Below are 115343 nucleotides of genomic sequence, written 5' to 3' on the forward strand. Positions count from 1 at the left end.
TGCACCGTATAGTCGCGGTCGCGGCGAAAGGCGCGGAAACGGTCTTCGTCAAGGGTGGCGGCGATACCGGGACCGTCCGGCAGGTGCAGCGCGAAGTCACTGTATATGGCGGGCTGCGCCGCGATGTCCTCGGCGATCAGGCCGGGGCCGCACAGTTCGCCGCCATAAGGCAGGGCCGGCAGCGTCACGCACAGCTGCATGTTCGCCGCCGTGCCGATCGACGATTCCAGAAATGTGCCCATATACAGCGACACCCCGCCGGCGGCGGCGATGTCGGCGATGCGCTTGGTCGGCAGGATGCCCGCCGATTTCATGATTTTCAGCGACACCAGATCGGCGGCGCGCATGGCGGCCACCCGCACCATGTCCTCGGGCGTGGTGACGCCCTCGTCGATCATGACGGCGGCGCCGGTCCGTGCCGTCAGCCGGGCCGAGGCCTCGTGATTCCAGCGCGCCATAGGCTGTTCCACCATGACCACGCCGGCCTCTTCCATGCGCGGCACCGCCCATTTGGCGGTGGTCTCGTCCCATTGTTCATTGGGGTCGACGCGCACGCTGGCCCGGCCTTCCAGCGCGCGGGCAACCGCCCCGGCGCGCGCCACGTCCTGTTCCGGCGCCAGCGCGCCCAGCTTCATCTTGAAGATATTGTGCCGGCCGGCCTCGATCATGGCTTCGGCCTCGGCGATTTCGGCCTCGGCCTTGCCGGTGGCGAGCGGCCAGGAACAGGCCAGGCTGGACCGGCGCGGCCCGCCCAAAAGGTCGCACAGCGGCAGGTCCAGCGCCTTGCCCTGAATGTCCAGAAGGGCCATTTCCACGCCCGCCTTGGCGAAACTGTTGCCGTAGAGCGTGCGGTTGATCGCGGCCATCAGCGGGGTAATGGCGAAGGGATCGGCGCCGACCACGTGGGGCGCGATATAGCGGTCGATCATCAGCTTGATGGACTCGACGCTTTCGCCGCCCCACCACGGACCGGAGGGCGTCACCGCCTCGCCGATGCCCTCGATGCCGTCTTCGGTCAGGATACGGATGAGGACGATGCTCTGGTCGCGGGCCCCGATGGCGGCAAAGCGTTGCAGCCGCCGCATCGGCAGGTCGACGATGACGGCCTCCAGCGATCTGACCCTGATCTGGCTCATCGGGATACCCTTTCTGTTTCCCCCGGGACGGTTGACCGGCCCTTGTCGTTGGTTTGCCGGCCTTCCGGCTTGTGTCCGTCGGTGCGGCGGGGTCAGCCCGACCTCCCGTGCCGGCTGTTTACCGGGGCCGACCGTTTCCAGGCCGTCTGTTTCCAGACTGGCTGTTTCCAAGCCGACCTTGCGCGTCCGTGACATGCTCAAGGTACCGAGGCGGGCGGGCTTAAGTAAAATACCATCTCGGGCCTTTGTGGATACCGATTTGGTATTGTGGACAATTGTGAAATGACTATGATTGTATGGCATAAGGCCCGGTAAACGGGCGGGACGCCAAAAGGAAGGGGCAGGGTCATGGAATTGCGGCAGTTCAGATATTTTGTCGCCGTGGCGGAAGAAGGCAATTTCGGCATGGCCGCCGACCGCCTGAACGTATCGCAGCCGCCGATCACCCGGCAGGTGCGCAAGCTGGAGGAGGAGTTGGGCGTCACCCTGTTGAAGCGCACCTCCAAGGGGGCGGAGCTGACGCCGGCGGGCGCCGTGTTCCTTGACGGGGCGCGCCAGGTGCTGGCCCAGGTGGCCCGCACGGCCGAACGCTGCCGCGCCGCCCAGCGCGGCGAGCTGGGCACGCTGGAGGTGGGCTATTTCGGCTCGCCCATTTACCGGGTGATGCCGCGCCTGTTGCAGGCCTTCCGCAAGGCCGCGCCGGATGTGGAGGTGGCGCTGCACCGCCTGTCCAAGAGCGAGCAGATCGCCGCCTTGAAGGCGGGGCAGATCCATATCGGCTTCGGCCGCTATTATGCGCCGGAGCCGGGCATCGCGGTGGAACAGATCATCACCGAGGGCCTGTCGGTCGCGGTGCCGGCCGATTTCGTCTCCGGCGCGGTCAGCGACGATCCGCTGGCCATTTTCAAGACCATGCCGCTGGTGCTGTTCCCGAAAAGCGGGCGGCCCAATTTCGCCGACGAGGTGGTCGCCATCCTCAAACGCGAAGGGGTCGAGCCGACCATCGGCGCGGTGTCGGAGGATGTGCGCTCGGCCCTGACGCACACGGCGATCGGCGCCGGGGCGACCATCGTGCCGGGCACGGTGGCCGATTTCGCCTGGTCGGGCGTGCGCTTCCTGCCGCTCAGGGCGCTGGCCATGGAATGCCCGGTCAACTGCATCTACAGAAAGGCCGATACCTCGCCGCTTTTAAAGGCGATTCGCGCCACCATCCGCGATTTCCGCCGCGATTATGCCCAGGCGGGCGCTGATGGCTGATGGGCGTTTGGCGTGCTTCTGGCGGGCGTTTGACGGGCGGCTGACGCGCGCCTGAAAGGCTTCTGGCGAGTTTTTGGCGAGTTTTTGGCGGGTTTTTGGCGTACTTCTGGCAGGCGGCCAGCGGACGGCGGCAAAAGCCGGGCGGGCGCCGCGCGTGTCGACCCCGCCGTTTGCGCCGCCTGTCGGTCTGGCGGTTGTTATCCTTGTCTTTTTTGCCGCTGACACGGCCTGGCTTTGCCGTTCAAACGGTCTGGCTTTGCCACTCGGACGGCCCGGCTTTGCCGCTGAAACGGTCCGGCTTTGCCGCTCAAACGGCCCGGTACGCGCACGCGGGCGCGGCGGCGGCGCGTGTCCGTCCCGGCGCGGGCCCTGACCGCCCGGTCTACGTGATACGGTTCCGATATCACGGACCCTCTTAAAAAGTATTAGACGGTATCATTTTCCCTGCATAGGATTTTGCCCGTAATCGGAGAGGTTTTCAGCCGGCGGCCGGGCCGTCGCTGTTTATGGGGAGGATCGGATGACCAACCGTCTTGACGCCGTGGTAAGCTCAATCGTGGAAGGCGTGCGCAATGCCCTGAGGGAGCATGACGTCACCTTCGAGGAATATCGCAAAGGGTTCAAATTCATGATGGATGTGGCGGAGGCGAAGGAGCTGCCGCTGTTGATGGATTTGTTTCTCAACACGACGATCGTCGAAATCCAGAACCGGCAGGCCCAGGGCTCGCCCTCCGATCTGGAGGGGCCCTATTTCCGCAGCGACGTGCCGCTGGTGACCGACAAGATCAAGACCATGCCCGAGTTCGGCGGCACGCCGCTGGTCCTGCGCGGCCATGTCAAGGACACCGACGGCAACCCGGTCGAGGGGGCGACGATTTTCGTCTGGTCGTCCACGCCGGACGGCAAATACAGCGGCTTCCACGACAATATCCCGGTGGACTATTACCGGGGCAAGCTGCTCAGCGGTGCGGGCGGCGCCTACAGTGTGGAAAGCACGGTGCCCGTGCCCTATCAGATCAAGAATAACGGCCCCACCGGCGCGCTGTTGGAGGCCATGGGCCGCCATTCCTGGCGCCCCGCCCATGTGCACTACAAAATCCGCAAGGACGGCTACAAGGACCTGACCACCCAGGCCTATTTCGAGGGCGGCGAGTGGGTCGGCGACGATTGCTGCGAGGGCAAGCTGACGGACGATTTCGTCATCGCCGAAACGGTCGAGGACGGCAAGCATGTGATGGACATCGATTTCGTCATCGAGCGCGCCGCCTGATCCGCGCCGGGGGTCCCCCGGCTGTCCGGCCGACTGTTCGCGGCGCACCCTGCCGGTCCACCTGTGACCGGCAGGGTGCCAGACGGGACGACCGCATGGGCCGACCCAAAAACCGACAGTCCGGAAAACCGACGGAAAACTGCCGGAAAGCTGACAGAAAACTCACAGGTAAAAACCACAGGACAGGGCAGAAACCATGTGTCACGGACAGGCCGTCACGGCATTTCCCGCGCCGGTTCCAGGGGCGCCGTTCGACGGTGCCGTTTCCGGCTATACCTACGGCGACGAGACGGCGGCCAGCCGCATCGCCGTCCTGCCGGATATTTACGGCTGCAACCCCTTTTACCAGGGCTTGTGCGCCCATTTCGCCGCGAGGGGCGCCAGGGTGTTTCTGGTCGACACCTTCGCCGGTCTCGGCGATCTGCCGGAAATGACGCGGGAGGCGGCGTTCGCCCGCCGGGGCCGTGTGCGCGACCGCGATTTTCTCGACCGGTTTCAGACCTTTGCCGCCGGGGCCGGGGTGACCGGTGTCATCGGCTTCTGCCTTGGCGGGCTGTATGTGTTCGAACTGGCGCGGCGGGGGATGGATGCGGCGCTGGTCGGGCTGTACGGTTTTCCGCAGGGGCTGCCCAATCAGGACCCGCTGCCGGTGCCTTTCGACTATCTGCCCGACGTCCGCCAGCCGCACCTGATGCTGCTGGGGCGCGAGGATGTGCCGGTGGGCGCCGACACGATCGCCCGGCTGGAAGACATGGCCGCCAGCGTGCCGGCGCTCAGCCTCACCATCTATGAGGGGGTCGGCCATGATTTCCTGCCCCTGCTCGACAGCGACGACGCGGGTGAGCGCGCGGCGGCCGAGGATGCGCTGGCCGCCTGCGAGGCCGCGCTGCTCTGAACGCCGTCATCGGCCGGTAGCCGACCGGGCATGGGGCCGTCTGTCATGACGCCCTCTGGTCCGCCGCCGCCTGGTTTGCCGCCATCCGTGTGCAGGGATTTGATCCGTTATTGGGGAGGCATGTTGTGGACAGCTTTATCTATACCGGGCTGCCGGCCCGCGTCGTCTTCGGCGCCGGCACCACCGCGCGTCTGGGCGCCGAGGCCGACGCCCTTGGCATGACCCGTCCGCTGGTGCTGACCACGCCGCCCCAGGCCGCCGACGGCGAGGCGCTTGCCGCCCTTTTGGACGGCCGTGCCGCCGGTGTGTTTTCAGGGGCCGCCATGCATACGCCCGTCAGTGTCACCGACGCGGCCATGGCCGTGTTCGAGCGCAGCGGCGCCGACGGCCTGATCGCCATCGGCGGCGGCTCCACCATCGGTCTGGCCAAGGCCATCGCCCTGCGCACCGACGCGCCGCAGATCGCCGTGCCGACCACCTATGCCGGCTCCGAGATGACGCCCATTATCGGGCAGACGGAAGACGGCGTGAAAACAACGCGGAAAACCCTGAAGGTGCTGCCGGAAACGGTGATTTACGATGTCGACCATACGCTGAGCCTGCCGCCGGTGATGAGCCTGACCAGCGGCATGAACGCCGTCGCCCACGCGGTCGAGGCGCTTTACGCCGAAAACGCCAACCCGGTCCTCAGCCTGATGGCCGAGGACGGCATCGCCGCCCTGGTGCGCGCGTTGCCCGCCATTGCCGCCGGTCCGGACGACCGCGCGGCGCGGCGGGATGCGCTTTACGGCGCGTGGCTGTGCGCCGTCTGTCTCGGCTCCGGCGGGGTGGCCCTGCATCACAAGCTGTGCCATGTCCTTGGCGGGTCGTTCGACCTGCCGCACGCCGAAACCCACACCGTGGTGCTGCCCCATGCGCTGGCCTATAACGCGCCGGCGGTCGCCCCGGCCATGGAGCGGCTGGCCCGCGCCACCGGCAGTGCCGATCCGGCCGGCGCGCTCTATGATCTGGCGCGGGCCGGCGGGGCGCCGACGGCGCTGAAAGACCTGGGCATGCCGGAAGACGGTATCGACAAGGCCGTCGAAATCACGTTTAAGAACCCCTATTGGAATCCGCGGCCGCTGGAAAGGGACGCCATTCGCGCCATCATCCGCGCCGCCTGGCAGGGGAACCGTCCGGTATGTTGAACCAACCCGTCTATATCTGCGACAGCGTGCGTACGCCCATCGGCCGTTTCGGCGGCGCGCTGGCCTCGGTGCGTGCCGACGATCTGGCCGCGCATGTGCTGCGTGTGCTGATGGACCGTCATCCGGGCCTGGGGCAGGCCGTCGACGATGTCTTTTTCGGCTGTGCCAATCAGGCGGGCGAGGACAACCGCAATGTGGCGCGCATGGCCAGCCTGCTGGCGGGGCTGCCCGACAGTGTGCCGGGCATGACCGTCAACCGGCTGTGCGGTTCCGGCCTTGACGCGGTGGGGACGGCGGCGCGGGCCGTTGCCAGCGGCGAGATCGATCTGGCCCTTGCCGGCGGTGTTGAATCCATGAGCCGCGCGCCCTTCGTCATGGCCAAGGCCGAGACCCCGTTTTCCCGCAAGGCGGAAATTTTCGACACCACCATCGGCTGGCGTTTCGTCAACAGGGCGATGGCGGCGCAGTACGGCGTCGATTCCATGCCGGAAACGGCGGAAAACGTGGCCGAGGACTATCAGATCTCCCGCGCGGATCAGGACGCCTTTGCCGCGCGGTCGCAGGCGCGCGCCGTCGCCGCGCAGGCTTCCGGCCGTTTGGCGCAGGAAATCGCCCCGGTCACCATTCCGGTCAAACGCGGCGACGATATCGTCGTGTCGGACGATGAACACCCCCGGCCCGGCACCACGGCGGAAAAACTGGCGAAACTGCCGGCGCCGTTTCGCGACGGCGGCAGCGTGACGGCGGGCAATGCCTCGGGCGTCAATGACGGGGCGGCGGCGCTGATCGTCGCCTCGGAAAGCGCGGTGGCGCGCCACGGCCTGTCGCCGGTCGCCCGCGTCGTCACCATGGCCACCGCCGGGGTGCCGCCGCGCATCATGGGCATGGGCCCGGCGCCCGCCAGCGAAAAGGCGCTGGCGAAAGCTGGTCTTACCATCGCCGACATGGACGTGATCGAGCTGAACGAGGCCTTCGCCGCCCAGGGACTGGCGGTGCTGCGCCAGCTCGGCGTGGCCGACGATGCCGACCATGTCAATCCCAATGGCGGCGCCATTGCCCTCGGCCATCCCCTGGGCATGAGCGGCGCGCGCCTGGCGATGACGGCGGCGCGGGAACTGCGCCAGCGCGACGCCCGCTATGCGCTGTGCACCATGTGCATCGGTGTCGGCCAGGGCATTGCCGTCATTCTTGAAAACGCGGCCTGAGGGCGGGGGCGATGACCGCGCCTTCAGCGCCTGAGCCCTCAACGCCGGGCCCCTCAACGCCTGACCCCGGCGCCTTTGCCGCCACGACGTTCGGGCAGGCGCTGCGCTGTCCGGTCACGGTGCGCCGGGCGCTGAAAGTGTCCGGCGTGGTCGGCACGCTGTTGGTGCTAATCAATCAGGGGGACCTGCTGCTGGCCGGCATGGCCCCGCCCCTGTGGAAAATTCTGCTCACCTATCTGGTGCCTTATTCGGTGTCGTCCTATTCGACCGCCGTTTTTATGGTGGAAATCGGCCGGCAAACCGGGCAGGACGTAAAAACCGGACATCGGCCGGCTGTAATCGAGGACAGGGAGACGGGGGCATGAACAAAATTTTCGACACGCCGGAGGCGGCGCTCGACGGGCTGTGCCGTGACGGCATGATGGTGATGTGCGGCGGCTTCGGCCTGTGCGGCATGCCGGAAAGCCTGATCAACGCCCTGCAGGCGACGGGCGCGGCCGGCCTGACGGTGGTGTCCAACAATGCGGGCATCGACGGTGTCGGGCTCGGCCGTCTTCTGGAGACCCGGCAGATCGCCAAGATGATCTCCTCCTATGTGGGCAACAACAAAATCTTCGCCGAACAGTATCTGAACGGCGAGATCGAGCTGGAATTCAACCCCCAGGGCACCATGTCGGAACGCATCCGCGCCGGCGGCGCCGGCATCCCCGGCTTTTACACCAAGACCGGTGTCGGCACGCTGATCGCCGAGGGCAAGGAGCATAAGGATTTCGACGGCCAGACCTATATTCTGGAAACCGGGCTGGTGGCCGACCTATCGCTGATCCGGGCGGAAAAGGCCGATACCGAAGGCAATCTCGTCTACCGGAAAACCGCGCGCAATTTCAATCCGATGATGGCGACCGCCGCCGCCGTGACCGTGGTCGAGGTGGAGGAGATCGTGCCCGCCGGCAGTCTCGACCCCGACCATATCCACACGCCCGGCATTTTCGTGCAGCGGATCGTGCGCTCCACCTGTCCGAAACAGATCGAGTTCACCACCAACCGCGAGCGGGCGGCAGCCGGCTGACACCGGGCGTCCGGTCCGGCCTTTCCCCGCTCGCGCCTTTTCGGCGGCTCTCCCTTGGGCCGTTGTTGGCAGCAGGAGGGATATGCCCATGACCGTGCAAGACATCCCGGACGGGCCCGCGCCCAATATCCCGACCGGACTGACCACCAGACTGCGACCCCGGCAGCGCGTGCCCGATCTGTCGTTTTCCCTGACCGACGGGACGCCCTGGCGCCTGCGCGACCGCAGCCCCCGCACCTTCACCATGCTGGTTGTCTACCGGCACCACCACTGCGGTGTGTGCCGGTCCTATATCGGCGCTCTCGCCGGGGTGTTGCCCCGTTTTCACGCGCTGGGCGTCGAACCGGTCGCCGTCTCGACCGACGGGCGGGAGGATGCGCGGGCGGTCGTGGCGGACTGGGGCCTTGGCGACCTGCCGGTCGGCCACGGCCTGCCGTTCGCGGCGGGCGGGCCCTGGGGGCTGTATCTGTCCAGCGGGCGCCGCGACACCGATCCTGACAGGTTTTTCGAACCGGCCCTGTTCCTGATCGATGCGGACGGCTGTCTCTATTATGCCTCGATCCAGAGCATGCCGTTCGGACGCACGCCGCTGGCCGACATTCTCGACTGGGTGCCGAAACTGGTGGACGGCAACATCCCGGCGCGCGGCGAACTGGCCGTGCCCGGCGCTTAAGGGCGGTGCTCCCCGTAACGGTTTCAGGGACACTGACTTTCAGGGCCGCCACGCGCGCTGGTCAACAGGATCCGGTCAATAGGGCTCCGGCACGAAATGGGTATAGCGCGGCCGTTTGGGCGTGTCCGCGTCGCGGGGCGCGCGCGGCGGCAGCTCCGGCGCGGTGAAGGGCACATGGGCGTACGGGATCATGCTCAGGATATGGGCGATGCAGTTCAGCCGCGCCCGGCGCTTGTCGTCGGCGCGGACGATATACCACGGCGCGTCCGGCGTGTCGGTCACCTCCAGCATGCGGTCATAGGCCTTGGTATAGTCCCACCAGCGGCGCCAGGATTCGATGTCCATCGGGCTCAGCTTCCACTGTTTGACCGGGTCGTTGATGCGGGCATGGAAGCGCGCGGCCTGCTGTTCCTGGCTGACGTCGAAGAAATATTTCAGCAGGATGATGCCGCTGCGGATGATCTGACGCTCCAGCTGCGGGCAGACCTCGAGAAAATGCTCGTATTCGTCCTGGGTGCAGAAGCCCATCACCGGTTCGACGCCGGCGCGGTTGTACCAGCTGCGGTCGAACAGGACGACTTCGCCGGCGGCCGGAAAATGCTTGATATAGCGCTGCATGAACAGCTGGGTTTTTTCCCGCTCGGTCGGGGCGGGCAGGGCGACGACGCGGAAGACGCGCGGGCTGACCCGCTCGGTGATGCGCTTGATGACGCCGCCCTTGCCGGCGGCGTCGCGGCCCTCGAAGACGATGATGACCTTCAGGCCCGCCTGGCGTACCCAGGCCTGCAACTGGCACAATTCCCCCTGAAGTCTGCGCAGTTCCTTGCGGAAATCGTCCCGCTTCATTTTGCTGGCCATAATCCTCCACCGGCGGTTCGTGAATGCACGCCCCGCCACTATAGGCCCGGCCCGCCCGCCTTGTCATGACCCCGTCATGCCCGGGTCACGGCTTTCGGGTAAGTGCGGGCGGGCCGGGCAGCCGGGCGGGGCAAGGCGCGGCCGTGCTAAAGCCGGTCTTTCAGCCAGTCGGCGATGACGGGGGTGACCATGAAGCGGTCCTGCGGGCAGTGATCGCCCTCGCCGCTGTAGATGAGCGTGCCGTCCTGTGTAGAGGCGGTCACAAGCGCCATGTCGCTGTCCGGGGCGACATAGTCCCCGGCGGCATTGACGCTGAAAATGGGAACAGGGGTTGTCCGCCCGCCGCCGAGAAGCCCCTGCCCGACGAGCGAGAAGCCTTTCAGCGCGTCGGCGATTTCGGCGTCGCTGGCGCCTGTCAGCTTCGCCCGGTCGACGAAGGCGTCGCGGTACATGGCCTCCACCCCGGCGACGGCGCCCGCGTCCAGCATGAAGACACTGTGCACGGGGCCGCACATATTGACCAAGGCCTTCAGGCCGGCGGGCTGCTGCATCGCCAGCTTGACGACCGCATTGCCGCCGAAACTGACGCCGATCAGGCCGAGCCGGGCCGCATCCACCCGCGTGTCAGCGCCGAGCGTGGTCATGAAATGCCGGGTCAGACGCTCATACTCCGGGCTCAGCCGCAGATGCGCGTGGCTGCCGGTGCCGGCCATGTCGAAGGCGAAAAAGCCGATGCCGCGCGCGATCAGCATGTCCGCCATGTCGAAAAACTCCCCCTTCAGCACGTCGATCCCGTTGGTGCCGAGCACCAGCGGCACCGGCCCGCGCCTTAAGGCCGGCAGCATCAGAATGCCGTCGACCGGCTGCCCGTCGAATGTGGACGTGACCCGCTCAAAGATCAGGCCGCGCAGCGTCCACGCGGCTTCCAGCGCGTCGATGTTTTTGGCGTAGGCGCGGTTCTGGTCGGCATTTTCCGCGAAGTGGGGAAATTTCGCCGTGGCATAGGCGGCGGCGGCTTTCCTGTAATAGGCGGCGGCGACATGGGTATGGTTCAGGGTTTCCTGAAGGCGGCCGCGCGTCATATAGGCGTCACCCACCCGCTCGAACTCATAGGTCCAGTTGCCGGGGCCGTAGGCCGCGATGCCGTCATGATAGGCGCTATCCTCGCGCGGTCCGTCCGCCCCTTTGATCCGGGTGAGAATCCGCTCAAGGACAAGCGGGTCCATCCCGTTCCAGAACCAGTGTGCGGGCCGCAGGTCGCGGTAGAATGTGCGGTTCGCGGTCCGTTCCGCCCTGTCCTCCGTTGTCTGTCCCGCCGTATCCTCTGCGGCCGGTTGGGCGGACAGTATAGTGGTGCACACCCCGGCGCACACGCCCGCCAGCAGGCCCGCCGCCGCCGCTTTCGCAATCAACGATACGGCCTGTGCGGGCCCCCGCCGCCGCGCTGTCGCTCCTGCCCGCGCTGTCGCTCCTGCCCGCCCTGTCATGGCGCCTCTCCGCCGCCGGCGGTCAGGATGATGCGCCCGTCATTTTCCGTGGTGACGACGAACAGCAGACCGCCCTTGCCAAGCCTGGCGGCGATGTCCCTGACGGCGACCTTGCCCGACAGGCGGCTGTCGGCCAGCATCAGCCGGCCCAGCGTGGCCGGACTGTCCATGAGGGCGCGTTTCTTGTCGGCGGAAATCGGTGTCCACAGGGCGGTGTTTTCCGCCTCTTCCGACAGGACCTGACCGGTCGCGGCATCCACCACCGTCTCCATGATCCGGTCGCCGCGCACGCTTTCGATGTCATAGACGATGCGGCCGTCCTTGCGCTCGCGCTCAATCTCGTAAACCCTGCCGCCGGTGTCGCGTTCAAAGCCGTCGATGAATTTGGCAAGGCTGATGTCCTGTGCGGCCACACCGGCCGACAGGCCCAAAATCAGGCCCAAAATCAGGCCCGTAATCAGGCCGGCCCGCCTGCCCCGGATCGGGATATGTCCCGGTTTTGCAATCATTTCAGTTTCCTTTCCTTGTGTCTGTCCGCCCGGCCAGCCGGGCGAGAAACGCCTGCGTTTGGCTGCGGGCCATGGCTGTCGCCATCGGGCTGTATGTGTGCGGCATAAGGGCGTCCCCGCCCTGATGGTCGAACCAGTGGGTGGCCTCGGGGAAAACGGTCTCCTCGATGGGGATGCCGCTGTCTTTCAGGGCTGCGGCGGTGGCGATGCAGGCCCCGGTGGGGACATTCCGGTCCCGCCCGGCCAGAAACAGCAGGGCGGGCACGCGCCTGTGCCAGCCGCGCGTGCGGCTGCGCGTGCCCCAGCCGCAATAGGGGTAGAAGAGAACGGCGCCCGCGATGTCGTCGGTGATGTTGGCCACGGCGCTGTCGGGCAGGGCCTTCAGGTTTGTCGGGCGCGATGCCGGTCCGAATGTCAGGGCGTCCATCGCCGCCCAGGCACCGTGCGACCAGCCGAACAGCACGATCCGGCCCGGGTCGACGCGCGGCCGGGTGCTGAGATGGACGATGGCGGCGAGAATGTCGGCCGCCCGCTCGAACCCCCAGACATCCTCGCCTTCGCACACGCGGGTCAGCGCTGCGGTCCCGTGCAGGCCGCGCGGGGTGAAACTGTCGACGGTCAGCGTCGCCCACCCCTGGCGCCGCAGGAACGCCGCCCAGTCCCGGTGGTGGCCCTGTGTCCCCAGGCAGCCGGGCATCAGGATCGCCGCCGGCGCCGGGCCGTCGGCGGCGGGCGGCAGGCGCAGGTCGAAAGCTGCCGACAGGAAGGCCCGGTGTTCTGCCAGACTGCGTTTGACCGTGAACCAGCCGCCGAACAGATAGCCGTATGCCAGAACCGTCGCGGCAACCGCGACGCATGCCAGCCCGGCAAAAATCCTGTGCCACCCCATGGCCGTCGCCCTAAAAGCGGTAATAGAGGCCGCCGATGGCCTCGAACTGGTTTTTCGTTCTGATGAAGGGGCTGTCCGCCGCGCCGCCGACAAGGCGGCTGTATTCGCCGTTCAGATAGATGCCGATGCGGTCGGTGAACAGAAAATTGCCTTCCAGCTCGGCGCCGACCTTTTCAAAGCCGCTGCCCGCGTCGAACTCCCTGAAATTCGAGGTCACCGCCTCCGCCGCGCTGACGCCGTACAGGCTGTTGTTGTAACTGTCGTCACCCCAGGTGACGAAGGGGGCAAACTCCACAAAGGCCCGGTTGCCGACGGGAACGCCCAGCCCGGCGGCCAGTTCCATGCGGAAGCCGTCATGCCCGTCGCTGCCGATGGCGCGCGCGGCCTCGAACTCCACATCGATCAGACCCAGCTCGAAGCCTGCCAGAAGCTTGGCTTCGATGGTGCCGTCAATGTCGTCCAGCCCTTCCAGTCCCGCGATGGCGCTGGACTCCCGGTCATCGAAATTATACCCCACCGACAGACCCAGATATTTGGGATCGTCATCGCTTTTCACCAGCCACAGGCCGAGACCGTTCTGTGTGTTCAGAAAAATCCGGTTGCGCCAGGTGATGTCGAGAACGGGGATCGGGATGATTTCAAGCGTTTTGGAGCCGTTGAATTCCGGGTTGAACAGGACGCCGGCCCCGACCCGCGCGTCCCAGTCCCCCCCGTCGTTTTCCTCCCAGTCGTTTTCGCCGCTGCCGTTTTGTTGTGCATGGGCCGGCCCCGACAGCCCCGCCGTGGCCGCAAACGCGGCCGTCATCGCGGCCGCGAGCATGGTGGATTTGTGTGTGATCACCGTCGTTCCTTCTTGGTTGCTTTGACACGCTGTGCGCGGCTGCCCCCCGGTCTTCCGACCCGCTGTGCGGCCTGCCTTCCGGTCCGCACACTGGCTTGCTCACTGGCCTGCTCATTGGCCCGCTCACTGGCCTTTGCCCGGCCCGCTGCCCGGACCCGGCGGATCATGAAAGGGAAACGACCGGGTCCGGGCATTGGGCCTGTTGGCGTGCTGAAGGCCTGGGGGAGCCACAGCGCCCGCAGCTTCGGGGCCGGCACGCCCGGTGTCGCGCCGGAATTCGCGCAAGGTCCGGCTGGTTCGCGGACGGTCGGTGCCGGATCACGGACGGATCGCGGGCGGTCGCCTTTTAACCGTTGACGAAACCGGCCCCGAGGGGCGATGAGGGATGCAAGGCCGGGCGTGATCCCGCGACGCATGGAGGGCGTTCCCCTTGACCAGGTCAGTCATCGCAAGGTCCGGCGCGTTGCTGTCGGAATATTGTGTGAGCGAGCCGTTCGCCCGCCTGATGATCGGCCAGCGGCCCGGCCCCGGCCTTGCCCGTCTGGCGGCCAGTGTGGTTTTTTTCTCAGCCCTGGTCGGGGCTCTGATCGCCCTGTTGCATCCGTCCAGCTCGGTCAATCTGGACTTTTTCGACAATTTCCTTTTGTGGTCCCTGCATGCGCTGGCGGCCTTCATCTTCACCCTCGGGGCGGAGTTTCTGCTGCTGCGCACGCCGTGGCGCCGCCCGTACCGGCTTGCGGTGACCTTGCTGCTGCTGCCGTTTTTCCTGGCCCCGGTCTCGATCCTGCTCGATGAGGCCTTCGATGCCGAGGACATAGACGGCCCCATGCCCGGCGGGCGCATCGCCGCCTATATCAGCGAGGTTCTGGACATCGCCCCGTTGGCCGTGCCGATGATGGCCCTGGCCCTTTTGCTGGCCCGGCTGATCGTCGGCCGCGCGGCCGAAGTTCCCGCACCGGTGCCAACCCCGGCCGGCGATGAACCGGCGGCGCCGCCAAGGCCCCGGCTGGCCGCCCTCTTGGACGGTGTTCCGGCAGCCCTGGGCGACGATCTGGTGCGCCTGTCCGCACAGGACCATTATGTCGAGGTGGTCACCACCGCCGGCCGGCACCTGCTGCTGGCGCGTCTGGCGGACTGTGTCGACCGGCTCGGCGCGCTGGACGGGGTGCAGACACACCGCTCGCACTGGGTGCGCCTGTCCCATGTGACGGGCTTGCGCGCGGCGGGCAGCGCCTATGAGTGCGTTCTGTCAAACGGCGATGTCGTGCCGGTAAGCCGCCGCCGCTATTCCTCGCTCAGGCATCTGATCCGGGCGCGCATCGGCTGACGGGCGGCTATCGTTCGGTTTGGCGGCGACACTGTTTTGCCGCTTGGGCGGCGGGCTGGTACAGTGGCGCGGCGTGACGCCGGAACTGCGTTTCCGGTCGCGACAGCCTTTCCGGCACAGCAGGGAGCCGCCCCATGACCGATGACAGCAAACCGCGAACGCGGACGGAACGTGACAGCCTCGGCGCGGTGGAGGTGCCGGCCGACCGGTACTGGGGTGCCGCGACCGAACGGGCGCTGGCGCTTTACCCCGCCACGGGGCCACGGCCGCACAGCGTGTTCATCCGCACGCTGGGCCTGCAGAAACAGGCGGCGGCGGAGGCCAACGCCGCCCTCGGCGTCATCGCCGCGTCCGTGCGCGACGCCGTCGCGGTGGCGGCGGCCGAGGTCGCGGCCGGCACGCTGGACAGCCATTTTCCGCTGACCATCTGGCAGTCCGGCTCCGGCACCCAGTTCAACATGAACGCCAATGAGGTCATCGCCAACCGCGCCAGCGAGATTGCCGGCGGGCCGCTGGGCGCGGCGCGGACCATCCACCCGAACGACCATGTCAACGCCTCCCAGTCCTCCAACGATACCATCCCGACCGTCATGCATGTGGCGGCCCTGACTCTGTTGCGCGATGCGCTTGAGCCCGCGCTCGACGGTCTGATCGACACGCTGGACGGCATGGCGCAGGAACACGGGGCCACGGTCAAGGTGGGCCGCACCCATCTGATGGACGCCGCCCCCACCACTGTCGGCGCCGAATTTGCCGCCCTTGCCCTGCAACTGGGCGGCCTGAAGGCGGATTTCACCCTGGCGGCGGACGGTCTGCGCGAACTGGCGCAGGGCGGCACGGCGGTCGGCACCGGCCTGAACGCGCCGGAAGATTTCGCCCGGCAGGTTGCCAGGGCCCTCTCGGGCCTCAGCGGTCTCGACCTCGTGACCGCGCCGCTGCCGGCGGTTCACATGGCCGGTCACGGGGCCATGGTGCGCCTGTCGGCGGCGCTGTCCGCTCTGGCCGGCGTTCTGGAAAAACTGGCGTCCGACGTGCGCCTGTCGGCCAGCGGCCCGCGCGCGGGACTGGGCGAGTTCACCCTGCCCAGCGTGGAGCCGGGATCGTCCATCATGGCGGGCAAGATCAACCCCGGCCTGGCGGAAGCGATGATTTCCGCCTGTGCCCTGGTGCACGGCCATCACACGGCGGTCACCCACGCCGCCGCCATGGCCGGGCAGTTTCAGCTCAACACCGCCAAGCCGCTTATCGCCCATGCCGTGCTGGACGGTCTTCAGGCCCTGTCCGATATGATGCGCCATTTCACCGCCCACATGCTGAACGGGCTGACCATCAACCGGGACAGGCTGGCGGCGAATGTGCGGGACAGCCTGATGACGGCCACCGTGCTGGTGCCCCGCATCGGCTATGACAAAACGGCGGCGCTGGTGAAACTGGCGGACGGCGAGGGCCTCGGCCTCAGGGAGGCGGCGGCGCGGCTGGACGGGGTGGACCCCGACATGGTCGACCGCCTGCTGACGCCGGCGGCCCTTATCCCCGGTTATGCGGGCGGCGAGTAGGCAGGCCGGTCTGCCGCCTTAACCTGCTGTCTTGTCGGTTGTCTTGCCTGTTGTTGACGGGCCTTTCAGTTCCACCAGATTGCCCTCCGGGTCGTGCAGATAAATGGACGGGCCGGTGCCGTCGGCGCCGTAACGCTCGGACACATCGCCGGGTTCGACCCCGTGGGCCTTCAGGTGGGCGAGAATGGCGTCCGCGTCCCACGAGGCCACGGCCACGCAGAAATGGTCCATATTGGGGGCGTCCATCGCCGGGGCCCTGGGAAAATTGCGGCCGAGGGGGCCGTCTACGGTCACGAAATCAATCAGCGACGCACCCGCCCGCACCTGTATCAGGCCCAGATCGTCCTGCTGTTTCTCCAGGGTGCAGCCCAGCACGTCACAGTAAAACGCGACGAGCGCCTCGGCGTCCCGCGCCCGCAGCACCACATGGTCCAGCCTACGGATCGTTATGGGGTGTGTGGACCGGTCTTGTGGCTGTGTCTCGTTCATGGGGGTGTCCCTTCTCTGTCACTCGGGGCCGGTTGGCTTCGCTCCGGTTTACAGCCTGTCCGGCATGGGTCGTCCCAAGACTGCGTCGTCGGTGCCTTGCCGTCAAAGCCGAAAATACTTCCATACACTGGCATTAATCATTTCCCCGCTTATATGGTTATGACAGCAAAATAATGCGTTTCGTGGCAAGACAACGGCACTCTGCCCACACACCCCGCCAACACCATCTCAGGACCGCTTATGTCTTCTGACGCCGATACCGCCTCCGACATCGCCAAATCCCACTGGTATACGGTGAAAAGCCTGGCGCCCTATCTGTGGGCGCCGGGGCGGGGCGACCTGCGGCTGCGGGTGGTGCTGGCGCTGGGCTGTCTGATACTGGCCAAGGTGATCGGCGTTTTCACCCCCTTTCTCCTGAAGGATGCGGTGGACGCGCTGACCGGTGAGGGCGGCGGTGTTGCCCCGGATATGGAAACGGTCGTGCTGGCGGTGCCGGTGGCGCTGATCGTCGGCTACGGCATGGCGCGGGTGCTGGCCCTGTTTTTCGCCGAACTGCGCGACGCCGTCTTCGTCAAGGTCGGGCAGAACGCCCTGCGCAATGTGGCGCTACAGACCTTTCGCCACCTGCACGGCCTGTCGCTGGCCTATCATCTGGAACGCAAGACCGGCGGCCTCAGCCGCATTATCGAGCGCGGTACGCGCGGCATCGATTTCCTGTTGCGCTTCATGCTGTTCAACATCCTGCCGACGCTGCTGGAAATCGTCCTGATCTCGGTGATTTTCTGGATCAATTTCGGTTTTCTCTATGCGCTCATCACCTTTGTCGGGCTGACCAGCTATATCCTCTTTACCTTTTACGTCACCGACTGGCGGCTGAAATTCCGCCGGGACATGAACGAACAGGACACCAAGGCCAACACCAAGGCCATCGACAGCCTTTTGAACTATGAGACGGTGAAATATTTCACCAATGAGGATCACGAGGCCGATCGCTTCAACGTCGCCCTGGAACGCTATGAGCGCGCGGCGGTCAAAAGCCAGGTGTCGCTGACCTTCCTCAATGTGGGACAGGGTATCATCATCGCCGCCGGGCTGGTCGCCGTGCTGTGGATGGCCGCCGTCGGCGTGGTCGAGGGGCGTTTCACCATCGGCGAGTTCGTGCTGGTCAACTCCCTCCTCATCCAGATTTACCAGCCGCTCAATTTCCTCGGCTTCGTCTACCGCGAGATCAAGCAGTCGCTGACCGACATGGAAAAAATGTTCGAGGTCATCCGCACCGGCGCAGATATTGAAGATGCACCGGACGCCAAACCGCTGGCGGTGAACGGCGGCACCGTGACGTTCGAGAATGTGTTTTTCCATTACAGCCCGGACAGGCCGATCTTGAAGGACATTTCCTTCACCGTGCCCGCCGGCAAGACCACCGCCGTCGTCGGCGCCAGCGGCGCGGGCAAATCGACCCTGTCGCGCATCCTGTTCCGCTTTTACGACGTGGCGGGCGGGCGCATCCTGATCGATGGGCAGGATATTCGCGGCCTGACGCAGAAAAGCCTGCGCCGTGCCATCGGCGTGGTGCCGCAGGATACTGTGCTGTTCAACGACACCATCGGCTACAATATCCGCTACGGCCGCCCCGACGCGACGGAAGAACAGGTGGAGGAGGCCGCCCGTCTCGCCCAGGTCCACCGCTTCATCGCCGAACTGCCGGAAGGCTATGAGACAAGCGTCGGCGAGCGGGGATTGAAGCTTTCCGGCGGCGAAAAACAGCGCATCGCCATTGCCCGCACCATTTTGAAAAACCCGCCGATCCTGCTCCTGGACGAGGCCACCTCGGCGCTGGACAGCCATACGGAACGGGACATTCAGGCCGCCCTCGACCATGTGTCGCACGGGCGCACCACCATCGTCATCGCCCACCGCCTGTCCACCGTGGTCGGCGCGGACGAAATCCTGGTGCTGGACAAGGGCGATATTATCGAACGCGGTACCCATGACGCCCTGATGGCGAAAGGGGGCCGTTATCACGACATGTGGCAGAAACAGCAGGAAGCGACCGAAGCACGCGAAAAGCTGGTGGCGCTGGCCGACAGTGGCGACACGGATTCAGCAAGTCCTGTTGACGGGAGTGTTGATGCGCGGCGGAAAAACCCTGCACAGCTTATCTAGGGCCGTAAACGGTCTTATAGCCAAGGTGATCGGCAGGTGTGCCTGAGGCGCTGTTACTGTCCAGAGAGTATTTGCATATCTTCATGATAGCGTTTCGCCAGAAACTCCGACATGGCGGTTTCTATCCGGGGTTTGTCGCCTGGTATGAAGCGCGACAATGGTTTTAAGACACGCTGACGTGTAATACGCCCGGCTGTTTGAGGGGGGAGGGACAGCCCCTTGACCAGGATTCTGTTGGAAATCCGTGTCAGATATAAAGGAAAACCACCGACCGACCGGTTTTTTCGATACCCGCCAATCTTTCCGCTGACACGGTCCTCGGGGATTAAACCACCCAAAATCGCAGCCGTAATTCTGCCGGGGTTTGATAAAAAGTCCCGATACTCATGTACATGTACGTTTTCTGCGCCAAAGGTGTTTCTGAGCAGATTGACGATGCGTATCCATGACAGGCTATCGGGATCAATGGCGCGGACGAAATCCTTCAGGGAACAATCCCCGCCCCGGCGTATGTGTTGAACATAGTAAGAACCGATAAAACTCGTATAGTCCCGTGTGACATAATGAATCTGGATATCATAACCGTCGAAGATGTCTTTCAGGGCCCTGACGGCTTGCCGCGCTTTTGGAAAGAAGGCCGGGTTACCGTATTCAAAGGGTTCACCGAGAATGGACTCATAGGAAATCAGCAGTGTTGAAATGTCTTCACTCTCAAAAAGTGTCTCAATTCGGCTTCTGGCTTCGGTGGTGGCGCTTTTTGGTGCGTTCGGTTTCCGACTGTCCAGAAGGTGCTTGAAAATAGGGTCAGTACTGTTTTTTTGGACCAGTCTTTTTACAACAAGAACATCGAGCTTTCTTAAAAGCAGGCCCTCATCATATAGATAATACTGTAGGCTGGTAGACCCTGTTTTAGGAGAACCACAATGCAGGATAATTTTTTTATTCTTCATGAGAAAATTTTTCTTAAAAAATTAAATTATCTGAATAAAAGTAATGCGATGTTTTTAATTTTACTCATATAAATTAGTGCGTTACCGATAACGTAAAATCTCCTTAAGCGATAGAATTTATCGTATAGATTTTTAATTTTCTGCGACAGCATAAAATTTGCCGATGACCGGTCGGGGTCGTGACTGGGCAATCGCCGCAAGGTCATGTCGTCTTTCCGTGACGATGCTTTTCCATTGCCGGCGACGGTATTGCCACCAAAAACCTCTTTCTGACGCTGCATGGTTTCTTCAACCTTCAGGTTCGGCGGACGAACGAGGGAGCGGCGCGCGACTTAACCGGCCGGCGCGGTATACGAAGTGGCTTTCGGTGCAATGGTGTGGCGGGCGTCAATAGGATTTTTGCCGCGCCGCTGTCTGATCCCGCACTATCTTTCAATAAAGGATATGACCCATGGTCGATGCGCGGAATCGCTCCATATCGTGACAGTCTTTCTTTTCCGGTGCCGCCATGCTTTTCTGGTGTCGTGAAGGGGATGGACGTCAGCGGCAGGGGTGACGCAGAGGGGAGAGGTTTATGCGTATCCGGGATAGGGCGCGTGCCGGTGTGGCCGGCGCTTTTTGCATGATGGCAGTGGCCTGCGGTGTACCGCAGGGGGAACAGGCGGACGGCGGTACGGATGCCGACGCGCGCCTGGTGGGTGCAGTCCGGGCGCCGGGGGAATGGCTGTCCCATGGCCGCACATACGCGGAACAGCGTCACAGCCCGCTCGACGCCATCAATATGGACACGGTCCCGGACCTTGGCCTCGTCTGGTCCTTCGACCTGGACACGAAGCGCGGGATCGAGGCGACGCCGCTGATGGTGGACGGCACCCTGTATGTCACCAGCGCGTGGAGCATTGTCCACGCGCTCGACGCCCGCACCGGCGCGCTGAAATGGACCTATGACCCCGCCGTGCCGCGCGCCTGGGGGCAAAAGGCCTGCTGCGATGCGGTCAACCGGGGTGTGGCCTATCATGACGGCCGTGTATTCGTGGGCACGCTGGACGGGCGGCTGGTGGCGCTGGACGCCGCGACCGGTGCTGTCGCGTGGGACGTGAACACCATCGACCGGTCCAAGCCCTACACCATCACCGGGGCGCCGCGCGTGGTGAAGGGCCGCGTGCTGATCGGCAATGGCGGCGGTGAATACGGCGTGCGCGGCTATCTGTCGGCCTATGATGCGGCCACCGGTACGCTCGACTGGCGGTTCCACACCGTGCCCGGTAACCCGGCGGACGGCTTTGAAAGCGATGCCATGGCCATGGCGGCCGAGACCTGGACGGGCGAGTGGTGGCGGCTCGGTGGTGGCGGTACCGTTTGGGATTCCATGGCCTATGACCCGGATCTGGACCTGCTGTATATCGGTGTCGGCAATGGCTCCCCATGGAACCAGAGCGTGCGCTCGCCCGAAGGGGGCGACAATCTGTTCCTGTCGTCCATCGTTGCGCTGAGACCCGAGACGGGCGCCTATGTCTGGCATTATCAGACCACCCCCGGCGAGACGTGGGACTATACGGCGACACAGCATATCATCCTCGCCGATATGGAAATCGGCGGACGCGTGCGCAAGGTGCTGATGCAGGCCCCGAAAAACGGCTTCTTCTACGTGCTGGATAGGGAAACCGGGGCGCTGATCTCGGCCGAACCTTACGTGCCGGTCAACTGGGCGACCCATGTGGACACGGACACGGGCCGCCCGGTGGAGGTGCCGGAGGCACGCTATTATGCCGGTGAGCCCTTTGTACAGGTGCCGAGCCCTTTCGGCGGGCACAACTGGCATCCCATGAGCTACAGCCCGGACAGCGGCCTTGTTTATATCCCCGCGATGGACATTCCCTATCTGTATGCCCACGACCCGGCCTATGAAGCGCGGCCCGGTTTCTGGAATACCGGCACCAACAACACGCTGGCGGCTCTGCCGGACGATGCCGCCGTGCGCGCGGCGATGAAAACGGTGGTCAAGGGCCACCTGCTGGCATGGGATCCGGCGGGGCAAAAGCCCGCCTGGCGCGTGGACCATAAGGGGCCGTGGAACGGCGGTGTGCTCAGCACCGGCGGCAATCTGGTTTTTCAGGGCACCGCGGACAGCCGTTTTGTCGCCTACCGTGCTGACACGGGCGACGAACTGTGGTCCTTCCCGACGCAGACGGGCGTGGTCGCCGCGCCGATGACCTACGCGCTGGACGGCGAGCAGTATGTCACCGTCGCCGTCGGCTGGGGCGGGGCCTTCCCCCTGACGACAGGGGCTTTCACCCAGGCCGAAAGCCTGCCCAATGTCAGCCGGGTGCTGACCTTCAAACTGGGGGCGACCGGCAGCCTGCCGCCCCTGGACTGGACGCCGCTGCCCCTGCCAGAACCGCCCCTGGAACCGGCGGATGGCGAACAGGTCACGGCCGGGCTTGCCGCCTATCACGCCAATTGCACCTTCTGCCACGGGATCAGCGCTGTCGGTGGCGGCCTGATCCCCGATCTGCGCCATTCCGGCGCGTTGCACAGCGCCGAATTGTGGCAGGACGTGGTGATTGACGGGGCACTGGTGGAGCGTGGGATGATCGCCTTCTCCGACGTGCTGAGCGCGGAGGATTCGGAAAGCATTCGTGCCTACGTTATCGCCGAGGCACAGCGTGCCTGGGCCCTGCAACAGGCGGAAACGCACAGCGGCGGCCCCGCGCCCTGAGCGGACTTGGATGTTAAAGGGGGTTGTTGTTTTGTTTTTAGTCTGAGGAGTTAAGAACCCAGCCGGCCCTCGCCGTCACTAGATTATGGTTCGAAGAGCTTAGCCGTCCCTCTCCCCCACCCGGCCACCCACGGGATCGTATGCTATGGGTGGCCGGGTGGGGGAGAGGGACGGCTAAGCTCTTCCTGATAAAAATCAATGAGGAGAGGGCTGGCAAACTTCTTCAAGCAGTAACCCGCCCAAGTTCTTCAAACAGTCATCACCGCGCGGTGAAGCCCCCGTCCACCGGGTAGAGACCGCCGGTGCAGAAGGCGGCGTCGTCGCTTGCCAGAAACAGGGCCAGCGCCGCGACTTCCTCATTGCTGCCGTAACGGCCGAGCGGGATACTGGCCAGAAAGCCCGCCCTGGCGGCTTCCGGATTGTCGGGAGCGGCCTGCCGCTCGATGGCGCGCATCATGTCATTGTCGACCGGCGCGGGCAGGATGGTGTTGACGCGGATGTTCGCGCCGGCCAGTTCCTGCGCGGCGGAGCGCGCCAGCCCGGCGATGGCATGCTTGCTGGCTGTATAGGCGGAAATGCCCGGCACGCCCACCGCGCCCGCGACGGACGAGGTCAGGATAATGGACCCGCCGCCGCTGTCGGCGATCAGCGGCGCGGCGTGTTTCATCGACAGCCAGGCACCGCGCACATTGATGGTCATCACACTGTCGAATTCATCCACCGTCAGGTCGGTCAGCGGCTTTACCGTGCCTTCGGTGCCGGCATTGCCGAACAGGATGTCCAGTCTGCCGAAACGGTCCTTTGTCTCGCGCACGAAGGCTTGCGTTGCCGCTTCGTCCGACACGTCGGCTGCTGCAATCGCCACACGGTCGCCTCCATCCAGCGCGGCCTGTGCCGCCTCCAGCTTGGCGGCCGTCCGTCCCACCAGCATCACGCGCGCCCCTTCGTCCAGAAAACGCTTCGCCGCCGCCAGGCCGATGCCGCCCGCACCGCCGGTGATGATCGCCACCTTGTTCGTCAACCGTGCCATGCTTTTTCCTTCCTTCCGTCGCTGTTCAACCGCCCGCCGGGTGGCCCAGATCGCGCGCCCAGCCGCGTGCCTTGTCCAGATAGGGGTCCGCCTGCCGGGTGGCGGTGATGGCCCCGGCAAAGACCTTGCCGCTGCTGCCGTCGATGGACAGCGTTTCGCCCGCCTTCAGCACCGTTTCACCCAGTGTGATACGATCCGCGCCGATCTCCAGCGTTTCCACACCGACCACGGCGGGCACGCCCCAGCCGCGCGCCACCACGGCCGCGTGGCTCATCATCCCGCCGAGGGAGGTCAGGATCCCCTTGGCGGCGCCCATGCCGTGCACATCCTCGGGCGAGGTTTCGCGGCGTACTAGAATGATGTCCTCGCCATCCGCCGCGATGTCGACGGCTTCATCCGCGCTGAGCACGATCATGCCCGTGGCCACACCGGGCGAGGCCGGCGTGCCCATGGCCAGCAGATGGCTGTCGCCTGCCGCCCCGTGTCCGTGCGCACCGTCCCACGCATCCGCCGGGATACGGGTCAGCGCTTCATTCTTCGGCAGGGCGATCGTCGGGTCCTCAACCAGATCGACGGCAATACGCACGGCGGCGGCCGGGCTGCGCTTGCCGCGCCGTGCCTGCAACACCCACAGCCGCCCGCTTTCAACGGTGAACTCAATGTCGCAAAGGTCGCGGTAATACCGCTCCAGCGTGGCGGCGGCGGTCTCAAGGTCGGCCCATACCGCCGGCATCCGATCGGCCAGTGCCTCCAGCGGCAGGGTCCGGTGCGTGCCGGAGACGACGTCCTCGCCCTGTGCATTGAACAATATGTCCCCGCACAGACCCGGCGCGCCGGTGGACGGGTCGCGGGTAAAGACAACGCCTGTGGCCGAGTGTGTATCCTGATTTCCGAAGACCATGGCCTGCACCGTCGCCGCGGTGCCGAGGCGTTCGTCAATGCCTTCCACTTCGCGGTAATGGTCCGCGCGCGGGCTGTGCCATGAGCGGAACACTGCGCCGATACACGCATCCAGAAGCGCATAGGGATCGTCAAGGATTGCGGCGTCCGTCGCCCCGGCGATGATATGTTTCAGTGCGGCGATATCCGCCTCGAGCGCGGCTGTGTCCGTGCCGTCCGCCTCTGTTACGGCTGCAGGTGCCGCAAGCCCCAGCACGGTGCGGGCAAACATGGCAAGAAACCGCCGGTAACTGTCCAGCGCAAAGGTACGGTCGCCGGTGACGTTTGCCAAACCTTCCACCGTGGCGTCCGTCAGGCCCACATTCAGCACCGTGTCCATCATGCCGGGCATGGAGACCGGCGCGCCCGAGCGCACGCTGAGCAGCAGCGGCGTCTGCGCATCGCCGAAGCGCCGGCCCACAGCGGCTTCCACCCCTTTCAGTGCGGCGCGGACGTTGCTTTGCAGGCGCGCCGTCATGCCGTTTTCCAGAAAGCGGTGGCATTCATCGGTGGCGATGGTGAAGCCCGGCGGTACTGGCAGGTTGAGCTTGCTGGTCATGGCCCACAGGCTTGCCCCCTTGCCGCCGACCAGTTTCGCCACCGCGTCATGTCCACCATCATGCGGATGGTCGAACGGGTAGATCACGCCTTTGCTCCTTCGCCTTCGGGGCTATACCCTTCCGGAAGGGCAAGGATGGTCACCGTGCCGGCACCGCCGTCCACCTGCACACGGGTGCCGTCGGGGATGGAATGGGTTGCGCCTGTCACGCTGACGGCACATGGCACGCCCAGCTCCCGCGCCACGATCACGGCATGACTGACGGTGGCCCCCACATTGACGACCACGCCGCCTGCCGCGCTGAACAGCGGCGTCCAGGACGGGTCGGTAAATTCCGCGATGAGGATGTCGCCCGGTTCCATATCGCCAGGCTCGCCGGGGTCGTGGACAATCCGGGCAATGCCCTCGGCCTGTCCGGCACACCCGGGCTGACCGGTCATCACCATACCGGGGGCAATGCTGCGGGCTTGCTGTTCCCGTTTTTTCCATGTTGTCAGCGGCGGTACCGTGCCATCGACGATAAAGGGCGGTTCCAGCCCGGCGAGCGCCGTCTCTTCCAAACGGCGGCGGGCGAGCACGGCCGGAGTATCCAGCCTGCCGTCCAGCAGGGCGGTCCATTCATCGTCCGTCAGCAGTGCAAATTCATCCGCATGGGTGAACAGGCCGCGCTGCGTCATTCGGCGACCCAGTTCCCACATGGCCATACGCATTTCATGGGTCAGCATGGCGCAGTTGGCCTTGGTGCGCTCACGTCCGGCGAAAAACACTTTCGCCGCGCCGACGCCCGCGTTGAAAGTGCCGAGCGCCTCGGCATCGCCCGCCAACAGGCCGCGCACGGTGACCAGTGCCTCTTGCCGTGCGGCTTTTCGCCCTGCTGCCCGTGCTGCGGGCGACTCGCTTTCTGGTGCACGGCGCATCTGTTCAATGGCGGCCAGGGGTGTGGCCGGGTCCAGTTCCCAGCAGCGGCTGCGCATTTCCCACTCATTGGGGCCGCGAAAACCGAACGTGCCGAGAAAGGCGTCGAAATGTTTTGTAAAGGCGACCACATCGGACCGGGTGTCCGCTTTCAGGCGCTCCGGCAGTTCTTGTGACCCGGCATCGAAAAGGGTGGTCAGCGCGGGCGAGGCCGTGACCTCACGCGCCAGTTTCCACAGCGCCTGGGCGGGCAGGGCGGAATCCACATCCCCGATGTCGGACATGATGTCGGCGGCCAGTTCCGGTTTGCCCACGGTCGCGCAGGTGACGCCGATCACGCCCGAGGGGATGGTGGCGTGATAGGTGGCCATGATATGCCGCACCCACAGGGCCTCCCACCGCTGTGTGCAGAGCGTGCGAACATGGGCCAAAAGTGCCTTGTCCGACAGGGTGTCGAGCGCGGGCCGCGCCGCGCGCACGGCCTCGACCTCCGCGCGGGTTTCCAACAGGTCCGGCAGGTCCGTCGCGGTGAAAACCCAGTTGAGCGTTTCGGCCATTTGCGCCGTGTGCTTTTCCGACACATCGCCGGGGCGCGGCGCAAAGGCGGGCACGTCCGGTTGCTCGCCAAAAAAGCTTTGGTCCACGGCCTCCGGCGTCAGGCCGGGCGTGCGCAGGCCGAAGATGCGGCTGGCCGACACATTGAGATAGCCGTAGCCGCCGAATACGCCCAGCATCTCCATCTCGCCGTCGGTGAATTCAGCCGTGTCAAACGCGCCGAGATTGACAAAGGCCTTGCACCAGCCGGGCTCGGCATGGGGGATGCCCCACAGCGTCCATGAAAAGGGCATGACCACGGTGGGAAACACCTCGCCGATATTGGCGCGGGTATATAAGGGGTAACGCGGGCTCGGATCGTTATCGACAACCCACCGCAGGCTGCCCAGGTCCACGGATGGTTCCGCCGGTGTCGTATGCTCCGACATGCGTTCGGGCGCGGTGGCCGCGCTGCTTTCCTGATGCAAGATACCCCTCCCAGATGTCTCGCAGATGCCGTTCCGTCGCGGACGTCCGACACCGGATGTTGCAAATTTTCCTGATAATGATATCATCTTTTTTGTGGAGAGGAAGGTGTCAAGCGTGCTGCGCTGCACCATTTTGGGAGACCGGACAGCCTTGCCGAATATGTATCGCGCAGGGTGTCTCACAGGCTGACGGCTGTCCCGTAGGACGGCTTCAGCCAGGTGTGATCCGGGCGGAAAGCGAGAGACCAGTGTCAGACGGGCAGGTTTCGGAAAAACACGGTACGGGCAGGGCGACGTCCAGTGCCGGCGAGGAGGGCGCTTCGGTCCGGCCCGGCCCGGCCCTGCATACCCGGCTGGCCCTGCATATCGGTGTGGATCAGGGCGGGCGGAAGCTGACGCCCAAGGGCCGCGCCACACAGCAGCGCCTGCTGGAGGCGGCGCGGCAGGCCTTTGGCGAATATGGCTATGAGCGCACGCGGGTGGCGGATATCGTGCGGCTGGCGCAGGTCTCCCACGGGAATTTCTATCGCCATTTCAAGGATAAGGATGACATCCTGCTTGCCATCCTCCTTGAGATGCACGGCGAAATCCGACAGGAAACGCGGCGCGGTCCCGGCGCGAACCCGGTGCCCAGCGAAGACGACCTGATTGAGCGTAATATCCGTTTCTTCAACCATTATGCCCGCCACCGGCATTTGCTGCGTGTGGCGCGGGAAGCCGCCGCGCAGGGTGAAGCCTCCAGCTTTCTCGACCTGTGGCTCGACATGCGCGGCCTGTTCACCCGGCGCACCGCGCGCTGGCTGGACATGCTGAAGGAGCGCGGCGTCCTGCCCGACAGTTTCAATGCCGCCCTGATGGCCGAGGCGCTGGGCTCCATGACGGAACAGATGGCCTATGTTCAGGTGGGGCTGGCCAAGACGCTGCCGCGCCCGGAAGAGCTGGACGAGCTAGGCCGCGTCTGCGGTAGCATCTGGTACCGCGCCATCTTCGCCGGACAGGGCGAGGCCGTATTGCCGCATATGGAGGCGCACCTGGCACCGGCCAAAAGCGGCCATGGGGACGGGGAGCCGGCGCGATGACCGTGGAAAACACACCGCAAAAGGGCCGCGATATCGACCTTTTGGACGTCAATCTGTTCGTCGAACGGCACGAGCATGAGGTCTTCAGGCAGCTGCGCGATGAAGCGCCCGTCCATTTTAATCCTGAACCGGACGGGCCCGGCTTCTATGCGCTGACCCGCTATGACCATATCAAGGCCGTTGCGCAGGATCATGTGCGCTTTTGCAGCGGCAAGGGCACGCAGATCCGCGACAAGCGGGCCGAGGGCACCGGCCACCCCAGTGTGCATAATGCCGATCCGCCGATTCACGGCGCGTTGCGCAAGGTGGGCATGCCGCCGCTGCGCCGTTCGGTCATCGAGGGACGGGGTGCACGTATCCGCGAGATCATCACCGATCTGATGGAGGCGACGCCGAGGGGCGACTATTTCGACTTTGTCGAGGCGATTTCGGTGAAAATTCCCATGATCGTCTTTGCCGACGTGCTGGGTGTGCCGGACGATATGCAGCTGACCATGGTGCACTGGGCCAACACCATGAGCGATGTGCTGGCAAGCGATGCGGAGCAGGCGACGGCCCGTGCCGATCTGTTTGCCTATTTCCGCCGACTGGCGGCGGAAAAGCGCGCCGATCCGCAGGAGGATCTGGCCAGTGCCCTCGTCACCGCCGAGATTGACGGGGCGCGGCTGACCGAAGAGCAGCTGGACGCCTATTTCATGGTGCTGACGGTGGCGGGCAATGAGACGACGCGCAATCTTCTGTCCGGCGGGCTTGAGCAGCTCTGCCGCCAGCCGGGGGACATGGCGCGGCTGAGGGAGGCGCCAGGTCTGATCCCCAAAGCCGTGGAGGAAATGGTGCGCTGGGTCTCGCCGGTGATCCAGATGCGCCGCACCGCGATCGAGGACAGCGACCTGTTCGGCGTGCCCATCGCGGCGGGCACAAAGGTCGTGCTGTATTTTGCCTCCGGCAACCGGGATGAGCGGATGTTCGACCGGGCGGGTGATTTTATCATCGACCGGCAGCCCAACGCGCATATGGGTTTCGGCATCGGGCCGCATTTCTGCCTCGGTGCGCATCTGGCACGGGTCGAAACGCAGATTTTCTTTGAAGAATTTTTCAAGCGCTACAGTGCTTGTGAAATAGAGGGGCTGGGCGACCGCCTGCCGTCCAACTGGTTTGCCGGAACCGCGAAGCTGATGGTGAAATGGCAATGAGCGCCGCTTTAGGGCCCGTCGTCGTCACCGGAGCGGCCAGCGGTATCGGCGCGGCGCTCGCCGCGCGCCTGACCGCCGCCGGGCGGGCCGTCATCGCGGTGGATATCCGGCCGGTGCCTGAGCGGACGGGTGAGGGGGCCGGCGTGCAGCGCAGCCTTGTCTGCGATCTGGCGGACCGGGACAGCATTGATGCCTGCCTTGGGCAGATTGACGCGCCGCTGTCCGGCCTGGCCAATGTGGCGGGCCTGCCCGGAAGCCATCCGGCGGACAAGGTGCTGGCGGTGAATTTCCTGGGCCTGAAACATCTGACACTGGGGCTTCATGACAGACTGGGGCCGGGCGGCAGCGTCGTTCTTGTCTCCAGCATCGCGGCGCACCGCTGCCCTTGGGGCGAGGCGGCGCTTGAAAGCGTCGTCCACGCCGACTGGGGCCATGCGCTTACCCTTGGCCTGAAGGATAAGCCGGACGGCAGGACGGCCTATGAACTGTCGAAGCGGCTGGTGCACCACTGGCTGCCGGAGGCAACGGCCCTGTTTCATGCGCAGGGGGTGCGGGTCAACTGCGTCAGTCCGGGGCCGACGGAAACCCCGATTTTGCCGGATTTCAAAACCTCCATGGGTGAAGACCGTATTCAGGTGGCGGCGGACACTGTCGGCCGCCATGCCGCGCCGGATGAAATCGGCGCCGTCATCCAGTTTCTGCTTTCGGATCAGGCCGGCTGGATCAACGGTATCGACCTGCCGGCCGATGGGGGCCTGCACACGCTGCGCGCCGCTGCCGTGCGCCGCACGGCCTATACGGCGGCCGGGGGCAGTGCCGCAGTTGGTACCGCAGGCCGGTAAGACCGCTTAAAGGGAAGAAACCATGATGCAGCCGACCATGCCGGACCATTTTCAAAAAAATGAAAGTGACGTCATATTTTTATGTTGCATAACAGCCGGCAGTGTGCGGTCGGAAGGCGGCGGCCCCGAAAGGGCCCGCCCCGGCAGGATCATCGGTACGGGAGGGGCCTGATGCAGTTGCTGCTTGTCCGCCACGGTCAGCCCGACACCAGACAGGAGGGACGTTTCGTCAACCCGCCGCTGACCGAACGCGGCCACTGGCAGGCGGCGCGGGCCGCGGACCGGCTGGCGCGGGAGGAGATCGCCGCCATTGTCTCAAGCCCCCTGCGGCGGGCCTATGACACGGCCCGTCCGCTGGCCGAACGGTTGGGACTTGAGGTCGAGGTGGTGGACCATCTGGCCGAGGTGGACGGCGGCGGCGAGGGCACACGCTATATCTCCCTCGAGGCGCTGCGGCGCGAGGGCGGTCCCCGCTGGCAGAACTTTCTGGACGATCCGGTCGGCTTCCTCGGCGGCGATACCGAAACCTTTTGCGCGAATGTGCTGGGGGCCTTCGGGCGTATCCTCCAGCGCGGTGAAGCCGGCAAGGTGGCGGTGTTCACGCACGGCCTGCCGATCAATGTCATTCTGGCGCATATTCTGGGCATCGAGCGGCTGACGCGTTTTGTCCCCCATTACTGCTCGCTGACCCGGCTGATCGGTGCGGATATGCAGCGGCTGACCATTCTCAGCGTCAATGACACCGGCCATTTCGGCCCGGACGAGATCTAAAGGGGGCTTGCATGTATCCGGACCAGATCGCCGCAAGCACCCCCGACAAGGCCGCCCTGCGCCTTGACGATGCGGTGGTGACATATGCCGAACTGGCTGAGCGGTCGCGGCGGCTGGCGGCATTTTTTCGTCATCTGGGGGTTCGGCGCGGCGATGTGGTCGCCTTGCAGATGATGAACGGTTTCGATTTCCTGGTCATTGCCTGGGCGGCGCAGCGCTCCGGTCTGTATTATGTGCCCATCGCCACGCGGCTGACGCCGGAGGAAACCGGTTATATCCTTGCCGACAGCGCCGCCGCCGTTTTCATCACTGACGGCGAACGTGCCCCCGGCGCGGCAGAGGCCGCTGTTATTGCCGTAAAGTCCCGCCCGGCTGCCGCACCGCACCTGTCAGTGTATGCGGTGGCGGCGCATGGGGGCGAGACGCCGCTGCTGTGGTCTGCCGTGGATGCCTGCGGACCGGCACTGGACAATGCCGCCCTGCACGACCCGGTGGAAGGCGGCGACATGCTTTACACATCCGGCACGACGGGACGGCCCAAGGGTGTGCGCAGGCCCCTGGACTTCGTGCCACTGGGCAGCGAGGCCCGGCGCGTGGAGCGTGCCAGGATCCTGTTCGATATGGATGCGGAGACGGTCTTTCTTTCGTCCGCGCCGCTGTATCATGCAGCCCCCTTGCGCTTCGTGATGAATCTGCTGCGCATGGGCGGCACCGTGGTTCTCATGCGCAAGTTCGAGGCCCGTGCCGCGCTGGATACGCTTGTCCGCCACCGCGTGACCCACAGCCAGTGGGTGCCGACCATGTTCGTCCGTATGCTGGACCTGCCGCCTGAAACGCGTAAGGGCGCCGATTTGTCCGCCCACCGCGTAGCGATCCATGCCGGTGCACCGTGCCCCGTGGCGGTGAAAAGGGCGATGATCGACTGGTGGGGCCCGATCCTGCACGAATATTATGCGGGCACGGAAAGCATCGGCTTAACCCATGTGAGAAGCGCGGAGTGGCTGCAACGCCCCGGCACGGTGGGCAAGGCGTGGCGGAGCGCGCTTCACATCGTCGATGAGGATGGCGGGGAGCTTGGCCCCCGTCAGGTCGGTGCGGTGTATTTTTCGGGCGGGGCGCCGCTCAACTATCACAATGCGCCCGAGAAAACAGCGGCAGCCAGCCATGCCGCCGGCTGGGCCACCATGGGCGATATGGGCTATGTGGACGAAGAGGGCTATCTGTTCCTGACCGACCGCAAGGCCTTCACCATTATTTCCGGCGGGGTGAATGTGTACCCGAAGGAGATTGAGGACGCGCTTCTGTTGCATGCCAATGTGGCGGACACCGCCGTCTTCGGCGTGCCGGACGACGATCTGGGCGAGGCGGTTCTGGCCGTGGTCGAACCGCGCGCCATGCCCGCAGATACTAACGCCGCCCGGATCGAGGCCGAAAGCCTGCTGGCTTTTCTGCGCGGGCGTCTGGCCGGGTTCAAATGTCCGAAATTCATCGATTTTTGCGACACGCTGCCGCGTCTCGACACCGGCAAGCTGGAAAAGCACAAGCTGCGCGCAGCCTATGCCGACAGTGGAAAGCGCGGCCACAGGGTGCGCTGACAGTATGTCTGCCGCATGGGGCGAGGGCGTAAAGGGCCAGGATATGCAGGGGAAAGAGGGAACGATGACGGACCGGACACAGGATGCGGACGGCGGGCTGAAAAGCCGGGTGCTTTTGATGCTGCGGCTGAAGGGCTTTGCCGGGGCGGAGGCGATTGCCGCCTGCCTCGGCGTGGGGGCTGCACCGGTAGCCGCCCTGCTCGCCGATCTGGTAGCCGCCGGACTGGCGGAGGAAAAAAAGATCGGCCACCGCCTGACGCCGGATGGACAGGCGGCGGCGGATGCCGATACGGCGGCGGAGCGCGGGCAGGTTGGCGATGAGGTCATCGCTGCCTTCTACGCCCGTTTCAACGATGTCAATCCCGAGTTCAAGGCGCTGGTGGCCCGCTGGCAAATGCGCGAGGTCGACGGCGCAGTGGTGCCGAACGATCACAGCGATACGGCCTATGATCGTGGCATCATCGCAGCGCTGGCTACCATTGACGGTGTCATCCTGACCCTGATGACGGACATGAGCGCGGCACTGCCGCGCATGGCGCGTTACAATCACCGTTTTGCCGCAGCCCTTGAGGCGCTGAAACAGGGCGAGGTCCGCTATATGGCCGCCCCCGTCATCGACAGTTATCACACCGTCTGGTTCGAACTGCATGAAGACCTGATCCGCCTGAGCGGCAAGACACGTCGGCAGGAAGCGCTGGCCGGAAAGGCTGTGTAGCGTGGAGCCGGTCGACACATACTGGGTCGCGGGGGAATGGCACCCCGCTGACGGCGCGGCCTACAGCCGGCCCGCCCCCGTGGAGGGGACGGCCTTGCCGGGTGTCCGGCTGGCGGGCGCCACGCTGATGGACCGGGCCCTTGACGCCGCCGTCACTGCCCTGCCGGCGGCTGAGGCCTTGAGCGTGGCTGAGCGTCAGGCGGCCCTGACCGCGCTTTCGCACGCGCTGACGGCGGATGCCGGGGCGCTTGCCGCGCACGTGACGGTGGAGGTCGGCTGTCCGGCGGCACAGGCCGAGGCACTACAGGTGTCGAGCGCGGCGGGTGTGCTGTCGGCCTATGCCGCGATGCTGGACACCCACGTGTTCGAGGAAAGGCGCGCCGGTCTGCGGGGCGGTACCGTGCTGATCCGCAAAAACCCGGTCGGTGTGGCCGCCGGTATCGTGCCGTGGAACGTGCCGCTGTTTCTGGCCGCGGTCAAACTGGGCGCGGCGATTGCGGCCGGCTGCCCCATCGTGCTGAAACCGTCGCCGGAGAACGCCGCCAGCATGCATCGTTTCGCCGCCCATGTGGCCGGGTTGCCGCTGCCGCCCGGCATGGTCAGTGTGCTGACGGGGGACCGGGATTTCGGCGCCGCCCTTGTGGCCGACAGCCGCGTGGCCAAGGTCAGCTTTACCGGATCCACCGCCGCGGGCCGCCATGTGGCGCGCGCCTGTGCCGACCGATTTGCCCGCTGTACGCTGGAGCTGGGCGGCAAGTCGGCGGCCATTCTTCTGGATGACATTGACCTTGACGCGGTGTGGGGGGAGCTGTTTCTCGCCACGTTGCAAAACAATGGTCAGGTCTGCGGCGCACAGTCCCGCCTGTTTCTGCCGCGCAGCCGTTTTGCAGAATTGTCGGAGGATCTGGCCGCGCGCTTCCGGGCGCTGACCATCGGCGATCCGCGCGATGCCGCGACCCATATCGGCCCGGTTGCCGCGCCCATACAGCAGGACCGCATCATGGCCGCCCTACGCGGTGCCGAGGCGGACGGCGCCCGCGCGCTTGCCGGCGGCAGTCAGGCGAACGAGCCGGGCGGGGGCTGTTTTATCGCGCCGACGCTGTACACGACTGTGGACGACGGCATGGCCATCGCCCGCGAAGAGGTCTTCGGCCCTGTCATCGTGGCGCTGCCCTATGACAGCGAGGACGATGCGCTTGCCCGCGCCAATGCCTCGCCATACGGCCTGTCCGGCTCGGTCTGGAGCGCGGATGCGGACCGGGCGCTGCGTCTTGCCAAGGGCATGCGCACCGGCACGGTCGGGCTGTCCACCAAGCGAATACTGGATTTCGGCAGCCCCTTTGGCGGCATGCGCGCCTCCGGCCTGGGTCGGGAGATGGGGCCGGAGGGCATCGACGCCTATCTGGAGACGACAGCCATTCTGGCGCCCCGCGGGTTTGAGGCGGCAAGCGGCGGCGCACAGGACGAATAACAACGCCGGACGGGTGCCCGGTCGGAGGGACCGCGCCCGAAAAACCCGCACACACGGGCAAACCGGCACAGGGTTGGGAGTTTTGGCAGCGTTCTGAGTTTCACAGGGGAGAGGTTCACAATGACCTGGGAGATGGGACATGATCGAGTATGACGACACGCGCACTGCCTTGGGAGGGCAGGGGTCGCAGACGACTGCATGCAGGACGGCACACCGGGGCGGACACCCCGGCCCGTTGACAAGACCGGATTGCCCTGGGATATCCGCGCCGTTGGCGGGGTTTGGGCGTTTGGCGAAAGCGATGCTGTTGGGCGGTACGGCCCTGTTGCTGGCCCCTGCCGCCTGGGCGCAGGATGACGGGCAGGTTGCCGATACGGGCAGTGACAGCGATCTTGTCCTCGACGAAATTCTCGTCACCGCACAGAAACGCGTGCAGTCGCTGCAATCGGTGCCGCAGTCGGTCTCGGCCCTGAGCGGGGATGACCTGCGGGCGCGCAACCTTCTGGAGACGACGGACCTGAACGGCGCGGTGCCGAACCTTCAGGTCACGTCCGCCTATTCCCGCACGCAGCCCAACTTCTCGCTGCGGGGCATCAGTGTCGCGAACGAGTTCAGCGCCAGCATCGCCTCGCCCGTCGGTGTCTATGTGGACGAGGTGTATCAGAATTTCCGCGCGTCCCACGGGCAGCAGCTTTATGATCTGGACCGGATCGAGGTGGTGCGCGGGCCGCAGGGCACGCTTTATGGCCGCAACACCACGGGCGGCGCCATCAACTTCATCACCCGCCGGCCCAGCCTGGAGGGTACGGAAGGCTATGTCACCGCCAATTACGGCAATTTCGATACCCTGCGCATGGACGGCGCGGCGGAGGCCACGATCATCCCCGGCAAGCTGGGCGTGCGCTTCGCCGCCACCTTCGGCGACGGGGACGGTTACACCTTCAACCCCGTCGACGGCCAGTATTACGGCGACACCAACTATTACGGTGCGCGTGCCACCATCCTGTGGAAACCGAACGAGGATATGGACGTTCTGCTCAAGGTTTACACGGCGGAAAACGACCAGCTTCAGGATTTGCCCTACGGTATCGGCTACAATGAAAACGGCACCGACAATTTCGGCTACTCGCGCGAGTTGCGCGGCCTTGCCGAGAATGAGGTGGAGGCCGACACGGCGGGCAATTATTTCAACGATGCGGACGGTATCGTGCTGACCGTCAATTATGAATGGGACGAGATCACGCTGACGTCCATCACCGGATATGACAGCGGCACCTTCGACCTGTCGCCGTTCGACTGTGACGGGTCGCCCAACAATGTCTGCGCCATCCGCTACAATTCCGAGCATGACGGCTTCAATCAGGACCTGCGCCTGACCTATACCGGCGACCGGCTGCAGGTGATCGGCGGACTGTATTACGGCTGGGACCGCAACATCACCAACAACGAGCCGGATTTCTTCGGTATCCTGACCGACCTCGGTGTGCCGGCGGATTTCTTCAACGCGCCGATCGCCAGCGCCGATGCGCTGGCCGTCGTACCCGCCGGCGCCGGCCCGGACCCGTGTGCGCCGGTGGTCGTCAACCCGAACGGCTTTTTCGACGCGCGCAGCTTCCTGGACCCGTCCTGTGCCGCGGTGGCCCCGCCGGTCAGCCCGATCCTGGCGGAACAGCAGTTCACCATCGAGCGCCCGTCCTACGCCATTTACGGCGAGGCGATCTATGATGTGACGGACAAGTTCACCGTCACGCTCGGCCTGCGCTACACTTATGACGAGGTGCGGTTCGAGGATGCGCGCACCGTCCTGTTCGACGCGGCGGGCAACCCGCGTGCCAGCACGGTGCCTTTCAGTTTCCCGTTCGATCCCAGCCTGCCCGCCGTCAATCTGGAGGAGGACACCGGCCGGCTGACCGGGCGCCTGATCCTGAATTATCAGTGGCAGGATGAGGTGATGACCTATGCCAGCTACAGCCGGGGCTACCGCGCGGGCGCGTGGAACGGCCTCGCCTATCAGGCGATCGAGCAGGTCTTCTTCGTGCCGCCGGAAGAGGTGGACGCCTTCGAGGTCGGCCTGAAATCCCGCTGGTTCGACAACCGGCTGCAATTCAACGCCGCCGCCTTTTATTACGACTATCAGAACCAGCAGATCGCCGAGATCGTCGGCGCGACCTCCTTCCTGCGGGCGGTCAATGGCCGCATCTGGGGTCTGGAGGCTGAGTTTACCGCGCTTGTCAACGACTGGCTGGTCATTGACGGGTCCGGCGGTTATCTGAACAGCCGCTATGACAGCGGGCAGGTGCTGGACGGCGGCGGTGCCATCGGCGGCAACGAATTTCCCAATGCGCCGGACATCATGGCCAATCTGGGGGCCACCATCACCTTCTGGGAACAGGAGGACCGCTCCATCGTGTTGCGCGCGGACGGCCAGTATATCGGTGAATACTGGTTCGACCCGTTCAACGATTACGGCGGCCAGTTCGTCGGCAGTCCGACGCTGGAGGGCCAGCCGCTGGCCAGCAGCGAACTGGGCGAGGGCAATCCCGCCTATTTCCTGGCCAATGCGCGGCTGACCTTCAATCAGGAAAACTTCGCCGTTTCCCTGTGGGCCCGCAACATCTTCGACAATTTCTATTTCACCTACGGGCTGAACCTGAACGCCTTCAATCAGGATTATCTGGTACGCGGCCTGCCCCGTACCTACGGCGTTGAACTGACAGCGCGTTTCTAGTCTGTCCCCCACGCCCTGAGTGCCGGAAGGGATCACCGTATTCCTTCCGGCGCTTCCCGCTTTCCAGGCCGGCCAGTGCAGGCGGGAGGCAAATCACGTCGGTCCGCCCGTATTTCACTACCTGTCATACCGTACCGGAAAGCGTTCCGTACCGGAAAGCGTTGCCGAAAACAGGCAGGCGCTCTAAGTCTGTATCGGGGCGAGATATTCGGGAGGTCTTTTCATGCTGATTCACAAAGTGATCGATTTTCAGGCGCGCAATCTGGGCGATGCCCCCATGCTGGGCGAGGCCGGCGGCGATTGCCTGACCTATGCCGAAGGGGCGGCGCGCGTGCACCGCATGGCGCATGTCTTTTCCGATCTGGGCGTAGGCCGGGGCGACCGGGTCGCCATTCTGGCGCAAAACCAGCCGGATGCCGTTCTGGCCGTGGTGGCGCTGGCCCATCTGGGCGCGGTGGCGGCCGTTCTGAACTGGCGGCTGGCGCCAGCCGAGATTGCCGAAATTGTCACCGACCTGGAGCCGGCCGCCGTCCTGGCGCCGGATGACGAGCTGTTGCCGCTGCTGGACATGTGGCGCAAGACGGCGGCCACCGTGGCGCCGGTCATCGACCGCGCGGACTGGACCGCGCGTGTGGATGCCGCCGAGGACACGCCGTTTTCAGGGCCGGATATCGGCGAGGATGACACGGTCCTGCAATTATACACCAGCGGCACGACCGGCCTGCCCAAGGGCGTGCGGATGACGCACCGCAACCTTGTCGCCGCATGGCAGCGGACGCAGGTTGCCGCCTCGTTCCGGACACGGCCCGGCGATACCGAGCTTCTGGTCGCGCCTATTTTCCATATCGGCGGCATCGGCCCGGCCCTGTTCTGTTTTTTCAACGGCGCGCGCATGCTGACCTGCCGCACCTTTCACCCGGTTGAAACCGCGCGCATCCTGGCCGAGGAACGCATCGCCTATCTGTTCATGGTGCCGGCAATGATCCATGCCATGGTCGCCATGGTGCCCAATCTGGCCGATTATGATTTCAGTGCCTTGCGGCTGATCGGCTACGGCGCCTCGCCCATCTCGGACACGGTTTTGAAGCAGGCGATCGAGGTGTTCGGCTGCGGCTTCTGCCAGTATTACGGCATGACGGAGGCCACCGGCGCCATTGTCTGCCTGTCGGTGGAGGACCATGAGAAAGCCCTGAACGGACGTCCCGACCTGCTGCTGTCGGCCGGGCGGCCGGGACCGGATGTGGAGTTCCGCGTGGTCGGCCCCGATGGCCGTGACATGCCGGCGGGCGAAACCGGTGAGCTTGTCTTCCGGTCGCCGTCATCCAGTTCCGGTTACTGGCGCCGGCCGGAAGAGACAAAAGCGACCATGGCGGACGGCTGGGTCCGGTCCGGCGATGCCGGTTATGTGGACGCGGACGGCTATGTCTTTGTCCGCGACCGGGTGAAGGACATGGTGATTTCGGGGGCGGAGAATATTTATCCGACCGAGGTGGAGAAAATTCTGATCCGTCACCCGGACATCGGCGATGTGGCGGTGATCGGTGTGCCCGATGAGCGCATGGGCGAAAGCCTGCTGGCCTGCATTGTGCCACGGGACGGCACAGGCAATGCCGCTGCCCTGAGCGCCGAGGCGGTGACCGAGTTTTGCCGTCCCCATCTGGCGGGTTACAAGATCCCGCGCCGGATCGCGCTGATGGACAGCATTCCCCGCAATGCCAGCGGCAAGATCCTCAAGACCGTGCTGCGTGAACCCTACTGGGCGACGCGGGAACGGCGGGTGTCCTGACCGGTGTTCCGGCTATCCTTGCGGCGGCTGTTTTGGCCGCCGCCGGGATGCCGCCCGTGTCCGCCCGGTTTCAGTCCGGCGGGTCGGCGCGGCGGCTGACCATGGCGAGCGGCTCGCCCCGCCGCACCGGCGGGGTGGCCACCACATAATTGACGATGCCGTCAAAGGGCGCGCGGATGGTGGCGACCGGTTCGCCGAACAGGTTCTGCAACACCCCGAGCCGGCCGCCCGCCGCCACTGCATAGCCGTCGCGCACAGCGGGGATGAACACCCCGTCCGCCGGGCTTGTCACCACCCTGTAGCCTGTCAGCCAGACCGGATTTTCAACCGGCGTGGCCGTGCCCGGTATCATGGAAAAATGCCGCAATATGTTCCAGACGCCGCGCTCCGCCGGGCCGACCCAGTCTTCGACCACGCTGCCGAGCTGGCCGGTTTCCGTGGTGATGGCGGGTTTGCCCATCACCAGCGCCGTCTGGTCGGTATAGCGGGTGGGGCGGGCGGACATGTCGCGCTGGTCGTCGATGACGATATGGTCCAGCCCGAAGGCCAGCGCCATGTCCCGGATCGCCCTATCCATGGCCTTGTCGCCCGTCACCGGCATGTAAATGTAAGGCCGCAGCGCCTCGTTGCCGTCACCGGCGTGCAGGTCCAGCACATAGTCGGCGGGCGCAATGACATAGGCGGTGATGGCGTGGGCGATGCGGTCGCTCACCGTGCCGTCCGCCCTGCCGGGATAGACGCGGTTCAGGTTTTTGCCGTCGACCGGGCCGCGGTAGACTGTGCGTTCCATGAAGGACGGCATGTTGGCCACATGCACCATGATCACCGTGCCCGACAACAGGCTCGGGTCCAGAGCGCGACGCACCCGGTGCAGGGCGATGACGGGCGCGTATTCATAGCCGTGGGTGCCGGCGATCAGGGCCAGAACCGGCCCCGGTTTTGCGCCGTGCGCGATGGTGACCGGCACCTTTGTGCCCGTATCCACGCCCTCCGCAATGTCGAGAAAACCGCTGACCATCGTGCCCGGCGCCGCCGTCAACGGGCCGGCAGTGAAAGCCGCGCGGGTCGCGGTGTCTTCAGTGGCAACAGCCGGGGCGGACGCCGCCAGGCCCCCCGCCAGCATGGCGCCGACCGCCATGCGGATCGCTGTCCGCAGGATCGTCCCTGTTATCGTCATGTCGTCTCCTCCCTTTGATCCGCGTTCGTTTGTCCCGGTGGGCGGCTGAACAGCCAGAACAGCAGGAATACAGCGGTGATCAACGCCAGCCCGGCGGGCGCGCCGAACCATCCGGCCAGCGCGCCGACGATCCATGCGCCGAGGGACGGCGCCGCCATCACCTGCATGGACCACAGGCTGGCGATCCGCCCGCGCGCACTGTCGCTGACCGTGCGCTGCATGATGATCTGGCCACTGACGCCCGTCGTTGTCATGGTCATGCCCATGCCCGCCGCCAGCAGGGCGGCGACCGGCAGCGACGGCGCGGCGACAAAACCCAGTTGCAGCAGGGCGTTCGCCAGCATGCTGCGCCGCATCACATGGGGCAGGGACCATCTGTCGGCCATGTTGGCCATCATCGTCGCACCGATGAGCGCGCCGATGCCGATGGAACTGGCCAGCCAGGTCAGGCCGTCCACGCCCGCGTTGAACTGGGTATCCGCCAGCCCGGCCAGCAGGTCGCGCACCGCGCGGAAGCTGAGCGACGACATGGCCGCCGCCAGGATGACGGGGCCGAGGGTGCCGTCGCGCATGGCAAGATCAAGCCCGGCGCGCATATCCCGCAGGAAGGATTTGGCGCGGCCCGAGGCCGGGTCCCGGCTGACGCGCGGCAGCAGGAACAGCACGATGAAGAAAATCACGAAGGTTGCCGCCGTGACGGCAAATGCCGCATCCACGCCCGCGCGGGTGATCAGCACGCCGGCGATGGCCGGGCCGACGAACTGCGCCAGATTGAACAGGGTGGCGCTGAGCGCGATGGCATTGGGCAGCGCGTCTTTCGAAACCAGGCTCGGCACCAGGGACAGGCGCACCGGCATCCAGAATCCTTCCGATACCGCGAAAACCCCGATCATCACCAGCAGCAGCGGCAGGGTGAGCCCGCCGCCCGCGATCAGCGCCGTCATCGCCAGCGCGCTGGCGATGTCGAGAAGCCGCACGCAGCGGGCCAGGAACAGCCGGTCGCCCCGGTCGGCCAGCGTGCCGGCCAGTGGCGAGGTGACGATGAAGACGCCGGCCTGAAGGGCGGCGGCGATGCCGAGCCACGCGAAGGAGCCGGTCATCTCCCACACCAGCCACTGGCTGGCCAGCCGCCGGATCCAGTAGCCCAGCGTGGCGAACCAGCTGAAGGCGGCAAACAGCAGATAGGTCGGTTCCGAGCGCAGGCGCATCAGACCCCGCGCCCCGGGTTTTGATGGCGGCGCCCCGGAACCGGATGTTTCTGCGGTGCCGTGCGGTCGGGTCGCTTTGTCCGCTTTGGGTGAGGACTCCATGACCCCGCCTGTGTACGCGCTGCGGTGCCGCCATGGCAAGGGGCCGGGCGGAGATATCCGACCCGATCGTCTTCCGACGGTCTCCTGTTGGCTTTCTAGCGGTTCTCTCTACCCGCCCAGAATGTTGGGTGCGCGGCCCGTGGCGATCCACGGGATGGCGACGGCGATGATGACGCTGACGATCAGGCCGATGAAGGCGCGCACGATGTCCGTGACCACGTCGAAGGCGGCCTCGCCCCGTTCGCGCAGATGGGTGCGGGCGGAAATCGCCAGTTCCCGGCCCGCCAGCAGGCCGAGGAAGACCCATGTGGTGCTCATCGGCACATTGCTGATATCCTTGAAGAACATCAGTGTCAGGGCATAGATGAAGTCGATCAGCGTGGCGGCGCGGATGTCGGTGGTGTTGGCCTTGCTGAGGACGATTTTCTGGATTTCACCGCCGCGCGTGGCGAAGATGATGGCGTGCAGCGCCAGCATGACAACGGTGGCGAACAGCAGCAGTTCGGGCGTGAAGCTGACGCTGAGGGTGCCGTCCGGGTTCGGGACCGTCTGGCGCGGCAGGAAAATGAAGATATTCGCCAGATCCTGTATCAGCCACTGGGACCACAGAAACGCCGTGGACAGCCATTGCAGCGCCACCCAGTGATTGCCGATATGCTGGCTGCGCGTTTTGGCGATCCAGGATTCGAACATATGGGCCACGGTGAAATAGACCAGCGCGCCGACGAAAAACGCCACCACATAACCCATGCCCGATTTCAGCAGCATTTTCGGCAGCACATCCTCGGTGGCGGTGCCGCCGGTCAGTGCGAAAATGGTCAACACCAGAAAGGTGGTGGACACCGGAATACCGAAGCGGGTCAGGATCATCAGGAACAGCGGCGGCACCGCATGCCACCACTGGATGCCGTTTTCCGGATAGGGCAGCGAATTCAGGCGGCCATAGGCAATATCCCCCTCGCCCGCGACATAGCCATAGACCATGACGGCGACGATGATGCTGCACGCATAGAGCCACAGGACCCACCACGGCCTGAGCGAATTGGAACTGAGAAAGGTCCCCAGCGTCTGGATCGCGTCATTGGCCACGATCGAATAGGCCGCCAGAAGGAATCCGATAAACGCAAAAATCTGTATTCCCAGAATATCCATACCGAACTTTCAGATACCCGTGCCCGTGCCGTTCAGGCCGCTGTCTTGCAGGTTGCGTGCAAAACCACAACAAAAAATTGAAAAACGCCGTGATATGAAGATGTTAGCCCCAAGCCCCAATAAACTCATAGCCTTATGGGGGCAATTTTTTTCAGTTTTACTTCACTGCGATATTTTTATTATGCGGACCGCCGCCACATTCACCGTCACCAGACTTCAATCATGGGGAAAAGACAGGCTGTGCAACGCCGGTCCCGTCATATCGTCAGCAATCAGGCCGGGCCGCACGAACGGCTGGCGGAAACCGTGCGCACCCATCTGACCCACCCGTTTCAAAAACCGGTGCAGCCGCATACACGCGCGGCGTTCGAGCATTTGCAGGCATGCCTGACAGCAGCCGGTGCGGCGCCGGATGTGGACAGGGCGCTTATTCTTGATGCCTGCTGCGGGGTCGGGGACAGCAGCCGTCATCTGGCCGTCCGGCATCCGGACTGCCGGGTGATCGGGGTCGACCGTTCCGCCCACCGGCTGGCCCGGCACCGGGATGGGCGGCTGCCGGACAACCTGATCCTTCTGCGGGCCGACCTCGTCGACCTGTACCGTCTGATGCGGGGGGCGGGCTGGCGGCTGGCGCGGCATTGCCTGTTCTATCCCAATCCCTACCCCAAGGCCGCGCACCTGGGCCGCCGCTGGCACGGGAGCCCGGTTTTTCCCGACATGCTGGCCCTGGGCGGCATGCTGGAGGTCCGCAGCAACTGGCGTGTTTATGTGGACGAGTTCGCCGGGGCGCTGCGGCTGTGCGGGATCGAGGCCACCGTTGAACCATGGACGGCGGACAGTCCCGTCACCGCCTTTGAACGCAAATACCGCGACAGCGGCCATGGCCTGTGGCGTCTCTGCGCGGATGTAAACGGTTTTGCAGGGGCGGCTGTACCGCCGCCCCTGAATTTTTAGCGTTCAGCATGGTTGACGCTCAGCCGTAAAAAATGTCCGCCGCCAGAAAGGCGAAGAAAAACCCGACGGCATAAACCGCCGCCGCCACGCCAAGCAGGACGCGGGAGAGACGGCGCAGTCGCATGCAGGCCCGTGCCGCCGCCGGGTCCAGGGGGCAGGGGGCGTTGCGGGTCCGCCACTGCATCGCGCCCGCGGCCACCAGCATGATACCCGAGACGGCAAAGACACCTTCCTTATGGTCCGACAGCCAGACAAGCTGCGGCACGGCGGAGACCAGCCCCGCCGTTACCGCGCCAAGGCCGAGCGTGACCAGCAGCGCCGGCAGCGCGCAGCACACCAGCGTGCCGGTGCTGGCGAACAAGGCCAGGATCGCGGGCCATGTCGGCGCGGCGGTTTCCCTGGTGGATGGGGGCATGGTCAGGGCCGGTCCATTTTGCTGGTGTCGCCGCGGCGGACGGCGAGAACGTTATAGCCGCTGTCGACGATCAGCTTTTTCAGGGTGGCGTCGTCGATCTGTCCGCCAGGTTTCATCGCCAGTGTGATCGTCTTGGCCTCAAGGTCCACGGCCACGCCCGCCACCTCATCCCGGCGGGAAAAGACCTTTTCCACCGCGCGGGCGCAGAAATCGCACACCAGCCCGTTCACATCGACGATGACGGTGTCGCCGCCCGTGTCCTGTAGCGGCTTGGCCGGTGTGGTGGTCCCGGTCTCGGTGTCGTGGGCATGGGAATGGGCCTTATCGTGCTGGTGTTGCGCCTGTGCAGGCGTGATCGCCATAAGGGTCGCACCGAGTGCGACGGCAAGCGGCAGGATACGGGATATCAACATGATGCGGTTTCCTTCTTTGTCTAAAATCGGTAGGTCCAGTTGACGAGCGCCTCGCCGCTGTCGGATATGCCGGCCTCGAACAGGAAGACGGATTTGAACAGGCGGATCAGCGGTGTGACGGCGATTTCGTCCTCATTGCCGGGGCGGTGGTCGATCTGGACCATCAGCCAGGTGTGCAGGCTGCCATATGGGGCGATGTAAGGGGCGAAACCCAGCCGCGCCGATTGCATGAAGCGGTCGGGCACGCCGCCCGCCACGGTCATGCGCCCGGCATAGGATGTGAACAGGCGCCGGCTTTCCCAGTCGGCGGCAATGGCGGCAAACCCGCCAAGACCGCTTTGCGTTCCGGGATGCCGGTCTTCGTCCGGATGGGCAAGGCCGAGCGCCCCGCTCAGATACAGGTTTGCCTGGGTCTCGCGGGTATTCCACCGCTGCAACAGCCGTGTCGTCTGCATGCCGGTAAACCACCAGCCGTCGTCGCGGTTGCGTTCCACCAGCGCGCCGATGCTTTGCCGCGCGGTGGGGGAATAATGGACGAGCAGCCGGTTCATCACCGGGTCGGTTTCCTGGATGGCGGTCCACCCTCCGGGGTAGGAGACGGGCCTTGCCACGGCCGCGCCGCCGCCGGGCCATGCCAGGCCAGATAGCAGGCCAGATAGCAGGCCAAGGGCCAGTATCAAGATTTTCATATGTGTGTCGGTGTCCTTTGATGTCTGAAAACGACATGCATCCCGTGGCCATGGCTGCCGTGCAGGCGACCATGCGGGAGGCGGCGGGGTCAGACGTTAAAGGCGGGGAGGCGGCAGTGTCAGATCGTGGGCAAGGGTGTGCAGCCGGTTGTCGGCGCGCCGGTCTATCAGGTCTGGTTCCAGCGTTTCGGCAGTGACGGTCACGGCGGCAAGGGCCGGGTGCGCGGTGGCGCAGGTGCCGCAGGTACAGCCGTCATCGCAGCAGGGAGGATTGTCGCTGCCGGTCTCCTGGGCGGATGCGGTGTCGTGACAGTCCATGGTGTCGGTCGCCCCCGCGGTTTTCTGCGTGGCGGAGCCGGTCTTGGCGGCGGTCTCCGCGTGCAGGCCCATGGCGCACGGTTCACCGCCAAGCGCCACGGCATAGCCCGAGGCGAGAAACACGCACATCATCAAAATCCGCAGGAGTGTCATGGTTCGGACCTTATCGGATCCACCGGTGACGGGCAAGACAAGGGGGCGTCACAATCGGGTGAGGGGACCGGTGTTTCAGGCGGCGGGCTCTTGCGGCGGCGCCAGCTTCTCGGTTACCGGCTCCGCCTGTGGCCGGCCATAGTAAAACCCCTGTAGGTAATCGACGCGGATGTCGCGCAGGACGGCTTCTTCCCGCTCTGTCTCGATGCCCTCGGCGATGACCTGAATGTCCAGATCGTGGCACATGTCGACGATGCGCCGGGTGATGACGGCTTTGGTTTCCTTTTTGTCGATATCGGTGATGAGGGCGCGGTCGATCTTGACATAATTGGGGCGCAGGTCCGGCAGCATGGACAGGGCCGAATAGCCGCCACCCAGATCGTCCAGCGCCACCTTGAAGCCGTTGCGCCGGTAGTAGGATAATACCCCGGTCAGATGGTCCATATCGGCCACCTTTTCCGTCTCGATCACCTCGAAAACGATTTGCGACCGGTCGACACCCAGCGTGTCGATCAGGTTCAGCGTCGTTCTCAGGCAATTGCGCGGGTCGTAAATCGATGTCGGGGTGAAATTGATGAACAGTTTGCCGCGCAGCCTGTATTTGGCGGCTGCCTCCACGGCGCATGTTCGCGCCAGGCGGTCAAGCTGGAACAGCACGCCCGCCTGTGTCGCCCGGTCGAACAGCAGTCCGGGGGCGACCATATCGCCGTCCGCGTCCCAGGCGCGCAGCAAGGCCTCATGTCCGAAGGGGCGCCCGGTATCGTCGGCAAAGACAATGGGCTGGAAATGGCTGATCAGGCGATTTTCACGTAAAATATCCATCAGCCATGCGCTGTCGCTGAAGGCCACCAGTTCGCTTAAAGGGCGGATATGCCCGAAATCGCCAAGACCGGGTTCGCGGTCGCTGTCCATGAAGAGGGCCCTGGTGTCCTTCACTTCCTCTTCCGTCAAAACACCGGTCAGCTTCAGCAGCAGCGTTTCCAGCATGCCGGTGTCCACCGCGATGGCGGCCACATCGGCTGCGGCATTTGGTGCTTTTTTAATCTTTGCGCGCTGCTTCAGGGCCCGGATCTTGCCCAACGTGTGGGCTGTCGGCGGCCACAGATACAGATTTCCCTTCCGGGCAAGCGGAGACGGTATGCTGTCGCATGTGTTGCATGGTGCCATGATGCTGATCTCGAAACCCGATTGTTACCCTCAAGCCGTGCAGAACCAAGCATCTAGTCGCCTTAGTGCAGCAAAATCGAGCCTTTATGTCGCCCTATCGTCATGGTTGCCGCAAAATAGAAAATACCATTAAAGCGCAATTTTACGCGTATTGAGGGCAATTTGTCGCCGATTTGTGATCCATATGCCACCTTTGCTCTTTCCGATGCCGGTGTTATGACAGGCGGGCTGCTTTATTTTCAGGGAGGATAAAATGTCGGCTTTTGGGGGGATGCGCCTGCTGGCGGCGGGCCTATGCATCATCGGCGCGGTTCTGACCGCGGGTGTGGACACGGTGGCCCAGGACGGGGGCAACCCGTTCGCCGGGCTGAAACCCAGGCTGATCGGGCCGTCCTATTCCTCGGGACGGATTTCGGATTTCGCCTTTCACCCCACACAGCGCAACGTTTTTTATGTGGCGACGGCATCCGCCGGCGTGTGGAAAACCGACAATGCCGGCATCAGCTGGACCCCTCTTTTCGATGGTGAGGCGTCCTATGCCACCGGTGTCATCACCATGGACCCGGCCGACCCCCTGACCCTGTGGGTCGGCACGGGCGAAAACAACAGCCAGCGCTCGGTCGCGAACGGTGACGGTGTCTACAAATCCACCGACGGCGGCAAAAGCTGGAAAAATATGGGCCTGAAGGACAGCGGCCACATCTCGCGGATCTGGGTGCACCCGGATGACAGCGATGTGGTTCTGGTGGCGGCGCAGGGGCCGCTGTGGTCCGGCGGCGGTGATCGCGGTCTTTACAAAACCACCGACGGCGGCGCCACATGGACCCGCATTCTCGAAATCGACGCCGACACCGGCGTCAATGAATTTGTCGTCGACCCGAGGAACCCGGACGTGATCGTCGCGTCCAGCTATCAGCGCCGCCGCCATGTCTGGACGCTGATCAACGGCGGGCCCGGCAGCGGCGTCCACCGCACCACCGATGGCGGTGCCACATGGACAAAGGTGACACGCGGCCTGCCGACCCAGGATCATCTGGGCCGCATCGGCCTGGCGGGTGCCCCGTCCGCGCCCGGCATGATCTATGCCATCGTCGAGACCGAGGGCAAGGGCAGCGGCCTGTATCGCAGCACCGATTTCGGCCAGAGCTGGGAGAAACGCTCCGGCCACCGCACCACCAGCGCGCAATATTACAACGAGCTGATCGTCGACCCCCATGATGCCGACACGCTGTATGCGCCCGACACCTTCACCCAGGTGTCGCGCGACGGCGGCAAGACCTTCAGCCGTCTCGGTTTTGAAAGCCGCCATGTGGACGACCATGCCCTGTGGATCGACCCGGACAATACCAGCCATCTCTATATCGGCGGGGACGGCGGCATTTACGAAAGCTGGGACGGCGGTACCCTGTGGCGGCATGTGAACAACCTGCCGATCGTCCAGTTCTACCGTATTCAGCCGGATGAGGATGTGCCCTTCTACAATGTCTGCGGCGGCACCCAGGACAACAATTCACTGTGCGGCCCGTCGCGCACGGCGGTCGCGCACGGGATCACCAATTCCGACTGGCACATCGTCCTCGGCGGTGACGGTTACAAGCCGCAGATCGACCCGACGGATCCCAATATCATCTATGCCCAGTATCAATATGGCGGGCTGGCGCGCTATGACCGCCGCACGCAGGAGCGTATTTACATCACGCCGCAGCCGGACAGCGGCGAAAACGAATACAAATGGAACTGGAACACCCCCCTGCTGATCAGCCCGCACAATCCGCGACGGCTTTTCTATGCGGCGGAAAAGGTTTTCGTCTCCGACGACCGGGGCGATACCTGGCGCATCGTCAGTCCCGACCTGACGCGCCGGCTTGACCGCAACGGGCTTGAGGTCATGGGCCGGGTGTGGAGCGTGGACAGTGTGGCCAAGAATGATTCCACATCCATGTATGGCAGCATCATCGCGCTGAACGAAAGCCCGTTGCGCGAAGGGCTGATCTATGTCGGTACCGATGACGGCCTGATCCATGTGACGGAGGATTTCGGCGAAAACTGGCGCACGGTCGACAGTTTCCGAGGCGTGCCCGACATGTCGCTGGTCGAGGACATCATCGCCTCGCCGACGGATGAGAATGTCGCCTATGCGGTGATCGACAACCACAAACGCGGCGACTTCAAGCCCTATGTCCTGAAGACGACGGACAAGGGCCGGCGCTGGCGGCTGATTTCCGGCGACCTGCCGGCGCGCGGCAGTGCCCACACCATCGCCGAGGACCATGTGGACCCCGACCTGTTGTTCGTCGGCACGGAATACGGCCTGTTTTTCACCCAGAACGGCGGCGAAAACTGGACGCCGGTCAAATCCGGCTTTCCGACCATCGCGGTCCGCGATCTGGAAATCCAGCGGCGCGAAAACGATCTGGTCGTCGGCACCTTCGGGCGCGGGGCCTATGTGATCGACGATTATCGTCCCTTGCGGACCAAGGCGGCCGATCTGGCCGGCAGCAGCGCCACCCTGTTCGCGGTCCGCGACCCATGGCTGTATGTGGAAGGCAATCTGTGGGGCGGCGGCAAGAAGGGCAATCTGGGCGACCAGTTCTGGCAGGTTGACAATCCGCCTTACGGGGCCGTGTTCACCTATTATCTGAACGCCGACCTGACCACCGCGCGGGACGCCCGCCGCAAGGCCGAGCAGGAGATCGAAAAACAGGGCGGCGACACGCCGTATCCGTCCTTCGACACGCTGCGTCAGGAAGACCGCGAGGAAGCGCCCGCCATTATCCTGACGGTGCGCGATGCCTCGGGCACTGTGGTGCGGCGGATCAAGGGGGCGACGAAAAAGGGCCTGCACCGCACCGCCTGGGACCTGCGCCATGAAGCCCCGGACAAGGTGGAACTGAACGCCGGGTTCCGCCCGCCCTGGGCCGGCGAGCCCGAAGGGCCGATGGCGACACCGGGTACCTACACGGTTGAAATCGCACAGCGTGTCAGGGGCGTGCTGGAGCCGCTGGCCGGGCCGCAACGCTTCATGGTGAAACCGCTGGTGCGCAGTCCCGAGACCACGGATGACTTTGCCGGACTGCTCGCCTTCCAGCAGAAAACGGCGGACCTGTCCCGCGCGCTGGACGGTGCCCTTGGCGTCACCGGCGAAATGGACAGCCGCATCGCCCATCTGAAAGTGGCCCTGATGCGTACCCCGGCGGCGAATGAGGACCATGAAACCCGTTTGCGGGCCATGGAAACGCGACTGGCCGACATCAATGTCCGGCTCAGGGGCGATCGTACCGTGTCCGGCCGCAATGAACCGGCGCCGTGGTCGATCCGCCAGCGGGTGAACAGCATTTTCGGCCACTGGGGCTCACAGGCGCCGGTGCCGGGTGTTCATGCCCGCGCCTACCGGATCGCGGCGGCTGAATTTGCCGCCACGCTGGCCGATATCCGCACCCTTGGCGCCGACCTTGCCGCGTTCGAGGCCGAGGCCGGCGCCGCCGGCGCGCCTTGGACACCGGGCCGTCTGCCCGACTGGTCGCCGGAATAGGCCGGAACAGGGCCGGGCATGACCGGTCCTGTGCGATCGAAGGACGCGCACAGTTAAAGAAAAACAAGGGGGCGCCTGCATGCAGCAGGCGCCCCCTTGTTTTTGCCCTTGTTTTTGTAGACGGCAGGGCGCGCCGCCGGCTTTTTGCAGCCGCAATTGTACCCACCAATTTGCATATGCAAATTGGTGCATGGACCGTTCATCTCCATACCGGTACCATCGGTCTGAACAGCGCGGCTGGCGGCAGTCGCGCGACTGTGACACGGGACTTTGAAAGACATGGACTTCAGGCAAAAGGCGGCGGTGTGTCTGCAAAACTGCTATGCGACCAATCTGCGCCGGGTCAGCCGCGCGGTCAGCAATCTGTATGACGAAAAACTGTCCGTTCTGGGTCTCAAGGCGACCCAGATGACCCTTCTTCTGGTGCTGGCGTCCGGGACCCGTCTCACCATGACGGACATCGCCAGGCAGCTTGAGGTCACGGTCTCCACCATCAACCGCAGCCTGGTCATTCTGGAGCGGCGGGGCCTTGTGGATATCGGCGACGGGTCGGCGCGCACCCGGCTTGTGGCCCTGACCGGACGTGGCGAGACCCTCCTGGAAAAGGCCATGCCGATCTGGCTTGAGGCCCAGGAGGAGGCACAGGGCATGCTTGCGGGTTTGAAGAAGCCGGGCCTGACGGATTGACCGTCCCGCCTGGCCTGTTGTCCGCCCCGCCCGTTATCCCACGTTATCCCAGGGGCCAGCCGGGGCCGATGGGTCCATACAGCGCGGCGAGCCAACCGCCAAGCGCCAGGAAGGTGCCGAAGGGCAGGGCGCTGGTCATGGTGACGGGCCGGCCCGCCATTTTCGCCAGAAGGGCCGCCGCCAGCCCGGCGGCGGAGGCAATCAGCAGCACCGTCGGCAGGGACAGCGCCCCGGTCCATGCGCCGATTCCGGCCATCAGCAACGGATCACCCATGCCAAGGCCCTCGCGTCCGCGCAACCGCCTGTAGGATACCGCCACCAGATACAATACGCCGTAGCCGAGCGCGGCGGCCAGCATGCGGTCGGCCAGCGCGTCCAACCCGGACAGTGCCGCCGCCGCCAGCCCGGCGGCGATGAGAAACACGGTCAGCGGCAGCGGCAGGATCAGGCGCCGCGCATCGCTCACCGCCAGGCTCAGCAGGGTCCAGCCATACAGGCTGAACAGAACCGCGTCCAACGGGCGTGCCGCCGTCCAAACGGCCCATGCCGCAACCCCGAAAGCGGCAATCTCCATCAGCGGAAAGAACCAGCCGAGCCATATGCCGCATCCCCGGCAGCGGCCCCGTTGCAGGATCCACGAGACCAGCGGGATCAGCTCCAGCGGGCCGAGTGTACGCCCGCAGGCATCGCAGCGTGATCTGTCCACTATGACCGCCTGTCCCTCGGGCAGGCGCAGGACCAGCGTGCCGAGGAAACTGCCGACAAAGGGCGCTGCGATCAGCAACCAGACGGATATGGGCCATGCGCTCACCGGCATGGGGCCCCCGGTCGTGCGGTGGCGGTCATCGGAACGGGAAAGTGTCGCGGACTTGTCATAAAGGAATGCTAGCGCTCACTCTTTGAAGGCAGGGTTATCGCGTTTTGCGCGGCACTGTACAATAAACTGTGCAATAATAAGCAGGGCATGGCCGTGGCATGGTCCGGCGGCTCTGCCCATGTAATGAAGAGAGGTTTTTCATGTCTATCGGTCCCTGGCAGATTGCCCTTATCGGTGTCCTTTTGATCCTTCTTTTCGGTCGGGGCAAGATTTCCGGCCTGATGGGCGATGTCGGGCGCGGCATCACCGCCTTCAAAAAGGGTCTGAAAACGGCGGATGAGGAAACATCCGTGAAACTGGAAGAACCGGCCCAGGACGCCAAGGTCAAGTCCGCCGACTGACCTTCGGGCGACCGTCTCGCGGCCCCCGATCCGCATCCATACCCCACGCCGCACCCCTGCTGTCCGCTATTGCCGGGCATGTCGGCCGGTGTCCGCCGTGTCGCCTGTCAGCCCCCGGTCGTGTGCCGGATGCGTCCGTCTTCCATGGCGACGGTCCGGTCGGCGGCATCAAGAATGCGGTTGTCATGGGTCACCATCAAAATGGTTGTGCCCCGGTCCCGCGCCAGTTTGACCAGCAGGTCGACGACGGCGCGGCCCGTTGTCTTGTCCAGGGCCGCTGTGGGCTCGTCCGCCAGGATCACCGGCGGCTGGTGCACCAGCGCGCGGGCAATCGCCACCCGCTGTTTCTGCCCGCCGGACAGGTTGCCGGGCAGATAGTCCATGTGCCCGCCAAGACCGACGGCCTCCAACATGGCGGCGGCGCGTCCGCGCCAGTCCCGCAGGCCGCCGCGCCCGTGCACTTCGAGACCCATGCGTACATTCTGCAGGGCCGTCAGACTGCGGTGCAGATTGTGCGCCTGAAAGATAAAGCCGATCTTGCGCCGCATGGCGACGAGCGTGCTTTTGGATGCACCGGCAAGCGGTTGTCCCACCAGCGACACATCGCCCGACTGGATCGAGCGCAGGCAGCCGACAAGGGTCAGGATCGTCGTCTTGCCGCAGCCTGACGGCCCGGTGAGATAGACGATTTCCCCCCGCCTGACGGTCAGATCCACATCGAACAGCACCTGCTTGCGCAAAGCCCCGGTGCCGTACCAGTGGCACAGCCCCCGTACGTCGATGGTGGCGGGCGCGGGCGGGACGGATGTGCCAGGGTCGGGCTGTATTACGGCGGATATGGTTCGCGGCGATAGGTCGGGCAGGGTCATGGGCGCGGCCTTTCCTCAGAAGATATCCGCCGGGTCGGCGTTCGCCAGGCGGCGGGTCGCCAGCGCCCCGGACGCGCAGCACATGAGAAACGTCATCAGGAAAACGGTGACGATCCGTTCCGGCGGCAGTTCGATCGGCAGGGCGGTGGCGCCGCGCGTCAGCTCATACAGGCCGAGGGAGGCGAGAAAGCCGGGGATGAAGCCCAGGCCCGCCAGGATCAGCGCCTCCTCGATGATGATGCCGAGCAGATAGGTGTCCCGGTAGCCCATGGCCTTGAAGGTGGCGTATTCGGCCATATGGTCGTTCACATCCGTCGACAGGATCTGGAAGACGATCACCAGCCCGACAAGCAGGCCCATGCCCGCCCCGAAACTGAAGACAAAGCCGACGGGGGCGTAACGCGCCTGATAATCCTGCTCAAACGCGACGAACTCCTCCAGCGTCATCGCTTGCGTGTCGCCGTCGGGCAGGCGGTCGGTCAGGGCCTGTTTCACCGCCGCGATATCCGCGCCGGGCTCCGTCGTCACCAGCCCGATGCTGACGGTCTCGCTGGACCGCATCGGCAGCAGACGGAAAAAGGTCTGGTCGCTGGCGACAAGCGTGCCGTCGGTCCCGAAGGAGGCACCAAGCCCGAACAGTCCGGTGACACTCAGGGTGCGTCCGTCAATTTCGGTGCCGAGGGTCTCGCCCCGTTCAAGGGCGGCGACGGTGCCGGCATATTCGCCGCGCGCCAAAGCGTCGAACAGAAGCGTGTCGGGCCGTTTCAGTTTGTGAAGCTGATCGCGGATCGCCGGCAGGACAAAACTGTCCCGGTCCGGGTCCACGCCGATCAGCTGCATGGGGTGGCGTCTCAGCGTGGTCGGGTTGCGCCAGTCCAGCCGGCCGATATAAACGGGCGCGACGCCGGCGACACCTGGTGCCGACAGGGCCTGATACAGGCGGCGGCGCGGGATCGTGCGCAGCGTGTCCATCTTGACCGCCGCCGTGCTGATCAGAACCAGATCGGCCTTCAGGGCACGGTGGGTCATCACGCTGGTCTCGAACAGGGCGCCCATGAACCCCAGTTGCATGAAAATCAGGATATTGGCGAACGCCACACCGGCCAGCGCCACCGCCAGGCGGCTTTTGCTGTGTGTCAGTTGCAGCCAGCCGATGGGCAGGCGGTTGCCCGCCCCCCGCCATATGCCGGTCAACCGTGTCATCGCGGAAACACCACCGTCACCTCAAGGTCCGTAAAGACCCGCGCCCTGAGGGTCGAGGCCGCATCCAGCCGGACGTCCACCTCGACAACGCGCGCGTCGGTGTTGGCCGCCGGATCGCTGTCGACAATGGTCTGACGCCCGACGCGCAGGCCCATGCGCGACACCGTGCCGGTCAGGGCGGTGTCGAACACCGGGCTTTCGATGCGGGCCGTCTGCCCGTCGCGCACATGGATGATATCGCTCTGGTAAACTTCCGCCACCACCTGCATCCGGTCCAGGTCGCCCATGTCCAGAAGGCCGTCGCTGCCGATCCGCTCGCCCGCGCGGGCGTGCAGGGTCAACACCACACCGTCTATCGGTGCACGGATATAGGCATTTTCCAGCCGCGCGCGCTGGCGCGCCAGCTCGGCGCGGGCGGCATCCAGTTCCCGCCCGGCCACGGCCACGTCGATCTGTTCCTCGCCCAGGCGTGCCTCGGTCCGTGCCAGATCGGCCACGGCCTGCCGGACACCCTGCTCGGCGGTCAGGAAGTCGCGGCGCTTGCGGTCATATTCGGCCTCCGATATGGCGGCCTTCGCCAGCAGCTGGCGAAACCGCTCATGGTCCGCGTGGGCGGTTGCCAGCTCCGCCCGCATCTGTTCCAGCGCGGCGCCGTTGACATCCAGATCGGTTGTGGCATCCAGCCGGATCCGGTCCAGCGTGGCCTCACGCAGGGCAACGTCGGCCTCTGCCGCGGCCATCTGGGCCAGACGCTCCGCCTCGATATCCAGAACGGCCAGCACGTCGCCCGCCGACAGGCGCTGTCCTTCGCGCACGGTCAATCGTTCGATCCGCGCGCCGTCGGTGCCGGCGCGCGCGGCCACCGTGATCACCTCGCCCACGGGCTCCACACGGCCGAGCGCATAAATGGCGGTTGGCGGGCTGGTGGTTGGCGGGGTGGCGGTCTCGGCACGGGCCGTGCCGGCGGTTTGGGGACCGTGTAGACACAAAAACATCGCCGCGACGAGGACAGGGCGCATCATGTGTCGTCCTCCGCCGCCGCCGGGATGGGTGCGCCCAGATGGGCGCAGGCCGCCTTATGCCAGATACCGATATAGCGCTCGGCATCCATCGGATCGTCCGCGTATTTGCCGATGGAATTGTTCCACAGGCCAAGAAACATCAGACTGCCGAGCAGATAGCGTGCGCTGTAATCGCAGTCGTCGCAGGTGAACTCACCACTCTCCACACCGCGCCGGATCAGGGTGGTCAGCATGCCGATGATGCTGTCATGCAGGCGCGCCTTGAACAGCTTCGTCAGGTCGGGGAAATTGCCGGCTTCCGCCATGATCATTTTGGGAATGCCGTCAATTCCTTCCGCCTGGACCATCTGGTACCAGGTGTGCGCCAGTATCCCCAGCTTTGGCGCAAAAGGCGGCTCGAAGGACTGAACCAGACGCACCATGCGGTCTTTCGCGGGGATTTGCACCGTTTCCACAATGGCGACCAGCATGGCTTCCTTGTCCGCGAAATAGCGGAACAGGGTGCCCTTCGAGATGCCGGCGGCAGCGGCGATCTCATCCGTGCGTGTGGCCGTGAACCCCTTGCGTTCGAACAGGGTGCGGGCGGCCGACAGAATCTCGCCGGGACGGTCTTCGGCGCGGCGTTCGAATTTCTTCTCGGGCTTGCGTTTTGTGTCGGCGTGTCCGGGCATGGATACTTTCCAAAATAACTGACTAGTCGGTTATTTATTTAGCATCCCGTGCGACGGGTCGTCAAGACGGGGTGGAAACAGGGGACAAGAACAAAGCGGCCGGCGACGGGAAATTCCATATATCGCGGGCGGGGGATAGGCTGTATAAGGTGACGCGATTGTCGGGGCGGCACCCCGGCAGGTGGATCCGTGGGGCACGGGCGATCAAGACAAATGATTATAGATTTTGCAATTGATAAGTATTCGCAAGTATAAAAACTCAAGCGATCCGTCATTGTCACGCACAGTTCAGTCCAGATTTGCCTAAAAATGACTGAAGTGTATTTTTGCACTTAAAAGGTGCAATATTAAACCTCTGAAATAAAAAGATTTTCTTTCCGATCCGGATTCTGAGTCATAAAACCTTCGCAGAACCGTCAACTTTTAAAAACAGGACTGTCATCTCTCCTGCATAGAAATTGGGCCATTCCAAGGGGGATTGGATGGGCTTCGTACGGGTCGTGACTGGGGGCCGCTTTCGGGCGGTGCGGGTTTGGCCGTGTTCGAATTCCCGCCTTTGGTATTTCAGGTATATCATTGTGGAGAGAGACTGATGGATGATGTGAAAGGGAAAGCGCCCTTTGACGACGCCGTGCAATCGCGCGTCAAGGCAATTGCCGACGAACTGCGCTCAAAGGCAACCGTCGAGGATGACGGTGTGGATTTCCCGCTTGCCAAGCGTGGCACCGATGCCCAGCCCTTCGGTATGCTGATGGCGTCGCAGATTGAACGCCGTTCCTTCCTGAAAGGCGCCAGCGCCGTTGCCGCCATGGGTGTCGTGGGCGTCAGCGCCTCGGCCCTGCAAAGCGTACCCGCCGAGGCACAGGCCGCCGATTCGCTGACCTTCACACCGATCGAGGGCTCCGACGCCGACGAGATCATCGTACCCGAAGGGTATGAGTGGAACTCCATCATTCAGTGGGGCCAGTCGCTGGTGTCCACCACGCCGAATCTGACCGACGCGCAAATCCGCGACGGTTTCCTGGCCACGGCGGCCGCCGCCGAGAACATGAACAACCAGTTCGGCTACAATTGCGACGCGGCCGAGTTCTTCCCGCTGCCGGGCTTTGACGCCGACGGTGCCACCAGCGGCATCATCTGCGTGAACCACGAATACATGAACTACAACCTGCTGTTCGAGTTCGGCGAAGAGCCCGATCCCGCCAACACGCGCGACCGCCGCAACTATGACTCCAGGGTTGAATATTTCCGCGCCAATCCGGAAGCGGCGCGCTTCGCCCGTGCCAATGTCGGCATCACCGTCGCCGAGATCGAGCGTGTGGACGGTGCCTGGCAGCTGGTGCTGGATTCCCAGTTCAACCGCCGCATCACCCTGGATACGCCGATCAACCTGTCCGGTCCGGCTGCCGGCAGCGACTTCGTCCAGACGCAGGGCAGCTCGCGCGGGATCACCGTCCTCGGCACCTACAACAACTGCGCCGGCGGCAACACGCCCTGGGGCACCTATCTCTCGGCCGAGGAAAACTTCGACCAGATCTTCGGCGGCTTCGCGGCCCTGGAAGAGCGTCTCGGCGACTCCACCGACCCCGTCGACATCAAGACGCTAGATTTCCACCGCCGGATCGTCCCCCGTTCGGGCGACTCCAGCCTGGGTCTGGAAGCCACGTGGAACCGCTTTGACTCCAACCGTGTACCGAACGAAGCCTTCCGCTACGGCTGGATTGTCGAGCTCGATCCCTACGATCCGACCCCGCGTCCGAAAAAGCGGACGGCGCTCGGCCGTTTCAAGCATGAGTGCGCCACCACCATCGTCGCCACCGGCGGCCAGGTCGCCGTTTACCTCGGCGACGATGCGCGGTTCGAATATCTCTACAAATTCGTGACCGCCGGCACCTTCAACGCCGCCAACCGCGCCGCCAACATGGACCTGCTGGACGAAGGCACGCTGTACGTCGCCCGTTTCAACGACGACGGCACCGGCGAATGGATCGCCATGGACTATGACAGCCAGCCGGCTCTGCGGTCCGCCACCGTCGAAGGCACGGACGTTCCGCAATTCGCCAATCAGGCCGAAGTGCTGATCAACGTCCGCCGCGCCGCCGACATCATGGGCGCCACCCCGATGGACCGTCCGGAAGACGTTCAGGCCAACCCGGTGACGGGCAAGGTCTACATGGCCTGCACCAACAACACCCGCCGGACATCGGAGACCCGCCTGTCCAGCCGTCAGGGCCGTGAGGTCGACGATATCGCCGATATCCCGAACCCGCGTACCAACAACAGCTTCGGCCACATCGTCGAGATCACCGAAGACGGCGACGACAATGCCGCCACCACCTTCGCCTGGGAAATCTTCATGCTGGCCGGCGATCCCAACTCCGAGGAAGGCCGCTTCCTGACCCAGCTGAACGATATTGACGAAGCCCCGCTCGGCACCAACGACACCTATTTCGCCGGCTGGACCGATGCCAGCGTCCTGCCCGCGATCGGCTCGCCGGACAATCTGGGCTTCGACAACCAGGGCAATATGTGGATCGTCACCGACGGCCGTCAGCCCACCGGCAACAATGACGGAACCTTCGTGGTGCCGACCGAGGGTCCGACTCGCGGTTTCCTGCGTCAGTTCATGTCGTCGGTCAACGACTCCGAGGTGTGCGGCGCCGAATTCACGCCGGACAACGAGACCCTGTTCCTGAACATCCAGCACCCGGGCGACTCCGGCGTCATCGGTGCCCCGGCGTCCAACTTCCCGAACGGTGGTGACAGCGAACCCCGTCCCACGCTGATCGGGATCTGGAAAACGGACGGCGGCGTCGTCGGCTCCTGAGCCGGCACCGCCACAGCCTTTAAAACGGATTTTCCGACAGACGAGGGGGCCTTCCGGGCCCCCTCATTGCTATTTGCGATGACAGGGTCCCAAGACCACAGGGCTATAGGGGCCTACTTTGAGACATGAGGTGCATGGTGAGCGGTATCGGTTTCGGTGAACGGATTCCCAATTTTGTCCGGATGAACGCGGGCGGACAGCCGGTCATGTTCTATGACCGCTGCTGCGGTGACCCGGCCCTGATCGTCACCGGAACGCCCGCCACACTCAGCGCGTCGGCGGGCCCGCTGGCGCAACTTCTTGTCGAGGCCGCCGCCGCCGGCCTTGTCTGTTTTGTCGTCGTGCGCACCGGGCCGGATGGGCCAAAGACAGATACGCCAGAAACAGATAGTCCAGAGACAGGCATAGCCGCCCTGTCTTCTCTTTTCCCCGATACGGTCTGCCTGCTCGCGGACAGCGACGGTCAGCTCAGCGACCATCTTGCCGGACGGCAGACGGATGTGACCCTTTTCATCACCGGCCGGACGCTGCGCCTGTTGGCAAGTCTACCGTTCGACGGGGCTGATCCTGCAATCCGGCGGACATTCGCGAAGGCTCTCGCCTACCCGCACGGGCAGCCCCCGTTGCTGGAGATACCCGACCTGCTGACACCGGCCGAATGCGACATGCTGATCGGCGTGTTCGACCGGGCCGACCCGGTGCCGTCCGGCTCCCACGTGGAAAAGGCCGGCAAGGTCGTCCTGGAGGAAGACCCGGATGCGAAAGTGCGGCTTGACGTGACGGTTCCGCAGGGGCCGGTGTCCGAAAAGCTGATGGCCATCATGACCCATCGTCTGGTGCCCGAACTGCGCTATGTGTTTTCCTTCACCCCGCGCTCGTCCGAACAGTTCAAAATCGTCCGCTATGACGCCGACAGCGGCGGGCATTTCGCGGTTCACCGCGACAACAGCACGCCGGACGCGGTGGCCAGACGCTTTGCCATCACACTCAATCTGAACACCGGGGCTTATGACGGCGGCGGACTGATTTTCCCCGAATACGGCCCCGCGCCCGTCTCGCCGCCGGCGGGTGGTGCCGTGGTGTTTTCCTGCGGGCTTGCGCACAGGGTCACGCCGGTGACGCGGGGTGTCCGCTATGCGCTGATTTCCTTCCTGCACGGGGCCTGATGCCGACCGGCTGCTATCCGCCGGCCCTCTCCGTCAGGTTCTCTCCACCTGGCAACCGCTCCCACACCGCGATCTGATAGGGGCGGGCCAGTCCGGGCAACAGCCGCACCACCGCCCGGCGGCGGAACCGCGGCCCGTTTTGCAGGCGCACATCCGCAAGGATTTCCAGCCGCGCCGATGGCGGCACGCTTTCGCTGACAAGGCGGGTGCGCGCCCCTTCGTCCAGTGCCGCCAGGGCGGCCAGAACCAGCGGCGGGGCACCGCGCGGGGTGATGCGGGGGCCGCCCCACACCGTCACGGCATCCGCCACGCGGGTAAGCAGCGTGTCGTCCATGCCCGCCACATAAGCCAGCTCCCGCACATGGGAGAAGGGCCTGTTGGCCGGCCCGGCCCGGCCCGCCGTTTCGTAAAAGTCACGCTCGGCTCCGAGCGGGCGCGGCGTGTCGTCCCCGTCCCGCCAGTCCAGTATGGCGGCCGCCAGACGGCGCGCATTGCCGGCGCCGGCGGCCTGGAACAGGGCCGTCAGCAGCGCGCCGTCCGCCCGGTTCAGATCGATTTTCCGCACGGTGCCGTGGACCGTGACGACAATGTCGGCGGCCGTCGCCGTGCCTGCATCCGTGACCATAACCGCCGGTGTCACGGCCCCGCCCGGCACGGCGCGCCCGGCCAGAAGGTCGGCCATGACCGCATGGACGGCCGCGTCCGCGATGTAGGCGGCGCGCAGCGTTTCAACCGCGTTGGACGTGCGGCTGACATCGACATGGCTGGCCCGCACGATCAGCGCGGCGATCAGGGCCAGCAGACCGACCGCCCACAGGACGGCGACAAGGGCATAGCCCTGTGCGGCCCCGGCGCCACGCGACAGTCCCGGCTGTGCCGCCGGCCCGCCGGCGTTTGCCTCAGCGGTTCCGGTCGTCAAGATCGCCGCTTTCCGGCCCGCCGGCCGCACGCGGTTTGATCAGCGGTTCCAGGCCGCGCATGCGGCGGCGCAGTTCCTCGGTGACGCTGCGCGCTTCCTCGACACTGCCGACAACGCGCGGCGTGACCAGAATGAGCAGTTCGGTGCGCTGCCGCCGTTCGTCGCGGTTTTTAAAGGCATTGCCGAGAAGCGGGATGTTTTTCAGGACCGGCACGCCGCTGTCGATGATGGTGGTGGAACTTTGGATCAGTCCGCCCAGCGCCAGGGTTTCGCCGCTGCGCACGGCCACCGTGCTGGAAATCCGCCGCTGCTGGATGGTCGGGGCGTCGATGCCGGAGGATTCCGTTTCCACCACGCTGGACACTTCCTGTTCGATGTCCAGCAGCACCATGCCGTTGGCGTTGACGCGGGGCGTCACCTGCAGGATCACCCCGGTCGAGCGAAAGGTGATGGTGTTGAACAGCGTGTCGCTGTCGCCCTGCAGGTTAAGCGCGGTGCCCTGGGGCACCGGCACTTCGTCGCCCACCTGCAATGTGGCCGTCTGATTGTTCATCACCATCAACTGGGGCGAGGACAGGATTTCAATATCGGTGACGCTGTCCAGGGCATCGACGATGATGTTCACGTCGCCGCTGTTGAAAATACCGCTGAAACCGGGGGCGCTGGGGGTGATGGTGTTCGATGTGCCGCTTGTATTGGTGAAATTGAAATCACCGCTTTCAAAGAACCACTGGACGCCGTATTCCAGATCGTCGTTCAGGCCGACCTCGATGACCGCAGCATCGATCAGAACCTGCAAGGGTTCCACATCCAGTTGCCGGATGGAATTGCGCACCAGTTGATAATCCCCCGGTGTTGCCAGGACCAGAAGGGCGTTGTTGCGTTCGTCCGCGATGATCCGCATCCGTTCATTGGCGAAACTGACCAGCGGTTCGCTCTGGCTGACGCGCGGGGTGCCGGCACTGATCGTGTTGGCGTCGCGCGCCGTCTGGCCCGCGCCGAAGGCCGACGCCCCCTGGCCCGCGCCACCGCCGAGCGGGGCGCCGCCACGGCCCGGCATGGGGGCGTTCATGACGGCGGCGCGCTGGCCCGGCGCGACCCCGCCGGCCCCGGCAAAGGACTGCACCTGCTGCTGCGCCCCGAACAGACCGCCGAGCACGGCGGCCAGATCCCGCGCCCGGCCATTCTGGACCTTGTATATATACAGGCGGTTGCCGGCGTTCTCGCCGCCCGTGTCCAGCTGTTCCACCCATTCTTCCGCCCGCACCAGCAGGTCCGCATTGGCGGCGATCACCAGAATGGCGTTCAGCCGTTCCACAGGCACAAAGCGGATGACGTCGCTGGCCAGCCCGTCGCTGGCGCTGCTGAACACGGTATCCAGTTCACGCACCAGTGCCGACGCCTCCGCCGCTCGCAACGGGACAAGGCCGTAGGTCAGGCCGGACATCCAGTCCACGTCGAAGACGCTGACCATGTCCACCAGGCTCAGCCGTTCCGGGCCGGTGCCGGCGATCATCAGCAGGTTGCGCTGCGGGTCCACGGTGATCTTGGCGCGCGCTGGCACGAACGGCGTGATCAGCTCCGCCACCCGTTCGGCCGATGTAAACGACAGCGGCACCACATGCACGCCGTAGCCGGCGCGAAGCTGCTTCGCGCTGAGGCCCACCACCGGTGTGGTCCCGTCGCGCGTGCGGTCGAGGGCGGGCATCAATTTGTAAAAACCGCCTTCATCCACCAGCGACACGCCGACCGGCTGAAGCGCGCTTTCCAGGGCGAACAGAACCGCTTCGCGCGGGACCGCCTCATTGGTTTGCAGGGTGATCCGGCCATCGATGGACGGGTCGATACTGTATGTCAGGCCCAGCGCCTCCCCAAGGACGGCATCGGCGACGGCGGCGATGTCGGCATTCTGGAAATTCAGCTTCAGGCCCGCGCCGTCCGCCTGCCACCGTGTGGCGCTGGGCAGGCGGCTGGCGATGCGGTCGCCGCTGCCGCGTTTGACAAAGCCCTGCGGTGCGTCTGTTTGAACCTCCGTGGCCTGCGACTGATAAGTGGCATTGGTGCCGTCCGCCCGTTCCGTGCCCGACCCCAGTTCCAGCGGTTCCGTCGGCCCGCGATGGGCGCCGCAGGCCGCCAAAAGGCCGACCAGGCCTCCTAAAAAAACAAAACGCAAACCCGTCATGACGTTTCTGACCCTTTATCAGTGTCGACAAGATTGAGCGTGCGGCGCGTGGTCCCCCGCTCAAGTGTGACGCTGTTCCTTTGTATGTCCTTCACGGTCCAGCCGCCGATGCGGCCACCCAGCGGGACGCTTTTGTTTGTTTGCGGGCCGGTCTCGAACAGGGCGGCCCGTGTGTGACGGCTGATGATCACGCCCGTCAGTCTGGGCAGGCCGCCCTGTTCGAAACCGGCCCGGCCCGCCACCGTTTTCGTATCCTCTTCGGGCGCGGCCTTATCGCCTGCCGCTATGGGCGTCCGGTCGGGGCGGAACAGGGGCCGCGCCAGAACGGTCGCGACCATGGCATCCCTGTTACCGCGATCCGGGCGGTTTGCCGCCTGTACGCCGGCCTGCGCGGTGGCGGGCGCCGTCTGCGGCAGGGTGGCGGGCGGCGCGACCGGCAGGCCGAGGGCGGTTGCCAGGGACGCGGCCAGCACCAGAAGAAGGCCGGCCAGAATCCGGTCCGGCCATGTCATGCCGGTTTTCATCGGCCGTTTCCTCCCCCGTCTTCTTGCCGCGTCAGGCGCACGGCCTCCACCGTCAGGCTGGCGTCCAGCGCCGACGGGTCGTAGGCCGCGCGTCCGCGCGCGCCGGTGCGGCCGGTGCGCGGTCGCAGGGTGATCGTGCTGACCACCGTACGCGGCATGGCCTGTTCCAGTGCGGCCAGCGCCCTGACCAGACCGTCATAATCGGACTGCACCTGCACACGCAGGGTGACAATCCCGTCACCGTTGTCGGCCCGGTCGGTGGAAACCCTGCCCACGCTTGCCCCCGTTCCGGTGAAAATGCGGCCCACATGACGTTGCAGTTCGGCGGCGGCCAGGGCATGCGTTTCGCCGGCCAGATAGGCGCGCTGCCAGCCGGTCTGACGTTCCGCCGTTTCCACGGCGGCCGCCAGCGTGTCCTTCTGCGCCGCCAGCCGTTCATAGCGCGCGGCCAGCCGTTCCGCGGCGACCAGATCGGTGCGGGCTGTCAAAAACAGCCCGATGCTCTGCTGGGCGAGGCCGGCGATCAGCAGGACAGCGCACAGGACCGCCAGGGTCCAGGCGGCCAGCCGGCCCATGGCCGTGGGGCCGGGCTGCCCTGCGGGACGGGGCGAAGCGGGTTCAGCCATCGCGCTCTTCCTCCGTCGCGGCAGGGCCGGGGGCGGGTGTGAAGGCCACCGTGAAGCGTTCCACCCCGTCCCCGCCGATGGATACGGGGGCGCCGAAGGCCACATTGTCGACCCCGTCCATGCCGGACAGGCGTTCCAGTATGTCGGCGGCGGACGGGGCATTGCCGCTAAGCGTCACACGCGTCCCGTCATAGCGGATTTCCCGCGCCCATGCGCCGTCGGGCATGGCGGCCGTCACATCCGCCAGCAGGGCGACCATGGACGGGTGGCGCGCGGTCAGGTCCGCCGCGCGCCGGCGCTCGGACATCAGCGTGTCCAGTCGTGTCTTCAGGGCGGCGGCCTCTTCCGCCGCTGTGCGGGCCTGTGTTGTCCGGGCCGCGATGACGTCCGCTTCGCGTGCGACCCGGTCGGTGACAAGGGTGCCGCCATACTGGTACAGTCCGGCCAGCATCAGTGCCATGACGGCCTGTCGCGTGCGCCGGGCGCGCATGGCATCGGCATGGGGCGTGCGCCGCCGGCCGTTCAGGCGCATGGTCAGCTGGCCGGGGCCCATATCCAGCATCAGGCCGTCATGGCTGTCTTGCGCATGCCGCGCCAGCCGGTTCAGGGGCGCAACGGCGGCCCGGCAGACAAGCGTGCCGCCCTCCTGCCCTGCTTCCAGACTGTAGGCACCGGCAATATCGGCCATGTGGAACGGGGTGCGGTCCTCTATTTCCAGCGCGATCCTGTCCTCAAGCGTGCCCAGTGCCGCCAGCGGCAGGTTCAGCTCCAGCGTCAGGGTTTCATACGCCGGCACCTCCGCCAGTTTTGGCTTCGGCCCGGTCGCCGTATGGCGCAGGTCCAGATTGGTTGCCAGCCAGCGCACCGCCTGTTCCACCCGCCACACCAGGGGGGACGGACGGGTCCACCGCCACAGAAACGCGGCAAATCCGGCACCGGGGCCTTGTCCGCAGTCCCGCCGCAAACCGGGCGACAGTCCGGGCGCGGCGGGATCGTCGGCTCCGCCGCCCTCCGGGATGCGCGTCCCTTTGCCATATGTGTTGATATTCACTGTTTCGGCCTCATCACTGCGTGACATGTGTCAACAGAACCGGCTGGACGACCGCCCCCGCTGTCGCATCCCCAATTCCGCCCCCGATCCCATCGTCGATCCCGGTCCCGCCTCTATTTCCGGTGTCAGCTGTACCCATGACATCAAACGCCACAAGACGCGGTGCCGAAGGGGACGGCCCCCAGGTGTCCCGCCATATGACATCGCCGTTTTCTCCCGTCCGTCCGAAATAGCGGAAGGCCGACGGGGCCAGCCCCGTTGCCACCCGGCGGCGGACCGGCGGGGACAGGCCCGCTTCAGGGTCCATACTCACAAGCAGGCTGTCCCCCTTTGCCGTCGTCTCCAGCGTCAGGCTCACACGGTACAGGCCGGGCGGCAGGGCACGCACGGGGTTGCGGGCGTAAAAGTCCAGTGTCTGCGCCGTTCCCGTAAAGGCCAGCATCTGGCCGTCGCGGATGGCTTCCGCCCTGCTGACGAGACCGCTGACCAGACGCACCGCCAAAGCCCTTTCGCCGCGCGCCGTCACCGCCCTGTCGATGCTGTCCTGACTGCGCCGGGCAAACCCAAGGCCCCCGACAAGCCCGGCGGTGATCAGCGCCAGCACCGCCAGCGCGACCATCAGTTCCAGCAGGCTCAGCCCGGTGTCATGCCTGCGGGCGCGGCGGCGGGGATGGCCTGGTATACGGGCTGGCTTAAGGGTTGGCGAAGAGTTTGGCATTCAGCGGCCTCCCCCTCTGAAAGGGATCAGCCGCACCGTTTCAAGCCGCAGCGGCTGCGGCGCGCCAAGCTGTCCTTCCAGACGGACCAGCGTGGCGCCGCCCGGCAGGGTTTCCAGTATGTTGACGCGGATGTCGTACGGGCGCCCGTCTTCCAGCTGTCCGCTGTGGCCTGACGGACGTGCGGCGGCGGCGGTTTCCTCGATCAGGCGGCTCAGCGTCATGTGGTCGGCTTCAATCGCGGCGGCGGTGACCAGCCGGTCGCCCGACGAGGACAGGCTGCTGAAAAACAGCCCCAGGCCCAGCCCCAATATGGCAAAGGCGACCAGCACCTCGACCAGGGTGAAGCCGTGCCGGTAGCCTGCGCTGCATATCGCGGGTGTGTCAGTCGCCGGTGCCGCCGTCACGGCGCGCCTCCCCCGTTAGCCAGTCGAGTGTTACGGTGCGTGTCAGATCCTCCTCCGCCAGTGTCAGCCGTCCGCCCGTGCTGCTGCCGTCGGAAAAAAAACGGAAACGCCCCGTCTCGCCAGTGACCAGGGCTTCTGCCGTTGTCATCGAGGAAACGCGGGCGCTTTGCAGTTGTGTCTGCGCTCCGTTAGGGCCGGTCAGGATGCCGTCGGCCATGTCAACCGTGACCATGGTATCGCGGTTTCCGCTCAAAGCGGTCAGGCGCGCCCGGTCCAGCATGTCTTCCACCGCGCGGGCATCGGCCTCCAACCGCGCGGCAACACCGCTGCCGACAAGGCGCGGTGCCGCCACGGCCGCGACCAGCGCCACGATGGTCAGCACCACCAGAAGCTCCATCAGCGTGAAGCCCGTGGCGGGCACGTCCGGGACGGCGAATGTTTTACCAGTTGACGATGTCGGCATTTTCATCCTCACCGCCCTCGCGCCCGTCGGCACCCAGGGTATACAGGTCATAGTCGCCGCCATGCTCGCCCGGCTGGCTGTACGCATAGGGCCGGCCCCAGGGATCCGTCAGGCCGTCGCGCTTGTCCAGATAGGGGCCCCGCCATTCCGGGGCGGCGTCGGGTTGGGTCATCAGGGCTTCTAGTCCCTCGTCGCTTGTGGGGTAGCGGCCCACTTCCAGGCGGAACAGGTCCAGCGCGGCGGCCAGATTGTCGATCTGCACCGCGGCCACATCGCTTTTGGCCGCGCTCAGATACTGGATCACGCGCGGCGCGGCAAAGGCCGCCAGCAGGCCCAGTATGGCCAGCACCACCAGCAGTTCCATCAGTGTGAAGCCAGCCTGCGCCCGCCGTGCGGGGCGCGGTTTGCGGGTGCCGTGCGGACGGTGACGGGGGATGGCGGAAAAAATACGCATTCCTGATGCCTTTCAGACCAGACGGTTGATGTCCAAAATGGCCGACATGACCGACCAGACGATGATGCCCACGACACCGCCCATGATCAGGGTCACGGCGGGGGTCAACAGGGCGGTGGCGCGTTTCAGCGCGGTGTCGATGTCATGCTCGGCGCTGTCGGCGATCCGTTTCAGCGTCGCCGGCAGGCTGGCCGTTTCCTCGCCCAGCCGGATCAGCCTGAGACCGCGCGGCGTCATCACACCGGCCCCGGTTATGGCCTGCCACAGCGGCGTGCCCTGCTGCACGGCGGCGACCATGTCCAGATACCGTTTGCCGAGCGCACGGTTGGTAACGGTGCGGGCGCTCAGCGTCAGGGCCGATTGCAGGGCAACGCCGCCCTCCAGCAGCAGGGCCAGCGCGCGGGCGAAGCGCGCCGCCTGCGACAGCAGCAGAAACCGCCCCAGCCCCGGCAGGGCCAGAAGCCAGCCGTCCAGACGCAGGCGGGTGTCCGGCCGGCGCAGTGCAAGGGGGACTGCGACCGCCAGCACCGCAACGGTCAGGGCCGCAAACGGCAGGCCCGCGACGATGCCGGTGCTCAGCGCCCGGACCTGTGCGGTCAGCCAGGGCAGGTCGGTGCCGGCGGCGGCGAAGACCGGTTCGAATTGCGGCACCACCACCGTCACCATCAGAATGATGACCGCGCAGGCCGTCAGGGTCAGGATCGCCGGATACACCAGCGCCGAGACCAGCGCGGACCGCCGGCTGAGGGCCTGTGCCTGCTGTTCCGCCAGCCGGGACAGGATGGGACCCAGCGCGCCGGACCGCTCGCCCGCCGCGATCAGGGCCAGGTCCGCGCCCGCGAAAGCAAGGCGCCGGTCGTCCAGCGCCCGCGACAGCGGCGTGCCCGCCCGCAAGGCCTGTGCCGCATCGCCCAGCGCCGCGCGGGCCAGACGGTTGTCGGCGATATCCACCGTCAGGTCGACGGCTTCCTCCACCGTCAGGCCGGCTTTCAGCAGCGCCGCCAGTTCGCCGAGCAGGGCGGCCCGGTCCGCGTGGCTGATGGTGCGGGCCCCCAGTTCCATGTCCAGAAGGGTGCTGAGCGATCCGTCCCCGGCATCCAGCACCTTGACCGGGGTTTTGTCCGCCTGCTGCAACTGGCGGAAGGCCGCCAGCCGGTTTTCGGCATCCATTTCGCCGCGTTCCGTGGCGCCGCTTGCGGTGATGGCCTGATAGCGGAAACGCGGCATCACCCGTCTCCCGCCGTCACACGCAGCACTTCCGCCAGCGAGGTGACGCCCTCAAGGGCCTTGGCCACACCGTGGGCGCGCATGGTGGTGAACCCGTCGCCGGCCAGCCGGGCTTCCAGCGCGCGGGCGTCCGTGCGGGCAAACAGATGCTCGCGCACCGTGCCGTCCACGGGCAGCAGTTCGTACAGGACCGTGCGGCCCTTGTATCCGCTGCCGCCGCATGTCTGACAGCCCTTGCCGCTGTATAGGGTGACGGTCTCGGCCCCAGTGGGCAGCCGTGCGCCGTGTTCGCGGACCAGCGCGGCCGGCACCTGTTCCGCCGTGCGGCAGTCGGGGCACAGGGTGCGGGCCAGCCGCTGCGCCAGAACCCCCCTGAGCGTCGAGGCCAGCAGATAGTCCTCGACCCCCATGTCCAGCAGTCGGGATACACTGGCAACGGCACTGTTGGTGTGCAGGGTCGCCAGAACCAGATGCCCGGTGAGCGAGGCCTCGATCGCGATCCGTGCTGTTTCGCCGTCGCGGATTTCGCCGACCAGCACGATATCCGGATTGTGTCTCAGCGCCGCCCGCAGCACCCGCGCGAAGGTCAGGTCGATCTGCGGCTGTACCTGCACCTGGACAAGGCCGTCGATTTCATATTCCACCGGGTCCTCGACGGTGATGATTTTGCGGCCGGGCTCGTTCACCTCCGACAGGGCGGCATAGAGGGTGGTGGTCTTGCCGCTGCCCGTCGGGCCGGTGACCAGGATGATGCCGTTCGGTTCGCGGATGAGACCGCGCAGCAGGTCCAGCCGCGCGCCGTCGAACCCCAGCGCCGGCAGGTCCAGCGCCACCGCCGACCGGTCCAGCACCCGGATCACCATGCTTTCCCCGTGGACGGAGGGCAGGGTGGCGACGCGCAGGTCGATCTTGCGGCCGCGCACGGTGGTACGGATGCGCCCGTCCTGCGGCAGGCGGGTTTCCGCGATGTCGATCCGCGCCAGAAGTTTCAGGCGCGACAACAGGGCCGCCGCCATGTCCGGCGCCACCGGCGGGCCCGGCTCCAGCCGTCCGTCCACCCGATAGCGGATGGCAAGGCCGCCCACGGCGGGCTCCATATGGATATCGGCGGCCCGGCAGGCGACGGCACGGTCCAGCACCTGATTGGCCAGACGGATGACCGGGGCTTCGCTGGCCAGTTCCTTCAGACGGCTGAGATCGTCGTCGCCCAGCACCGTCGGTTGGCCGGGCCCGTCCTCCGCCGTGTCTTTCGCGGCGCTGTCCAGACGGACAAGGCCGGCGGCGATGTCCGCGCGCGTGGCGGCATGGGGGGCGACGGTGCAGCCCGTCGCCATTTCCATCCCCTTGATCAGAAACCCGTCAAGCGGATCGCTCAGCGCCATGTGCAGGATTGTGCCGTCCGTCCCGTCCTCGCCGTACAGGGGCAGGACATGGTTCTTCCTCAGAAAGTCCGGGCTCAGACCGTGTGTGTCCGGCAGGTCGGCTTCGGGTCTGTCCGATTGTCCCTGAAAGACGGGCACCCCGGCAAAGGCGGCCAGTGCGTCGCGGCAGGCCGTGTCGGACATCAGGCCCAGGTCGATCAGGGCGGCCGGCAGGCCGCACCGTGTCTCGGCGCTGGCATGCAGGGCCTGGTCCACCGACGGCGCGGACAGAAGGCCCTGTTCGACCAGATAGCCGCCGAAGCCGCCGCTTCCGGCCCGGATGTCCCGTGCCTGTTCGGTATCGCACACCCGATTGACCTGAGGCTGATTGACCGCCTGACCGCCGCCCATGATTCCCGGTACCCTTTTGGGCAGGATGCCATGCCGCCCGGCATCCGCCGTCATGGCCCGCGACCGGCGTCTCCGCCAGATGCGCCAGCCCGTCCGCCGGGCACTGATCAACAGTCCCGGCCCGACGGGCAGGCAGGAAGGGGCCATGTTTTGAAACCTTCAACAGACGAGGCCTACAGCCGGAGTGTTACACTTTTCATACGGCCGGCCAGACGCCCACCTGCCATGCAGCTCCGATGGGCCTGAATCGTCCCGGCCTCAGTCCTTGCCGAGGCGCTGCCGCAGACGCTCAAGGATTTGGCCCAGATAGTCGATAAGCGTGGCCTCCCCCCCTTGCGGTCGCCCGGTCGCCAGCCACAGCAGGATGACGACGCTGCCATAGATGGCGGCGCCCACGGCCACTTTCAGGGCCAGTGTCAGGATCAGTGACTGGGCGATGAAGGCCGGCATCGACCACACCCCCCAGACCATCAGCCCGCCCGCCGCCACCGGGCGGAAAAACACCCCCGTCAGGCTGAAGGCCGCGCCGGTCAGCCGCCGCAGGGTGTGGATTTCCGCCAGTGTCACCAGCATGGCCAGGATACTGAAGGTACCGGCGACCCAGTGCGGCCCGGCCAGATAGCCGGCGATGGCACAGCCGGCGGCGAAAACGCCGGCCCGCGCGGCCCAGAAGGCGGCGGACAGTTTCTGCCGGTCCAACGCGATGAACAGGGACTGGTTCACCGTGGCGATGGCGGTGAACGCCGCCCCCGGCGCCAGCAGTTGCAGGAAGGGGGTGGCGTTTTCCCACTGCCAGCCCAGCAGCGTGACCAGCATGTCATGGGCGACGGCCACCACCCCGAGAGACAGCGCCACCGCCGTCAGCGCCAGCAGCCCCATCAGGCGGGCGGTGGCATCGGCCATGCGCTGCGCGTCGTCCTGCATGCGCGACAGGGCGGGCAGGGTGGCCCGCTGGACCTGGCCCACCAGTTCGACGACGAAAATCTGCGTCAGTTCCCGCGCCACATGATACAGGCCGAAAATACTGCTGTTCAGCAGGGGGCGCACCACCAGGGAATCGATGCGGCCCGACAGGTTGATCGACAGGTTGCGCCAGAAGGTCCAGAAGGCAAAGCCCCGGATTTCCCCGAAATGGCTGAGGGTCAGCCGGTAGCGGAAGGGATGGAAAATCTGGCTGAGGATCAGGTCGCCGACGGTGCCCGCCAGCATGGCCACCACTAGCGCCCAGTAATTGCCGATGGTCAGCGCCGCCGTGATGGCCGCGATCACCTGCACCGATTTCTGGCTGATTTTCAGGACGAAATCCTTGCCGAAGCGGAAGGACCGGATCAGAAAGGCCGACGCCGGACTGGCCAGGGCCTCCAGCGTCGGCACAAAGGCCAGATAAAACAGAACCGGCGCCACCCGTGGTTCCCCCAAGAGCCACGAGACGGGCACGGCAAGCGCCATGGCGGCCAGCGAGACGCCGATGCTGAGGATCAGGCGCAGCGTCCACACCGAGGCCGCCTTGCTGTCCGTCAGGTCCGGCGTTCTGACCAGAATTTCGCTGAGGCCGGTTTCACGGAAAATCGTGAAAATGCCGAGGGCGATGGTGGCCGTGGCGACAACGCCGAAATCCTCGGGCGAGAGAATGCGCGAGGTGACGCTCAGCGACACCAGACCCATCAGGCGGATGCTCAGCCGCATGACCACGGCATAGGCCGTGCCCTTGGCCACGCTCATGCCATAGGATGTCTTATCCTCTGCCTGTGGAGTGGATAACGGTGCGTCGGAGGGCGGTGTATTGGATGCCTCTGTATCGGATGTCTGGGTGTCGGATATCGGTTTGTCGGAGGCCACGGCGCGTCCTTCCCCTTGCGCGGTCACCGGCGGGTCCCGGATATCACAGACGCTAAGGGCATGGCCCGGAAAAAGCCATGCCCTTGGGCGGTCTTTGCCGCATGTGGCGGGGTCGGCCTGCCGAAATGCAAAAGCCGGCGGCGCGCGCGTCAGCCCGCCGGGGTTTCCGCCGTTTCCTCGCCGGCTTCCCCGTCTCCTTGCGCGCGCAACTTGCGCTGATCGCTGGCCAGCGACCGGCAGGCCACGTAGAAAACCGGTGTGAAGACGAGACCCAGCAGGGTCACCCCGATCATGCCTGAAAACACCACCACGCCGAGCGCCTGGCGCATTTCCGCGCCGGCGCCGGTGGCGATCACCAGCGGCACGACCCCGAGAATAAAGGAAAAGGACGTCATCAGGATCGGCCGCAGGCGCAGTTTCGCCGCCTCCACCGCCGCTTGGAACCGGGTCCGGCCGCTGTCTTCCAGCTGACGGGCGAATTCGACGATCAGGATGGCATTTTTTGACGCCAGCCCCACCAGCACCACCAGCCCGATCTGGGTCAGCAGATTGTTGTCGAAGCCGGCGATATCCACGCCGATCATGGCGCTGAGGAAACAGACCGGCACGATCAGGATGATGGCCAGCGGCAGCAGCCAGCTTTCAAACTGGGCCGCCAGCACCAGAAAGACGAACACCACGGCAAGGGTGTAGACCAGTGCCGAGGTGTCGCCCTGGTTTTTCTGCTGATAGGCCAGTTCCGTCCATTCATAGGAAATGCCCGGCGGCAGGATCTGCTCCGCCAAGGCCTCCATCGAGGCCAGCGCCTCGCCGGTCGCATAGCCGGGCGCGGTGTCGCCCTGCAACTCGGCGGCGGGGAACAGATTGTAGCGCGGCATGCGCGACGGTCCGGTGATACGCTCGAACGTCGCCACCGATCCGATGGGCACGATCCCGCCTTCCTGATTGCGCGTGCGCAGACGGGCGATGTCGTCCTCGTCCAGGCGGTAGGCGGCGTCGGCCTGTGCCGTGACCCGGTATGTCCGCCCCAGATAGTTGAAATCATTGACGAAGGACGAGCCGAGATAAACCTCCAGCGCGTTGAAGACATTGGCCACCGGCACACGCAGGATTTCCGCCCGCGCGCGGTCGATGTCGACAAACAGCTGCGGTGTCTGCACCTCGAAAAAGCTGAAGGGCGTCGACACCGCCGGATTGGCCCAGGCCGCGCCCGCCAGTTGCTGCGTTGCCTCGAAAAGGACGCGTTCGCCGCGCCCGCCACGGTCCTGGATCATCATTTTCCAGCCCCCGCCGCTGCCGATGCCCTCGACCGGTGGCGGCGGTATGACCACGACGAACCCCTCGCGGAACTGCATCATGCGCTGGCGCAGGTCATTGAGGATGCCGTAATAGTCCAGCCCCTTCTCCTGCCGTACGTCAAACTCCTCCAGCGACACGAAAACGGCCGCCGAATTGGAGGCATTGGTGAAGGTGGCGCCGGAAAAACCGGCAAAGGCAACGGCGTTGGTAAGGCCGTCCACCGCCAGCGCTTCCTCCGTGATCCTCAGGACCAGATCGTCCGTCCGCGACAGGGCCGCGCCCGGCGGCAGCTGGGCCGCGATGATGAAATATCCCTTGTCCTGCTCGGGGATGAAGCCGCCGGGCACGCGCTGATATTCCATATAGGCCAACGCCATCAGCCCGGCATAGAGTGTGAACATGATGCCGACGCGCCGGGTCAGGCGCCCGGTCATCCCGCCATAGCGCAGGCCCACGCGGTCGAGCCCGCCGTTGAACCAGTCGCTGAAGCGGCTGCCCAGGCCGGTGCGCGGCTTGTCCCGCTGGCGCGCAAGCTCCTCCCCCTTCAGGAAAATGGCGCAGAGCGCCGGGCTCAGCGTCAGGGACACCACCGTGGACAGAACCGTCGCCACCGCGATGGTCAGGGCGAACTGGCTGAAGAACTGTCCGGAAATACCGCCGATGAAGGACGCGGGCAGGAACACCGCGATCAGCGCCAGCGAGGTGGCGATGAGGGCCGTGCCCACCTCGTCCATGGTGATGTGGGCGGCCTCGCGCGCGGTTTTGCCCTCGCGCAGGTTCCGTTCCACATTCTCCACCACGACGATGGCATCGTCCACCACGATGCCGATGGCCAGCACCAGCCCGAACAGGGTCAGATTGTTGAGGCTGAAGCCGAACGCGCTCATCACCGCGAAGGTGCCGATCAGCGAGACCGGAATGGCGACGGACGGAATCAGCGCCGCCCGCCATTTCTGTAGGAACAGAACGATCACCAGCACGACGAGAATGACCGCTTCCATCAGGGTTTCGAGCACCGCGCTGATCGACTGGCTGATGAATTCCGTCGGATTGTAGACGATGTCATAGTCCAACCCTTGCGGGAAGTCGGGCTTGAAACCCTCCATCGTGTCCCTCAGCGCCGTCGCGGTCTCAAGGGCATTGGTGCCGGGCCGCTGGAAGATGACGAGCGCGATGGCCGGTTTGCCGTCCAGATAGCTTTTGGTGGCATAATCGGCGGCGCCCAGTTCCACCCGGCCGACATCGCCGAGACGGGTGATCCGCCCCTCCACATCGGATTTGATGACGATGTCCTCGAACTGTTCCGGCTCGACCAGGCGGCCCTGGGTCTGGACGCTCAATTCGAAATCGCCCTGGCGGGCGGGCAGGGGCTCGTCATTCAGCACGCCGGAGGCCACCTGGATATTCTGGCTTTGCAGGGTGGCGACCACTTCTTCGGCGGTCAGGCCGACGCTGGCGATCCGGTCCGGGTCCAGCCACACGCGCATGGAATATTCCGACGCGCCGAAGATGAAGATATCGCCGACCCCGTCGATACGCGCCAGCCGGTCGCGGATCTGAAGGATGGCATAGTTGGCGATGTACAGCTGGTCCAGACTGTTGTCGGGGGACAGCAGGTGGACGACCATCATCAGATCGGGTGAATTTTTCTGCGTGGTCACACCCAGCCGGCGCACTTCCTCCGGCAGGCGGGGTTCGGCGACGGCGACCCGGTTCTGGACCAGCACCTGCGCCTGGTTGAGATCGGCGCCGAGCCCGAAGGTGATGGTCAGCGTCAGGCTGCCGTCATTGGTGGACTGGGACGACATGTACAGCATGCCTTCCACGCCGTTGATTTCCTGTTCCAGCGGGGTCGCCACCGTGCGGGCCACCGTCAGGGCGTCGGCGCCCGGATAATTGGCCGTGACCTGAATGGTCGGCGGCGCGATGTCGGGATATTGCGCCACCGGCAGCCTGAAATAGGAAATGGCGCCGACCAGAACGATCAGAATGGACAGAACGGTGGCGAAAATCGGCCGTTCGATAAAGGTGTGGGTGAACTTCATCGGGTTCCGCCCTGCTGGTCGTTGAAGGTGACGGCGCCGTCCTGCGGTGCCACAGGCATGCCGGGACGCAGCATCATCAGCCCGTCCAGCACCACGCGGTCACCGTCGGCGAGGCCGTCGCGGATGATGCGCAGGCCCCGGTACATCGGCCCCGGCACGACGGGACGGGGGGCGATGACATTGTCCGGCCCCACCACATAGACAAGGCGCAGCGACTGGTCCGCCATGATGGCGCTGTCCGGCAGCAGCAGGCCGTCATACGGATCGCGCCCGCGCAGGCGCATGCGGCCGAACACGCCGGGTGTCAGGAAATAATCGGTGTTCTCGACCACCGCCCGGCCCCGGATGGTGCCGGTGTTGGGGTCGACCCGGTTGTCGACGAAATCCATATAGCCGGTGTGCATGAAGTCCTTTTCGTCGGACAGGCGGATCTGTACCGGATTTTCCGCATCGCGTGACGATGGACGGTCGCCGGCCTGTTGCAGGCGCTGATAGTTCAGATAGGCGGATTCGCTGCCGTCAAAGACGAAATAGATCGGGTTCAGCGACACGATGCGCGTCAGCACCGTGGCATTCGTATTGCCGCCGGCGACAAGGTTGCCGACCGAGACGAAATTGTCGCTGATGCGACCGCCGACAGGGGCTTTGATACGGGTGAATTCCAGATCCAGCCGGGCGGTTTTCAGATCGGCCCGCATGGCGTCCAGCTCCGCCAGCGCCTGGCTGCGTTCCTGAACGCGCAGGTCGAACTGCTCGCGCGAAATATTGCCGCGTCCGACCAGTTCCTCGGCCCGCCGGGCTTCCGTCGTGGTGTATTGTACGCGGGCTTCGGCGCGCTCCACCTCGGCCTCGGCCCGCTCGACCACCGCCTCGAACGGGCGCGGGTCGATGACGAACAGAAGATCGCCTTTTTTGACCAGCTGACCGTCCTCGTAATGGATGGATTCCAGATAGCCGCTGACGCGGGCCTGGATATCGACGCTTTCAACCGCTTCGAAACGGCCGGTATATTCATCCCATTCGATGATTTCCGACTTCAGCGGCACGGACACGCTGACCGGCGGTGCGCCGCCGGGCATGCCGGGTTCGCCGCCGGGGGCACCGTTTTGATCGCCGTTCCCGCAGGCGGCCAGCGCCAGCATCACGAACAAGCAGGAAAGAAAGCCACGCATAAGAATCACCCGAATGCACTTGGTGTGAAAAATCAGTTGGAAAATACGAAACAGGATATGAAGTGCCCGTATCAACAAACGCCCGTATCAACAAACGTCCAGATCAACAAAGGCCGTATACTCGCAAGACCGCCCAGATACTTGAAGAACCACTACCCGAAGACTCGATACCCGAAGAACCGTTATGCACAAATCCTTGTCTGGATTGCCCCCGAACTGCCCCAGACTGTCACGACGCGAGAATACACCTTTACCCCCGCCGTGGCCGCTTGGACCATCGAAACCCCGACCGTTTCTCATGGCATATGTTGCATCGTCGCATGACATATATCGCATCGGTGAACGATGTCACCCATGCTGCGTCATTTTTGCGCAATTGCTTATGACACTTACTGACAAAATCCCGGCACCGGCTGTATGCCGTATGTCTTACGTTTACAGGCTGAGCCGTACGGCCAGAATATCCGCGCGCCGCATGACCAGAAGGGCCACGCCGGACAGCCACACCCCGCACGCCATGATGAACAGCGTGCCGCCGTCGCCCTGAACCTCCACCCCCAATGGCGTGAACAGGTGAAAGCCGATGGCCCCGGTCATGATGGCGGTCCCGAAAATACCGCCCACTCCCTGTAGAACGCGCAGTCCGCCGGCGAGCGTGCCGGCCAGGATCAGGGTGGAGGCCACCAGTTCGGCGCCGCCGATCACATACTGGCTGAACAGGCCCGTCGGCGCGAACAGGCCGGCGGCGCCAAAACCCGCGGCCCAGGCGTCCAGCGTTCCGAAGATATGCTGTGTCTCGGCTGAATTGCTGAATTTGTAAAACAGCGACTGGATGAACACAAACGCCATATACACACCCAGCACGGCGGCGAGCCGGTCTTTCGTCAGCAACATGATGCCCCCTTGGCGGCCTGCCTGGTTTTTATCTTTGTTACCCCTGAAGGACGTCCCTTCACAGCCGTCAGCATCGTGCATCGCCGCACCGGGCGCAAGGGCGGAGTGCCGGCGCCGGCGCTTAAGTGTTGCGTTTCAGCAAACGGGTAAGGGCCTATTCGGCGGCCGCCGGACTTGTCCGGCCGGCTGCCATGCTGCGCCCGCCCGCAAGAGTGGAGGCCGCCAGCGCCCCGGCGAGCGTGAGCAGCACGGCATTGCCGGCCCATCCCATGGGGTCGGCGATCTGTCCCGCCCAGTGGCCCATATGGATGAAGGCCGCACCGCCGAGGGCCGCCGCGCCGGCCAGGCGCAGGGCCCGTGACAGCGGTGCGGTCCGGCGGATCAGCCGGGCGGCGGCGAAAGCCGCCAGCACCGTCGTCAGATACGGGATCAGGGGCGGAAAGTCCGGCACGGCGATCAGGCCGGCGGCGGTCACGCCGAGGGCCACGGGCTGGCCCCAGACGGCGGCGATCCAGGCGCGGTGCCAGCCCGGCACCGGTTTGCCCCTGTCCCGCCGCCGGGCGATCCAGATGGTCACCCCGCTACAGGTGACGACGGTCAGCGCCGCCCCCAGAAGCACATAGGCCAGCTTGACCGGCAGGCCGCCGAACCAGCCGAAATGCAAGGGGCCGAGCGCGCCGATGATCTGCTGGCCCGGCGTGCCGTCGGCGTAACCGGCCATGCCCAGATCATTGCCCGCGCCGTCGAAATAATAGCGTTCGCTGCTGGTCAGGTGGCCGGGGGCGGTCAACTGCACCTCGAACGCCTGGCCTTTGGTCGCCATATGACCGACGCGCACGCGCAGCAGGCGGCCCTGCGGGTGTTCGGCCAGCAGCCGGTGCAGGGTCGGGCCCACGCGCAGCGGCGGGGCGGGGGTGTCGTCTTCGGCGATTGCGGGGCCGGCGACGGTGCCGCGTGCCTTTTCCATGTCGCCGTCAAAGGCGGCATAGGCGAGAACGCCCAGAATCAGGGTCGACAGGCCCAGAAGCGCGCCGGTCAGCGACACGGCGATGTGAAAGGGCAGGCCCCAGACGCTGAGCCTGTTGTGCAGGTCCGCTTCCTGTAGGCGCCGCGATCCCCCCCAGCGCAGGCTGAAGGCATCCCTGAAAATGCGCGGATGCGCCAGAACGCCGGACAGAATGGACGATAACAGCGTCACCCCGATCAGGCCGACGATGAACAGGCCGATGGTGCGCGGCATGTGCAGAAAAATATGCAGGTCGGCCAGAAACCGGAAGACCGTGCTGTCATGCCGTTCCATCAGGGTCCCGTCCTGCCGCGCCAGCCATGTTTCATCGATGCCGCGCTCGGAATCGAGAATGCGCACGCGCAGGCGCGGCGCGTCCGGCCTGGGGGTCTCGATGAAGATATCGTGCAGCTTGTCGTTTTCGCGGGCGTAGGCATAGCCGTTTGCCAGCGCCGCATCGATCTGGTCCGGCGTGGCGGTGTTCACCAGCGGCCCGGCGGGATATTCCCAGCGCTCGATTTCATGCGCCATGACGAGAATGGTGCCGGACAGGCAGATCACGTAAATCAGCGCGGCGAAGGACAGGCCCAGCACCGAATGACCGGCCAGAACGCCGCTGACGAACCGTGCCGGCACTTTCGGCCAGATCGATCGATGCCGTCCCGATTTTTGTATCGGTTTCTGCATCGGTTCTTGCGGGGTCGGTTCCGTCATCGGGTGGGTCCCTTTAAAAAAATGCCATGCCGAGCGACAGGGCGGCGACACCGGTCAGCAGGATGGAGGCACGCAGGATCCGTGTGTCCACAAGGGTCCAGGCCATGCCGGCGGCCCACAATATGGGCACGATCAATCCGCCGACGGCGATGCGGGTCACGTCGCTCCACGGTGCCGATGTCGCCACCATGACGCCGATGCCGATAGCGGCCGCCCCGGCGAGCAGAAAGGCGGCGGCCGTGCGCAGAAGCCCACGTGCCAGACGTTTCGGCCTGTGGGCCGGGTCGATGGCGTCTGGTCCGATGGTCGCGGTATCGGGGGCGGCGGCCGCCGTGCCGCGCGATTTGACGCCGCGCCGTTGCAGGGCGGCGAGTACGGTCCCGTATGCGAGCAGGGACAGGGTGATGAAAAACAGCGGCAGGCCGATTTCCCCGCCCCGCCACAGGACAAAGCCGGCGGCGGACAGCCCGATCAGCCCCCAGCCGAGCACAATGGCGCCCCCATGGGGCCGCGCCCGGTTGGCCCAAGACCAGCGCAGGCTGACCAAACCGCCCAGCAGGCCGCCAAGCGCCGCCGCAAATCCGCCGAATGTTGCCAAGGCTGTCAGGGCTGTCATGTCCCTTCATCCCCCATCGTCGCGTGTCCCCCATGCTTGCCTGTTTCCCGTGGCGCCGCCATGATCAACCGCGCCCGCCCGGTCCGTCAAGGCCGTGTCACCGGGCCCAACCGCCAGACCGTTCCGTCCCGTCCGCGCATCCGCCGGCCCGTCTAGAACTGCACATCCAGACGGGCCGCGATCACGCGCGGCGCGCCGACGCGGGCGAAGTCGTTGCCCGGCTGGCGGTCCAGCGTGGTGAAGTAATCCTCGTCCAGCAGGTTCCGGGCATAGACCAGAATCTGCACATTATCCGTCACCGCATAGCCCAGGCGCGCATTGATCAGGGTCCGGCCCTCCACCTCGTTGACGATGAAGTTTTCCTGATCGGAAAAGGCGCTGGACTGATAATTGACGTCAATCCCGGTGAACAGGCCGCTCGGATGGCGGTAATCGAAGCCGGCGTTGAGGGACACCTGCGGCGCGAAGGGGAAGGCATTGCCGGCGAAATTGTCCGGTCGGCCCTCGCCCGCCATGGGGTTGGGAAAATCGTCGAACTCCGTTTCCGTGATGCCGAGACCGCCATACACTTCCAGCCGCTCGTCCACCACCCAGGTGATATCGGTTTCCAGGCCGTACAGGGTCGACTGGCCGGCGTTGACGGTTCTGAACAGATTGGTGATGGTGTCCGAGACCTGAATGGCGACCTGCTGGTCGGTCCAGTCCGAATAGAAGACATTGGCGTTCCAGCGTAGGCGCCCGTCCAGCCAGACGCCGCGCGCCGACAGCTCGTAATTCCACAGATATTCCGGGTCGAAACTCTCGATGCCGCCATCGACGACATTGATTTCGGCCCCGCCGGCGCGGTAGGCCTTTTGCGCGACAAAGGCCAGGGTCATGGCCTCGCTGGCGCGCCAGCGCAGGCCCATTTTCGGCAGAAAGGCCTCGAAATCCGCGTCCGTGCGCTGCTCGGTCTCGCCCCTCAGGCTTTCCAGAAACTCAAACCCCGGCGGCAGGTCGCCCACAATGTCGGTGATGGCCGTGGCCACATTGGTCTGGTCCTCATAATCGTAGCGTCCGCCGAACAGCAGGTCGACATCCCGGCCCAGCCTGTAGGACCCGTCGAAGAAAACCGCGTAATTGGTCGCCTCGTCATCGAAAAGGGACGTGCGCGAGACCAGATTGTCCAGCGGCAGGGCCGGATTGACGATGGTGATGGGGATGGTGAACGTGTCGTCGAAGCTTTGCCGCGTGTCGACGAAGAAAAAGCCCAGCGCCCCGCTCAGCCGGTCGCCCTGATATTTGAACCGCAATTCCTGCGCCAGCGCCTCGTCCTCGCCGGTCCGGTCCAGCGCGGCGATGGGCGCGGGCGTCAGGTCGAAATCCTCCAAGCGCACATAATCCGTCGTCTGAAACGATGTCAGCGACTGGATTTCGAACCGGTCGCTGACCTCCCAGGTGGCGTTGACCGATTGCAGGAAGGTCTCCGTTCCCTCGCGGCCCGGCGTGTCGTAGGCCACCTCGCGGGTGAAGCCGCCGGACGCCGCGACCCCGTCCTCGCCGGCGAAATTTTCCGTGTAGGATGTGGTGGTGATGATGCGGACATTTTCCGCCGGATCGAACAGGAATTTCAGCCGCCCGGTTTTCAGCTCCGTGGCGTCCGCCGGCTCGTCGAGAAAGGTGTTGTCGATAAAACCGTCGGTTTCCCGGTAGTCGCCGGTCAGGCGGAAGGCGATGCGGTCGTCGACCAGCGGGCCGTTGACGACGGCGGCAAGCTGGCGCGTGTCATACTCGCCGATTTCGGCGCGCGCCTTGACCTCCCAGTCGTAACTCGGGTCCTGGGTGCGCACATAAATGGCGCCGGCCAGCGCGTTCCGCCCGAAATTGGTCGACTGCGGGCCGCGATAGACCTCCACCTGGCCCAGGTCCCACGACCCCAGCGGCCCGAAAAAGGTGGTGAAATTGCCCAAAGGCGCATCGTCCACATAAATGGTCAGCGTCTGGCCGCTGCCGGCACTGCCGATGCCGCGCTGGTCGATGCCGCGAATGGCGAACCCCAGCCCGCCGAGGGCTGAGTTGACATTGGGAATGCGCTCGACGATTTCATACAGGTCGGCAATGGGTTCGCGGGCGATTTCGGCGGCTGTCACCACCTCGACGCTGGCGGTGACCTCCTCCAGCGTGCGGGCGATTTTCTCGCCCGTGACCACGATGACCTCCACCGTCTGGTCGTCGTCGGCCTCCGTGACGGTCTCCGCAACCGTTTCCGGGGCATTTCCCACAGTGCTCTCCGCGGTGCTCTCCGTGATCTCCCGCGCGGCGGCCCCGGCCACCGCCACCATGGACACACCCGCCAAAAGCGAAATGTTCCTCAAGGCCCTGTATGCCCAGCCTGTCCTACAAGTCCCGTCTATCGGATATGCCGCGCATATTGAACACGCTCCGGTCAGCGCTGATCCAAGCATGCGTTTCCCCCGTGAAAAGAGTGATCGTTGATCACATTGGTTGTTGTTAAACTTTCGATTGGCTCGCAATACACGCCCCATTCGATAATGTAAATGAAATTCATTCTCATTTTATGGGGTGCTGGATAAAACGGCCGGGAGGGGACATCCCGGTGTTGCGGACAGGCGGCTACGGCGCTTCCGGATATAACCGGCACCGCATACGGCGCATGGGCGGGTCCCGCTGCGGGGGAGGCTCGGAAGGGACGGTGAAAAAGAAGACTTGACGTCTGTCCGGATTGACCGCATTCTTGATGTATATCCGGTTAAATTGGACATGTGCGCCCGCAAGACCCCTGACGGTCCTGCGGGCGTTTTCGTGGGCGGCTTTTGTGGCCGCCTTTCGTCCGCTCAGGTTGGACGCCCACCGGATACGGTCACTGACCGCCCCGCCGCAAACCAACAGGGAACAAAGAACATGTTTTGTTATTGACATTCATTATCACGCCTCTTAGCAGCGAGAGTGAAAATCATTCTTAGCTTGGGGTGTGCGGTTGCGTCCCGAGGCACCGGCAAGGCATTGGGGGCGGACAATGGCTGTTTTTCCATGGAAAAACGGGTGGGGTAAAACCGGGTGGAGGCCACTGGCGCTGTGCTTGTCGGCCATGCCGGCGGCGGTCGGGGACGACGGTGCGTCCCTGCCGGACGACGATGTGGAGACGATTGTCGTCGTCGGTGAAAGGGTGGCGCGGCGGCTGCTTGACGCCGCGTCCAGCGTAACGGTGTTCGACACCGCCGTGACCGAGCGCGAGGCGGGCCGGCACATCAATGACATGCTGCTGTTCGCGCCCAATGTTCTGGTCGAGGGGATCAGCGAGGTCCCGACCATTCGCGGTATACAGGGCGGCGGCGGCGGTGGCATCGCCACCGGTGCCGCCGCCGGGTCGCTGCCGCGCCTGACAACCGTGGTTGACGGCGTGCCGCAGGTGGCGGCGCTGCCCAATGCCGCCTTTGCCGACCTGTATGACATTCGCCAGGTCGAAGTGGCGCGCGGGCCCCAGACCACATTGTTCGGGCGCAATGCCCTGGCCGGGGCGATTATCGTCGAGACCAACGACCCCACGTTCGACCCGGAGGCCGAAATCCAGGTGACCGGCCTGTTCGACGATGTCAGCGACGGTGATTATGTTCTGTCCGGTTTCGTCTCCGGCCCGCTTGCGGGCGACACGCTGGCCGGGCGGTTGACGGTGCAGTACCGGGACGGTGACGACCCGCGCGAGGTGGTCGGCACCCCGCCCGGCGCCGACGACGGGTTCCTGACCGATTTCGACGCCCTGCGCCTGCGCGGCAAGCTGTTGGGGCGGTTCGACACCGGCCTCGGCGCGCTGGAGGTCAACGCCCTTGTCGATTATCAGACCGGGACGACCCCGCAGACCCGCAACATCGTCACGGGCCCCGATGCCGGTGGCGGCGCGTTCGGCGACCGGGTTATCCTGTTCAACGGCCCCAACCGGACCTTTGACAATGATGCCGTGACAGGGGCGCTGGACGCCGTGCTCGATCTGGGCGGCGGCCGGTCGCTGCAATCGCTGACATCCTATACCAGGGTGCAGTATGACAGCGTCGACGCGCAGGTTTTCCCAAGCCTGTTCGAGACGGAGGAACGGTTTTTCGCCCAGGACCTGATTTTCCGCTTCGGGCAGGAGGAGGGCCGCCGCCTGTCCGGCCTTGCCGGCGCCGCCCTTGAGGACCGCTCCCAGGACGCGGTGATCGCCGGCATTCCCGTCAATTCGGACGCGGCGACGGAATCGGTCACGCTGTCGGCCTTTGCCGATCTGCGTTTCGCCCTGTCGTCGGCGGTGGAACTGACGGCCGGCGGACGCGTGTTGTCCATCGACCAGGACCGCGATCAGGCGGCGACATCCTTTTTCCCCGGTCTGCCGGCGGGCGCGGTCGATTTTAGCGATGAGGAAACCGTTTTCCTGCCCAGTGTCGGTGTCCTCTGGACCCTTCAGGCGGACCAGACCCTGCGCGCCACCTTCCGGCAGGGGTTCAATGCCGGCGGCGCGGCCATCAATTTTTTGACCCTGCAGCCCTATACCTATGCCTCGGAGCGGTTGAGCGCGCTGGAGGCGGGCTACCGGGGTGCGTTTCTGGACGGACGGCTGTTCCTGTCCGCGACGGCGTTTTTCAACTGGTATGACGACCAGCAGTTTTTCCTGGAAACCACACCGGGCGACCGCAACACCATCATTGTCGCCAATGTGCCCGACAGTGAATCCTACGGCCTAGAGGTCGAGGTGCGCGCCGATGTGACGGACACCGTCACCCTGTCGGGGGCGGTCGGTCTGCTGGAAACGGAAATCGGTGCGGGTCCGGCCTCGAACCCCACCTTCGACGGCAATGATTTTGGCCGCGATCCGGGTGTCACGGCCAATCTGGCCGCGCTGTGGAGCCCGGTCGACGCCCTGACACTGGATGCCAGGGTGAATTATGTCAGCGGGTATTTCCCCACATTCGACAATATCCCCGGGTCCCGCGTCGGTGATTATGTTCTCATGGATGTGGGCGTGACCTATGATATGGGTCGGTATGCCATCCGGGCCTTCGTGCGCAACGCGGGCGACGAGACGGCGCTGATTTCGCGGGTCGGGGCGTTTGCCGGTGTCGCACCGCCGCGCACATTCGGCGTGACCCTGACGGCACGGGCGTTTTGACGCCGGTTTTCAGGGGGCCGGATTGAAACGCGCGGACCCAAAGCCGGGCCGCAAGCAAGTATGGGATTGGCTGCGTGACACATGCGCGTGACATGACGGCGCCGGAACCCGGTGCCGGCGGACTGTTTCCCCGGCGGGGCCTGCGTCTGTTTCTGGCCGGGCCGGTGGCGCTGATCGCGTCCGTTGCCGCGATTGTCGGCCTGGGGCTTTATGCGCCTGTCGGGCCGGTGGACCGGATCATTCTGCCGATCATCGTCTTTCCCTTTCTTTATGTCGGGTTTTTCTTTCTGGTGCTGATGACCGGCCGGCTCTGGCCGTCCGCCCTGCTGCTGTCCGCCGTGATCGCCGGAAATGCCCTGCTGATTGCCGGAGCCATGACCTGACATGGCCGCCAACCTTTCCTTTCGCAAACTGCACGCCGTGCATGCCTGGACAGGGGTGATCACCGCGCTTGTCCTGTTCGTCATCGTCCTGACGGGGGCGGTCGCCGTTTTCGCGCGGGTGGAAGTCGCCGCCTGGGCCGATCCCTCTATTGGCCCACGCCTGTCGGAAGATTTCCGCTACGATGCCACCGTGCGGGCGGGGCTGGAACGGTTTTCCCGCGACCACGGCGCGCACGGCCTGATCATTGTCTTTCCGCCCCGGCCCGGCAGCGGCGTCGGGCATGTCAGCATCGCCGAAGGGGGCGGACACAGCCATGACGGCATGGTGTATCAGTATGATGCCGGCGCGGGCGGGCGCCTGCGTGCCGCCAAGCCGGGCGATACCGAGATTTTGTACAAGACGGACTGGACGACCCCGCTCAGCTCCTTTCTGGTGCATCTGCACACGGATTTGTGGCTGCCGGCGCCGTGGGGGCGTTTCGCCACCGGATTTCTCGGCCTGACCCTGCTGATCTCGGCCGTGTCGGGGGTGGTGATTCACCGCAAGCTGTTCCGCCGGATGTTTTCCTTTCGGCGCGGGCGCAGCCGCGCCGTCACCGTGCGGGAGCTGCACAAAACGCTCGGCGTGTGGACGCTGCTGTTCAATCTGATGATCGGCTTCACCGGCACCCTTCTCAGTTTCGCCACCGCCCTGCTGCTGCCGGCGGTGGCGCTGGTCAGTTTCGGTGGCGATATGGAGCGTATTGAAGCGACCTTCGTCGGGGCGGGGGCGCCGTCGGGGGTGTATGCGCGCACCGCCGATCTCGACGGTCTGATGCGGGATGTGGGCGCACGCGCTCCCGGTTTTCAGCCGACGATCGTTCACCTGCATCATTTTGACGATGCCGGTGCCCTTGTGGACATATCCGGTTTCGAACCCGGAAACGCATCGCAGGTCAAATACCGCTATCACGGTGCCTCGGGTGCCTTTGCCGCCCGTCTTGACGGTATTTCCGACACCGCCGCCCTGTCCAAGACCCTGGCCCTGCTGCTGGGGCTGCATTTCGGCAATTTCGCCGGCCCCGCGGTCAAGGCCGTGTGGTCCGTGCTCGGGATTGTCTCAAGCCTTCTGGTGCTGACCGGGATGATGACCTGGATCGAGCGCCGCGCCCTGCGGGCCGGGGCCCGCGCCCGGCGCGGCCATGCCGTGCTGTCGCGCCTGACGGCGGGGGTCGGGTTCGGTCTGCCCCTGGCGCTGGCCGGGGTTTTCGCGGCGGCGCACCTTACGGGCGGTCCGGCGTCCATGGCCGTCATTCAGACGGTCTTCTGGGCAGGGCTTGTCCTGTCATTCTGCGGCATGCTGCGGGTGCGGGACCTGCGGGCCGGTATGGCCTTTGGCGCCGGTGTTACCGGGATGCTGTGGCTGCTGGCCCCCGCATTGAAGGCCACCGCCGGGGGCGAGCCGTTCTGGCAGGCGTTCGCGCGTCTGCGGTTTGCCGCCGGGGTGGCGGACCTCGTCCTGATCGGTCTCGGGGTGCTGTTCATGCTTCTGGCGCTGCGTCTGGCACGCCGGGGGACCGTGACGCATGACCCGCTGCCCGTCGGCACGGCGCCGCGCGGCCCCGTCAACCAGGCGGCGGAGTAGGGTGATGTGGACTATCCTTGTCATCGTTGCCAGTGTCGCGGCCGCCGGTCTGGCGGTCACGGTCGGCACGGGGCGGGTGGGCCGCAGGGGGCGTACCCTCCCGTGGGTGGCCGCCGCTGCCTGTCTTGCCGCCGCATGGGGCGCGGCGCGGCTGGGTCACGGCGTGGAAACCGGGCTGATCCTGTGGCTCGGCACGATCCAGATCGCCGGGCTGATCGCGGTCCTTGCCGGCGGTCTGATCAGGGGGCCGAAACCCGGTCCCCGCGACCGGCGGCGCCAATTCTGAAGGGGCGGTGATATCTGAAGCTTCAGTACCAAGACGGTGACGACTGTCGCGAGGTGGTTGGCACTTTATCCAGCACTGACGACGGTTTCCTGACCGATTTTGGTTTCTTGCGTCTATGTTGCAGGTTGCCGAAATAGTCCGACAGCGACTTGGGTGCGTTTGAGGTTAACGTCTTGGTTGGGGGAAGGCTCTGTTTTTCAGGTGTACGTGGGGATTTGGTGAAAGCAGTGCCGCTCTCAAATGGGAGGAGCAGCACTGCGCTTTTTTAATCAAGGTTGTTGTTCCGCGATTTATCAGGATTCGATACTGGTGTATCTAAACCATTGATGTTGCGGACATGGTAGTTTGGATAATTACCTTGATTGATTTCGTTGACGAACTGACTACGGTTCATGTCGTTTCCATTGTAGTTGTCATGAAATCGTTGATTACGGCCTGTGCCGCTTTCTTGGGTTACAGTTACGCGTTTCCGTGCCATACTTATGCCTTTCTATGAAGTATGTGAGTTACTGATTAACAATCTGGCAAATCATTAAGATTGTTTCTGTCAGTCTGATCACGATCCGTCCGAAGATATTTACCGCTTGCGCCATTCACGACACGAATTGGGGTACGACCACTTGTCCATGGGACATAGTAGGTATGGACGCCAGATTCGATGTCATTGATTGCATCATCTTTTTTACGCGGAGACCAAAAGTCTCCGGGATTGCACAAAGACGTGATGTCCCCATCACTGTCTTTACCCGTGCGGCTTACTGGCCTATCAGCCATTCATTTTCTCCTAATTTTTGATCTACCGATAAGATACAGATATATCTAACGGTTGTCTTTGTCAATAGGTGTGATATAATTTTGTTCAGAATAATCTAACGGCATCTTCTTCATGGAGATGCCGATTTGAGTCTTAGGGGTGTAGGATGTCGTTATCTGCAAAATTAAAAGAACTTCGGGTCAAGAAAGGGGAGTCTCTGCAACAAGTTGCTGACGCCATAGGAATTTCTAAAACCCACGTCTACGATTTGGAAAAAGGGAAAAGCAAAAATCCTTCTGTGGACTTGCTCAAGCGTTACTCTGATCATTTCGGTGTTGCCATAAAAACTTTGGTTGGCGAGGATTTATCCGATGACAAAGATGATTCTGAATTTGTCAGGATGTTTCGGCAAGCAAAAGATCTTGGACAAGATGATAAACAGCTTTTGGAAACTATGATTCAAACTATGCTGGAGCGACAAAGGGTAAAGAAATGATCAGTATTGATCGTATGGAGCTAGAAGATGCTGGGGGCAACCCCGTCAAATTGGCTCAGGCCGTTCTTGATCAATTGTCTGATGTTAATTGTCCTATTCCAGTACGTGAAATTGCTACAGCATTAGATATATACGAGATAATGGAACAGCCTAAGACAGGCTTTGAAGGCGCGCTAATTGCACCCGAAGATAAATCAGAGGGGGCTATTATTGTTCGCGCAGACCGATCAGAGGAACGTAAAAGATATACAATTGGTCATGAACTTGGCCATTACTTGAACCCTTGGCACAAGTCTGTTAGCCCAGATGGTTTTAAGTGCACCGCTAAAAATCTGGCGATGGAAAAAATTGACAGGAATGATCGTTATATTCGAATGGAAGTTGAAGCGAATGTCTTTTCTGCAGAGCTGTTGATGCCAAGAAAACACATTAAACAGTATCTACAATCACATAAAGGGGCTGATTTAGAACATATCATGGAGCTCGCAGAGTTTTTTTGTGTAAGCAAAGAGGCTATGGCGCGTAGATATGTTGAGCAAAATGCCAACGAGCCTGCTGCTATTATTTTTTCTAAAGGCAACAAAATCAGATATATAAAGAGACACACTGATTTCCCATGGCTCAATGTAGGAAACGGAAGCCTTATACCTCAGGGTAGTTTATCATTTAGGAGCCAAGACCTCATTGGGCATTTTAGTTCATGGGAAGAGATAAACGCTGATATTTGGGTTGATGCTAAACCCAACCAAGCAATTTTTGAACAGACCGTGGCTCAATCCAATGGATACCGACTTACTCTTCTGACCTCTGAAACAGAGGCTTACCACGACGATGATGACGATGAGTTTGACGTGGAAGATAGCTGGGCTCTAAAGTTCGCTCGCGGCAGATAAATAACCAAAGTCAGTTTACTTTAAACTCGGCTTTGCTGTTAAGCCTGCATCTTGAAAGTTTCAGTGATGCTGTGGTCAAGGCTTTTCGGTCCGTGTTAGAGATTGTCTCAAGCTTTTTGGTGTTGAAACAACGGCGGTTGATGCCGTGTGTAGATTTGATCGCAAGCTAGGCTAGGCGGCAGGCTGTGGCACTGACCGGGCGGCCGGCCGCGCTCAGGGGGCGATTTCCGCCCCGTCCCAGGCGAACAGGCGGCCGCTGTCGCGGCTGGTCAGCCCCGTGAGTACGGCGAGCAGTTTTTCCGCCGCGAAGTCGGGGGTGAACAGCTTGCCCTCCGGCACGCGGGACTGGAAGGGGTCCGACAGGCCCGTGTCCACCGTGCCGGGGTGCAGGCCGACGCAGATCGCCTGTTTGTTTTTCATCGCCAGTTCCACGGACAGGGTGCGGATCAGCTGGTTCAGCGCCGCCTTGGACGCGCGGTAGGCATGCCAGCCGCCGAGCCGGTTGTCCGATATGCTGCCGACCCGCGCCGACAGGGCCGCGAAGACCGATGTCCTATCCCGCGCCAGCCGGGGCAGCATATGCTTGGCGACCAGCGCCGGGCCGATGGCATTGACCGCATAGGCCCGCGCCAGCGCGTCCGCCGTCAGCGCGCGCATGGTTTTTTCCGGCGCCATGTCAGGGGCGTGCAGGATGCCGGTCGCGACGATGACAAGGTCCAGCGGGCTGTCACCCATGGCCCCGGCCGCATCCGCGATACTGTCTTCGTCCAGGATATCGACCGGCAGCCAGCGGGCCGCTGGCGGCAGGCTGTCCGGCTTGCGGCGCGACAGCGCCCACAGCGCCGCCGGTCGTTTGGCGGCGATATGGCGGACAAAAGCCCCGCCGATGCCGCCGCCGGCCCCGACAACCGCCGCCCTGACCGGTTGGCTGAACAGACCGGGCCGGTCCGGCATCAGCCGGCCTGCCTGTGGGCGACCAGGGTGGGCGCCAAGGTGGGCGCCAAGGTGGGCGCCTGGGTGCGGACAATGGATTCAGCGATGGCAAGGCCGCTGTCATGGGCGCATTCCACCCGCGCGCCAAGGGCCCAGTCGCCGCCGGCATACAGGCCGAGGGCGCCGTCTTCCCAGTGGGACGCACCCAGCGGTGTCTCGACCCGGGCGTAGCGCCAGCGATGGGCGCTCAGATGCATGGGCGTGCCGGGGGACAGACCGGTTTTTTCGCCGAGCAAGTCCAGAAACAGGGCCAGAAGGCGGCCGGCGACGGTCCCGCCGTCTTCTTCCAGATGGGCGCGCGACCAGTCGGGGCTCGCCTGAAGGGTCCAGCAGTCATGAGGACCGCCGCGTCCCGGTTTCGTGCCGTTGCGCGCCGCCCAGGCCAGGTCCGCCGTGTCATCACGATACAGGTCCGCCCCCGGCAGCGCCGTGGCGAACGCCGCCATCGCCGTCCAGCACGGGCCGTAGCGCACAGCCGCCAGGGCCTGCCGTCCGCTCGCGGCCATCTCCGGCAACAGGTCGGCGGCCTGCGGTGCCGGGGCGGTCACCACCACGGCGGAAAAGGGGCCGTGTGTGTGCCCGCTGTCCAGTGTCAGCATCCAGGCGCGCGCCGATCCGCTGATACGCACCACTTTTTCGCCTGTCCGGGGATGCAGGGCCTGAAGGGCCGGTGTTTTGACCAGGGCGGACATGGACGGGGCGCCGACCCACCAATCGTTGCGCCGGTCGGTTGCCGGCGCGGGCGATATGTCCGGCGCCCACAGGCCGGCTTTGCCGGCGCGCATGGCCTCGGTGATGCGGGCCTGAAAGGCGGGCTCCCGCGCGGTGACATATTGCGCCCCGTGGTCGAAGGACAGGGTTTCGCCGCCGATGTCCACCCGCCGCGTGGCCAGCCGCCCGCCGACGCCGCGACCCTTGTCGAAAACGGTCACGCCGTGCCCGGCCGCGCTCAACGCGCGGGCACATGTCAGGCCGGCCATGCCGGCGCCGATAACAGCAATCATCCTACCACCCCTGCCTGTATTGGCTTTCATCGTCAATACGCAGCAGTGTCGTCACTGGATGAGCCGCCGCTTCCGTCGCCTTCATATCGGGGCCGTGTTTTCCAAACCCGGATGGTCATGTCGGCGAGGTCGGCCGGCGTCACGTCGCCCAGGGTCACGTCGCCCAGGGTCACGTCGCCCGGGGCGTTAAAATCCCTTGCGGCATAGCGCAGGTCGAGACTGTCCCCGCCCGTGGCAAAATTCGCTCTCACCTTATCCCTTTATGATGGTTTTCATTCTTGCATGGATACCGGCCGGCCCAATCGCCGCATGTTCTTTCATCCGTAACCTGTTTTTAGAGAAAGCCGTCTTGCCCCCTTTGATGTGGAACAGGGGCGGTTCATGGGCCGAGTGTTGCGCCGCCCGGCGCTGCGGTCTGTCGCCTTTCTGGCGGTGCTGGCGCGCCTGTCCGGTCAGTTGCCGATGCTTTTCATGATGTCAGGTGTGCTGTCTCTGAATGTATCGCCGCAAAAGTCCGTCAAATTTTTGAACGGTAGGCGCGAGCGGTGTTTCGAGGCGGGATAGCGCATGTTTGAATATTGGTTCAAATATCTTGAACATACGAATACGCACAGCGAGCGGCAATTTCTGTGTTATTGAAAATAATCCGTTGGTAACTGTTTGACACATGCAGTCTGTCTGGCATTTGATAAAGTAATTATTTGAAATCCTATAGGTGGTTCCGTTTGCGTTAAAAATTAATATATAGGCGGTTTATAATATGCTGGAAAGGGTATATTTATTGCCTCCGTCATGCTTTGGGTCAATAAAAATCAAGCATAAATAGTGTTGAATTAATAAATAATCGCCCTGATTGTTATAAAATAATTTTGGAATCGGTAAATTAAAGTGTTAATTATTATTTTGATCGGATAATTACAAAAAGAATGTGGATTTTAAATGTCGGAAAATCAAAACACGCATTTGAAGGGTATTGCAATAAAAGGTTTCAAGTCCATCAAAAGTCTTGATTTGACTATGGGTGGTATCAACATATTGATTGGTGCGAATGGCTCTGGTAAAACTAATTTTATATCTTTGTTTTCCTTTTTAAGGAACCTTTCCGAGGGTAAATTGCAGAATTATGTGGAAAGACATGGTTTTGCTAATTCTTTTTTCCATTTTGGTTCCAAGAAAACCTCCTTGATAAGTATCGATATTAAGGTTGGTGCAAATGGCTATCATGTTGACTTTGAACATGGTGTCAATGACGATTCTTTGGTCTTTAAGGAAGAATATTGTACTTATGAAGAATCTCAAAAAACATTCCCTGTAAAGGGAAGGTTGGGAGAGAGTGGCCTTTTGCCCTATGGTGAGGCTAAAAGTAAATATGTAAGAAATTACACACGTGATTACCTTCGTGGGTGCCGTGTTTATCATTTCCATGACACCGGCAGCACGGCTGGCTTTAAACAGGCCGTTGATATAGAGGCATCGGATTACTTGTATGACGATGCGAGCAATCTTGCTGCTTTTTTATACCACCTGAAAAATAGCGACGAGGAATGCTACAATAAAAGCTACAACGATATCGTTGCGGCCATAAAAACCGTTGCTCCGTTTTTTCACGATTTCTTTTTGGAGCCGCGCGGAGCGGAAGGAAGCGAGAAGATTTTGCTGAAATGGTCTCACCGTGACCATGATACGCCTTTTTCCGCCAACCAGCTATCCGACGGGACGGCACGATTTATATGTATGGCAACCTTATTTTTGCAGCCGGCCGATTTAAGGCCGGACACAATTATTCTTGATGAACCCGAACTGGGTTTGCACCCCGCCGCACTGGAAGTGCTGGCCGAGTTGGTAAAGTCAGTGGCAAAATCAGGCCAGATTATTTGTTCAACGCAATCCGTGACATTTGCCAACCAGTTTGGAGCCGATGATTTTATCGTGGTCGACCAACACCGGGGCCGTTCAGATTTCCGCCGTCTGAAACAGGGGGAACTGGATGATTGGCTGGAAGATTATGCCATGGGGGATATTTGGACTAAAAACCTGATTGGAGGTCGTCCGGAATGGTAAGATTGGCCGTTTCCGTTGAGGGTTTGACAGAAGAACGTTTTGTTGAATTGGTATTGTACGATCATTTGCTTGGTTTGGGTATTCACGTCACGCCGATTTCTATCGGGGGAAATGTAAGCATTCCGCGTATATGTCATAATATCGAAAAATTAATACACGGTTTTGACTTTGTTACTACATTCTATGATTTTTACGGATTCAAAAATAAAGATCAGGGTGAAACAAAGCATGGTTTGGAGGCTAAAATCAGAAATGCCCTCCCTGAAAGGTTGAGGGGTAAGTTTTTCCCGTACATTCAGATGTATGAATTTGAAGGGCTTCTTTTCTCCTGCCCCGCGATCATGTCGACCATACTCCAGGATGAAGAGGTTGAAGCATGGGCCGGCGGCGTTCTGCGCCAGTTTGGCGGCAACCCTGAAGACATAAATGACTCACCGCAAACCGCGCCTTCCAAGCGTCTGGAACGTCAGACATCATACCGCAAAACCACTCATGGCCCGGATATTACGAAACAAATAGGCTTGGATAAAATAAGATCGACATGCAGTGGATTTAACGATTGGCTCTCAAAAATTGAGTGTTTGAACGATAATAACGGCAATCGTTGATTGCGAATTCAGGCTTTGTCATCAAAAAGCGGCCGATGCACGGCCGGTTTCATGATTGAAAGCTGTTTTGATGCGGTGGCTTCGCGGAGCCCCGTTTTCCGTGGGACTAAACACCTAGCTGTTATCCAAGAGCATTGACGCAGAGGCTCTAATCCTTCCGGCGCCATTTCTTGTTTAGCGGGACATGGCACCTTCCGATGGTGCGGGCTACAAACTCGAAGTGTGTTCACGTTCTTTGGGCTGGTTTGGATATAGTTTGAACCGGTATTTGATTCTGGCGTGTGTGAGATGACAGGCGGTTGCTCCTTCCTGTGCTTTAGATGGTCAGGGTTGGCCGATCGGGCCAGCGCGCGATTTCGACCATCGGCGCAAGGCCTACCGATCCTGTAATTGTGTATGCACATAAGCCTTGAGTATGGCGTTCATATGGCTCTGGTACCCCTTGCCCTTGCTTTTGAACCATTCGATAACATCGGCATCAATGCGAATGGTGACCTTTTCTTTCTTTGCGGGCATGGTCAGCTTTGCATTCTTCCAGAATGTTTTGTCCAGTTCCGGAATATCGCTGTAGTCAATGTCGCTGTCCGGCATCGCGGCCAAGTCTTCGACGCTCAGTTCCTTATCGTAGCGCTTCGTCATATCGTTGCCTTTCTGCGCGATTTGCACGGCGGGCTGAAATGATGCGGGTCTTGCCGTCGCGGTCGGTATGAACGACCACCAAAACAACAATTCCGTCTATGGCGCCGATACTGATTTCCCGCACCTCGCCGTAATCGGTGCGGTCATCAATGGCGCTGAGAACAGGGCCTTCGAATATTCGGCTGGCTGTCTTAAAGCCCACGCCGTGTTTTTCCACATTTGCCCTGTTCTTCTTTTCATCCCATTCAAACATTTATCTGTACCTATTATTGTACATACATTTGTCGGATTTTCAAGATATATGGCGCGACTGGTGCGGCCCCGCACCTTTCACCTCTCACCTCTCCCTTTCATGATACTTTGCATTCTTGCATGGATACTGACCGGTCCAATAGCCACATGCTTTTGCCGTAACCTGTTTTTTAGAGAAAGCCGTCTTGGAGCCTTTGACGTATGACAAGGGCGGTTCATGGGCGTTGCTGTTGCGTCATGGGGCTGCACCGCATGGAGACCTGCGGCGTTTTTTCCACTGGACTGGCGGGGCCGCCGTGCTATGGGCAGGGCATGGGTCGACTGTTGCGAAATCCGTTGCTGCGGGCCGCCGCCTTTCTGGCGGTGCTGGCGCAGACGCTGCTGTCCGGGCTGGCGTCCGCCGGCGCGGCGTCGGGCATGGACGGCGCCGGTTTCTGGTGCGCGCCTTACGCGCCGCAAGCGTCCCCGGCGGCGGAGCGCGCCGTGCAGACGGTCATGGTCCTGGCCGGTGACAGTGTTCCGGATGATGGCGGCGACACCCCGCCGGGCGGCCACTGTCCCTTATGCATCGTCGCCCATGCCATGCCCCTTGCCGTGCCCGTCACCCTGGACCCGCCGGCGGCGTCACCGGCGGACCCTGTTGCCCCCCTGGGCCGTATCGCCGCCACGCCGTACCCTCAGGGACCGCCGCTTGGTGGCCGCGCGCCTCCTGTGTCTGCCTGACATCCGACGGTTTCACGGGGCAGCCCCCGTGCCCCGGTCCGCGCCTTGTTTGACCTGTTGAACAGGAACACGCGGCCGGTGGCCCGTGGCGGCTGAAACCCGACCTGTTTCACGGCATTCTCAAGGGGCTTTCCATGGCCGATTTCCGCTCTGCGCCGCGCCGCCGCTGTCCGCGCGCATCCAAATTTCTGTCCCTCACATTTTTATCCCTGTCGCTTGCGCCGGTGCCTGTGCTCGCGGACGGCGGCCAAATCACTGGCGGCGATGCCGCCGTGTTGCCGGACGATCCCGCCAGACCGGTGGAAACCATCATCGTTGTCGGCCACCGCAGCGAGCCGGATTTTGCCATGACCGGGGTCGAACCGGTTCTGGAAGGGCGCCTGTCCACGCTGGAGGACGTGTTTCGCGGCACGCCGGGCGTGATCCTCGAACCGGTGTTCGGCGGTGTCGATCACCCGCGCTTTTCCATTCGCGGGTCCGGCCTGCAACGGGGCACGCAGCCGGCGGGACGCGGCATCGATCTGCGTCTGGACGGCGTGCCCATGACCTATGCCGACACCAGTTTCGACTTTGTCGAATGGATCGACCCGCTGATGTATGACCGCGTGTCCGTTCTGCGCGGCGGGCGCGGCGTTCTCGACGGTGCCGGCGCCCTCGGCGGCGTGGTCAATTTCACCGGCCGGGCCGGCGGCGGCGATCCGTCCGTCACCGCGCGCGGCGAAATCGGCAGTTTCGACTATCGGCGCGGTCAGGTGGCCGCAAGCGGCGGCAATGATGTGCGTGTTTTCGCCACCGGCACATGGTTCGAGCAGGACGGCTTCCGCGAGCACAACGCCCAGGAAGTCTGGCGCGCCTACGGCGGCCTGGACACGGATGTCACCGACACGCTCAGCCTCCGCGCCACCGTGTTGTGGAGCGACAGCGAGCTTGAATTGCCCGGCCCCCAGACCCTGGCGCAGATCGACGCGGGCTCGCGCGCGGCCCAGCCGCGCAATGTCGCCGGCGACTGGCGTCGCTTTGCCGAGCGCACGCGCGTCACCACCGGGCTGACATTCGCCGACGGCGGCACCGCCCTTGATGTGGATGTGGGCTATATGGCCACGGATGTGGAATTCCGCCGCCGCGACGCCCAGGTCGAGGAGAATGAGGACTGGTCGCTCGTCTCCACCCTGCGCCGGGATGTGGCCTGGCCCTCGGGGCAGGGCAGCGCCGGCCTCGGTGTCATCTATCAGCACAACAGCCGCGACCAGCGCCAGTTCCTGAACGGCGGCGGCACCCCGCCCACCTTTACCGGCGCGCGCGGCGCCCTGTGGGCCGACAATGACCTGACGGCCTCGCGCCTGACGCTGCAATCGACGGCGGAAATCCCCGTCGGCGCCGCCGGCCGGCTTGACCTTGCCGCCGCGTGGAACCGTCACACCCGCGAGATCGAGGACCGCTTCGCCATCCGTCCCGAGCGCCCCGCCGCCGAACTGGACCGCACATATGACGGCTTTACCGGCCTGGCGCTGATGTCGTGGGACACAGCGGACGGCATCACCCTTTTCGGCGGCATCAGCCATGTGATGGAGGCGCCCACCTATGACATTCTGCTGATCAATGTGGCGGGAACGCCGGGGCCGGGCGGGGCGCTGGTGACCGGCGCGGACCCGCGCCGTCCCCGCGTGCTGGACATCGACGACCAGACCGCCACCACGGTCGAGGCCGGCGCGCGCGGGCGCATCGGCGCGGTGGATTTCGACATCACGCTGTACCGCGCCTGGCTCGACGGGGAAATCGTCTCGACCAGCGATTTCGTCAATCAGGTCGTCACCTCCGCCGGCAATGCCGATAACACCACCCGCTGGGGGGTGGAAGCCGCCGCCAACGCCCTGCTGGCGGGCGATATTCTGTCCGCCGGCGATGCCCTCAGCCTGGCGGTGGACTGGACCTGGACGGATGCCCGTTTTGACGATGACCCCATCTTCGGCGACAATCGCCTGCCCATTCTCGCCCCCCATGTGATCGAGGGCCGGCTCGGCTATGTCGCGGCAAACGGCCTGTCCGCCGCGCTGTTCACCACCATCGTGCCGCAGGGTGGCTATGCCGATTATGCCAACAGTTTGCGCGCGGACGGCTACGCCACGCTCGGCGGACGGTTAAGCTGGCAGCGCGGCGGCATCATCCTTTTTGTCGAAGGGCGCAACCTGACCGACGAACGCTTTCCCTCCAGCGTGATTTCGGCGCGCAACAATCTGGCCGGCATGGACGCCGCCGCCTTCGCACCGGGCGACGGCGCGGCGGTCACCTTCGGCGTGCAGGCGGCGTTTTAGCGGGCGGGCATCCTTTTGCGACAGACGGGAAAGGCGGTGGCGCCATGCATTGCAAAAGACACGGGCAAAAGTCTGCCGGTTTTACGGGCCGCTTCGGCTTGACAGTCAGGTCCTGTTTGGCATGCGGGCCCGCTCTGCCGGCCTTCCTCGTCCTGGCAGTTTGCCTTGCCGTGGTGGCGGCAGGGCTGCCCTGTGCCGGGACATCGGCGCGGGATACCGCCCTGCCGGATCCGTCCTGCACGCCGACCGGCCGGCCCCTGGATGGCTACTGGGTCTGTCACGCCGGCAGCCGCCGGACCATGCTGCGGGACGGCGACCTGACGGCGGCGTTCGATCTGTGCGCGCTTGCGGATACGCCGCATGTCTACGCCATCGGGCCGGTGGAAGGTCTGCGCGGGGAAATCACCCTGTATGACGGCACCCCGTCCATCGCCGTGGTCGCGGACGGGGCGGTCCGCGTGGACACCACGTTCGACCGCCGGGCTGTTTTTCTGGTCTACGGCGCTGCCCGCCACTGGCGCACTGTGCCCGTTCCCAACGCCCTGGACGGGCTGGCCGCTGTGGAAGCCTTTGTCCGCGCGGCGGCGGTGACGGCGGGGCTCGACCCGGAACGTCCCTTCCCCTTCCGCATCGAGGGGCGTGTGGACCGCCTGGCCTATCATGTGATTTTCAAGACGGGCGATGCCTCCCACGGCTCCCACGACCTTCCGGCGCATAAACGCGCCAAGCGACCGTTCGCGTTGAAGGGCAACACCCCTGTGAACATTGTCGGCTTCTGGGCCGATGCGGCGGGCGAGGGCGTCTACACCCACCCTGGCCGCCGCACCCATCTGCATTTTCAGGGCCGGGGGGCTGTGTCCAGCCCCGTATCCGGTCATGTGGACGATGTGTCCCTTGGCGCCGGGGCGCTTTTGTATCTGCCCTGCGGGCGTGCGGGGTGCGATTGACCCGGATGGCGCGGCCGGCCCGTGTCCGTCTGACAGATGCGTGAACACCGGTATACGCCTTGCGGGCGGGGCGCCGCCGCGCCATGATGCGCCCAGTTTGAAGACCGCGCGAGGGGAGCAAAAACATGATCCGCACAACACCGGCAAGACTGGCACTGGCCGGTCTGGCCTCTTTCACTCTGGCATTTTTCACTCTGGCATTGGCGGGCCCGTCTGACGGCATGGCCCAGGATGAACAGGGCACTGATACCGGCCCGGCCAAACTGTCATCGGCCGACCTGTTCGAACTGGAATATGCCGGCGATCCGCGTATTTCGCCGGATGGCAAGACCGTCGTCTATGTCCGGCGCAGCCAGGACATCATGGCCGACCGCACCCGGTCGAACCTGTGGGCGGTTGCGAGCGATGGCGGCGATCACAGGCCGCTTCTGTCCGGACGGCACAGCTATTCCAGCCCGCGCTGGTCGCCGGACGGATCGCGGATCGCCTATATCTCCAGCCATGAGGGCAGCCCGCAGCTCTATGTGCGCTGGATGGACACGGGCCAGACGGCGCTGGTGACCAACCTGTCCGGGCGTCCGCGCTCCATCAGTTGGTCGCCCGACGGGCGCTGGATCGCCTTCATCAATTCGGTGCCGGCGGAAAAGACATCGCTGGCCAAGCCGCCGAAAAAGCCCAAGGGCGCCAAATGGGCCGACGGCGTCAAGGTGACAGACAGCGTGATCTACCGCTTCAACGGTCTTGGCTATCTGGACCCGGCCCATGCCCATGTCTTTGTCGTGCCGGCGGACGGCGGCACCCCGCGCCAGCTGACCGACGGCGCGTTCAATCATGGCGGCCGCTACAGTTTTTCCGGCGGCACTTTGAGCTGGACGGCGGATTCCGGTGCCGTTGTCTTCTCGGCCAACCGCAATGAAAACTGGGAATATGAAACCATCGAGGCCGATGTCTATGCCGCGCCGCTGGACGGCGGTGCGCTAAGGCGGATCACCAATGCCCCCGGCGCGGAAAACGGCGCGCGCATGTCGCCCGATGGCCGGCGCATCGCCTATATCGCCTCGGAAAACAATGACAAGGCATATCGCACCGCCCGGCTGGTGGTGGCGGACAGCGACGGCGGCAATCCGCGGGTGCTGACGGCGGACCTGGACCGGTCGGTCGGCGGCATCCGCTGGGCGGCGAACGGGCGCGGCCTCTATTTCACCTATGACGACCGTGGCATGCGCCAGGTTGCCTACAGCGATCTGGGCGGCAAGCGCCGTATCATCGCCGGCGATGTGGGCGGTACCAGCCTGGGCCGGCCCTATGTGGGCGGCAGCTTTACCGTCGCCGATGACGGCACCGTCGCCTACAGCCGCACCCGCCCCGACCGTCCGGCCGATGTGGCGGTGACGGACGGGCGCCGGGCGCGCACCCTGACCGCCCTGAACGAGGATCTGCTGGCCCACCGGGCGCTCGGGCAGGTGAATGAAATCACCTATGCCTCCACCCTGGACGGGACCGAGATACAGGGCTGGTACGTCACCCCGCCGGATTTTGATCCCGCGAAGCAATATCCTCTGGTGCTGGAACTGCACGGCGGGCCGCATTCGGCCTACGGGCCACATTTCTCGGCCGAGATCCAGCGCTACGCCGCTGAAGGGTACGTGGTCTTTTACGACAATTACCGGGGCAGCACTTCCTACGGCGAGGATTTCGCCCTGCTGCTGCAATACAAATATTCCAGCCGCGACGACTTCACCGACCATATGTCGGGGATTGACGCGCTGATCGCGCGCGGCTTCGTCGACCCGGATCAGCTGTTCATCACCGGCGGGTCCGCCGGCGGCATCGCCTCGGCCTATGCCATCGGCCTGACGGACCGGTTCAAGGCGGCTGCGGTGGCCAAGCCGGTCATCAACTGGCTGTCGAAAACCCTGATGGGCGATATCTACATGTATCAGATCAAGCACCAGTTCCCCGGCATGCCATGGGAAGAGTTGGAGCATTACTGGCAGCGCTCGCCCCTGTCGCTGGTGGGCAATGTGACGACGCCGACCCTGCTGATCACGGGCGAGGCCGATTACCGTACCCCCATCGCCGAGACCGAGCAGTTCTATCAGGCGCTGAAACTGCGCAAGGTCGATACGGTGATGGTCCGCGTGCCCGGCGCCTCCCACGGCATCGCCGCGCGGCCCAGCCACCTGATCGCCAAGGTGGACAATATTCTCGCCTGGTTCGACAGGTACAGAACCCCGGACGCCACTGAAAGCACCGGGGACAGCACCGGGGGGAGCACCACTGGCGAGAACACCGGGGGAGGGCGCTGAGGACAGCGTTGGTTGCAGCCTCGTACAGGCCGCACCGGGGAAAGTGAAAAAGCGAACCGGCCCTTGGCATTCCCCAAGGGCCGGTTCGCATTTGAAGCCAGTGGTCAGTGCCTGGAAAAGCGGTCAACCGTCCCGCAGGACAGCGATCACACCGGCGGATACATAGGTCACATAGGGTTCGACCAGCGCCTCGAAATCCGCTGATCGAAACCGTCCGTCTGACAAACGGTCAAGCCGTGCGTTATCGCTCATAAGATAAAGGGTGTTGGCAAGCACCATTTGAAACGCCACCTGGCATTGGAAGTCGCTGGCATCCGGCGACAGGACCTTGAAGTTTTTGATGATTTCGCTTGCCACCCGGTCATATTCCACAAGCAGGCCGGATTGTGACCAGTATTGCTGAGCGGCAATCTGGGCTATGAGGCGGCAATAATTCCGCCATCCGGGGTCCGGACCCAGGCAAAATTCCACCATGGGCTCCACAAAGGCCCTGACCATCGCGGTGATGCCGGCTTCCAGGTCCCGTGGGTCCGGGTCCAAGGCCTGCAGGCGCTCCATGCGCGCTTTGCTCAGGGGCTCGATACGGCGCATGATCACTTCCGAAAACAGGTTTTCCTTGCTTTCAAAATGGTAGTTGACCGCTGCAAGCCGCATGTTCAGATGCGCGGTGATATCCCGCACGGATACGCCGAAGTAACCGCGTTCGGCAAACAGGTCTTCCGCGGCATCCAGTATGCGCTGTCTTTTTGCCTCTGTGGATTCGCGGGGCATCGGTCCTGGTCCTTTTGTCCTAACAACCTGTCATAGCAGGCTTTCCCGAATTGGCAATATGAGTGGAACGATCGTATCGAATTCTCTTGATTTAATTTTGGAACAATCGTATCAAATTCGCCGTGCAGCCTGTGGGAGGGACTGCCGGCCCGGCGACAGCCGGTGACCGCTTTGTGTGGGGGAGGGATATATGCCGCTCAAATCTAAACTTGCGGGCAGTGCGGGCCTTTTGTTTTTTGCCGCCGGTGCCCAGGCCGCCAGTCAGGCGAATGACCCGGCTGGCGATGACTTCCAGATTGACGAGATTATCATCACGGCGCAAAAGAGGGCGCAAAGCCAGCAGGATGTCCCGATCGCCGTCACGGCCTTTTCAAACAATTTCATTGTGGAAAACAATGTACGGACCCTTGAGGACCTGGCAGCGGTCGCGCCGGGTTTCGTCACCACCAACACGGTGGGCTATGGTGCCGCACCGCTGACAATCCGCGGTATCGGCGGCGCCAATGGCGGCGGCAACTTCTTTGCCGACGAGCCGGTCGCGGTGTATGTTGACGACGCCTATATCGGCCGTCTCAGCGCATCGACCGCGGACTTGCTGGACCTTGAGGCCATTGAGGTTCTGCGTGGTCCGCAAGGGACGCTTTACGGCCGCAACTCGACCGCCGGCGCTGTTCTGGTGCGCACCAAACGGCCAACGGACACAGTGGAAGGCTATGTCCAGGCCTCATACGCCAGTTTTGATGAATTCAGGGCCCAGGGGGCTGTCTCCGGCCCTCTGATCGAAGACAGAGTGCTCGCCCGTCTGGCGGTCGGATATTCCGATCGTCCCGGATGGGGCACCAATACGGTCGACGGCAGTGATATTGGCGGGTCCGAGGATCTCACCGTCCGTGGCAGTATCCGCCTGACACCGGACGAAAACCTGACGCTTGATCTGATCGGCGATTATTCCGACCGCGAGGCGAACCCCGCCACGCTGGCCGTCGCGGACATCAGCGATCCTTCAGCCATATCCCCATTCCGCAAACGGCCCGACTTTGACCAGGTCTTGGATGACCGCGAATTTGCGATCAATGATCCCACTTTCCTCAATTCCGAAACCTGGGGCGTCACCCTTCTGGCCGACTGGGATCTGGGCGGCGTCACCCTCAACAGTGTGACCTCCTTCCGGTCTTACGAATTTGACGGTGCGCAGGATTCGGACAGTACGGCCCTGCGGCTTCTCAACAATGACGGCACCACCGACAACGAGCAGTTCAGTCAGGAAATCCGCCTCTCATCGAACGGCGACGGGCCCTTCAGCTGGGTTGTCGGCGGCTTCTATTTTTCCGAAGACAATCAGTTCGGCTTCAATATCCGCAATTTCGGTGCCCTGTTCGGGCTGGGCACCTTCGCGCAATTCGAGGCCGCGCAGGATCTGGAAAGTTACGCCCTGTTCGCCGATATGACCTATGCCTTTTCCGACACGGTCTCCCTGACGGTCGGCGGTCGCTATTCGGACGAAACCAAGGACTTCAACAACTCGCTGCTGGTCACCATTCTGAACGGCGGTACCCTGCCGCCATTCTCCCCGGTCCTGCCGGGGGTCACTCTGCCGCCGGGAACCGTCTTCACGCCGTTCACCGCTTTCGCGGACGAAGGCAATTTTGACGACTTCTCGCCGCGCGTGGTCCTCAATATTACCCCGAACGATGATATACTGCTTTACGCCAGCTATTCACAGGGGTTCACCAGCGGGGGCTTCAATGTCTTCGGCCTGGCGCCCGAGTTCGACAGCCAGGAACTGGATGCCTTCGAGGTTGGTTTGAAATCCGACCTTCTGGACAGGAGGGTCCGGCTGAATGTCAGTGCCTATTATAATGATTTCACCAATCTGCAACTCAGGCTTCCGGTGCCCACCGGCGGGGTTGATATTGCCAACGCGGCGTCGGCGGAAATCTACGGATTGGAACTGGAGACCATCATCGTTCCGGCGGACGGCTGGCAGATCAGCGGTAATCTTGCGCTGATGGAGGCGACGTTCGAAGGCGGGCAGGTTCCAGCCGTGCCCGGCGGGGTCAATTTCCCCTTCGGTGCGCCCATTCCGCTCGTTCCGGTCAGTATTGACGGCAATAGCCTGTCCCGTGCGCCGGACCTTCAGGGCAATATCGCGGTGGACTACACACATGCCTTCGGCAATGGCGACACCCTGGCCGCGCGCGCCATGCTGCGCTATCAGGATGAAGTCTTTTTCCTCGAAACCAACCAGGATGCGGACACCTTCAAAAGCGAAGAGCTGGTGGAAGTGGATATCCGCCTCAGCTACAGCCTCACGGATATGGGGATGGATATCGCGGTCTTCGGGCAGAACATCTTTGACAATCGCACACTGACACAGGTCACGGCGCTTGGGGCGCTTCCAAACGGCGTCGTGAACGATCCGGCCCGCTGGGGTGTGCAACTGACCAAATCCTTCTGAGGTCGATCCCATGACACTTGAGCTGTATCACGCGCATATCTCGACCTGTTCGCAGAAGGTGCGGCTGTGCCTTGCGGAAAAAGGGCTGGATTTCGTCAGTCATCCCATTGATTTCGCGACCCGGCAGCATCTGAGCGACGACTATCTCGCCCTCAATCCGAACGGTGTGGTGCCGACACTGGTGGACGGCGGCGCCCCGGTGATCGATTCCTCGGTCATTTGCGAATATCTGGACGAGGCCTACCCGGACGAGGGCGCGCGCCTTCTGCCGGCCGACCCTCTGGGACGTGCCCGGGTCCGGGCCTGGCTGCGCTATATCGAAGAGGTACCGACCAGCGCCATCCGCATGCCCTCTTTCAACAGTCTGTTCAAAGGGTTCCTGATCGGGATCGGGCAAGAGGGACGGGAAGCCTATATCGCCCGGACCCCGCTCAGAAAAGATCTGTACCGTAAATTCGGCGACAGCGGTTTTTCGGATGAGGACGTCGAAAGCGCCAGGGCGCGCCTGCGCGCCTGCCTGGAACGTATGCAGACATCCCTGTCCGGAAACGCCTGGCTGGCCGGGGATACCCTGACGCTCGCGGATATCTGCGTCCTGCCTACGCTGGTACGGATGGAGGACATCGGCATGGCCAATATGTGGGAGGATCTCGGGGCCGTGGCGGACTGGTACGCCCGGATAACGGCGCGCCCGTCCTTTGGCACAGCCTATTATGACGGTGCCCGTGTGGCGGTCGGCGGCAACACACTGAAGCCACAGCCGCGGGAGGCCTGAGTGACCGGAACCAGCACCATCCTGGATGCCAGCATAGCCGGGATCAACCTGTCCCTCATCGGCGCCGTCGCTTTGATCCTGATCATGGTCACCATGGGGCTGACGCTGCGGGTCAGGGACTTTCGTCTGTTGCTGACGGCCAAGCGGGCCGTGGCGGCCGGTCTTTTGTCGCAGCTCGTCCTGCTGCCGGCCGTTGCCTTTCTTCTCGTGGTCCTGTTTGAACCGTCTATGCCCGTAGCCATCGGTCTTATCCTTTTGGCCTGCTGTCCCGGCGGCGCCACCTCCAATTTTTTTACCCATCTGGCGGGCGGCGATGTTGCACTGTCGGTGACGCTGACCACTGTCTCGGGTGTGGTCGTCATCTTTACCTTGCCGTTTTTGGTGAATTTGGGACTTGTCTGGTTCGCGGACGGGCCGCAACCCCTGCAGCTGCCCGTTGTCGCGACGATGCTGCGGATTTTTGTGATGATCCTGCTGCCCGTCATGGTCGGCATGGCGATCCGCGGACTTGCGCCCAAAGCCGCGCAAAGGATTGAGCCCCTGGCCACGAAACTGTGTTTCGCGACCATCCTGTTCACCATGGCCGTGCTGCTGCATCATGTTTGGGCGGAGCTGGAGGATATCGTGCGCCAGACGTGGCGGATTACGCTGGCGCTCAACGGTTTGATGATGGTGATCGGCTTCATGGTCGCCAGGGCACTGCGTTCCGGTGAAGCCCGCAGTCGCTGCATCGCGGTGGAGACCGGCGTGCAGAATTATCTTTTGTCCGTTGTGCTCGCACTGTCGCTTTTGGGACGGCCGGACTTTGTCATGGTGCCCGTCATGTATCTTTTCACCATGTATGTGACCGTCTTTACCTTCATCGCCTATTGCCGTCTGGTCCGCGACAGGGTGTCCGCGCCACTGTCCCCCACATCAGGAGAAACCTTATGAAGTTTGCGACCTTCGAAGACGGTGCGCGGATCCCGAAACTCGGGCTGGTGCATTCCGGCCAGCGGCTTCAGGATCTGACAGGGGACGGACGCGACCCGGATTTCTCAAGCCTTCAGGCTCTCATCGAAGCGGGGCAGCGCGGGCTGGACAAGGCGCATGACGCCGCGCAAAAGCCGGGCGACCTGATGAATGTCGCCGATGTCCGCCTGCTTGCCCCCTTGCCGCGTCCCCAGCAGATCCGCGATTTCATGTGCTTTGAAACCCATGTGCGCCAATCCATCCGCAGCATTGTCCGGTTGCGGGCCATGGCGGCGGGCGAAGACCCCGAACGGGCGCTGGAGACCGCTGAGGCCGCCGGACAGCTTGAAGTGCCTGCCATCTGGTATGAACGCCCCGTCTATTACAAGGCCAACCGCTTTGCTGTCGGTCATCCGGGCGACACGGTCACATGGCCGGTTTATTCGCGGCTGATGGATTATGAATGCGAACTGGCCTGCATCATCGGGCAGGGTGGGCGCGACATTCGCAAAGACGACGCCCGGGACCACATATTCGGCTATACCATTTTCAATGACCTGTCCGCCCGGGACGCCCAAAGCGCCGAAATGGGTGGGCAGCTGGGACCCGCCAAGGGCAAGGATTTCGACAAAGCCAATATCTTCGGCCCCTGGGTGGTGACGGCGGATGAATTTGATCCGGCACAGGGTCATGCCATGCGGGTCTTTGTGAACGGCGCGCAGCGTTCCGAGGGCAATTCAAAGGATATGCATTGGGGTTTCGCCGATCTGATCGCCTATGTCAGCCAGTCGGAAAGCCTGCACCCCGGCGAAATTCTGGGCTCGGGGACAGTGGGCAATGGATGCGGTCTCGAGCTGATGCGGTTTCTGGAAAATGGTGATGAAATTACGCTTGAGATCGACGGCATCGGGCGACTGACCAATCGGGTTGAGATGGCGGTATGAGCGGCAAGACCCCCTGGACATTTCAAAAGGGCCTGCATCAAACCGGAAACGGAACCTATGCCTACCTGCAGCCCGATGGTGGCTGGGGCTGGTCCAATGCCGGGCTCATTGTCGATAGCGGTCAGTCGCTTTTGGTCGATACCCTGTTTGACGCTTCCCTGACCCGCGACATGCTGACCACGATGCAGGACGCCGCCGGTGTCAGGGCGGAAGACATCGGCGTCGTGGTCAACACACACGCGAACGGAGACCATACCCACGGCAATGGTTTGTGCTGCAATGCCGAAATCATCGCATCGGAAAGCAGCAAGGCCGAAATGGCGGAATTCCCGCCGGAGATGTTGGCGGAGCTGATGGAAGCCGCCCCCGCCATGGGGCTTCTGGGCACGTATCTGCTGGATATCTTCGGCCAGTTCAATTTTCGCGATGTCGCTGAAAAATTGCCCACCAAGACCTTTTGCGGACGCCATGATCTGATGGTGGGCAACAAGACCGTCGAGTTGCACGAGGTCGGACCCGCCCATACAGCGGGTGACGTGATCGCCCATGTGCCGGGCGAACGCACGGTCTATACCGGGGATATTCTGTTCATCGACGGCACCCCGATCATGTGGGCGGGGCCGGTGTCAAACTGGATCAAGGCCTGTGACAAGATTATCGCCCTCGATCCGGAGGTGATCGTGCCCGGTCACGGTCCCATCACCGACCTTGCCGGCGTGCGCCGCGTGCAGGATTATCTGCGCTATATCGCGGCGGAAGCCCGCAAGCGATACGACGCGGGTCTCGGTGTGCGCGACGCCGCGCATGATATCGCGCTCTCCGACTTCGACAGTTGGCTGGACGCCGAGCGCATCGCGGTCAATGTCTCAACCCTGTACCGGGAATTCGCGGGTGAGGAGAACAACGACCTGGATGTTCCCGCCCTCTTTGGCCTGATGGCTGAAATCAGACAATCCCGCCGTTCATAATCTGCCTGATCGCGCAAAGGACCGGCCACCGGGTCGTTAACAGCCGAAGCCCTCGCCTTGAGTGCCGCAGTGCGCTCGAAACACATTGTTCCCGCCTTGGTCCGTCTCCGGTGGCATATTCGACCAAGGTGGCGTTGCGGTCCCGGCCCGCCCGTGCTTTGCTGACATGTCAGCAAAGCCGAGGGAGACGCCGGAATGCCGACAGGCCCAAAACCGTCAACCAAGACAGACAATGCCAGCACCGAACAGCAGGAAGTCATCGACTTTCTCGCCGCCACCGTGCCGTTTGACGGCATCCCGCACGACGCGGCGGCCGCTGCCGCCATGACCATGGCGGTCCGCTATGCCCGGCGCGGGTCGGTGGTGGTCGGCGCCGGCACCCGCAACGATCATCTGTATCTGGTGCGCTCCGGCGCGGTGGAACTGCATGAAGGGGGCACGGACTTTCACGCCCGTCTCGGCGAGGGGTGTTTTTTCGCCTATCCCTCGCTGTTGCGCGGGGGCGAGCGGCGCACCCGGAACGAGGTGCGCGCCATTGAGGACACGCTGCTTTACTGTCTGCCGGGCGATGTCTTCCTGCGCCTGTATGAGGACCAGCCGGCGATCCGGCGTTTCTTCGCCACGGCCGAGGCCGATCGCCTGCGCCATGCCCTCAGCCTGATGGGGCGGGGCGAGCCTGCCGGCTGTCCGCCGGGCCAGAGACAGGAACAGAGACAGGAACAGGATCAGGGCCAGGAACATGAACAGGAACAGGGCGGTGATCTGACCGAGGCGCGCGGGTTCGGCCTGCGTCTCGGCGATCTGGTGGGGCGGGCGCCCGTGACCGCGCCGTCCCAAACCCCGCTCAGACAGGCGGCGCAGGTGATGGCGCGGGAAAAGGTCTCCACCCTGATGGTGGTCGATGACGGCCGCCTGACCGGGATCGTCAGCGACAAGGACATCCGCTCCCGCGCCGTGGCCGAGGGGCTGGCCTATGACACGCCGCTGTCCGCCATCATGACGCCCGAACCGGTGACGCTGGCCGCCGGGGCGCCGGTGATGGATGCCCTTGTCGCCATGATGGAACGCAATTTCCACCATGTGCCGGTGCTGGCGGCGGACGGCGCGCTGGCCGGCCTGGTCAGTTCCAACGACATTCTCGACACCCTGACCACCACCGGTCTGCACTGCATGAAGGCCATCGCCCGCGCCGAGACGGTGGCCGCCGCCGTCAGCGCCGGTGCCGGTGCCGCCAGCCTCATCGTCGACCTGTCGCGTGCCGGACTGGCGGCGACGCGCATCCTTGAAATCCGCTCCGCCATCAGCGCGGCGCTGCACCGCCGTCTCGTCCATCTGGCCGAGGCCGCTTTGGGGCCGCCGCCGGTGCCGTATGCCTTTCAGGTGTTCGGCTCGCTGGCCCGGCGCGACCAGACCGGCGTCTCCGATCAGGACAACGGCCTGATATTGTCGGATGACTATGACGAGGACACGCACGGCGATTATTTCCGCCGCTTGGCCACACAGATTTCGGACGGGCTGAACGCTGCCGGCTTCGTTTATTGCCAGGGCGGGATCATGGCCACCAATGACCGCTGGCGCCAGCCGCTGGCGGGCTGGCGTCGGCAGTTTTCCGACTGGATCACCGCGCCCGAGCCCAAGGCGCTGATGCATGCGACGATTTTTTTCGACATGGACGGCCTGGCCGGTGACCTGTCGCTGGTGGAAACCTTGCGCGCCCACGCGCTCGACATGGCGGCCAGGAACAGGATTTTCCTCGCCCATATGGTGGAAAACGCCCTGACGGCGCAGGTGCCGCTGGGCTTTTTCCGCCGCTTTGTCCTCACCCGCGACAAGGAACAGGGCGACACGCTCGATATCAAGAAGCAGGGTGTCATGCCGCTGATCGACATTGTGCGGGTGCACGCGCTGGCCCACGGCATCGCTGCCGTCGGGACCGAGGCGCGTCTGGACGCGCTCGCCGCTGCCGGTGCCCTCAGTCCGCAGGACGTACAGGACATGAAGGACACCTTCACCCTGTTGAGCGAGGTGCGTCTCCAGCATCAGGTGGCGCAACTTGCCGAGGGCCGGCCGGCCGACAACCGGGTCGATCCCGACACCCTGTCGCCGCTGGAACGCGAGCATCTGCGCGATGCCTTCTCCGTCATCCGCACCCATCAGGAGGCTCTGTCGCGCACCTATGCCGGCGGGCTGTTCTAGACCGCTGGAAAAGGGGACAAGACGACGATGTGGCCCTTTCTGGACCGGCAACGGATGAAGGCGGCGCGCCGGCAGGCGGCGCGGGCGGCCGCGCGCACCGCGCCGGACAGTGCGCTGGCCCGCCTGCTGGCCGCGCCCCTGGTGCCGCCCGGCACCCCGGTCGGGCGCGTGCCGTTTCTCGCCCTTGATCTGGAGACCACCGGGCTCGACCCCGCGCGCCACGCCATGCTCAGCGCCGGCTGCCTGACGGTGACGGGGGGCCTGGCCGATATGACGTCCTGCTACCATGCCCTGATCCGCGCCGACGGTCCGCTGGATGGCGGCAATGTGGCGATCCACCGCATCACCGATGACGCGGCCCGGGACGGCGCGCCGCTGAAGACCGTGCTGGACACCCTGTTGGCGCGCTTGACCGGCCGCGTCCTGCTGGCCCATCACGCGCCCATCGAATGCGGCTTTCTCGATGCCGCCTGCCGCCGCCTGTACGGCATCGGCCTGCCGCTTCAGGCGGTCGACACCATGGTTCTGGAACGGCGGCGCCTGGCCCGGCGCCATGACGACACGCCGCCCGGGGGCCTGCGGCTGGACGCGGTGCGCCGGCGCTACGGCCTGCCGCGCTACGGTGCGCACCACGCGCTGACCGACGCGCTGGCCTGCGGCGAGGTGTTTCTGGCCCAGTGCGCCCATATGGGCGACGGGCTCCGCCTGTCCGACATTCTGTAGCCCCTGTTGTTCTGTAAATGCCTGTTGTTCTGTAAATACCCGTAAACCGTTGCCCAGGTTTGCAGAATGCCTCGTTAGGCCGGTCCGGGCGGCCATTCGACTAAAGTCGTCTAGCGGTGGCCGCCACCCTCCTGATAGCCTGTGACCGTTGCAGAGTGCCCGTCATGCAGTGCCCCTCACACACGCACTGCCCACACGCAATTGTCCAAGGGAGGGAAGACAATCATGGCCTATACGGAACCACCGTCCACCGGCGGCGATGCCGGCCCGGACGCACAGGGCGCTCAGCCCCGAAACGATCAGTCCCAAACCACTCAGCCCGCAACCGCACCGGCCGGATCATCGCCGGCGGCCTCGAGCGCGGATGTCAACCGGTACTGGAAGGCCAATCTCAGCCTGCTCGGCAAGCTGCTGGCGGTGTGGTTCATCGCCTCCTTCCTGTTCGGCATCCTGCTGGTGGACGTGCTCAACCAGGTGCCCTTCTTCGGCTTCAAGCTCGGCTTCTGGTTCGCGCAGCAGGGGTCCATCTACACATTCGTCGCACTTATTTTCGTCTATGCCCGCCAGATGAAGAAACTGGACCGGCAGTTCGGCGTCGAGGATTGAGGAGGCAGACATGGATACCGAAACACTCACCTACCTGTTCGTCGGCTTGTCTTTTGCCCTGTATATCGGCATCGCGGTGTGGAGCCGCGTGGGCTCGACCAAGGAATTCTACGTCGCCGGCGGCGGCGTGCACCCGGTGCTGAACGGCATGGCGACGGCGGCCGACTGGATGTCGGCGGCCAGCTTCATCTCCATGGCCGGGCTGATCGCCTTTCTCGGCTATGACGGTTCGGTCTATCTGATGGGCTGGACCGGCGGCTATGTGCTTCTGGCGCTGCTGCTGGCGCCGTATCTGCGCAAGTTCGGCAAGTTCACCGTGCCCGATTTCATCGGCGAGCGTTATTATTCCAGCGCGGCGCGTCTGGTGGCCGTGGTCTGCCTGATCTTCATCAGCTTCACCTATGTCGCCGGTCAGATGCGCGGCACCGGCATCGTCTTTTCCCGCTTCCTCGAAGTGGACATCGACACCGGCGTCATCATCGGCATGGCCATCGTCTTCATGTATGCCGTCCTCGGCGGCATGAAGGGGATCACCTATACCCAGGTGGCGCAGTTCTGCGTTCTCATCTTTGCCTATACGGTGCCGGCGATCTTCATTTCCATCCTGATCACCGGCAATCCCGTTCCCCAGATCGGGCTGGGATCGGAAGTCGCCGACGGCTCCGGCCTGTCGGTTCTGGAAAAACTGGACGGCGTTCTTCAGGATCTGGGCTTCGCCGCCTATACGGACGGCACCAAGTCCACCATCGATGTCTTCGCCATTACGGCGGCGCTGATGGTCGGCACCGCCGGACTGCCCCATGTGATCGTGCGTTTCTTCACGGTGCCGAAGGCCTCCGACGCCCGGCGCTCGGCCGGCTGGGCGCTGATCTTCATCGCCCTGTTGTACACCACCGCGCCGGCGGTCGGTGCCTTCGCCCGGCTGAATTTCGTCGATACCGTCAACGAGACCGCCTATACCGAGACGCCGGACTGGTTCCGCAACTGGGAGGACCTCGGCCTCATCGGCTGGATGGACAAGAACGGCGACGGCGTCGTCCAGTACCGTGCCGGCGCGCCCTTTGACGGCAAGCCCCGCTTTGCCGGCGAGGCTCGCGGCGTCAATGGCGAGCGGCTGTTGACCAACACCACCACGGCCACGCCCAACGAGGTCTATGTGGACCGTGACATCATGGTGCTGGCCAATCCGGAAATCGCCCAGTTGCCGGGCTGGGTGATCGCGCTGGTGGCCGCCGGCGGTCTGGCCGCCGCGCTGTCCACCGCCGCCGGGCTGCTGCTGGTCATCTCCACCTCGGTCAGCCATGACCTGTTGAAGAAGACCTTCATGCCCAACATCACCGACCGGCAGGAACTGACCTATGCCCGCATCGCGGCGGCGACCGCCATCGTCATCGCCGGCTATCTCGGCATCAACCCGCCGGGCTTCGTCGCCCAGGTGGTGGCCTTTGCCTTCGGCCTGGCGGCGGCGTCCCTGTTCCCGGCCATCCTGATGGGCATTTTCTCCAAGAAAATGTGCAAGGCGGGCGCCATCGCCGGCATGCTGTCGGGTTTGATTTTCACCTTCGGCTATATCGTCTTCTTCAAGTTTATCGCGCCGGGGATGAACACGCCGGACCACTGGCTGTTCGGGATTTCGCCCGAGGGCATCGGTACGCTCGGCATGGTGCTGAATTTCGGTGTCGCCGCGGTCGTCGCCCGCTTCACGCCGGAACCGCCGGAACATGTCCAGCATCTGGTGGACCATATCCGCATACCGGCCGGCGCCGGCGGCGCCCACGCCCACTGAGCCCTGTCAGGGACGGGCGGACCCGCCCGTCCCTGACGTCTTCCCCTTTTGACCCCCACTCTCCCCGACCGGGCGGGGCCTTGCACAGGGCCCCGCCTTTTTCCGCCTGTCATCCATCTGCCCTCCATATGGCGCTTACGCAATCGACCCCGCCTTAGGCGTGAGGATGCGCGCATGACGGGTTTCTTTGATTTCGGTCATGGTCACCGGTTATAGTGGTCGGATACATGTTAAGACTGCCGCCCGTGTTTTTGGGAGAGACACGGGGCAACGGATGCAGGCGAAAGCGGCCAAAAGCGATCACAAGCGATCCGTGCCGCCCGCCGCCGGTTCGTATGATATGGGAGCCGGGCACACGCGCCCGGAACAGGAGGAGGGGGGCAAGGCACCCTGGTCGACCCGTGGATCATCGCTGTTGCGGCCACGGCTTACGTGGCCCTTTTGGTGGCTGTCGCCTGGTGGGGGGACAGCCCGGCGGGCGGGCGTGTGTCGCCGCGCCTGCGTGTGGTTGTCTACGGCCTGTCGCTGGGGATTTATTTCACCTCCTGGACCTTTTTCGGCGCGGTGGGCAATGCCGCGCGCTCGGGCTGGGACTATCTGCCGATTTATCTCGGGCCGTTTCTGGTCATGACGCTGGGCTTTCCCGTCGTGCGGCGAATGGTGCGGCTGGGCCGGCGCATGCATTCGACCTCGATCGCGGATTTTCTGTCGGCGCGCTACGGCAAGTCCAGCGGGCTGGCCGCCCTGGTGACCGTGATCGCGGTGATCGGGGCGCTGCCCTATATCGCGCTGCAACTGAAATCGGTGGCGATGAGCCTGACGGTCCTGTCCGGCAACGGCTCTGGCCGACTGGGCCTGGAGGCCGACGGCCTGGTGCTGCCGGTCGCACTGGCGCTGGCCGGCTTCGCCATTCTGTTCGGCACCCGCCATGTGGACACCACCGAGCATAATCGCGGCATGATCATGGCCATCGCCGTCGAGGGCGCGGTCAAGGTGCTGGCGCTGGCGGCGGTGGCGCTGTTCGTTCTCCATGAGATCGGCTGGACACCGATCGAGGCCGCCTTCTGGCAGGCGGGGTCTCCCTTCATGGCCGAGGGGCCGGGCGACCGTTTCCTGACCCTGGTGCTGCTGGCCATGGCGGCCATTCTGTGCCTGCCGCGTCAGTTTCACGTCAGCGTGGTCGAATGTCAGGATGACGGCCACATCTCGCCGGGGCGGTGGATTTTCGTCGCCGCCCTCATCGTCACCATGGCCGTGGTGGTGCCCATCGCCGTCGCCGGCCCGTTGAGCCCGGCATCCGTCACCAATCCGGACCTGTATGTGCTGACCATACCGCTGGCCAGCGGCGCCGAGGGGTTGGCGCTGATCGCCTTTATCGGCGGGTTTTCCGCCGCCACCGGCATGGTGATCGTGTCCTCGCTGGCGCTCAGCACCATGGTGACGAACGATCTGCTGACCGCCTATCTGCTGCGCAACCGCTTGACCGGCGCGCTGGCCTCGGGGGCGGCCGGCCGCCACCATCTGGTCCTGCGCCGTGTCGTCATCGTCCTGCTGCTGCTGGCGGCGTCCGCCTATCATTACGGGGTGACCGGCGCCGGGACCCTGGCCAGTCTCGGGGTGCTGTCCTTTGCCGGTGCCGCCCAGTTCCTGCCGGCGCTGATCGGCGGCCTCTATTGGCGGCGCGGTCACAAGCGCGGCGTCACCGCCGGGCTGGCCGCCGGGCTGGCGCTGTGGCTGCTGCTGC

At 64.1% G+C, this 115343-nt stretch carries 99 protein-coding genes and 1 pseudogene (2 of these 100 only partly in view); 50 read left to right on the top strand and 50 right to left on the bottom strand.

All coding sequences use genetic code 11. The features are described 5' to 3' along the window. Positions 1–1136: the 5' portion of a muconate/chloromuconate family cycloisomerase gene (locus BXY39_RS10870; RefSeq protein WP_121939010.1), read on the bottom strand. 124 nt of this gene lie to the left of the window's left edge; 1136 of the gene's 1260 nt are visible here — the first part of the coding sequence; it begins with the start codon at positions 1134–1136; its stop codon lies beyond the left edge, outside the window. 348 nt (positions 1137–1484) lie between these two features. Between BXY39_RS10870 and BXY39_RS10875 the strand changes: the two genes are divergently transcribed. From BXY39_RS10875 to BXY39_RS10915, 8 genes are all read left to right on the top strand, one after another. Next, entirely contained in the window at positions 1485–2393 is a 909-nt protein-coding gene (locus BXY39_RS10875) for a LysR substrate-binding domain-containing protein (RefSeq protein ID WP_121938851.1), read from the top strand. A 520-nt stretch (positions 2394–2913) separates the two neighbouring features. Next, positions 2914–3663, top strand: a complete 750-nt coding sequence (locus tag BXY39_RS10885) for a dioxygenase family protein (RefSeq protein WP_121938853.1) — start codon at positions 2914–2916, stop codon at positions 3661–3663. 196 nt (positions 3664–3859) lie between these two features. Next, a complete protein-coding gene (locus tag BXY39_RS10890) occupies positions 3860–4558 on the top strand; it encodes a dienelactone hydrolase family protein (protein ID WP_121938854.1) in 699 nt (232 codons plus the stop codon). A gap of 125 nt (positions 4559–4683) precedes the next feature. Further along, complete coding sequence (locus tag BXY39_RS10895) at positions 4684–5745, top strand: maleylacetate reductase (protein ID WP_121938855.1); 1062 nt, start codon at positions 4684–4686, stop codon at positions 5743–5745. Continuing rightward, the gene (gene pcaF, locus BXY39_RS10900; RefSeq protein WP_121938856.1) at positions 5739–6950 is read left to right on the top strand and encodes a 3-oxoadipyl-CoA thiolase; all 1212 of its coding nucleotides are present in this window, start codon (positions 5739–5741) and stop codon (positions 6948–6950) included. Before BXY39_RS10895 ends, pcaF begins: the two co-directional genes overlap by 7 nt. A gap of 11 nt (positions 6951–6961) precedes the next feature. Continuing rightward, a complete protein-coding gene (gene nrtS / locus BXY39_RS19340) occupies positions 6962–7315 on the top strand; it encodes a nitrate/nitrite transporter NrtS (protein ID WP_170163771.1) in 354 nt (117 codons plus the stop codon). Beyond that, entirely contained in the window at positions 7312–8019 is a 708-nt protein-coding gene (locus BXY39_RS10910; RefSeq protein ID WP_121938857.1) for a CoA transferase subunit A, read from the top strand. The genes nrtS and BXY39_RS10910 overlap by 4 nt, the downstream gene beginning before the upstream one ends. A gap of 88 nt (positions 8020–8107) precedes the next feature. Further along, positions 8108–8692 carry a redoxin domain-containing protein gene (locus tag BXY39_RS10915; protein ID WP_170163772.1) on the top strand — a complete coding sequence of 195 codons (585 nt, stop codon included), beginning with the start codon at positions 8108–8110 and terminating at the stop codon, positions 8690–8692. 75 nt (positions 8693–8767) lie between these two features. On the opposite strand, the gene ppk2 is transcribed toward BXY39_RS10915, so the two are convergent. From ppk2 to BXY39_RS10940, 5 genes are all read right to left on the bottom strand, one after another. Further along, positions 8768–9550 (bottom strand): polyphosphate kinase 2, encoded by a 783-nt coding sequence (gene ppk2, locus BXY39_RS10920; RefSeq protein WP_121938859.1) that lies wholly within the window; start codon positions 9548–9550, stop codon positions 8768–8770. A gap of 146 nt (positions 9551–9696) precedes the next feature. Continuing rightward, entirely contained in the window at positions 9697–11037 is a 1341-nt protein-coding gene (locus BXY39_RS10925; protein ID WP_121938860.1) for an alpha/beta hydrolase, read from the bottom strand. Further along, on the bottom strand, positions 11034–11546 hold the full coding sequence (locus tag BXY39_RS10930; RefSeq protein WP_121938861.1) for a PepSY domain-containing protein: 513 nt from the start codon (positions 11544–11546) through the stop codon (positions 11034–11036). Before BXY39_RS10930 ends, BXY39_RS10925 begins: the two co-directional genes overlap by 4 nt. Before the next feature lies 1 nt (position 11547). Further along, positions 11548–12435, bottom strand: a complete 888-nt coding sequence (locus BXY39_RS10935; RefSeq protein ID WP_121938862.1) for a dienelactone hydrolase family protein — start codon at positions 12433–12435, stop codon at positions 11548–11550. Positions 12436–12445: 10 nt separating this feature from the next. Continuing rightward, positions 12446–13276 carry a MipA/OmpV family protein gene (locus BXY39_RS10940; protein WP_121938863.1) on the bottom strand — a complete coding sequence of 277 codons (831 nt, stop codon included), beginning with the start codon at positions 13274–13276 and terminating at the stop codon, positions 12446–12448. A 430-nt stretch (positions 13277–13706) separates the two neighbouring features. Here BXY39_RS10940 and BXY39_RS10945 point away from each other — a divergent pair, with 430 nt between their 5' ends. Both BXY39_RS10945 and BXY39_RS10950 read left to right on the top strand, forming a co-directional pair. Next, positions 13707–14603 carry a LytTR family DNA-binding domain-containing protein gene (locus BXY39_RS10945; RefSeq protein WP_147453547.1) on the top strand — a complete coding sequence of 299 codons (897 nt, stop codon included), beginning with the start codon at positions 13707–13709 and terminating at the stop codon, positions 14601–14603. Positions 14604–14737: 134 nt separating this feature from the next. Then, positions 14738–16159: a class II fumarate hydratase gene (locus BXY39_RS10950; protein ID WP_121938865.1), complete on the top strand. Its 1422-nt coding sequence runs from the start codon at positions 14738–14740 to the stop codon at positions 16157–16159. 18 nt (positions 16160–16177) lie between these two features. Here BXY39_RS10950 and BXY39_RS10955 read toward each other — a convergent pair whose 3' ends face one another. Then, positions 16178–16648, bottom strand: coding sequence for a VOC family protein (locus BXY39_RS10955; RefSeq protein WP_121938866.1), 471 nt, complete (start codon positions 16646–16648; stop codon positions 16178–16180). Positions 16649–16888: 240 nt separating this feature from the next. Here BXY39_RS10955 and BXY39_RS10960 point away from each other — a divergent pair, with 240 nt between their 5' ends. Continuing rightward, complete coding sequence (locus BXY39_RS10960; RefSeq protein WP_121938867.1) at positions 16889–18814, top strand: ABCB family ABC transporter ATP-binding protein/permease; 1926 nt, start codon at positions 16889–16891, stop codon at positions 18812–18814. Positions 18815–18867: 53 nt separating this feature from the next. Here BXY39_RS10960 and BXY39_RS10965 read toward each other — a convergent pair whose 3' ends face one another. Then, a complete protein-coding gene (locus BXY39_RS10965) occupies positions 18868–19764 on the bottom strand; it encodes a hypothetical protein (protein WP_121938868.1) in 897 nt (298 codons plus the stop codon). Positions 19765–20338: 574 nt separating this feature from the next. Here BXY39_RS10965 and BXY39_RS10975 point away from each other — a divergent pair. Further along, positions 20339–22483, top strand: a complete 2145-nt coding sequence (locus BXY39_RS10975) for a PQQ-dependent dehydrogenase, methanol/ethanol family (RefSeq protein WP_121938870.1) — start codon at positions 20339–20341, stop codon at positions 22481–22483. 259 nt (positions 22484–22742) lie between these two features. Here the strand turns inward: BXY39_RS10975 and BXY39_RS10980 are convergent, their stop codons facing one another. Genes BXY39_RS10980 through BXY39_RS10990 form a run of 3 tightly spaced genes read right to left on the bottom strand, consistent with a single transcriptional unit; the run spans position 22743 to position 26948 of the window. Beyond that, positions 22743–23513 (bottom strand): SDR family NAD(P)-dependent oxidoreductase, encoded by a 771-nt coding sequence (locus tag BXY39_RS10980; RefSeq protein WP_121938871.1) that lies wholly within the window; start codon positions 23511–23513, stop codon positions 22743–22745. Between the two features lie 25 nt (positions 23514–23538). Then, positions 23539–25098 carry a pyruvate, phosphate dikinase gene (locus tag BXY39_RS10985; RefSeq protein ID WP_121938872.1) on the bottom strand — a complete coding sequence of 520 codons (1560 nt, stop codon included), beginning with the start codon at positions 25096–25098 and terminating at the stop codon, positions 23539–23541. Next, the gene (locus BXY39_RS10990) at positions 25095–26948 is read right to left on the bottom strand and encodes a PEP-utilizing enzyme (protein ID WP_170163773.1); all 1854 of its coding nucleotides are present in this window, start codon (positions 26946–26948) and stop codon (positions 25095–25097) included. Before BXY39_RS10990 ends, BXY39_RS10985 begins: the two co-directional genes overlap by 4 nt. 248 nt (positions 26949–27196) lie before the next feature. Here BXY39_RS10990 and BXY39_RS10995 point away from each other — a divergent pair, with 248 nt between their 5' ends. The 9 genes from BXY39_RS10995 (at position 27197) to BXY39_RS11035 (ending at position 39128) form a co-directional block, all read left to right on the top strand. Beyond that, positions 27197–28027: a TetR/AcrR family transcriptional regulator gene (locus BXY39_RS10995; protein ID WP_170163774.1), complete on the top strand. Its 831-nt coding sequence runs from the start codon at positions 27197–27199 to the stop codon at positions 28025–28027. After that, positions 28024–29220, top strand: a complete 1197-nt coding sequence (locus BXY39_RS11000; RefSeq protein WP_121938874.1) for a cytochrome P450 — start codon at positions 28024–28026, stop codon at positions 29218–29220. The genes BXY39_RS10995 and BXY39_RS11000 overlap by 4 nt, the downstream gene beginning before the upstream one ends. Then, a complete protein-coding gene (locus tag BXY39_RS11005) occupies positions 29217–30062 on the top strand; it encodes an SDR family oxidoreductase (RefSeq protein ID WP_170163775.1) in 846 nt (281 codons plus the stop codon). Before BXY39_RS11000 ends, BXY39_RS11005 begins: the two co-directional genes overlap by 4 nt. A gap of 171 nt (positions 30063–30233) precedes the next feature. After that, positions 30234–30833, top strand: a complete 600-nt coding sequence (locus BXY39_RS11010) for a histidine phosphatase family protein (RefSeq protein ID WP_170163776.1) — start codon at positions 30234–30236, stop codon at positions 30831–30833. A gap of 11 nt (positions 30834–30844) precedes the next feature. Next, positions 30845–32428: an AMP-binding protein gene (locus BXY39_RS11015; protein ID WP_121938877.1), complete on the top strand. Its 1584-nt coding sequence runs from the start codon at positions 30845–30847 to the stop codon at positions 32426–32428. A 64-nt stretch (positions 32429–32492) separates the two neighbouring features. Further along, positions 32493–33143, top strand: coding sequence for a hypothetical protein (locus BXY39_RS11020; protein WP_147453548.1), 651 nt, complete (start codon positions 32493–32495; stop codon positions 33141–33143). A 1-nt stretch (position 33144) separates the two neighbouring features. Further along, entirely contained in the window at positions 33145–34614 is a 1470-nt protein-coding gene (locus BXY39_RS11025) for an aldehyde dehydrogenase family protein (protein ID WP_170163777.1), read from the top strand. Positions 34615–34903: 289 nt separating this feature from the next. Beyond that, positions 34904–37342 (top strand): TonB-dependent receptor, encoded by a 2439-nt coding sequence (locus BXY39_RS11030; protein ID WP_170163778.1) that lies wholly within the window; start codon positions 34904–34906, stop codon positions 37340–37342. Positions 37343–37565: 223 nt separating this feature from the next. Beyond that, complete coding sequence (locus BXY39_RS11035; RefSeq protein ID WP_121938881.1) at positions 37566–39128, top strand: long-chain-fatty-acid--CoA ligase; 1563 nt, start codon at positions 37566–37568, stop codon at positions 39126–39128. A gap of 70 nt (positions 39129–39198) precedes the next feature. On the opposite strand, the gene BXY39_RS11040 is transcribed toward BXY39_RS11035, so the two are convergent. The 3 genes from BXY39_RS11040 to BXY39_RS11050 form a co-directional block, all read right to left on the bottom strand. Next, positions 39199–40305, bottom strand: coding sequence for a M14 family metallopeptidase (locus tag BXY39_RS11040; protein ID WP_211332203.1), 1107 nt, complete (start codon positions 40303–40305; stop codon positions 39199–39201). Beyond that, on the bottom strand, positions 40302–41513 hold the full coding sequence (locus BXY39_RS11045; protein WP_170163779.1) for an MFS transporter: 1212 nt from the start codon (positions 41511–41513) through the stop codon (positions 40302–40304). Before BXY39_RS11045 ends, BXY39_RS11040 begins: the two co-directional genes overlap by 4 nt. Before the next feature lie 210 nt (positions 41514–41723). Continuing rightward, the gene (locus BXY39_RS11050; protein WP_121939013.1) at positions 41724–42758 is read right to left on the bottom strand and encodes a hypothetical protein; all 1035 of its coding nucleotides are present in this window, start codon (positions 42756–42758) and stop codon (positions 41724–41726) included. 231 nt (positions 42759–42989) lie between these two features. On the opposite strand from BXY39_RS11050, the gene trmB reads away from it, so the two are divergent. Next, the gene (gene trmB, locus BXY39_RS11055; protein ID WP_121939014.1) at positions 42990–43721 is read left to right on the top strand and encodes a tRNA (guanine(46)-N(7))-methyltransferase TrmB; all 732 of its coding nucleotides are present in this window, start codon (positions 42990–42992) and stop codon (positions 43719–43721) included. A 19-nt stretch (positions 43722–43740) separates the two neighbouring features. On the opposite strand, the gene BXY39_RS11060 is transcribed toward trmB, so the two are convergent. The 5 genes from BXY39_RS11060 to BXY39_RS11080 all read right to left on the bottom strand — a co-directional run bounded on the left by BXY39_RS11060 (position 43741) and on the right by BXY39_RS11080 (position 46876). Further along, complete coding sequence (locus tag BXY39_RS11060) at positions 43741–44136, bottom strand: hypothetical protein (protein ID WP_121938883.1); 396 nt, start codon at positions 44134–44136, stop codon at positions 43741–43743. Between the two features lie 2 nt (positions 44137–44138). Beyond that, positions 44139–44549, bottom strand: coding sequence for a heavy-metal-associated domain-containing protein (locus tag BXY39_RS11065; RefSeq protein ID WP_121938884.1), 411 nt, complete (start codon positions 44547–44549; stop codon positions 44139–44141). A gap of 20 nt (positions 44550–44569) precedes the next feature. Further along, complete coding sequence (locus tag BXY39_RS11070) at positions 44570–45238, bottom strand: hypothetical protein (protein WP_121938885.1); 669 nt, start codon at positions 45236–45238, stop codon at positions 44570–44572. A 96-nt stretch (positions 45239–45334) separates the two neighbouring features. Continuing rightward, positions 45335–45709 carry a hypothetical protein gene (locus BXY39_RS11075; RefSeq protein ID WP_147453549.1) on the bottom strand — a complete coding sequence of 125 codons (375 nt, stop codon included), beginning with the start codon at positions 45707–45709 and terminating at the stop codon, positions 45335–45337. Positions 45710–45784: 75 nt separating this feature from the next. After that, positions 45785–46876 (bottom strand): EAL domain-containing protein, encoded by a 1092-nt coding sequence (locus BXY39_RS11080; RefSeq protein ID WP_121938887.1) that lies wholly within the window; start codon positions 46874–46876, stop codon positions 45785–45787. Positions 46877–47129: 253 nt separating this feature from the next. Here BXY39_RS11080 and BXY39_RS11085 point away from each other — a divergent pair, with 253 nt between their 5' ends. Continuing rightward, entirely contained in the window at positions 47130–50408 is a 3279-nt protein-coding gene (locus tag BXY39_RS11085) for a VPS10 domain-containing protein (RefSeq protein WP_121938888.1), read from the top strand. A gap of 279 nt (positions 50409–50687) precedes the next feature. Next, complete coding sequence (locus BXY39_RS11090; protein ID WP_121938889.1) at positions 50688–51095, top strand: MarR family winged helix-turn-helix transcriptional regulator; 408 nt, start codon at positions 50688–50690, stop codon at positions 51093–51095. A 43-nt stretch (positions 51096–51138) separates the two neighbouring features. Here the strand turns inward: BXY39_RS11090 and BXY39_RS11095 are convergent, their stop codons facing one another. Next, positions 51139–51912, bottom strand: a complete 774-nt coding sequence (locus BXY39_RS11095) for a prepilin peptidase (protein WP_121938890.1) — start codon at positions 51910–51912, stop codon at positions 51139–51141. 200 nt (positions 51913–52112) lie between these two features. On the opposite strand from BXY39_RS11095, the gene BXY39_RS11100 reads away from it, so the two are divergent. Next, positions 52113–52313, top strand: coding sequence for a twin-arginine translocase TatA/TatE family subunit (locus BXY39_RS11100; RefSeq protein ID WP_121938891.1), 201 nt, complete (start codon positions 52113–52115; stop codon positions 52311–52313). A gap of 107 nt (positions 52314–52420) precedes the next feature. On the opposite strand, the gene BXY39_RS11105 is transcribed toward BXY39_RS11100, so the two are convergent. The 4 genes from BXY39_RS11105 to BXY39_RS11120 are packed head-to-tail and all read right to left on the bottom strand — an operon-like array spanning position 52421 to position 56078. Continuing rightward, positions 52421–53182 carry a DevA family ABC transporter ATP-binding protein gene (locus tag BXY39_RS11105; RefSeq protein ID WP_121938892.1) on the bottom strand — a complete coding sequence of 254 codons (762 nt, stop codon included), beginning with the start codon at positions 53180–53182 and terminating at the stop codon, positions 52421–52423. A gap of 15 nt (positions 53183–53197) precedes the next feature. Next, on the bottom strand, positions 53198–54385 hold the full coding sequence (devC, locus tag BXY39_RS11110) for an ABC transporter permease DevC (protein ID WP_121938893.1): 1188 nt from the start codon (positions 54383–54385) through the stop codon (positions 53198–53200). Then, on the bottom strand, positions 54382–55407 hold the full coding sequence (locus BXY39_RS11115) for an HlyD family efflux transporter periplasmic adaptor subunit (RefSeq protein WP_121938894.1): 1026 nt from the start codon (positions 55405–55407) through the stop codon (positions 54382–54384). The genes devC and BXY39_RS11115 overlap by 4 nt, the downstream gene beginning before the upstream one ends. Next, on the bottom strand, positions 55404–56078 hold the full coding sequence (locus tag BXY39_RS11120; RefSeq protein WP_121938895.1) for a TetR/AcrR family transcriptional regulator: 675 nt from the start codon (positions 56076–56078) through the stop codon (positions 55404–55406). The genes BXY39_RS11115 and BXY39_RS11120 overlap by 4 nt, the downstream gene beginning before the upstream one ends. A gap of 592 nt (positions 56079–56670) precedes the next feature. Between BXY39_RS11120 and BXY39_RS11125 the strand changes: the two genes are divergently transcribed. Both BXY39_RS11125 and BXY39_RS11130 read left to right on the top strand, forming a co-directional pair. Beyond that, positions 56671–58905: a PhoX family protein gene (locus BXY39_RS11125; protein ID WP_121938896.1), complete on the top strand. Its 2235-nt coding sequence runs from the start codon at positions 56671–56673 to the stop codon at positions 58903–58905. Positions 58906–59030: 125 nt separating this feature from the next. Then, on the top strand, positions 59031–60071 hold the full coding sequence (locus BXY39_RS11130; protein ID WP_121938897.1) for a prolyl hydroxylase family protein: 1041 nt from the start codon (positions 59031–59033) through the stop codon (positions 60069–60071). Between the two features lie 13 nt (positions 60072–60084). On the opposite strand, the gene BXY39_RS11135 is transcribed toward BXY39_RS11130, so the two are convergent. The 18 genes from BXY39_RS11135 to BXY39_RS11215 form a co-directional block, all read right to left on the bottom strand. Next, the gene (locus BXY39_RS11135; RefSeq protein WP_170163780.1) at positions 60085–60990 is read right to left on the bottom strand and encodes a type II secretion system minor pseudopilin; all 906 of its coding nucleotides are present in this window, start codon (positions 60988–60990) and stop codon (positions 60085–60087) included. Continuing rightward, on the bottom strand, positions 60971–63172 hold the full coding sequence (gene gspD, locus BXY39_RS11140) for a type II secretion system secretin GspD (RefSeq protein ID WP_121938899.1): 2202 nt from the start codon (positions 63170–63172) through the stop codon (positions 60971–60973). The genes BXY39_RS11135 and gspD overlap by 20 nt, the downstream gene beginning before the upstream one ends. Then, positions 63169–63696 (bottom strand): hypothetical protein, encoded by a 528-nt coding sequence (locus BXY39_RS11145; protein ID WP_121938900.1) that lies wholly within the window; start codon positions 63694–63696, stop codon positions 63169–63171. Before BXY39_RS11145 ends, gspD begins: the two co-directional genes overlap by 4 nt. After that, positions 63693–64322, bottom strand: coding sequence for a type II secretion system protein GspM (gene gspM, locus BXY39_RS11150; protein WP_170163781.1), 630 nt, complete (start codon positions 64320–64322; stop codon positions 63693–63695). Before gspM ends, BXY39_RS11145 begins: the two co-directional genes overlap by 4 nt. Then, on the bottom strand, positions 64315–65400 hold the full coding sequence (locus BXY39_RS19345; RefSeq protein ID WP_170163782.1) for a PilN domain-containing protein: 1086 nt from the start codon (positions 65398–65400) through the stop codon (positions 64315–64317). Before BXY39_RS19345 ends, gspM begins: the two co-directional genes overlap by 8 nt. Further along, complete coding sequence (locus BXY39_RS11155) at positions 65387–66091, bottom strand: PulJ/GspJ family protein (RefSeq protein WP_121938902.1); 705 nt, start codon at positions 66089–66091, stop codon at positions 65387–65389. Before BXY39_RS11155 ends, BXY39_RS19345 begins: the two co-directional genes overlap by 14 nt. Next, complete coding sequence (locus BXY39_RS11160) at positions 66092–66496, bottom strand: prepilin-type N-terminal cleavage/methylation domain-containing protein (RefSeq protein ID WP_121938903.1); 405 nt, start codon at positions 66494–66496, stop codon at positions 66092–66094. Further along, complete coding sequence (locus tag BXY39_RS11165) at positions 66474–66959, bottom strand: GspH/FimT family pseudopilin (protein ID WP_170163783.1); 486 nt, start codon at positions 66957–66959, stop codon at positions 66474–66476. Before BXY39_RS11165 ends, BXY39_RS11160 begins: the two co-directional genes overlap by 23 nt. Further along, positions 66937–67413 carry a type II secretion system major pseudopilin GspG gene (gene gspG / locus BXY39_RS11170; protein ID WP_121938905.1) on the bottom strand — a complete coding sequence of 159 codons (477 nt, stop codon included), beginning with the start codon at positions 67411–67413 and terminating at the stop codon, positions 66937–66939. The genes BXY39_RS11165 and gspG overlap by 23 nt, the downstream gene beginning before the upstream one ends. A gap of 12 nt (positions 67414–67425) precedes the next feature. Further along, positions 67426–68640, bottom strand: coding sequence for a type II secretion system F family protein (locus BXY39_RS11175; RefSeq protein ID WP_121938906.1), 1215 nt, complete (start codon positions 68638–68640; stop codon positions 67426–67428). Next, positions 68640–70559, bottom strand: a complete 1920-nt coding sequence (locus BXY39_RS11180) for a GspE/PulE family protein (protein WP_121938907.1) — start codon at positions 70557–70559, stop codon at positions 68640–68642. The genes BXY39_RS11175 and BXY39_RS11180 overlap by 1 nt, the downstream gene beginning before the upstream one ends. Before the next feature lie 111 nt (positions 70560–70670). After that, positions 70671–72278, bottom strand: a complete 1608-nt coding sequence (locus BXY39_RS11185) for an oligosaccharide flippase family protein (RefSeq protein ID WP_170163784.1) — start codon at positions 72276–72278, stop codon at positions 70671–70673. A gap of 122 nt (positions 72279–72400) precedes the next feature. After that, positions 72401–75595 carry an efflux RND transporter permease subunit gene (locus BXY39_RS11190; RefSeq protein ID WP_121938909.1) on the bottom strand — a complete coding sequence of 1065 codons (3195 nt, stop codon included), beginning with the start codon at positions 75593–75595 and terminating at the stop codon, positions 72401–72403. After that, positions 75592–76767, bottom strand: a complete 1176-nt coding sequence (locus BXY39_RS11195) for an efflux RND transporter periplasmic adaptor subunit (RefSeq protein ID WP_211332205.1) — start codon at positions 76765–76767, stop codon at positions 75592–75594. The genes BXY39_RS11190 and BXY39_RS11195 overlap by 4 nt, the downstream gene beginning before the upstream one ends. Before the next feature lie 435 nt (positions 76768–77202). Then, a complete protein-coding gene (locus BXY39_RS11200; RefSeq protein ID WP_121938910.1) occupies positions 77203–77661 on the bottom strand; it encodes a hypothetical protein in 459 nt (152 codons plus the stop codon). A gap of 154 nt (positions 77662–77815) precedes the next feature. Further along, positions 77816–79381 (bottom strand): PepSY-associated TM helix domain-containing protein, encoded by a 1566-nt coding sequence (locus BXY39_RS11205; protein ID WP_211332206.1) that lies wholly within the window; start codon positions 79379–79381, stop codon positions 77816–77818. A 13-nt stretch (positions 79382–79394) separates the two neighbouring features. Beyond that, positions 79395–79997, bottom strand: a complete 603-nt coding sequence (locus tag BXY39_RS11210; RefSeq protein WP_121938912.1) for a hypothetical protein — start codon at positions 79995–79997, stop codon at positions 79395–79397. Between the two features lie 152 nt (positions 79998–80149). Further along, positions 80150–82351, bottom strand: coding sequence for a TonB-dependent receptor (locus BXY39_RS11215; protein ID WP_211332207.1), 2202 nt, complete (start codon positions 82349–82351; stop codon positions 80150–80152). Between the two features lie 662 nt (positions 82352–83013). Between BXY39_RS11215 and BXY39_RS11225 the strand changes: the two genes are divergently transcribed. The 4 genes from BXY39_RS11225 to BXY39_RS11240 all read left to right on the top strand — a co-directional run bounded on the left by BXY39_RS11225 (position 83014) and on the right by BXY39_RS11240 (position 87430). Beyond that, a complete protein-coding gene (locus tag BXY39_RS11225; protein ID WP_121938915.1) occupies positions 83014–85137 on the top strand; it encodes a TonB-dependent receptor in 2124 nt (707 codons plus the stop codon). A gap of 74 nt (positions 85138–85211) precedes the next feature. Further along, entirely contained in the window at positions 85212–85520 is a 309-nt protein-coding gene (locus BXY39_RS11230; RefSeq protein WP_147453550.1) for a hypothetical protein, read from the top strand. 1 nt (position 85521) lies between these two features. Continuing rightward, entirely contained in the window at positions 85522–87144 is a 1623-nt protein-coding gene (locus tag BXY39_RS11235; protein WP_121938917.1) for a PepSY-associated TM helix domain-containing protein, read from the top strand. 4 nt (positions 87145–87148) lie between these two features. Continuing rightward, positions 87149–87430 carry a hypothetical protein gene (locus BXY39_RS11240; RefSeq protein ID WP_121938918.1) on the top strand — a complete coding sequence of 94 codons (282 nt, stop codon included), beginning with the start codon at positions 87149–87151 and terminating at the stop codon, positions 87428–87430. A gap of 265 nt (positions 87431–87695) precedes the next feature. Here the strand turns inward: BXY39_RS11240 and BXY39_RS11245 are convergent, their stop codons facing one another. After that, positions 87696–87908, bottom strand: coding sequence for a hypothetical protein (locus tag BXY39_RS11245; protein WP_121938919.1), 213 nt, complete (start codon positions 87906–87908; stop codon positions 87696–87698). A gap of 35 nt (positions 87909–87943) precedes the next feature. Continuing rightward, positions 87944–88204 carry a DUF3892 domain-containing protein gene (locus BXY39_RS11250; RefSeq protein WP_121938920.1) on the bottom strand — a complete coding sequence of 87 codons (261 nt, stop codon included), beginning with the start codon at positions 88202–88204 and terminating at the stop codon, positions 87944–87946. A gap of 146 nt (positions 88205–88350) precedes the next feature. On the opposite strand from BXY39_RS11250, the gene BXY39_RS11255 reads away from it, so the two are divergent. Continuing rightward, positions 88351–88680 (top strand): helix-turn-helix domain-containing protein, encoded by a 330-nt coding sequence (locus BXY39_RS11255; RefSeq protein ID WP_121938921.1) that lies wholly within the window; start codon positions 88351–88353, stop codon positions 88678–88680. After that, positions 88677–89573: an ImmA/IrrE family metallo-endopeptidase gene (locus tag BXY39_RS11260; RefSeq protein WP_121938922.1), complete on the top strand. Its 897-nt coding sequence runs from the start codon at positions 88677–88679 to the stop codon at positions 89571–89573. Before BXY39_RS11255 ends, BXY39_RS11260 begins: the two co-directional genes overlap by 4 nt. A gap of 213 nt (positions 89574–89786) precedes the next feature. Here BXY39_RS11260 and BXY39_RS11265 read toward each other — a convergent pair whose 3' ends face one another. From BXY39_RS11265 to BXY39_RS11275, 3 genes are read right to left on the bottom strand one after another with little or no spacing between them, the layout of a single operon-like run. Continuing rightward, complete coding sequence (locus BXY39_RS11265; protein WP_121938923.1) at positions 89787–90527, bottom strand: SDR family NAD(P)-dependent oxidoreductase; 741 nt, start codon at positions 90525–90527, stop codon at positions 89787–89789. After that, on the bottom strand, positions 90527–91570 hold the full coding sequence (locus BXY39_RS11270) for an NAD(P)/FAD-dependent oxidoreductase (protein ID WP_170163785.1): 1044 nt from the start codon (positions 91568–91570) through the stop codon (positions 90527–90529). Before BXY39_RS11270 ends, BXY39_RS11265 begins: the two co-directional genes overlap by 1 nt. A gap of 32 nt (positions 91571–91602) precedes the next feature. Next, on the bottom strand, positions 91603–91821 hold the full coding sequence (locus tag BXY39_RS11275) for a hypothetical protein (protein ID WP_121938925.1): 219 nt from the start codon (positions 91819–91821) through the stop codon (positions 91603–91605). A gap of 130 nt (positions 91822–91951) precedes the next feature. On the opposite strand from BXY39_RS11275, the gene BXY39_RS11280 reads away from it, so the two are divergent. The 3 genes from BXY39_RS11280 (at position 91952) to BXY39_RS11290 (ending at position 94239) form a co-directional block, all read left to right on the top strand. After that, on the top strand, positions 91952–92134 hold the full coding sequence (locus BXY39_RS11280) for a hypothetical protein (RefSeq protein ID WP_121938926.1): 183 nt from the start codon (positions 91952–91954) through the stop codon (positions 92132–92134). Positions 92135–92509: 375 nt separating this feature from the next. Beyond that, on the top strand, positions 92510–93631 hold the full coding sequence (locus tag BXY39_RS11285; RefSeq protein WP_121938927.1) for an AAA family ATPase: 1122 nt from the start codon (positions 92510–92512) through the stop codon (positions 93629–93631). After that, positions 93625–94239, top strand: coding sequence for a DUF4276 family protein (locus BXY39_RS11290; RefSeq protein WP_121938928.1), 615 nt, complete (start codon positions 93625–93627; stop codon positions 94237–94239). Before BXY39_RS11285 ends, BXY39_RS11290 begins: the two co-directional genes overlap by 7 nt. 375 nt (positions 94240–94614) lie before the next feature. On the opposite strand, the gene BXY39_RS11295 is transcribed toward BXY39_RS11290, so the two are convergent. Continuing rightward, positions 94615–94878, bottom strand: coding sequence for a BrnA antitoxin family protein (locus BXY39_RS11295; RefSeq protein ID WP_121938929.1), 264 nt, complete (start codon positions 94876–94878; stop codon positions 94615–94617). Next, positions 94859–95131, bottom strand: coding sequence for a BrnT family toxin (locus tag BXY39_RS11300; protein ID WP_121938930.1), 273 nt, complete (start codon positions 95129–95131; stop codon positions 94859–94861). Before BXY39_RS11300 ends, BXY39_RS11295 begins: the two co-directional genes overlap by 20 nt. 311 nt (positions 95132–95442) lie before the next feature. Here BXY39_RS11300 and BXY39_RS11305 point away from each other — a divergent pair, with 311 nt between their 5' ends. The 4 genes from BXY39_RS11305 to BXY39_RS11320 all read left to right on the top strand — a co-directional run bounded on the left by BXY39_RS11305 (position 95443) and on the right by BXY39_RS11320 (position 101421). Further along, entirely contained in the window at positions 95443–95853 is a 411-nt protein-coding gene (locus tag BXY39_RS11305) for a DUF2946 family protein (protein WP_147453551.1), read from the top strand. Positions 95854–95987: 134 nt separating this feature from the next. Then, entirely contained in the window at positions 95988–98165 is a 2178-nt protein-coding gene (locus tag BXY39_RS11310; protein ID WP_121938932.1) for a TonB-dependent receptor family protein, read from the top strand. Positions 98166–98281: 116 nt separating this feature from the next. Continuing rightward, entirely contained in the window at positions 98282–99112 is an 831-nt protein-coding gene (locus BXY39_RS11315) for a hypothetical protein (RefSeq protein WP_147453552.1), read from the top strand. A 125-nt stretch (positions 99113–99237) separates the two neighbouring features. Then, the gene (locus tag BXY39_RS11320) at positions 99238–101421 is read left to right on the top strand and encodes an alpha/beta hydrolase family protein (RefSeq protein WP_245999068.1); all 2184 of its coding nucleotides are present in this window, start codon (positions 99238–99240) and stop codon (positions 101419–101421) included. A 123-nt stretch (positions 101422–101544) separates the two neighbouring features. Here BXY39_RS11320 and BXY39_RS11325 read toward each other — a convergent pair whose 3' ends face one another. After that, positions 101545–102192, bottom strand: a complete 648-nt coding sequence (locus tag BXY39_RS11325) for a TetR/AcrR family transcriptional regulator (protein ID WP_121938934.1) — start codon at positions 102190–102192, stop codon at positions 101545–101547. A 190-nt stretch (positions 102193–102382) separates the two neighbouring features. Here BXY39_RS11325 and BXY39_RS11330 point away from each other — a divergent pair, with 190 nt between their 5' ends. The 10 genes and pseudogenes from BXY39_RS11330 to BXY39_RS11375 form a co-directional block, all read left to right on the top strand. Then, a complete protein-coding gene (locus BXY39_RS11330) occupies positions 102383–104650 on the top strand; it encodes a TonB-dependent receptor (RefSeq protein ID WP_121938935.1) in 2268 nt (755 codons plus the stop codon). A 10-nt stretch (positions 104651–104660) separates the two neighbouring features. After that, positions 104661–105425 carry a glutathione S-transferase family protein gene (locus BXY39_RS11335; RefSeq protein ID WP_121938936.1) on the top strand — a complete coding sequence of 255 codons (765 nt, stop codon included), beginning with the start codon at positions 104661–104663 and terminating at the stop codon, positions 105423–105425. After that, entirely contained in the window at positions 105426–106358 is a 933-nt protein-coding gene (locus tag BXY39_RS11340; protein WP_211332208.1) for a bile acid:sodium symporter family protein, read from the top strand. Continuing rightward, positions 106355–107320 (top strand): fumarylacetoacetate hydrolase family protein, encoded by a 966-nt coding sequence (locus BXY39_RS11345; protein ID WP_121938937.1) that lies wholly within the window; start codon positions 106355–106357, stop codon positions 107318–107320. The genes BXY39_RS11340 and BXY39_RS11345 overlap by 4 nt, the downstream gene beginning before the upstream one ends. After that, positions 107317–108288 (top strand): MBL fold metallo-hydrolase, encoded by a 972-nt coding sequence (locus BXY39_RS11350; protein WP_121938938.1) that lies wholly within the window; start codon positions 107317–107319, stop codon positions 108286–108288. The genes BXY39_RS11345 and BXY39_RS11350 overlap by 4 nt, the downstream gene beginning before the upstream one ends. A 195-nt stretch (positions 108289–108483) precedes the next feature. Beyond that, the gene (locus BXY39_RS11355) at positions 108484–110484 is read left to right on the top strand and encodes a putative nucleotidyltransferase substrate binding domain-containing protein (RefSeq protein WP_121938939.1); all 2001 of its coding nucleotides are present in this window, start codon (positions 108484–108486) and stop codon (positions 110482–110484) included. A gap of 27 nt (positions 110485–110511) precedes the next feature. After that, positions 110512–111207 (top strand): exonuclease domain-containing protein, encoded by a 696-nt coding sequence (locus BXY39_RS11360; protein ID WP_121938940.1) that lies wholly within the window; start codon positions 110512–110514, stop codon positions 111205–111207. Positions 111208–111582: 375 nt separating this feature from the next. Next, positions 111583–111813, top strand: a pseudogene (locus BXY39_RS20030) (DUF4212 domain-containing protein); the annotation flags it as partial. A gap of 10 nt (positions 111814–111823) precedes the next feature. Further along, on the top strand, positions 111824–113599 hold the full coding sequence (locus BXY39_RS11370) for a sodium:solute symporter family protein (RefSeq protein WP_121938942.1): 1776 nt from the start codon (positions 111824–111826) through the stop codon (positions 113597–113599). Between the two features lie 432 nt (positions 113600–114031). Continuing rightward, positions 114032–115343, top strand: partial view of a hybrid sensor histidine kinase/response regulator gene (locus tag BXY39_RS11375; RefSeq protein WP_121938943.1) — the beginning only. It continues 2639 nt past the right edge of the window; 1312 of the gene's 3951 nt are visible here — the first part of the coding sequence; the start codon lies at positions 114032–114034; the stop codon falls past the right edge of the window.

Origin of the sequence: Eilatimonas milleporae (assembly GCF_003688555.1) — a bacterium.
Lineage (GTDB): Bacteria > Pseudomonadota > Alphaproteobacteria > Sphingomonadales > Kordiimonadaceae > Eilatimonas > Eilatimonas milleporae.

Coding starts and splice junctions, on each gene's coding strand:
- BXY39_RS10875 (WP_121938851.1), top strand. CDS start 1,485: ATGGAATTGCGGCAGTTCAGATATTTTGTCGCCGTGGCGGAAGAAGGC.
- BXY39_RS10885 (WP_121938853.1), top strand. CDS start 2,914: ATGACCAACCGTCTTGACGCCGTGGTAAGCTCAATCGTGGAAGGCGTG.
- BXY39_RS10890 (WP_121938854.1), top strand. CDS start 3,860: ATGTGTCACGGACAGGCCGTCACGGCATTTCCCGCGCCGGTTCCAGGG.
- pcaF (WP_121938856.1), top strand. CDS start 5,739: ATGTTGAACCAACCCGTCTATATCTGCGACAGCGTGCGTACGCCCATC.
- nrtS (WP_170163771.1), top strand. CDS start 6,962: ATGACCGCGCCTTCAGCGCCTGAGCCCTCAACGCCGGGCCCCTCAACG.
- BXY39_RS10910 (WP_121938857.1), top strand. CDS start 7,312: ATGAACAAAATTTTCGACACGCCGGAGGCGGCGCTCGACGGGCTGTGC.
- BXY39_RS10915 (WP_170163772.1), top strand. CDS start 8,108: ATGACCGTGCAAGACATCCCGGACGGGCCCGCGCCCAATATCCCGACC.
- ppk2 (WP_121938859.1), bottom strand. CDS start 9,550: ATGGCCAGCAAAATGAAGCGGGACGATTTCCGCAAGGAACTGCGCAGA.
- BXY39_RS10925 (WP_121938860.1), bottom strand. CDS start 11,037: ATGACAGGGCGGGCAGGAGCGACAGCGCGGGCAGGAGCGACAGCGCGG.
- BXY39_RS10930 (WP_121938861.1), bottom strand. CDS start 11,546: ATGATTGCAAAACCGGGACATATCCCGATCCGGGGCAGGCGGGCCGGC.
- BXY39_RS10935 (WP_121938862.1), bottom strand. CDS start 12,435: ATGGGGTGGCACAGGATTTTTGCCGGGCTGGCATGCGTCGCGGTTGCC.
- BXY39_RS10950 (WP_121938865.1), top strand. CDS start 14,738: ATGACCGATGACAGCAAACCGCGAACGCGGACGGAACGTGACAGCCTC.
- BXY39_RS10955 (WP_121938866.1), bottom strand. CDS start 16,648: ATGAACGAGACACAGCCACAAGACCGGTCCACACACCCCATAACGATC.
- BXY39_RS10960 (WP_121938867.1), top strand. CDS start 16,889: ATGTCTTCTGACGCCGATACCGCCTCCGACATCGCCAAATCCCACTGG.
- BXY39_RS10965 (WP_121938868.1), bottom strand. CDS start 19,764: ATGAAGAATAAAAAAATTATCCTGCATTGTGGTTCTCCTAAAACAGGG.
- BXY39_RS10975 (WP_121938870.1), top strand. CDS start 20,339: ATGCGTATCCGGGATAGGGCGCGTGCCGGTGTGGCCGGCGCTTTTTGC.
- BXY39_RS10980 (WP_121938871.1), bottom strand. CDS start 23,513: ATGGCACGGTTGACGAACAAGGTGGCGATCATCACCGGCGGTGCGGGC.
- BXY39_RS11000 (WP_121938874.1), top strand. CDS start 28,024: ATGACCGTGGAAAACACACCGCAAAAGGGCCGCGATATCGACCTTTTG.
- BXY39_RS11005 (WP_170163775.1), top strand. CDS start 29,217: ATGAGCGCCGCTTTAGGGCCCGTCGTCGTCACCGGAGCGGCCAGCGGT.
- BXY39_RS11010 (WP_170163776.1), top strand. CDS start 30,234: ATGCAGTTGCTGCTTGTCCGCCACGGTCAGCCCGACACCAGACAGGAG.
- BXY39_RS11015 (WP_121938877.1), top strand. CDS start 30,845: ATGTATCCGGACCAGATCGCCGCAAGCACCCCCGACAAGGCCGCCCTG.
- BXY39_RS11020 (WP_147453548.1), top strand. CDS start 32,493: ATGACGGACCGGACACAGGATGCGGACGGCGGGCTGAAAAGCCGGGTG.
- BXY39_RS11035 (WP_121938881.1), top strand. CDS start 37,566: ATGCTGATTCACAAAGTGATCGATTTTCAGGCGCGCAATCTGGGCGAT.
- BXY39_RS11040 (WP_211332203.1), bottom strand. CDS start 40,305: ATGACGATAACAGGGACGATCCTGCGGACAGCGATCCGCATGGCGGTC.
- BXY39_RS11045 (WP_170163779.1), bottom strand. CDS start 41,513: ATGCGCCTGCGCTCGGAACCGACCTATCTGCTGTTTGCCGCCTTCAGC.
- trmB (WP_121939014.1), top strand. CDS start 42,990: ATGGGGAAAAGACAGGCTGTGCAACGCCGGTCCCGTCATATCGTCAGC.
- BXY39_RS11060 (WP_121938883.1), bottom strand. CDS start 44,136: ATGCCCCCATCCACCAGGGAAACCGCCGCGCCGACATGGCCCGCGATC.
- BXY39_RS11065 (WP_121938884.1), bottom strand. CDS start 44,549: ATGTTGATATCCCGTATCCTGCCGCTTGCCGTCGCACTCGGTGCGACC.
- BXY39_RS11070 (WP_121938885.1), bottom strand. CDS start 45,238: ATGAAAATCTTGATACTGGCCCTTGGCCTGCTATCTGGCCTGCTATCT.
- BXY39_RS11075 (WP_147453549.1), bottom strand. CDS start 45,709: ATGACACTCCTGCGGATTTTGATGATGTGCGTGTTTCTCGCCTCGGGC.
- BXY39_RS11080 (WP_121938887.1), bottom strand. CDS start 46,876: ATGGCACCATGCAACACATGCGACAGCATACCGTCTCCGCTTGCCCGG.
- BXY39_RS11085 (WP_121938888.1), top strand. CDS start 47,130: ATGTCGGCTTTTGGGGGGATGCGCCTGCTGGCGGCGGGCCTATGCATC.
- BXY39_RS11090 (WP_121938889.1), top strand. CDS start 50,688: ATGGACTTCAGGCAAAAGGCGGCGGTGTGTCTGCAAAACTGCTATGCG.
- BXY39_RS11095 (WP_121938890.1), bottom strand. CDS start 51,912: ATGCCGGTGAGCGCATGGCCCATATCCGTCTGGTTGCTGATCGCAGCG.
- BXY39_RS11100 (WP_121938891.1), top strand. CDS start 52,113: ATGTCTATCGGTCCCTGGCAGATTGCCCTTATCGGTGTCCTTTTGATC.
- BXY39_RS11105 (WP_121938892.1), bottom strand. CDS start 53,182: ATGACCCTGCCCGACCTATCGCCGCGAACCATATCCGCCGTAATACAG.
- devC (WP_121938893.1), bottom strand. CDS start 54,385: ATGACACGGTTGACCGGCATATGGCGGGGGGCGGGCAACCGCCTGCCC.
- BXY39_RS11115 (WP_121938894.1), bottom strand. CDS start 55,407: ATGATGCGCCCTGTCCTCGTCGCGGCGATGTTTTTGTGTCTACACGGT.
- BXY39_RS11120 (WP_121938895.1), bottom strand. CDS start 56,078: ATGCCCGGACACGCCGACACAAAACGCAAGCCCGAGAAGAAATTCGAA.
- BXY39_RS11125 (WP_121938896.1), top strand. CDS start 56,671: ATGGATGATGTGAAAGGGAAAGCGCCCTTTGACGACGCCGTGCAATCG.
- BXY39_RS11130 (WP_121938897.1), top strand. CDS start 59,031: ATGAGGTGCATGGTGAGCGGTATCGGTTTCGGTGAACGGATTCCCAAT.
- gspD (WP_121938899.1), bottom strand. CDS start 63,172: ATGACGGGTTTGCGTTTTGTTTTTTTAGGAGGCCTGGTCGGCCTTTTG.
- BXY39_RS11145 (WP_121938900.1), bottom strand. CDS start 63,696: ATGAAAACCGGCATGACATGGCCGGACCGGATTCTGGCCGGCCTTCTT.
- gspM (WP_170163781.1), bottom strand. CDS start 64,322: ATGGCTGAACCCGCTTCGCCCCGTCCCGCAGGGCAGCCCGGCCCCACG.
- BXY39_RS19345 (WP_170163782.1), bottom strand. CDS start 65,400: ATGTCACGCAGTGATGAGGCCGAAACAGTGAATATCAACACATATGGC.
- BXY39_RS11155 (WP_121938902.1), bottom strand. CDS start 66,091: ATGCCAAACTCTTCGCCAACCCTTAAGCCAGCCCGTATACCAGGCCAT.
- BXY39_RS11165 (WP_170163783.1), bottom strand. CDS start 66,959: ATGCCGACATCGTCAACTGGTAAAACATTCGCCGTCCCGGACGTGCCC.
- gspG (WP_121938905.1), bottom strand. CDS start 67,413: ATGCGTATTTTTTCCGCCATCCCCCGTCACCGTCCGCACGGCACCCGC.
- BXY39_RS11175 (WP_121938906.1), bottom strand. CDS start 68,640: ATGCCGCGTTTCCGCTATCAGGCCATCACCGCAAGCGGCGCCACGGAA.
- BXY39_RS11180 (WP_121938907.1), bottom strand. CDS start 70,559: ATGGCCCCTTCCTGCCTGCCCGTCGGGCCGGGACTGTTGATCAGTGCC.
- BXY39_RS11190 (WP_121938909.1), bottom strand. CDS start 75,595: ATGAAGTTCACCCACACCTTTATCGAACGGCCGATTTTCGCCACCGTT.
- BXY39_RS11195 (WP_211332205.1), bottom strand. CDS start 76,767: ATGCGTGGCTTTCTTTCCTGCTTGTTCGTGATGCTGGCGCTGGCCGCC.
- BXY39_RS11200 (WP_121938910.1), bottom strand. CDS start 77,661: ATGTTGCTGACGAAAGACCGGCTCGCCGCCGTGCTGGGTGTGTATATG.
- BXY39_RS11205 (WP_211332206.1), bottom strand. CDS start 79,381: ATGACGGAACCGACCCCGCAAGAACCGATGCAGAAACCGATACAAAAA.
- BXY39_RS11210 (WP_121938912.1), bottom strand. CDS start 79,997: ATGACAGCCCTGACAGCCTTGGCAACATTCGGCGGATTTGCGGCGGCG.
- BXY39_RS11225 (WP_121938915.1), top strand. CDS start 83,014: ATGGCTGTTTTTCCATGGAAAAACGGGTGGGGTAAAACCGGGTGGAGG.
- BXY39_RS11235 (WP_121938917.1), top strand. CDS start 85,522: ATGGCCGCCAACCTTTCCTTTCGCAAACTGCACGCCGTGCATGCCTGG.
- BXY39_RS11240 (WP_121938918.1), top strand. CDS start 87,149: ATGTGGACTATCCTTGTCATCGTTGCCAGTGTCGCGGCCGCCGGTCTG.
- BXY39_RS11245 (WP_121938919.1), bottom strand. CDS start 87,908: ATGGCACGGAAACGCGTAACTGTAACCCAAGAAAGCGGCACAGGCCGT.
- BXY39_RS11250 (WP_121938920.1), bottom strand. CDS start 88,204: ATGGCTGATAGGCCAGTAAGCCGCACGGGTAAAGACAGTGATGGGGAC.
- BXY39_RS11255 (WP_121938921.1), top strand. CDS start 88,351: ATGTCGTTATCTGCAAAATTAAAAGAACTTCGGGTCAAGAAAGGGGAG.
- BXY39_RS11260 (WP_121938922.1), top strand. CDS start 88,677: ATGATCAGTATTGATCGTATGGAGCTAGAAGATGCTGGGGGCAACCCC.
- BXY39_RS11265 (WP_121938923.1), bottom strand. CDS start 90,527: ATGCCGGACCGGCCCGGTCTGTTCAGCCAACCGGTCAGGGCGGCGGTT.
- BXY39_RS11270 (WP_170163785.1), bottom strand. CDS start 91,570: ATGATTGCTGTTATCGGCGCCGGCATGGCCGGCCTGACATGTGCCCGC.
- BXY39_RS11280 (WP_121938926.1), top strand. CDS start 91,952: ATGGGCCGAGTGTTGCGCCGCCCGGCGCTGCGGTCTGTCGCCTTTCTG.
- BXY39_RS11285 (WP_121938927.1), top strand. CDS start 92,510: ATGTCGGAAAATCAAAACACGCATTTGAAGGGTATTGCAATAAAAGGT.
- BXY39_RS11290 (WP_121938928.1), top strand. CDS start 93,625: ATGGTAAGATTGGCCGTTTCCGTTGAGGGTTTGACAGAAGAACGTTTT.
- BXY39_RS11295 (WP_121938929.1), bottom strand. CDS start 94,878: ATGACGAAGCGCTACGATAAGGAACTGAGCGTCGAAGACTTGGCCGCG.
- BXY39_RS11300 (WP_121938930.1), bottom strand. CDS start 95,131: ATGTTTGAATGGGATGAAAAGAAGAACAGGGCAAATGTGGAAAAACAC.
- BXY39_RS11305 (WP_147453551.1), top strand. CDS start 95,443: ATGGGTCGACTGTTGCGAAATCCGTTGCTGCGGGCCGCCGCCTTTCTG.
- BXY39_RS11310 (WP_121938932.1), top strand. CDS start 95,988: ATGGCCGATTTCCGCTCTGCGCCGCGCCGCCGCTGTCCGCGCGCATCC.
- BXY39_RS11320 (WP_245999068.1), top strand. CDS start 99,238: ATGATCCGCACAACACCGGCAAGACTGGCACTGGCCGGTCTGGCCTCT.
- BXY39_RS11325 (WP_121938934.1), bottom strand. CDS start 102,192: ATGCCCCGCGAATCCACAGAGGCAAAAAGACAGCGCATACTGGATGCC.
- BXY39_RS11330 (WP_121938935.1), top strand. CDS start 102,383: ATGCCGCTCAAATCTAAACTTGCGGGCAGTGCGGGCCTTTTGTTTTTT.
- BXY39_RS11335 (WP_121938936.1), top strand. CDS start 104,661: ATGACACTTGAGCTGTATCACGCGCATATCTCGACCTGTTCGCAGAAG.
- BXY39_RS11345 (WP_121938937.1), top strand. CDS start 106,355: ATGAAGTTTGCGACCTTCGAAGACGGTGCGCGGATCCCGAAACTCGGG.
- BXY39_RS11350 (WP_121938938.1), top strand. CDS start 107,317: ATGAGCGGCAAGACCCCCTGGACATTTCAAAAGGGCCTGCATCAAACC.
- BXY39_RS11355 (WP_121938939.1), top strand. CDS start 108,484: ATGCCGACAGGCCCAAAACCGTCAACCAAGACAGACAATGCCAGCACC.
- BXY39_RS11360 (WP_121938940.1), top strand. CDS start 110,512: ATGTGGCCCTTTCTGGACCGGCAACGGATGAAGGCGGCGCGCCGGCAG.
- BXY39_RS11370 (WP_121938942.1), top strand. CDS start 111,824: ATGGATACCGAAACACTCACCTACCTGTTCGTCGGCTTGTCTTTTGCC.